At 73.2% G+C, this 113268-nt stretch carries 105 protein-coding genes, 2 tRNA genes and 2 riboswitches (2 of these 109 only partly in view); of the genes, 28 read left to right on the plus strand and 79 right to left on the minus strand.

The window, feature by feature from the left end; translation table 11 throughout:
• The 6 genes from dapA to rpsO form a co-directional block, all read right to left on the minus strand.
• Window positions 1-422, minus strand: partial view of a 4-hydroxy-tetrahydrodipicolinate synthase gene (gene dapA / locus ACFYE3_RS11495; protein WP_387609178.1) — the 5' end (the start) only. Its footprint begins 535 nt before the window's first position; the window shows 422 of its 957 coding nt (coding positions 1-422); the start codon lies at window positions 420-422; the stop codon falls past the left edge of the window.
• 145 nt (window positions 423-567) lie between these two features.
• On the minus strand, window positions 568-1200 hold the full coding sequence (locus ACFYE3_RS11500; RefSeq protein WP_387609181.1) for a hypothetical protein: 633 nt from the start codon (window positions 1198-1200) through the stop codon (window positions 568-570).
• 5 nt (window positions 1201-1205) lie between these two features.
• The gene (dapB, locus tag ACFYE3_RS11505; RefSeq protein WP_387609183.1) at window positions 1206-2009 is read right to left on the minus strand and encodes a 4-hydroxy-tetrahydrodipicolinate reductase; all 804 of its coding nucleotides are present in this window, start codon (window positions 2007-2009) and stop codon (window positions 1206-1208) included.
• 63 nt (window positions 2010-2072) lie between these two features.
• Entirely contained in the window at window positions 2073-3491 is a 1419-nt protein-coding gene (locus ACFYE3_RS11510) for a M16 family metallopeptidase (protein WP_387609185.1), read from the minus strand.
• A gap of 54 nt (window positions 3492-3545) precedes the next feature.
• Window positions 3546-5819 carry a polyribonucleotide nucleotidyltransferase gene (locus tag ACFYE3_RS11515; protein ID WP_387609187.1) on the minus strand — a complete coding sequence of 758 codons (2274 nt, stop codon included), beginning with the start codon at window positions 5817-5819 and terminating at the stop codon, window positions 3546-3548.
• Between the two features lie 264 nt (window positions 5820-6083).
• Window positions 6084-6353: a 30S ribosomal protein S15 gene (rpsO, locus tag ACFYE3_RS11520; protein ID WP_017832923.1), complete on the minus strand. Its 270-nt coding sequence runs from the start codon at window positions 6351-6353 to the stop codon at window positions 6084-6086.
• A gap of 265 nt (window positions 6354-6618) precedes the next feature.
• Here rpsO and ACFYE3_RS11525 point away from each other — a divergent pair, with 265 nt between their 5' ends.
• Window positions 6619-7488 (plus strand): aldo/keto reductase, encoded by an 870-nt coding sequence (locus ACFYE3_RS11525; RefSeq protein ID WP_387609190.1) that lies wholly within the window; start codon window positions 6619-6621, stop codon window positions 7486-7488.
• 15 nt (window positions 7489-7503) lie between these two features.
• Here ACFYE3_RS11525 and ACFYE3_RS11530 read toward each other — a convergent pair whose 3' ends face one another.
• The 10 genes from ACFYE3_RS11530 to ACFYE3_RS11575 form a co-directional block, all read right to left on the minus strand.
• Complete coding sequence (locus ACFYE3_RS11530; protein WP_387609192.1) at window positions 7504-8505, minus strand: bifunctional riboflavin kinase/FAD synthetase; 1002 nt, start codon at window positions 8503-8505, stop codon at window positions 7504-7506.
• A gap of 30 nt (window positions 8506-8535) precedes the next feature.
• Complete coding sequence (locus tag ACFYE3_RS11535) at window positions 8536-9210, minus strand: GNAT family N-acetyltransferase (protein WP_387609195.1); 675 nt, start codon at window positions 9208-9210, stop codon at window positions 8536-8538.
• A gap of 100 nt (window positions 9211-9310) precedes the next feature.
• A complete protein-coding gene (locus ACFYE3_RS11540; RefSeq protein WP_387609198.1) occupies window positions 9311-9793 on the minus strand; it encodes a hypothetical protein in 483 nt (160 codons plus the stop codon).
• A gap of 37 nt (window positions 9794-9830) precedes the next feature.
• Window positions 9831-10202: a hypothetical protein gene (locus ACFYE3_RS11545; protein WP_368820661.1), complete on the minus strand. Its 372-nt coding sequence runs from the start codon at window positions 10200-10202 to the stop codon at window positions 9831-9833.
• Window positions 10202-11266, minus strand: a complete 1065-nt coding sequence (gene truB, locus ACFYE3_RS11550; protein WP_387609201.1) for a tRNA pseudouridine(55) synthase TruB — start codon at window positions 11264-11266, stop codon at window positions 10202-10204. The genes ACFYE3_RS11545 and truB overlap by 1 nt, the downstream gene beginning before the upstream one ends.
• Window positions 11267-11287: 21 nt before the next feature.
• Window positions 11288-11737 carry a 30S ribosome-binding factor RbfA gene (rbfA, locus tag ACFYE3_RS11555; protein WP_387609202.1) on the minus strand — a complete coding sequence of 150 codons (450 nt, stop codon included), beginning with the start codon at window positions 11735-11737 and terminating at the stop codon, window positions 11288-11290.
• 141 nt (window positions 11738-11878) lie between these two features.
• Window positions 11879-14743: a translation initiation factor IF-2 gene (gene infB / locus ACFYE3_RS11560; protein ID WP_387609204.1), complete on the minus strand. Its 2865-nt coding sequence runs from the start codon at window positions 14741-14743 to the stop codon at window positions 11879-11881.
• A gap of 204 nt (window positions 14744-14947) precedes the next feature.
• Window positions 14948-15298 carry a YlxR family protein gene (locus tag ACFYE3_RS11565; protein WP_387609206.1) on the minus strand — a complete coding sequence of 117 codons (351 nt, stop codon included), beginning with the start codon at window positions 15296-15298 and terminating at the stop codon, window positions 14948-14950.
• A 196-nt stretch (window positions 15299-15494) separates the two neighbouring features.
• Window positions 15495-16475, minus strand: a complete 981-nt coding sequence (gene nusA / locus ACFYE3_RS11570) for a transcription termination factor NusA (protein WP_368832035.1) — start codon at window positions 16473-16475, stop codon at window positions 15495-15497.
• A 191-nt stretch (window positions 16476-16666) separates the two neighbouring features.
• The gene (locus ACFYE3_RS11575; protein WP_387609208.1) at window positions 16667-17182 is read right to left on the minus strand and encodes a ribosome maturation factor RimP; all 516 of its coding nucleotides are present in this window, start codon (window positions 17180-17182) and stop codon (window positions 16667-16669) included.
• A 94-nt stretch (window positions 17183-17276) separates the two neighbouring features.
• Between ACFYE3_RS11575 and ACFYE3_RS11580 the strand changes: the two genes are divergently transcribed.
• The gene (locus tag ACFYE3_RS11580) at window positions 17277-18269 is read left to right on the plus strand and encodes a hypothetical protein (RefSeq protein WP_387609210.1); all 993 of its coding nucleotides are present in this window, start codon (window positions 17277-17279) and stop codon (window positions 18267-18269) included.
• A gap of 20 nt (window positions 18270-18289) precedes the next feature.
• On the opposite strand, the gene ACFYE3_RS11585 is transcribed toward ACFYE3_RS11580, so the two are convergent.
• The 18 genes from ACFYE3_RS11585 to rpsB all read right to left on the minus strand — a co-directional run bounded on the left by ACFYE3_RS11585 (window position 18290) and on the right by rpsB (window position 36897).
• Entirely contained in the window at window positions 18290-19057 is a 768-nt protein-coding gene (locus tag ACFYE3_RS11585) for a TSUP family transporter (protein ID WP_368832161.1), read from the minus strand.
• A gap of 49 nt (window positions 19058-19106) precedes the next feature.
• Window positions 19107-20906 (minus strand): proline--tRNA ligase, encoded by a 1800-nt coding sequence (locus tag ACFYE3_RS11590; RefSeq protein WP_387609211.1) that lies wholly within the window; start codon window positions 20904-20906, stop codon window positions 19107-19109.
• Window positions 20907-21054: 148 nt separating this feature from the next.
• Window positions 21055-21909, minus strand: coding sequence for a GNAT family N-acetyltransferase (locus ACFYE3_RS11595; RefSeq protein WP_387609213.1), 855 nt, complete (start codon window positions 21907-21909; stop codon window positions 21055-21057).
• Window positions 21910-21927: 18 nt separating this feature from the next.
• Window positions 21928-23094, minus strand: coding sequence for a flavodoxin-dependent (E)-4-hydroxy-3-methylbut-2-enyl-diphosphate synthase (gene ispG, locus ACFYE3_RS11600; protein ID WP_133410454.1), 1167 nt, complete (start codon window positions 23092-23094; stop codon window positions 21928-21930).
• 178 nt (window positions 23095-23272) lie between these two features.
• On the minus strand, window positions 23273-24607 hold the full coding sequence (locus tag ACFYE3_RS11605; RefSeq protein ID WP_387609215.1) for a M50 family metallopeptidase: 1335 nt from the start codon (window positions 24605-24607) through the stop codon (window positions 23273-23275).
• Window positions 24608-24796: 189 nt separating this feature from the next.
• Window positions 24797-25396 carry a methionine ABC transporter permease gene (locus ACFYE3_RS11610; protein ID WP_387609554.1) on the minus strand — a complete coding sequence of 200 codons (600 nt, stop codon included), beginning with the start codon at window positions 25394-25396 and terminating at the stop codon, window positions 24797-24799.
• A gap of 56 nt (window positions 25397-25452) precedes the next feature.
• Entirely contained in the window at window positions 25453-26532 is a 1080-nt protein-coding gene (locus ACFYE3_RS11615) for a methionine ABC transporter ATP-binding protein (protein ID WP_387609217.1), read from the minus strand.
• Window positions 26529-27422 (minus strand): MetQ/NlpA family ABC transporter substrate-binding protein, encoded by an 894-nt coding sequence (locus tag ACFYE3_RS11620; protein ID WP_387609219.1) that lies wholly within the window; start codon window positions 27420-27422, stop codon window positions 26529-26531. The genes ACFYE3_RS11615 and ACFYE3_RS11620 overlap by 4 nt, the downstream gene beginning before the upstream one ends.
• A 99-nt stretch (window positions 27423-27521) precedes the next feature.
• A riboswitch (SAM riboswitch) is annotated at window positions 27522-27638 on the minus strand.
• A gap of 44 nt (window positions 27639-27682) precedes the next feature.
• On the minus strand, window positions 27683-28957 hold the full coding sequence (gene dxr, locus ACFYE3_RS11625; protein ID WP_387609222.1) for a 1-deoxy-D-xylulose-5-phosphate reductoisomerase: 1275 nt from the start codon (window positions 28955-28957) through the stop codon (window positions 27683-27685).
• Between the two features lie 130 nt (window positions 28958-29087).
• A complete protein-coding gene (locus ACFYE3_RS11630) occupies window positions 29088-29360 on the minus strand; it encodes a GlsB/YeaQ/YmgE family stress response membrane protein (protein WP_017834137.1) in 273 nt (90 codons plus the stop codon).
• A gap of 221 nt (window positions 29361-29581) precedes the next feature.
• The gene (locus tag ACFYE3_RS11635) at window positions 29582-31213 is read right to left on the minus strand and encodes a solute symporter family protein (RefSeq protein ID WP_387609224.1); all 1632 of its coding nucleotides are present in this window, start codon (window positions 31211-31213) and stop codon (window positions 29582-29584) included.
• 3 nt (window positions 31214-31216) lie between these two features.
• A complete protein-coding gene (locus ACFYE3_RS11640) occupies window positions 31217-31597 on the minus strand; it encodes a DUF485 domain-containing protein (protein WP_387609226.1) in 381 nt (126 codons plus the stop codon).
• A gap of 164 nt (window positions 31598-31761) precedes the next feature.
• Entirely contained in the window at window positions 31762-32370 is a 609-nt protein-coding gene (locus tag ACFYE3_RS11645) for a DivIVA domain-containing protein (protein WP_387609228.1), read from the minus strand.
• 25 nt (window positions 32371-32395) lie between these two features.
• Complete coding sequence (locus tag ACFYE3_RS11650; protein WP_387609230.1) at window positions 32396-33352, minus strand: phosphatidate cytidylyltransferase; 957 nt, start codon at window positions 33350-33352, stop codon at window positions 32396-32398.
• Window positions 33352-33909, minus strand: coding sequence for a ribosome recycling factor (frr, locus tag ACFYE3_RS11655; RefSeq protein WP_368832050.1), 558 nt, complete (start codon window positions 33907-33909; stop codon window positions 33352-33354). Before frr ends, ACFYE3_RS11650 begins: the two co-directional genes overlap by 1 nt.
• Before the next feature lie 126 nt (window positions 33910-34035).
• Entirely contained in the window at window positions 34036-34809 is a 774-nt protein-coding gene (gene pyrH, locus ACFYE3_RS11660) for a UMP kinase (protein ID WP_387609231.1), read from the minus strand.
• A 232-nt stretch (window positions 34810-35041) separates the two neighbouring features.
• Window positions 35042-35872 carry a translation elongation factor Ts gene (gene tsf / locus ACFYE3_RS11665; protein ID WP_387609233.1) on the minus strand — a complete coding sequence of 277 codons (831 nt, stop codon included), beginning with the start codon at window positions 35870-35872 and terminating at the stop codon, window positions 35042-35044.
• 110 nt (window positions 35873-35982) lie between these two features.
• Window positions 35983-36897 (minus strand): 30S ribosomal protein S2, encoded by a 915-nt coding sequence (rpsB, locus tag ACFYE3_RS11670; RefSeq protein WP_387609235.1) that lies wholly within the window; start codon window positions 36895-36897, stop codon window positions 35983-35985.
• A 440-nt stretch (window positions 36898-37337) separates the two neighbouring features.
• Between rpsB and ACFYE3_RS11675 the strand changes: the two genes are divergently transcribed.
• On the plus strand, window positions 37338-37955 hold the full coding sequence (locus tag ACFYE3_RS11675) for a murein hydrolase activator EnvC family protein (protein ID WP_387609237.1): 618 nt from the start codon (window positions 37338-37340) through the stop codon (window positions 37953-37955).
• Here the strand turns inward: ACFYE3_RS11675 and ACFYE3_RS11680 are convergent.
• The 6 genes from ACFYE3_RS11680 to ACFYE3_RS11705 all read right to left on the minus strand — a co-directional run bounded on the left by ACFYE3_RS11680 (window position 37937) and on the right by ACFYE3_RS11705 (window position 42163).
• Entirely contained in the window at window positions 37937-38152 is a 216-nt protein-coding gene (locus ACFYE3_RS11680) for a hypothetical protein (RefSeq protein WP_387609238.1), read from the minus strand. The genes ACFYE3_RS11675 and ACFYE3_RS11680 overlap by 19 nt on opposite strands.
• A 139-nt stretch (window positions 38153-38291) precedes the next feature.
• A tRNA-Ile gene (locus ACFYE3_RS11685) sits at window positions 38292-38365 on the minus strand.
• A gap of 33 nt (window positions 38366-38398) precedes the next feature.
• Entirely contained in the window at window positions 38399-39652 is a 1254-nt protein-coding gene (locus tag ACFYE3_RS11690) for a glycosyltransferase (protein ID WP_387609240.1), read from the minus strand.
• The gene (locus ACFYE3_RS11695; protein WP_387609243.1) at window positions 39649-40626 is read right to left on the minus strand and encodes a DMT family transporter; all 978 of its coding nucleotides are present in this window, start codon (window positions 40624-40626) and stop codon (window positions 39649-39651) included. Before ACFYE3_RS11695 ends, ACFYE3_RS11690 begins: the two co-directional genes overlap by 4 nt.
• A gap of 166 nt (window positions 40627-40792) precedes the next feature.
• Window positions 40793-41647: a phage holin family protein gene (locus ACFYE3_RS11700; RefSeq protein ID WP_387609244.1), complete on the minus strand. Its 855-nt coding sequence runs from the start codon at window positions 41645-41647 to the stop codon at window positions 40793-40795.
• 309 nt (window positions 41648-41956) lie between these two features.
• Window positions 41957-42163, minus strand: coding sequence for a hypothetical protein (locus tag ACFYE3_RS11705; protein WP_387609246.1), 207 nt, complete (start codon window positions 42161-42163; stop codon window positions 41957-41959).
• Between the two features lie 666 nt (window positions 42164-42829).
• On the opposite strand from ACFYE3_RS11705, the gene ACFYE3_RS11710 reads away from it, so the two are divergent.
• Window positions 42830-43093 carry a hypothetical protein gene (locus ACFYE3_RS11710; RefSeq protein ID WP_387609247.1) on the plus strand — a complete coding sequence of 88 codons (264 nt, stop codon included), beginning with the start codon at window positions 42830-42832 and terminating at the stop codon, window positions 43091-43093.
• A gap of 150 nt (window positions 43094-43243) precedes the next feature.
• On the opposite strand, the gene ACFYE3_RS11715 is transcribed toward ACFYE3_RS11710, so the two are convergent.
• From ACFYE3_RS11715 to ACFYE3_RS11735, 5 genes are all read right to left on the minus strand, one after another.
• Complete coding sequence (locus ACFYE3_RS11715; RefSeq protein WP_387609249.1) at window positions 43244-43708, minus strand: ester cyclase; 465 nt, start codon at window positions 43706-43708, stop codon at window positions 43244-43246.
• A gap of 227 nt (window positions 43709-43935) precedes the next feature.
• A complete protein-coding gene (locus tag ACFYE3_RS11720) occupies window positions 43936-44598 on the minus strand; it encodes a hypothetical protein (RefSeq protein WP_387609251.1) in 663 nt (220 codons plus the stop codon).
• A gap of 438 nt (window positions 44599-45036) precedes the next feature.
• Window positions 45037-45264: a hypothetical protein gene (locus ACFYE3_RS11725; protein ID WP_387609253.1), complete on the minus strand. Its 228-nt coding sequence runs from the start codon at window positions 45262-45264 to the stop codon at window positions 45037-45039.
• 420 nt (window positions 45265-45684) lie between these two features.
• Window positions 45685-45876: a hypothetical protein gene (locus tag ACFYE3_RS11730; RefSeq protein WP_387806116.1), complete on the minus strand. Its 192-nt coding sequence runs from the start codon at window positions 45874-45876 to the stop codon at window positions 45685-45687.
• 66 nt (window positions 45877-45942) lie between these two features.
• A complete protein-coding gene (locus ACFYE3_RS11735) occupies window positions 45943-46116 on the minus strand; it encodes a hypothetical protein (RefSeq protein ID WP_387609257.1) in 174 nt (57 codons plus the stop codon).
• A gap of 865 nt (window positions 46117-46981) precedes the next feature.
• Between ACFYE3_RS11735 and ACFYE3_RS11740 the strand changes: the two genes are divergently transcribed.
• Window positions 46982-47413 carry a hypothetical protein gene (locus ACFYE3_RS11740; protein WP_387609259.1) on the plus strand — a complete coding sequence of 144 codons (432 nt, stop codon included), beginning with the start codon at window positions 46982-46984 and terminating at the stop codon, window positions 47411-47413.
• Window positions 47414-47701: 288 nt separating this feature from the next.
• On the opposite strand, the gene ACFYE3_RS11745 is transcribed toward ACFYE3_RS11740, so the two are convergent.
• The 9 genes from ACFYE3_RS11745 to ACFYE3_RS11785 form a co-directional block, all read right to left on the minus strand.
• Window positions 47702-47774 (minus strand) — tRNA-Asn (locus tag ACFYE3_RS11745).
• A 79-nt stretch (window positions 47775-47853) separates the two neighbouring features.
• Window positions 47854-49734: a DNA primase gene (gene dnaG, locus ACFYE3_RS11750; protein ID WP_387609260.1), complete on the minus strand. Its 1881-nt coding sequence runs from the start codon at window positions 49732-49734 to the stop codon at window positions 47854-47856.
• 108 nt (window positions 49735-49842) lie between these two features.
• Entirely contained in the window at window positions 49843-51171 is a 1329-nt protein-coding gene (locus ACFYE3_RS11755) for an MFS transporter (RefSeq protein ID WP_387609262.1), read from the minus strand.
• Window positions 51172-51286: 115 nt separating this feature from the next.
• Complete coding sequence (locus ACFYE3_RS11760) at window positions 51287-52618, minus strand: deoxyguanosinetriphosphate triphosphohydrolase (RefSeq protein ID WP_387609264.1); 1332 nt, start codon at window positions 52616-52618, stop codon at window positions 51287-51289.
• A gap of 30 nt (window positions 52619-52648) precedes the next feature.
• Window positions 52649-53827, minus strand: coding sequence for a tRNA dihydrouridine synthase DusB (dusB, locus tag ACFYE3_RS11765; RefSeq protein WP_387609557.1), 1179 nt, complete (start codon window positions 53825-53827; stop codon window positions 52649-52651).
• 79 nt (window positions 53828-53906) lie between these two features.
• Window positions 53907-54647: a maleylpyruvate isomerase family mycothiol-dependent enzyme gene (locus ACFYE3_RS11770; protein ID WP_387609267.1), complete on the minus strand. Its 741-nt coding sequence runs from the start codon at window positions 54645-54647 to the stop codon at window positions 53907-53909.
• 23 nt (window positions 54648-54670) lie between these two features.
• Window positions 54671-55498: a fumarylacetoacetate hydrolase family protein gene (locus ACFYE3_RS11775; RefSeq protein ID WP_387609268.1), complete on the minus strand. Its 828-nt coding sequence runs from the start codon at window positions 55496-55498 to the stop codon at window positions 54671-54673.
• Between the two features lie 86 nt (window positions 55499-55584).
• Window positions 55585-56685 carry a cupin domain-containing protein gene (locus ACFYE3_RS11780; protein WP_387609270.1) on the minus strand — a complete coding sequence of 367 codons (1101 nt, stop codon included), beginning with the start codon at window positions 56683-56685 and terminating at the stop codon, window positions 55585-55587.
• Window positions 56686-56828: 143 nt separating this feature from the next.
• Complete coding sequence (locus ACFYE3_RS11785) at window positions 56829-57632, minus strand: IclR family transcriptional regulator (RefSeq protein WP_387609272.1); 804 nt, start codon at window positions 57630-57632, stop codon at window positions 56829-56831.
• Window positions 57633-57790: 158 nt separating this feature from the next.
• Between ACFYE3_RS11785 and ACFYE3_RS11790 the strand changes: the two genes are divergently transcribed.
• Both ACFYE3_RS11790 and ACFYE3_RS11795 read left to right on the plus strand, forming a co-directional pair.
• Window positions 57791-59098 (plus strand): MFS transporter, encoded by a 1308-nt coding sequence (locus ACFYE3_RS11790; RefSeq protein WP_387609274.1) that lies wholly within the window; start codon window positions 57791-57793, stop codon window positions 59096-59098.
• A gap of 34 nt (window positions 59099-59132) precedes the next feature.
• Window positions 59133-60395: an FAD-dependent monooxygenase gene (locus tag ACFYE3_RS11795; RefSeq protein WP_387609277.1), complete on the plus strand. Its 1263-nt coding sequence runs from the start codon at window positions 59133-59135 to the stop codon at window positions 60393-60395.
• A gap of 176 nt (window positions 60396-60571) precedes the next feature.
• On the opposite strand, the gene ACFYE3_RS11800 is transcribed toward ACFYE3_RS11795, so the two are convergent.
• Together ACFYE3_RS11800 and ACFYE3_RS11805 are read right to left on the minus strand one after the other, a co-directional pair.
• Complete coding sequence (locus ACFYE3_RS11800) at window positions 60572-61552, minus strand: GNAT family N-acetyltransferase (RefSeq protein WP_387609279.1); 981 nt, start codon at window positions 61550-61552, stop codon at window positions 60572-60574.
• Window positions 61552-62934: a glycine--tRNA ligase gene (locus tag ACFYE3_RS11805; protein WP_387609280.1), complete on the minus strand. Its 1383-nt coding sequence runs from the start codon at window positions 62932-62934 to the stop codon at window positions 61552-61554. Before ACFYE3_RS11805 ends, ACFYE3_RS11800 begins: the two co-directional genes overlap by 1 nt.
• A 196-nt stretch (window positions 62935-63130) precedes the next feature.
• On the opposite strand from ACFYE3_RS11805, the gene ACFYE3_RS11810 reads away from it, so the two are divergent.
• Window positions 63131-63373 (plus strand): RNA-binding S4 domain-containing protein, encoded by a 243-nt coding sequence (locus ACFYE3_RS11810; RefSeq protein ID WP_035926391.1) that lies wholly within the window; start codon window positions 63131-63133, stop codon window positions 63371-63373.
• Here ACFYE3_RS11810 and ACFYE3_RS11815 read toward each other — a convergent pair.
• Window positions 63357-64043, minus strand: coding sequence for an alpha/beta hydrolase (locus tag ACFYE3_RS11815; protein ID WP_387609282.1), 687 nt, complete (start codon window positions 64041-64043; stop codon window positions 63357-63359). The two genes, ACFYE3_RS11810 and ACFYE3_RS11815, sit on opposite strands and share 17 nt — an antisense overlap.
• Window positions 64044-64174: 131 nt before the next feature.
• Here ACFYE3_RS11815 and ACFYE3_RS11820 point away from each other — a divergent pair, with 131 nt between their 5' ends.
• Window positions 64175-64864, plus strand: coding sequence for a hypothetical protein (locus ACFYE3_RS11820; protein ID WP_387609284.1), 690 nt, complete (start codon window positions 64175-64177; stop codon window positions 64862-64864).
• Here ACFYE3_RS11820 and metX read toward each other — a convergent pair.
• Window positions 64806-65990, minus strand: coding sequence for a homoserine O-acetyltransferase MetX (metX, locus tag ACFYE3_RS11825; RefSeq protein ID WP_387609287.1), 1185 nt, complete (start codon window positions 65988-65990; stop codon window positions 64806-64808). The genes ACFYE3_RS11820 and metX overlap by 59 nt on opposite strands.
• Window positions 65987-67399 carry a bifunctional o-acetylhomoserine/o-acetylserine sulfhydrylase gene (locus ACFYE3_RS11830; RefSeq protein ID WP_387609290.1) on the minus strand — a complete coding sequence of 471 codons (1413 nt, stop codon included), beginning with the start codon at window positions 67397-67399 and terminating at the stop codon, window positions 65987-65989. Before ACFYE3_RS11830 ends, metX begins: the two co-directional genes overlap by 4 nt.
• Window positions 67400-67475: 76 nt before the next feature.
• Window positions 67476-67591, minus strand: a riboswitch (SAM riboswitch).
• Between the two features lie 141 nt (window positions 67592-67732).
• On the opposite strand from ACFYE3_RS11830, the gene ACFYE3_RS11835 reads away from it, so the two are divergent.
• Window positions 67733-68371 (plus strand): VOC family protein, encoded by a 639-nt coding sequence (locus ACFYE3_RS11835; protein WP_387609293.1) that lies wholly within the window; start codon window positions 67733-67735, stop codon window positions 68369-68371.
• Between the two features lie 646 nt (window positions 68372-69017).
• Window positions 69018-69590, plus strand: a complete 573-nt coding sequence (locus ACFYE3_RS11840) for a hypothetical protein (RefSeq protein ID WP_387609296.1) — start codon at window positions 69018-69020, stop codon at window positions 69588-69590.
• A 238-nt stretch (window positions 69591-69828) separates the two neighbouring features.
• Here ACFYE3_RS11840 and ACFYE3_RS11845 read toward each other — a convergent pair whose 3' ends face one another.
• A complete protein-coding gene (locus ACFYE3_RS11845) occupies window positions 69829-70608 on the minus strand; it encodes a CPBP family intramembrane glutamic endopeptidase (protein ID WP_387609298.1) in 780 nt (259 codons plus the stop codon).
• A 111-nt stretch (window positions 70609-70719) separates the two neighbouring features.
• On the opposite strand from ACFYE3_RS11845, the gene ACFYE3_RS11850 reads away from it, so the two are divergent.
• Window positions 70720-72891: a S9 family peptidase gene (locus ACFYE3_RS11850; RefSeq protein WP_387609301.1), complete on the plus strand. Its 2172-nt coding sequence runs from the start codon at window positions 70720-70722 to the stop codon at window positions 72889-72891.
• Between the two features lie 107 nt (window positions 72892-72998).
• Here ACFYE3_RS11850 and ACFYE3_RS11855 read toward each other — a convergent pair whose 3' ends face one another.
• The 4 genes from ACFYE3_RS11855 to gatC all read right to left on the minus strand — a co-directional run bounded on the left by ACFYE3_RS11855 (window position 72999) and on the right by gatC (window position 77760).
• A complete protein-coding gene (locus tag ACFYE3_RS11855; RefSeq protein WP_387609304.1) occupies window positions 72999-74111 on the minus strand; it encodes an NAD(P)/FAD-dependent oxidoreductase in 1113 nt (370 codons plus the stop codon).
• A 187-nt stretch (window positions 74112-74298) separates the two neighbouring features.
• Complete coding sequence (gene gatB / locus ACFYE3_RS11860) at window positions 74299-75813, minus strand: Asp-tRNA(Asn)/Glu-tRNA(Gln) amidotransferase subunit GatB (protein ID WP_387609307.1); 1515 nt, start codon at window positions 75811-75813, stop codon at window positions 74299-74301.
• Window positions 75813-77459 carry an Asp-tRNA(Asn)/Glu-tRNA(Gln) amidotransferase subunit GatA gene (gene gatA / locus ACFYE3_RS11865; RefSeq protein ID WP_387609310.1) on the minus strand — a complete coding sequence of 549 codons (1647 nt, stop codon included), beginning with the start codon at window positions 77457-77459 and terminating at the stop codon, window positions 75813-75815. The genes gatB and gatA overlap by 1 nt, the downstream gene beginning before the upstream one ends.
• A gap of 4 nt (window positions 77460-77463) precedes the next feature.
• Window positions 77464-77760 carry an Asp-tRNA(Asn)/Glu-tRNA(Gln) amidotransferase subunit GatC gene (gene gatC / locus ACFYE3_RS11870; protein ID WP_368820713.1) on the minus strand — a complete coding sequence of 99 codons (297 nt, stop codon included), beginning with the start codon at window positions 77758-77760 and terminating at the stop codon, window positions 77464-77466.
• Window positions 77761-77898: 138 nt separating this feature from the next.
• Between gatC and ACFYE3_RS11875 the strand changes: the two genes are divergently transcribed.
• Window positions 77899-78465 (plus strand): hypothetical protein, encoded by a 567-nt coding sequence (locus tag ACFYE3_RS11875; RefSeq protein ID WP_387609313.1) that lies wholly within the window; start codon window positions 77899-77901, stop codon window positions 78463-78465.
• 125 nt (window positions 78466-78590) lie between these two features.
• Here the strand turns inward: ACFYE3_RS11875 and ACFYE3_RS11880 are convergent, their stop codons facing one another.
• From ACFYE3_RS11880 to ACFYE3_RS11905, 6 genes are all read right to left on the minus strand, one after another.
• A complete protein-coding gene (locus ACFYE3_RS11880; RefSeq protein ID WP_387609316.1) occupies window positions 78591-79307 on the minus strand; it encodes a transglycosylase family protein in 717 nt (238 codons plus the stop codon).
• 458 nt (window positions 79308-79765) lie between these two features.
• Window positions 79766-80605 (minus strand): inositol monophosphatase family protein, encoded by an 840-nt coding sequence (locus tag ACFYE3_RS11885; RefSeq protein ID WP_387609319.1) that lies wholly within the window; start codon window positions 80603-80605, stop codon window positions 79766-79768.
• Between the two features lie 2 nt (window positions 80606-80607).
• Window positions 80608-82914 carry an NAD-dependent DNA ligase LigA gene (gene ligA / locus ACFYE3_RS11890; RefSeq protein WP_387609322.1) on the minus strand — a complete coding sequence of 769 codons (2307 nt, stop codon included), beginning with the start codon at window positions 82912-82914 and terminating at the stop codon, window positions 80608-80610.
• Between the two features lie 57 nt (window positions 82915-82971).
• Window positions 82972-83955, minus strand: coding sequence for a MaoC/PaaZ C-terminal domain-containing protein (locus ACFYE3_RS11895; RefSeq protein ID WP_387609559.1), 984 nt, complete (start codon window positions 83953-83955; stop codon window positions 82972-82974).
• Between the two features lie 2 nt (window positions 83956-83957).
• Window positions 83958-85340, minus strand: coding sequence for a 3-oxoacyl-ACP reductase (locus ACFYE3_RS11900; protein ID WP_387609325.1), 1383 nt, complete (start codon window positions 85338-85340; stop codon window positions 83958-83960).
• 51 nt (window positions 85341-85391) lie between these two features.
• Window positions 85392-86765 (minus strand): acetyl-CoA C-acetyltransferase, encoded by a 1374-nt coding sequence (locus ACFYE3_RS11905; RefSeq protein WP_387609327.1) that lies wholly within the window; start codon window positions 86763-86765, stop codon window positions 85392-85394.
• A gap of 69 nt (window positions 86766-86834) precedes the next feature.
• Here ACFYE3_RS11905 and ACFYE3_RS11910 point away from each other — a divergent pair, with 69 nt between their 5' ends.
• Both ACFYE3_RS11910 and ACFYE3_RS11915 read left to right on the plus strand, forming a co-directional pair.
• Complete coding sequence (locus ACFYE3_RS11910) at window positions 86835-87602, plus strand: TetR/AcrR family transcriptional regulator (RefSeq protein ID WP_387609330.1); 768 nt, start codon at window positions 86835-86837, stop codon at window positions 87600-87602.
• A gap of 88 nt (window positions 87603-87690) precedes the next feature.
• Window positions 87691-90042 carry an acyl-CoA dehydrogenase family protein gene (locus ACFYE3_RS11915; RefSeq protein ID WP_387609333.1) on the plus strand — a complete coding sequence of 784 codons (2352 nt, stop codon included), beginning with the start codon at window positions 87691-87693 and terminating at the stop codon, window positions 90040-90042.
• Window positions 90043-90166: 124 nt separating this feature from the next.
• On the opposite strand, the gene ACFYE3_RS11920 is transcribed toward ACFYE3_RS11915, so the two are convergent.
• From ACFYE3_RS11920 to ACFYE3_RS11950, 7 genes are all read right to left on the minus strand, one after another.
• Window positions 90167-90664 carry an SRPBCC family protein gene (locus ACFYE3_RS11920; protein WP_387609336.1) on the minus strand — a complete coding sequence of 166 codons (498 nt, stop codon included), beginning with the start codon at window positions 90662-90664 and terminating at the stop codon, window positions 90167-90169.
• A 14-nt stretch (window positions 90665-90678) separates the two neighbouring features.
• Window positions 90679-91041: an ArsR/SmtB family transcription factor gene (locus ACFYE3_RS11925; protein ID WP_387609339.1), complete on the minus strand. Its 363-nt coding sequence runs from the start codon at window positions 91039-91041 to the stop codon at window positions 90679-90681.
• A gap of 98 nt (window positions 91042-91139) precedes the next feature.
• The gene (locus ACFYE3_RS11930) at window positions 91140-92114 is read right to left on the minus strand and encodes a hypothetical protein (protein WP_387609342.1); all 975 of its coding nucleotides are present in this window, start codon (window positions 92112-92114) and stop codon (window positions 91140-91142) included.
• 115 nt (window positions 92115-92229) lie between these two features.
• The gene (locus tag ACFYE3_RS11935; RefSeq protein ID WP_387609345.1) at window positions 92230-93126 is read right to left on the minus strand and encodes a PP2C family protein-serine/threonine phosphatase; all 897 of its coding nucleotides are present in this window, start codon (window positions 93124-93126) and stop codon (window positions 92230-92232) included.
• Complete coding sequence (locus ACFYE3_RS11940; protein WP_387609347.1) at window positions 93123-94280, minus strand: adenylate/guanylate cyclase domain-containing protein; 1158 nt, start codon at window positions 94278-94280, stop codon at window positions 93123-93125. Before ACFYE3_RS11940 ends, ACFYE3_RS11935 begins: the two co-directional genes overlap by 4 nt.
• Before the next feature lie 3 nt (window positions 94281-94283).
• Entirely contained in the window at window positions 94284-94964 is a 681-nt protein-coding gene (locus ACFYE3_RS11945) for a hypothetical protein (protein WP_387609350.1), read from the minus strand.
• Between the two features lie 2 nt (window positions 94965-94966).
• Window positions 94967-95851 carry a biotin--[acetyl-CoA-carboxylase] ligase gene (locus tag ACFYE3_RS11950; protein ID WP_387609352.1) on the minus strand — a complete coding sequence of 295 codons (885 nt, stop codon included), beginning with the start codon at window positions 95849-95851 and terminating at the stop codon, window positions 94967-94969.
• Window positions 95852-96076: 225 nt separating this feature from the next.
• On the opposite strand from ACFYE3_RS11950, the gene ACFYE3_RS11955 reads away from it, so the two are divergent.
• The 3 genes from ACFYE3_RS11955 to ACFYE3_RS11965 all read left to right on the plus strand — a co-directional run bounded on the left by ACFYE3_RS11955 (window position 96077) and on the right by ACFYE3_RS11965 (window position 98350).
• Window positions 96077-96379 (plus strand): YciI family protein, encoded by a 303-nt coding sequence (locus ACFYE3_RS11955; RefSeq protein ID WP_387609355.1) that lies wholly within the window; start codon window positions 96077-96079, stop codon window positions 96377-96379.
• A 160-nt stretch (window positions 96380-96539) separates the two neighbouring features.
• Window positions 96540-98123, plus strand: coding sequence for an acyl-CoA carboxylase subunit beta (locus ACFYE3_RS11960; RefSeq protein WP_387609358.1), 1584 nt, complete (start codon window positions 96540-96542; stop codon window positions 98121-98123).
• Window positions 98120-98350: an acyl-CoA carboxylase subunit epsilon gene (locus tag ACFYE3_RS11965; protein ID WP_387609361.1), complete on the plus strand. Its 231-nt coding sequence runs from the start codon at window positions 98120-98122 to the stop codon at window positions 98348-98350. Before ACFYE3_RS11960 ends, ACFYE3_RS11965 begins: the two co-directional genes overlap by 4 nt.
• A gap of 119 nt (window positions 98351-98469) precedes the next feature.
• Here ACFYE3_RS11965 and ACFYE3_RS11970 read toward each other — a convergent pair whose 3' ends face one another.
• Both ACFYE3_RS11970 and ACFYE3_RS11975 read right to left on the minus strand, forming a co-directional pair.
• Entirely contained in the window at window positions 98470-99438 is a 969-nt protein-coding gene (locus tag ACFYE3_RS11970) for an MFS transporter (RefSeq protein WP_387609364.1), read from the minus strand.
• Window positions 99402-99722 carry a hypothetical protein gene (locus tag ACFYE3_RS11975; RefSeq protein WP_387609367.1) on the minus strand — a complete coding sequence of 107 codons (321 nt, stop codon included), beginning with the start codon at window positions 99720-99722 and terminating at the stop codon, window positions 99402-99404. Before ACFYE3_RS11975 ends, ACFYE3_RS11970 begins: the two co-directional genes overlap by 37 nt.
• A 41-nt stretch (window positions 99723-99763) precedes the next feature.
• Between ACFYE3_RS11975 and ACFYE3_RS11980 the strand changes: the two genes are divergently transcribed.
• From ACFYE3_RS11980 to ACFYE3_RS12025, 10 genes are all read left to right on the plus strand, one after another.
• Window positions 99764-101506 carry a DUF885 domain-containing protein gene (locus ACFYE3_RS11980; protein ID WP_387609370.1) on the plus strand — a complete coding sequence of 581 codons (1743 nt, stop codon included), beginning with the start codon at window positions 99764-99766 and terminating at the stop codon, window positions 101504-101506.
• A gap of 73 nt (window positions 101507-101579) precedes the next feature.
• Window positions 101580-103004 (plus strand): dicarboxylate/amino acid:cation symporter, encoded by a 1425-nt coding sequence (locus tag ACFYE3_RS11985; RefSeq protein WP_387609372.1) that lies wholly within the window; start codon window positions 101580-101582, stop codon window positions 103002-103004.
• A 157-nt stretch (window positions 103005-103161) separates the two neighbouring features.
• Window positions 103162-104373, plus strand: coding sequence for a transcriptional regulator (locus tag ACFYE3_RS11990; RefSeq protein ID WP_387609375.1), 1212 nt, complete (start codon window positions 103162-103164; stop codon window positions 104371-104373).
• Window positions 104374-104505: 132 nt separating this feature from the next.
• Window positions 104506-106053 (plus strand): acetaldehyde dehydrogenase ExaC, encoded by a 1548-nt coding sequence (gene exaC / locus ACFYE3_RS11995; RefSeq protein ID WP_387609378.1) that lies wholly within the window; start codon window positions 104506-104508, stop codon window positions 106051-106053.
• Window positions 106054-106202: 149 nt separating this feature from the next.
• Window positions 106203-106838, plus strand: coding sequence for a Maf family protein (locus ACFYE3_RS12000; protein WP_387609380.1), 636 nt, complete (start codon window positions 106203-106205; stop codon window positions 106836-106838).
• Window positions 106839-106979: 141 nt separating this feature from the next.
• The gene (locus ACFYE3_RS12005) at window positions 106980-108773 is read left to right on the plus strand and encodes an acetyl/propionyl/methylcrotonyl-CoA carboxylase subunit alpha (protein WP_387609383.1); all 1794 of its coding nucleotides are present in this window, start codon (window positions 106980-106982) and stop codon (window positions 108771-108773) included.
• A 19-nt stretch (window positions 108774-108792) separates the two neighbouring features.
• A complete protein-coding gene (locus ACFYE3_RS12010) occupies window positions 108793-109695 on the plus strand; it encodes a thioesterase II family protein (protein ID WP_387609385.1) in 903 nt (300 codons plus the stop codon).
• Window positions 109696-109705: 10 nt separating this feature from the next.
• Window positions 109706-110425, plus strand: a complete 720-nt coding sequence (locus ACFYE3_RS12015; RefSeq protein ID WP_387609387.1) for a 4'-phosphopantetheinyl transferase family protein — start codon at window positions 109706-109708, stop codon at window positions 110423-110425.
• A gap of 837 nt (window positions 110426-111262) precedes the next feature.
• Complete coding sequence (gene sbnA / locus ACFYE3_RS12020; protein ID WP_387609390.1) at window positions 111263-112336, plus strand: 2,3-diaminopropionate biosynthesis protein SbnA; 1074 nt, start codon at window positions 111263-111265, stop codon at window positions 112334-112336.
• On the plus strand, window positions 112333-113268 hold the start of the coding sequence (locus tag ACFYE3_RS12025; protein WP_387609392.1) for a Pls/PosA family non-ribosomal peptide synthetase. The gene runs 1923 nt beyond the window's last position; the window shows 936 of its 2859 coding nt (coding positions 1-936); the start codon lies at window positions 112333-112335; its stop codon lies beyond the right edge, outside the window. The genes sbnA and ACFYE3_RS12025 overlap by 4 nt, the downstream gene beginning before the upstream one ends.

Consider the following 113268-nt stretch of genomic DNA (forward strand, 5'->3'; position numbering starts at 1 on the left):
AGGCTGCGGAAGTGGGCCTCGACGCCGGCCTGGGAGGGCTTGTTGTAGTACGGGGTGACGATGAGCAGTCCGTCCATGCCGAGCTTCTCGGCCGCGCGGGAGAGGTAGCGGGAGTGCTCGGTGTCGTTGGAGCCGGTGCCCGCCAGCAGGGGCACGCGGGAGCCGACGGCGTCCTTGACGGCGCGGAACACGGAGAGGTTCTCCTCGTCGGTCATGGTGGAGTACTCGCCCGTGGTGCCGCACACCACGAGGCCGTCGCAGCCGTCGTCGACGAGCTGCTCGGCCATGGCCGAGGTGGCGTCCAGGTCCACGGAGCCGTCCTCGGCGAAGACGGTGATCATCGCGGTGAGCAGCGTCCCGAACAGGGGCTCGGACCGGGTCGCGGGGAGGTCGGCGGAGGAGGGCGAGGCGTTGGCAGTCATGGGTGCCAGGTTACCGCCTTCGCGCCGGGGGCACCGGCGGGCGGGCGGTCGAGGCCCCCCGCGGCCGCGGGGACCCGGGCCCGGCCGGCCGTGCGGCGGGCGGTCTCCGTGCCGTCCACGGGGCCGGTCGTGCTCGCCGGGTGTCTCAGGCCCGCCCCTCGCCCGGGGGGTCGGCGGGCTCCACGTTGCGGGCGGCGCGCCCGCGGGAGAGGGCCACGGCGTCGCGCATCGCGGAGCGGGCGCGGGTCCGGTCCCCGGCGGCCGCGTAGGCCAGGGAGAGCCGGTACCAGTTGCGCCAGTCGCCCGGGTCCTCCTCGGTCTGCGCCCGCCAGGTCCCGAAGCGCTCGTCGGCGGCCTCCCGCACGATGCGCCCGCCGGGGGTGCGCGGGAGGTCGTCGGGCGGCAGCCCGCCCTCCTCGTGCAGGGTCCGGCCGAGCTGCTCGGTCCGGACCCCGAACAGGACCTCGCGCACCAGCGCCCACACGCCCACGGCCGGCAGCACCAGCATGGCGACGCCGAAGGCCTTGGCGATCCAGCCGTCCGTGCCCAGCAGCAGCACCGCGCGGTGCAGGCTCAGGCCCAGGTAGACGACGAGCAGCGTCACCATGGCCGCGGCGAGCAGCTTCGCCCTGCTCGTCGACTCCAGGAGCGTGAAGACGCCCGCGAAGACGAGCACCGCGAGGATCCACAGCTTCGAGCCGCCGGGGATCGGCAGCAGCCACAGGGTCAGCAGGGCCGCCGCGAACAGGCCCCAGATCCAAACCCGGATCGAGTCCATCGGCTCTACAGCCCCAGGTCGAGGTAGTCCTCGAGACCGTGCGTGAGCCCCGGGTGGGAGACGACCTGCCGGACGCCGAGCACCACGCCGGTCATGAAGGAGATCCGGTCGAAGGAGTCGTGCCGGATGGTGAGCTGTTCCCCGAGGTTGCCGAGGAGCGTCTCCTGGTGGGCGACCAGCCCGCGCAGGCGCACGGAGTGCACGCGGACGTCGTCCACGAGCGCGCCGCGGGCCCCGTCCGGGTCCTGCGTGGTGGCGTCGGGGGACGGCGCGACCCCCGCGGCCCGCCGGGCCCCGCCGACGAGGGCGGCCGTGCGCGCGGCCGTGCCCGAGGGGGCGTCGACCTTGTCCGGGTGGTGCAGCTCGACGATCTCGACGGACTCGAAGAACCGGGCGGCCTGCGCGGAGAAGCGCATGGCCAGGACGGCGCCGATGGAGAAGTTGGGGGCGATGAGCACGCCCACGCCCTGGTGCTGGGCGAGCAGCGCCCGGGTCCGGTCCAGGCCCTCGTCGTCCCAGCCGGTGGTGCCCACGACGCAGTGGATGCCGTGCTCCACGGCGAAGCGCACGTTGTGCTCCGTGACCGAGGGGACGGTGAAGTCGACCACGACCTGCGCGCCCGCCGCGACCAGGACCTCGAGGGAGTCCTCGTGGTCCAGTTCCGCGACGAGCTGCAGCCCGTCGGCGCGCCGGACGGCCTGCGCGGCCTCGCTGCCCATCCGGCCGCGGGCGCCGAGGACGGCGACCCGGAGCTCGGAGGCGGGGGGCGCCGTGGCGGTGGTGGTCTCGGTGGCGGTGCGCTCGGTCATGGCTCCAACTCTAGGTCACGGGACGGGTGGGGCCGCCGCCGGGGTGCCGGCGGCGGCGCCCGGTCAGCGGCGGGTGGGCGCCACGATGGTGGTCACGACGGGCCCCTCGGCCAGCCACCCGGCGAGCTCCCGGACCTGCTCCGGGGTCACGGAGCGGACCCGGTCCAGGGACTCGTCGATGTCGAGGAACTCCCCCGACTTCAGCTCCGCGGAGCCCAGCCGGGACATCCGCGAGCCGGTGTCCTCGAGGGCGAGCACGGTGCCCCCGCCCAGCTGGCCGACGACCTTGCGCAGCTCGTCCGCCCCGATGCCGTCCCGGGCGAGCGTCTCCAGCCCGCCCGTCATCAGCGCCACGACCTCGTCGGTGCGCGCGGGCAGGCACCCGGCGTACATCCCGAAGTAGCCGGCGTCCGAGTAGGCCCCCGAGAAGGAGAACGTGCTGTAGGCCAGGCCGCGCTTCTCGCGGATCTCCTGGAACAGCCGGGAGGACATCCCGCCGCCCAGGGCCGCGTTGAGCACGGTCATCGCGAAGCGGCGGTCGTCCCCGGCCACGAGCCCGGGCCGGCCGACGACCACGTTGGTCTGCTCCACGGGCCGCTCCAGGAAGTGCTCGCCCCAGTCCGGCACCAGGGGCGCCGGGGTGCGCCCGCGCCGCGGGAGGGGGGCCGCGGGGACGGCCGGGTCCCAGCCCGCGCGCTCGAGGGCCTCGGCGACGAGGGCGACGACGACGTCGTGCTCGAGGCCGCCGGCGGCCGTGACCACGAGGCCCTCGGGCCGGTAGTGGCGGCGGTAGTGCTCGACCACCGCGTCGCGGGGCACCGCGAGGATCTCCTCGGGGGTGCCGCCGATGGGCCGGCCGAGGGGATGGGCTCCCAGCACGCGCTGGGTGAACTCCTCGAAGGCGACGTCCTCGGGGTCGTCCTTGTCCATCGCGAGCTCCTCGAGGATGACCCCCCGCTCCCGCTCGAGCTCGTCCGGGTCCAGGGCGGCCGACGTCACCATGTCGGTGATGACGTCGATCGACATCGGCAGGTCCTCGGCGAGCACCCGCGCGTAGTAGCACGTGTGCTCCTTGGCCGTGGCCGCGTTGGACTCACCTCCCACCTCGTCGAAGGCCTCCGCGATCTGCAGCGCCGAGCGCCGCTCGGTGCCCTTGAACAGCAGGTGCTCGAGGAAGTGCGTGGAGCCCAGCCGGCCCGGCTGCTCGTCCCGGGAGCCGACGCCGACCCAGAAGCCGACCGTCACGGCCCGCTGGGCGGGCATCCGCTCGGTGAGCACCCGGGTGCCGCACGGCAGGACCGTGCGGCGGACCACGTTGCCGCCGGCGCCCTCGTGGAGGGTGTGGCTGAACCCCGCGGCGGCCGTGGTCAGGGCCGTGGCGGAGGGGGAACTGCGGGGAACCGCCGAGAGGCGGACGTCCGGGCCCGGGGTGCTCCCCGGGCCGCGGTCGCCCGCCTCCAGCGGCAGATCGACTGCCGTCATCCAGCTGTGCTGCTTTCTGTGCTCGTGCGGTGCTGTGCTCGGGACCGGCCCGGCTCAGGCCTCGGCGGCTTCGGTGGCGTCGTCGTCCTCAGGGAAGACGTTCGGCTCCTCGGCGACCACGGGGGCCAGGGACAGCTTGCCGCGGTCGTCGACCTTCGTGATCTCGACCTGGACCTTCTGGCCCACGCCGAGGACGTCCTCGACGTCGGTGACGCGCTTGCCCTCGTTGAGCTTGCGCAGCTCCGAGATGTGCAGCAGGCCGTCCTTGCCGGGGGTGAGGGAGACGAAGGCGCCGAAGGTCGTGGTCTTGACCACGGTGCCCAGGTAGCGCTCGCCGACCTCGGGGACCTGCGGGTTGGCGATCGCGTTGATCGCCGCGCGGGCCGCCTCGGCCGAGGGGCCGTCGGTGGCGCCGATGTAGACGGTGCCGTCGTCCTCGATCGAGATGTCGGTGCCGGTGTCCTCCTGGATCTGGTTGATCATCTTGCCCTTGGGGCCGATGACCTCGCCGATCTTGGAGACGGGGACGGTCACGGAGATCACGCGCGGGGCGAACTCGCTCATCTCGTCCGGCTGGTCGATGGCCGCGTTGAGCACCCCGAGGATGTGCAGCCGGGCCTCGCGGGCCTGGGTCAGCGCGGCGTCCAGCACCGAGGAGGGGATGCCGTCGAGCTTGGTGTCGAGCTGGATCGCGGTCACGAACTCGGAGGTGCCGGCCACCTTGAAGTCCATGTCGCCCAGCGCGTCCTCGGCGCCCAGGATGTCGGTCAGCGCGGCGTAGCGGGTCTCCCCGTCGACCTCGTCCGAGACCAGGCCCATGGCGATGCCGGCGACCGGCGCGCGCAGGGGCACACCGGCGTTGAGCAGCGACAGGGTCGAGGCGCAGACGGAGCCCATGGACGTGGAGCCGTTGGAGCTCAGCGCCTCGGAGACCTGCCGGATCGCGTAGGGGAACTCCTCGCGGGAGGGCAGCACCGGGGTGATGGCGCGCTCGGCCAGGGCGCCGTGGCCGATCTCGCGGCGCTTCGGGGAGCCCACGCGGCCGGTCTCGCCGGTGGAGTACGGCGGGAAGTTGTAGTGGTGCACGTAGCGCTTGTGCTTGACGGGCGACAGCGAGTCGATCTGCTGCTCCATCTTCAGCATGTTCAGCGTGGTCACGCCCATGATCTGGGTCTCGCCGCGCTCGAAGATCGCGGAGCCGTGCACGCGCGGCAGGACCTCGACCTCGGCGGTGAGCTGGCGGATGTCCGTCAGGCCGCGGCCGTCGATGCGCACCTGCTCGGTGAGGATCCGCTGGCGCACGGTCTGCTTGGTCAGCGCCTGGTAGGCGCCGTTGACCTCGTCCTTGCGCTCGGCGAAGGGCTGTCCCTCCCCCGTGAGCTCCGCGAGGGTCGCCTGGTGCAGCTCGTCGGTCGCGGTCTCGCGCTCCTGCTTGTCGGCGATCGAGTAGACCTCGGCGAGGCGGGTGCCGACGGAGGCCGCGACGGCCTCGCGGGCGTCGTCCCCGAAGCCGCCGAAGCGGGGCAGCTCCATCTCCGGCTTGCCGGCGCGGGCCCGCAGGTCGGCCTGGGCGTCGCACAGCGCCTTGAGGGCAGGCTTGGCGGCCTCGAGGCCCTGGGCCACGAGCTCCTCGGTGGGGGCCACGGCGCCGTTGTTCTTGATGAGGTTCCAGGAGTTGTCGGTGGCCTCGGCCTCGACCATCATGATCGCGACGTCCTCGGTGCCGTCCTTGCCGGTGACGACCCGGCCGGCCACGGCCATGTCGAACACGGCGTTCTCGAGCTGCGAGTGCTTCGGGAAGGCCACCCACTGGTGCTGGCCGTTGTCGCCGGCCATGAGCGCCACGCGCACGCCGCCGACGGGGCCCTGGAAGGGCATCCCGGACAGGGTCGTGGCCATGGACGCGGCGTTGATCGCCACGGTGTTGTAGATCTCGTCCGGGTTCATGGACAGGATCGTGACGACGACCTGCACCTCGTTGCGGATGCCCTTGCCGAAGGCGGGGCGCAGCGGGCGGTCGATGAGCCGGCAGGTGAGGATCGCGTCCGTGGAGGGACGGCCCTCGCGGCGGAAGAACGAGCCCGGGATGCGCCCGGCGGCGTACATCCGCTCCTCGACGTCGACCGTCAGGGGGAAGAAGTCGAAGCCCTGGCGGGGGGACTTGCCCACCGTGGTGGCGGCGAGCATGGTGGTGTCCTCGTCGATGGAGACGAGGGTGGAGCCGGCGGCCTGCTTGGCGAGGCGGCCGGTCTCGAAGCGCACGACGCGCTTTCCGTAGGAGCCGTTGTCGATGACGGCTTCGGCGTACTGGATCTCGGGACCCTCCAAGGGTCACCTCCGTTTCGTGTCGGCGGGACCGTCCGCGCGTCACCCGGTCTTCGATCGAGATCCACGGAAGGGCCGGGGCCGCGGGGGCCGTCCGGTGTCCGGAGATCACTACCGAGGACCGCGAATGATCGGCGCGGTGGCCCCGTCTGGTGTTCGATGGTGCTTGTCTCTGGTGGTGCGGTGCGCCCGTCCGGCTGCCGTGCCGTGCGGGCGTGGTGCTCGGCGGCGTCCTCCCGTTGCCGGGCGGACGCCGCCGGGTGCCGACTAGCGGCGCAGGCCGAGCCGCTCGATGAGCGTGCGGTAGCGCGTGATGTCGGTGTCGCGCAGGTAGGTCAGCATGCGGCGACGGCGACCGACCAGGGCCATCAGGCCGCGGCGGGTGTGGTGGTCGTGCTTGTGCTGCTTCAGGTGCTCCGTCAGATCGGCGATCCGGCGGGTCAGGACCGCGATCTGCACCTCGGGCGAACCGGTGTCGCCCTCGTGGGTCGCGAAGTCCTTGATGATCTCCTGCTTGATGGCGGCGTCGAGTGCCACGTGTAACTCCGTTCGAGTCAGTACCGTGCGGCCCGGGCGACGGGCTCGTCGCCGGGTCCCGGGAGCTCCCGGGGGTCCGACAACCACGGACTGCAGTCGGACCGCCGTCCAGTCTAGCGGACCGGGGCGCGCCGCCCCACCCCCGGGCGGCGCGGCGCGCTGCGCTGGGCGTCCCCCGGCCGGTGGGCCAAGATGGGAGGGACACCGGCCCGGGCCTCCGGGCGCCGGGACGGGACCGGCACGACGAGACGAGCAGGAGCAGCGCGTGAGCAAGGACGAGAAGGACGGGCGGGGCTTGGCGGTCGCCGACCGCACGCACACGATGCGGGACGGCCGGCGCATTCCCGCGATCGGGCTGGGCACCTACCCCATGGACGACGCCGCGGCCGAGGCCGACGTCGCCGAGGCCCTGATGCTGGGGTACCGGATGGTGGACACCGCGGTGAACTACGGCAACGAGACCGGCGTGGGGCGCGCGGTCGCGGCGGCCGGCGTGCCGCGCGACGAGCTGTTCCTCACCACCAAGCTGCCGGGCCGGGACCACGGCACGGACTCCGTGCGCCGCTCGCTCGAGGGCTCCCTGCGGCGCCTGGGCACCGACCACGTGGACCTCTACCTCATCCACTGGCCGAACCCCTCGGTCGGCCGGTACGTCGAGACGTGGCGGACGATGCTGGAGCTGCAGCAGGAAGGACTCGTCCGCTCCGTGGGGGTGTCCAACTTCACACCCACCCACATCCGGCGCCTGGTCAAGGAGACCGGCGAGACGCCGGCGGTCAATCAGGTGGAGCTGCACCCCCAGTACCAGCAGGAGCGGCTGCGGGAGTTCCACCGGGAGCACCGCATCGTCACCCAGGCCTGGTCCCCGCTGGGCCGCAAGACCGATCTGCTCCAGCACGAGTGGATCGCGGGCATCGCCCGGCGGACGGGCCGGACCCCGGCGCAGGTCGTCCTCCGCTGGCACCTGCAGTCGCACACCGTGCCGGTCCCGAAGAGCTCCGACCCGCGGCGCATGGCCGAGAACCTCGACGTCTTCGACTGGGAGCTGGACGAGGACCAGATGCACCGGATGCAGATGCTGCACACGGGGATCAGCGGGTCCGGCTACGACCCGAACAGCCACGAGGAGATGTAGCGGGCGGGCCGGGGCTCAGGCCTCGGCCGCCAGGATGCCCCGGGTGCGCTCGACGTCGTCGTCCATCTGCGCGACGAGCTTGTCGACGCCCTCGTAGGCCACCATCCCGCGCAGCCGGGCGACGAACTCCACGACCACCTCCTGGCCGTAGAGGTCGAAGTCCTCGACCCGCTCCTCGGGGCGGTCGATGACGTGCGCCTCGACCTGCCGGGGCACGTTCTCGAACGTGGGGTTGGACCCCACGGAGATCGCGGTGGGCCAGCGCGTGCCGTGGGCGTCGACCAGCCACCCGGCGTACACCCCGTCCGCGGGGACGAACCCGGCCGCGTCCGGGGACAGGTTGGCCGTGGGGTAGCCGAGCTCCCGCCCGCGGGCGGCCCCGTGCACCACCTCGCCGCGCATCCGGTGGTGGCGTCCGAGCAGCCGGGCGGCCGCGCGGACGTCGCCCGCCTGCAGGCAGGCCCGGATCCACGTGGAGGAGCAGCGCCGTCCCCCCGCCGTGGTCGCCGCCGGGGCGTGCTCCGGGTGCTCCTCGTGCAGGGGATCGAGCAGGTCGTCGACCACCCGGACCTCGAACCCGTGGCGCCGCCCCAGCTCCTGGAGCGTGTTGATGTTGCCGGAGTTGTCCTTGCCCAGGCGCGTGTCCTCGCCCACCACGAGGCAGCGTGCCCCGAGCGGTCCCACGAGGGTGCCGAGCACGAACTGCTCGGTGGACTGGTCCGCGAACTCCAGGGTGTACTCGAGCACGAGGGCGGCGTCCGCGCCGGTCCGCTGGAGGGCGTCCAGCTTGTCCTCGGTGCCCATGATCAGCCCCGGGTGGCTGCCGGGACGGTGCACCTGCGCGGGGTGCGGGTCGAACGTCACGACCACCGAGGCCCAGCCCCGCTCGCGGGCGGAGTCGACGAGCTGGGACAGCACCCGCTGGTGGCCCCGGTGGACACCGTCGAAATTGCCGATGGTGACCACGGACGGGCCGAAGCCCGGGGGGACGTCAGAGAGATCTCGCCAGCGGAACACGGTTCTCCTCGCAGGAACGGGACAGGCAGGTCAGGGTCGGGGCGGGGTGGGCTGCGGCCGCACGGGCCGGTGCGGGCCGCCGGGCTCCTCCGGGCGGGCGGCGGCCGGGGACGGCGGGCCGTCCCACGGGGCCTGCGGGGAGCGGGGGTCCTCCGCGCCGAGGGTCAGGATCCAGGCGTCGACCGAGGCGCCGCGCTGCTCCATGAAGCCGTCGATCCGCACCGGGGAGCGGAAGCCGAGCCTCCAGGCGAGCTTGCGGCTGGCCCAGTTGGGGACCTTCGCCATCCAGTATGCATGGGTGAGGCCCAGGGACCCGAAGGCGTGCTCGAGCAGCAGCCGGCAGGCGGCCTCCGCGGCGCCGGTGCCGCGGGCGTGGGGTCCGAAGTTGAGCCCGATGTCCGCCGTGGTCCCCCGCAGGGCGTTGAGTCCCACCGTCCCGTGCAGCCGGTCGGTGCGGGCGTCCGCGACCGCCCAGTTGTACTCGCGCCCGGCGCGCCAGGCCGCGGGGACGAACTCCTCGACGTACCAGCGCGCATCGGCCTCCGTGTAGCCCAGGGGCACGGTGGTGAACTCCGCGGCCGCAGGGTCCGCGCAGTTGCCGGCCAGCTGCGGGACGTCGCGCTCCTCGAGCCGGCGCAGCACCACGGTGCCGTCGGTGAGGACGGGGACGTCGTAGTCCTCGGCGCCGTCGGGGCGTACGGGCATCGGCGGGGTTCCTTTCGGGAGGCGTGCGGCACGGGGCGCTCCGGCCCGCGACCGAGCCTACCCGGTGCGTGCCGGGTCGCTGTCCGGGACGGGCGAGCGGTCAGGCGGGGGCGCGCGTGCCCCGGGGCCGGGACCGGCGGAGCCAGGCGAGGCCGACCACGGGCAGCACCAGCGGGACGTAGCCGTAGTCCTGCCCGAAGTGGGACCACACGCTGGCCTCGGGGAACAGCTCCGGGGCGAGCACCGACAGCAGGCCCACGCCGAGCACGCCGGCCAGCTCCACCGCCACGGCGGCCGTGGCCAGCCGGTGCCAGCGGGGGCCGGGCCGGGCGAGGGCCACGGTGGCCACCACGTAGACGGCCGCGGCGAGGGCGGAGAGCAGGTACGGCAGCGGCGCGGCCCCGAAGCCGGTCGAGATCTGGTAGAGCGAGCGGACACCGGCCGAGAGGGAGAAGACGGCGTAGACCACGACGACCAGCCGGCCGAAGCCCGAGGACTTGCGGTCGCCGCGCGCCGTGGCGGCGCGGGGCCCGAAGCGCTGCTGCAGCCGGGTGGGGCCGCTCTGCGGGGGCTCGTGCGTCATCGGGTCGTCTCCTGCGGGGTCGTGGCGGTCCGGGGGTTCACTGGTAGTACCAGATGTAGTTCATGCGGTAGACCATGATCGCGACCACGGGGCCCGCGGCCGCGAGCACCCAGTTGGACCAGCTCGAGCGCTCCACGAGGGACCACACGAAGGTTCCCGCCGGGACGAGCAGCGCGGTCAGGAGGTAGCCCCAGTGCTCGAGGGCCGATCCGGTGGGGCCCGGGCCCAGCACGTGCATGACGACCGAGCCCACGGCGTGGACGAGCAGGAACGCCTCGAGCAGCAGCACGGAGCCCTGGGTCCAGTCGTCGGGCTGCCGCCCGCGCACGGCCTGCACGGCGCACACCAGGAAGGAGAGGGCGCCCAGCAGGGCCGCGGCCCAGAACCAGCCGTCGTAGCCCCCCAGCATCAGCGTTCCCCCCGGGGTGCGTCCGGCGGCGCGGGGAACCGCTCCCCGGGCAGGAAGACCAGGACGGGCTTGGCGGTGCGCTCGCCGCGGTGGCCGCGGTCGGACAGCAGGGCCACGAGCCGCCCGTCGGGGGCGAAGCCGGCGGTGACCGTGTCGTTGTCGAGCGGGCTCGCGCCGGGGTGCTCGCCGAGGTCCTCGCCGCCGTCCGCGGCGCTGGGGCCGATCCGGCGGCCGTGGGCGACGTCCTCGGCCTCCGCCGCGGTCAGCCGGCGGGCGGGGAACAGCCCGGTGGCGGCCTCCTCGAGGCTCGTGACGGGCAGCGGGCGGCCGGCGGACACCTCCGCGGCGAGCTCGTCGAGGGTCGACGCGTCGTCGAGGGTCCACGCGCCCACCCGGGTGCGGCGCAGCGCGGTCAGGTGACCGCCCACGCCGAGGTCGGCGCCGAGGTCCCGGGCCAGGGCCCGGACGTAGGTGCCCGAGCTGCAGGTCACGGTGACGTCGACGTCGAGGACCGCCCGCCCGGCGTCGTCGGCGGTGCGCACGAGCCGGTGCACGGTGAACTCGGACACGGTGACGGGGCGCGCGGCGAGCTCCACGTCCTGCCCGGCGCGCACCTGGGCGTAGGCGCGGCGGCCCTCGACCTTGATGGCGCTGACCTTCGCGGGGACCTGCTGGATGTCCCCGGTGAGCCGGGCGACGCCGGCGGCCACCGCGTCCTCGTCCACCGCGGCCACGGCCCCGGGGCCGGCGACGTCGAGGACCTCTCCCTCGGCGTCGTCGGTCACGGTGGTCAGGCCGAGCCGGATCGTCGCCGCGTACGTCTTGCGCTGCCCCACGACCCATGTCAGGAGGCGGGTGGCCCGGTCGACGCCGAGGACCAGCACGCCCGTGGCCATGGGGTCCAGGGTCCCGGCGTGGCCGACCTTGCGGGTGCCCGCGAGGCGGCGGGTGCGGGCGACGACGTCGTGGCTGGTCCAGCCGGCGGGCTTGTCCACGACCACGAGCCCGGACGGCGTCGGCCGGGACGGATCAGGGCGCGGGACGTCAGTGTTCGTGCGGGTCACTTCCCCGGTGCCTCCGCCTGCTCAGCGGTCCGGGGAGGACTCGTCGTCCTCCTCGACCGGCTTCCGGTAGGGGTCCTCCCCTGCGGCCCAGCTGGCGCCGGCGGCCTGGGCCGCGACCTCGGCGTCCTTCTCCTTGGCCGCGCGGAGCACCTCCTCGAGGTGGGAGGCGTTGACCGGGATCTCGTCCGGGACGAAGGTCAGGGTGGGGGTCAGGCGGGCCGTGATGTTGCGGCCGACCTCGCTGCGCAGCACGCCTTTGGCGGACTCGAGGGCGGCGCGGGTGCTCTCCTGCTCCTCCGCGGTGCCGAACACCGTGTAGTACAGGGTGGCGTGCTGGAGGTCGTTGGTGACGCGGGCGTCCGTGATGGTCACGAAGCCCATCCGGGGGTCCTTGACCCGGCGCTCGAGCGCCTGGGCCACGACGACCTTGATCCGGTCGGCGAGTCGGGCGGCGCGTGCTGCGTCAGCCATGGTGGATGCTCCTCGGGTCGGGACGGTGCTCGGAGTCGTGCTGGGAACGATGCTGGAACGGGGGCGGCGGCACGGGCGGGCGCTGGGCCCGCCCGTGCCGCCGCGGGTGTCCCGTGCTCGGGGCACGGGACTCGGGACGGGTCAGGCGCGCGGCTTCTCGCGCATCTCCCACGTCTCGATGAGGTCGCCCTCGTGGATGTCGTTGAAGGAGCCGAGCCCGATACCGCACTCGTAGCCCTCGCGGACCTCGGTCGCGTCGTCCTTGAACCGGCGCAGCGAGTCGACCGTGAGGTTGTCCGCCACGACGCTGCCGTCCCGGACGAGCCGGGCCTTGGAGTTGCGGCGGATGGTCCCCTTGGTGATGTAGGCACCGGCGATGTTGCCCCACTTGGAGGAGCGGTACACCTCGCGGATCTCGGCGGTGCCGAGTGCCACCTCCTCGTACTCCGGCTTGAGCATGCCCTTGAGCGCGCTCTCGACGTCGTCGATGGCGTTGTAGATCACCGAGTAGAACTTCATCTCGACGCCCTCGCGGTCGGCCAGGTCCGTCACGCGCTCGGCGGGACGGACGTTGAAGCCGATGATGATCGCGTTGTCCACGGTCGCCAGGTTGACGTCGTTCTGGGTGATGGCGCCGACGCCGCGGTGGATGACCCGCAGCTGGACCTCCTCGCCCACGTCGATCTTGAGCAGCGAGTCCTCGAGCGCCTCCACGGCACCGGACACGTCGCCCTTGATGATGAGGTTGAGCGTGTCGATCTTGCCGGCGGCCACGGCCTCGTCGAAGGACTCGAGCGTGATCCGCTTGCGCCGCTTGGCGAGCAGGGCGTTGCGGTCCGCCGCCTGGCGCTTCTCGGCGATCTGGCGCGCGGTGCGCTCCTCCGGGGTGGAGAGGAACGTGTCGCCCGCCCGGGGCACGGAGTCGAGACCCAGCACCTGCACGGGCCGCGAGGGACCCGCCTCCTCGACGGACTGCCCGTTCTCGTCGAACATGGCGCGCACGCGGCCGTACGCGGCTCCGGCGACGATCGCGTCGCCGACGTGCAGCGTGCCGGACTGCACGAGCACGGTCGAGACCGCACCGCGCCCCTTGTCCAGGTTCGCCTCGATCGCCACGCCGCGGGCGCCCTTGTTCGGGTTCGCCGACAGCTCGAGCGCGCCGTCCGCGGTCAGCACGATCGCGTCCAGCAGGTCGTCGATGTTGAGGTTCTGGCGCGCGGAGACGTCGACGAACATGGTGTCGCCGCCGTACTCCTCGGGGACCAGGCCGTACTCGGTGAGCTGGCCGCGGATCTTCTCCGGGTTCGCCTCGGGCTTGTCGATCTTGTTGACCGCCACCACGATCGGCACGCCGGCGGCCTGGGCGTGGTTGAGCGCCTCGACCGTCTGCGGCATGACGCCGTCGTCCGCGGCGACCACGAGCACGGCGATGTCCGTCACCTGGGCACCGCGGGCACGCATGGCGGTGAACGCCTCGTGGCCCGGGGTGTCGATGAACGTGATCTGCCGCTCCTGGCCGTCGACCTCGGTCTCGATCTGGTAGGCGCCGATGTGCTGGGTGATGCCACCGGCCTCCCCCTCGATCACCTTCGTGTTGCGGATCGCGTCGAGCAGGCGGGTCTTGCCGTGGTCGACGTGGCCCATGACGGTGACGACCGGCGGGCGCGCCTCCAGGACGTCCTCGCCCTCGGCCGCGGCCTCGGCGTCCAGGTCGATGTCGAAGGACTCGAAGAGCTCGCGCTCCTCGTCCTCCGGCGAGACCACCTGGATCCGGTACCCGAGCTCGGCGCCCAGCAGCTGGAAGGTCTCCTCGTCGAGGGACTGCGTCTGCGTGGCCATCTCGCCGAGGTGGATGAGCACCGTGACGAGGGAGGCCGGGTTCGCGTTGATCTTCTCGGCGAAGTCGGTCAGGGACGCGCCGCGGCGCAGGCGCACCACCGTGGTGCCGTCGCCGTGGGGAACGGCGACGCCGCCGACGGACGGGGCCTTCATCTGCTCGAGCTCCTGGCGCTTCGCCCGCTTCGACTTGCGCTGCTTGCCGCGGGCACCGCCGCGCCCGAAGGCGCCCTGGGTGCCGCCGCGGCCACCGCGGCCGGGGCCGCCGCCGGGACGGGAGAACCCGCCGCCGCCGGCACCGGGAGCGCCGCGGCGGGGACCTGCGCCGCCGCCGGCCGGACGGGAGCCGATCGGGGCGACACCGGTGGTGTGACCGGGCATCATGTTCGGGCTGGGGCGCGCCCCGCCGGGACGGGGACCGCCCTGGGGACGCGGACCGCCCTGGCCCTGGGGACGGGGACCGCCCGGAGCCTGGCCCTGCGGGCGGGGACCGCCCTGGCCCTGGCCCTGGGGACGGGGTCCGCCCTGGCGCTCGGGACGGCCCGAGCGCATGCCCTGCTGGGCGGCGAACGGGTTGTTGCCCGGACGCGGCCCGGCCGGGCGGGGAGCCCCCGGGCGTGGCGCGGCCGAGCCCGGACGGGGCGCGGTGCCACCGGGGCGCGGCGCGGCGGAGCCCGGACGGGGCGCCCCGCTGCGGCCCATGCCCTGCTGGCTGGCGAAGGGGTTGTTGCCCGGGCGCGGGCCCGGGGCGGGTGCCTTGGCGCCCGGGGACGCCGGGCGCTGCGGCGCGGACCGCTCGGGGGCGGAGGGCTGCTCGGCGGACCGCTGCTCGGGCGCCGTCGCGGCAGGCCTCTGCTCGGCGGCCTTCTCGGGCGCCCTCTCCGGTGCCTTCTCGGCGGGCCTGGCGGCCGCCGGGCCCGCCGGCGCGGTGGTGCCGGGCCGGGGCGACGTGCTGGGCTTCGACGCGGGCTTGGCGGCGGGTGCCGCGGCTGCCGGGGCGGACTTCTCCGCCCTGCCGGCGAGGGCGGAGCGCAGCTTCTTGGCGACGGGCGGCTCGACGGTCGAGGACGCGCCTCGCACGAACTCACCCAGGGTCTGAAGCGTGGAAATCGCTTCCTTGGACGTTATTCCGAGCTCTTTCGCGAGCTCGTGAACGCGGGGCTTGGCCACTTCTCTCCTGTCTCGGTCCGCACCGAAACAGGTACGAACCACTTATTTTCCGTTGAGGCTCCCGGAGCATCGGCCGTCGAGGACGGCGCGGGGTCGCGGGAGGCCGTTGGCAGAGCACAACGAAGCACTCATCGCTGGGCACTCATCGGTTTTCCATCGGTTCTCTGACTCGCTTTCCAGTTCTTCACCCGCGTGCGGACGTGGTCACCGGTCCGGTCGGACCGTGCGGGCTGCCGTCCGGGGACGGCTGTGGTCGGCACTCGTGCGCCCGGTCGCCGGGCTGCCCACCGTGGACAGCAGGGCGTCCAGCTCGGGGGCGACCGCCTCCGTGTCCACGGCTGCCCGGAACGCGCGCCGGAAGGCGCGCCGGCGCAGGGCCGAGTCCAGGCACTCGTGGGAGGGGTGGAGCCAGGCTCCGCGACCGCCGAGGCGCCCGTTCCGGTCGACCACGGCCCGGAGGCCGCCGTCGGTCGGTTCGGTCACCACACGTACGAGCTGGTCAGGGTGTTCGGTGGTCCGGCATCCGATGCACGTGCGACGGGAGTCTGCACTCACTCGCTCGCTACTCCTCGTCTCGCGCCGGGACGTCGGGGACGTCCCGTGCGGGCCGGGAACCGGCGCCGGACAGGGACCACCAACGATCTGACCGCTGTCCAGTCTATCCCGGGGACCGCCCTGGACCGAAACCGGGGGGCGCGCGGGATCCCGGGGCCGCCCCGCGGCGGGGGCGCCGGTCCCGGGGCGGCGGGGCTCAGCGGCGCTCGGCGGCCTTCGACTCGGCGACGATGTCGATCTTCCAGCCGGTGAGCTTCGCGGCCAGGCGGGCGTTCTGGCCCTCCTTGCCGATGGCCAGGGACAGCTGGGTGTCGGGGACGACGGCGCGGGACGAGCGGGCCCGCTCGTCGAGCACGGTCACCCGGGACACCTTGGCCGGGGACAGGGCGTTGGCGATGCAGCGGGCGGGGTCGTCCGACCAGTCGACGATGTCGATCTTCTCGTCGTGCAGCTCGTTCATCACGGCGCGCACGCGGGAGCCCATCTCGCCGATGCAGGCGCCCTTGGCGTTGATCCCGGACTGGGTGGCGCGCACGGCGATCTTCGTGCGGTGCCCGGCCTCGCGGGCGATCGCCATGATCTCCACGGAGCCGTCGGCGATTTCCGGCACCTCCATCTCGAACAGGCGGCGCACCAGGTCCGGGTGGGACCGGGACAGCGTGATGGACGGGCCCTTCATGCCGCGCTTGACCTCGACGACGAACGCACGGATGCGGGCGCCGTGCGGGTACTTCTCGCCCGGGGACTGCTCGTGCGGGGGCAGCACGCCCTCCACGGTGCCGAGGTCGACCTGGACCATGTGGGGGTTGTGCCCCTGCTGGATCTGCCCGGAGACGATCTCGCCCTCGCGGCCCTTGAAGTGGCCCAGGACGGCGTCGTCCTCGACGTCGCGCAGCCGCTGGAGGATGACCTGGCGGGCCGTGGAGGCGGCGATCCGCCCGAACCCGGCCGGGGTGTCGTCGAACTCCCCGACCGCCTCGCCGTCCTCGTCCAGCTCGGGGGCCCAGATGGTGACGTGGCCGGTCCGGCGCTCGATCTCGGCGCGCGCTCCCGGGAGCGCGCCGGCGGTCTTGTGGTACGCGAGCAGGAGGGCCTGCTCGATGGTGGGGATGAGCAGGTCCACGGGGATGTCGCGCTCACGCTCCAGCAGTCGGAGGGTGCTCATATCGATGTCCATGTCCGGCCTTCCTCACCTGACGACGCCGGGGGCGGCGCAGCGCACCGTCGGGGATGACGGTGCGCCGCCACGGGTCGTGCTCGCACACTCGTCGTCGCACTCGGTTGTCGTCGCACTGCGGACCGCGGCGCCGGTGGGCGCCGCGGCGTCAACGGCACATCTTACACTCGTGCCGGGTACGGGCGGGCCCGTCAGTCCGTGAACTCGACCTCCACCTTCGCCCGGCGCACGGCGTCGAAGGCCCAGCGCTCCGGGTCGAGCAGCCGGGGTGGCATGCCCTTCTTCACCTGGTGGCTGCGCTGCAGGACCACGCCGTCCGGCTCCACCTCGAGCAGGCGGGCCGTGAACTTCTCGCCCACGACCGGGGTGACGCGCACCAGCCGACCGATCGAGCGGCGCCAGTGCCGGGGCGCCACGAGCTCCCGCGTGGCTCCCGGGGAGGACACCTCCAGCTCGTAGGCGGAGCCCGGCACGGGGTCCGTGCGGTCGAGCAGCTCGGACACGGCCCGGGAGACCGCGGCGATCCGGTCGATGTCCACGCTGTCGGTGCTGTCCTCCGGGAGGTCCACCAGCACCTGCAGCACGAGACCGGTGCCGGCGGGCTTCAGGGCGACGTCCTCCAGGACGAGCCCCGCCTCCTCCACCGCGGGTCCGATCAGCTCGGCCAGCCGGTGGTCGTCGGGTCCGGGGGTGCTGTGCTCGCTCACGGGGTCTCCTCGTGCGGTCGGGACGGCGGGGTCGGTCCTGGAAATCCTATGATGGACGCGGCCCTCCGCCGTCCCGTCCCCCAGGAGCCTCCCGGTGACCGATCCCCGCGCCCCCGCCCACCGGGTGCTCCCGCTGCTGCTGGGGGTCCTGCTCGCGACCGGCACCGCCGGGGCGTGGTGGCTGGACTCCGCCCGTCCGGTGCCCCCGGACGAGGTCGTGCGCGCCGACGCGTGGCTGCGCACCGAGGCGCTGCTCGAGGCCCCCTCCCCGGACCCGGCGCCCGCCGTCCCGTGGGAGGACGTGCGCGCGGACCTGGCCCGGCAGCTCGAGGCCCTCGGTCCCGCGCCCGACGACCGCACGAGCGCCGCCGTCCGCGCGCAGCGCCCCTCCCCCGCCGACGGCACGGACGCCGCGGGCGCCGGGGGCTCGGACGCCGCGGCGCCCACCGCGCTGCGGACGACGGCGACGGTCCTGGCCGGTGACGCCCTGGCCGCCGAGGACCCCGCCCTGGCCCGGGTGCTCGCCGCGGCGGCGGTCTCGCGGGTCACGGCGGCCCGGCAGCTGGAAGGGTCCCCGGCACCGGCCGGCGCCGATCTGTGCGACGTCGGCGGGGACCCGGCTCCCGGCGGGACGACCGACCCCGGCGCCGTCCTGTGGTCGGCGCTGGACCGGGCCGGCTACGCCTTCGAGGCGCTGGCCGCCCGCGCCGGGACGGCCCCGGACGGGGCTGCTCCTCCGGCTGCCGCCCCGGCAGGCGCCGTGCCCGCGGAGCTGGCGGCCCGGGCGCGGGGGGACGTCGAGGAGCTCCTGGAGGTCCCGGCCGCCGGGAGGGTGCTCGCGGCGGACCCGGGGCTGCCGGCAGGTGCCTACGTCCTGCCCGACGACGTGCGGGCGCACCCCGGCCGGGTCGCGGACACGGCGGCCCGGGACGTGCAGGACGCCGCCGCGCACGTCCTGGCCCGCGGTGAGCCCGGCACGCGGTGCTGGGCGCTCGTGGCGCTGGAGCGCGCCACCGGGCTGCGCGCCGGGCTCACCGGGGAGGTCGGCGCCCTGCCCGGCGTGGTCCTCGACGACCCGCCGCGGTGACCCCGGGCCGGCGGGCCGGCTCAGGCTCCCCGGAGGACGTCGATGCCGAGCTTGAGGATGAGCAGCGAGACGACGGTGAGGAACACGACCCGGATGAAGCGGCTGCCGCGGGCCACGGCGGTGCGCGCCCCGAGGTAGCCGCCCAGCATGTTGGACAGCCCCAGGACGAGTCCCAGGCCCCACAGCACCGACCCGTGGCCGAAGAAGAAGACGAGCGCGCCCACGTTCGTGGCGAGGTTGACGATCTTCGCCTTGGCGCTCGCGGCCAGGAAGCTGTAGCCCAGGAGCGTGATCATGGCGATGACGAGGAACGAGCCGGTGCCCGGGCCCATCACGCCGTCGTAGAAGCCGATGACGGTGCCGATCACCATCGCGGTGCCGTAGTGCCGCGCCCCGCTGTGGCGCAGCTCGGTGAGCTGCCCGACGGTCGGACGGGCGACCGTGAACAGGAGCACGGCCACCAGCGCGGCGAGGATGATCGGGCGGAACACCGCCTCGGGCAGGGACGCGGCGAGCGCCGCCCCGCCGAAGCTGCCGACCAGCGCGACACCGGCCATGGGCAGGGCCGTGCGCAGGTCGGGGGACGTGCGCCGGTAGAACGTCAGGGCGCTCGTCGCGGTGCCGAACACGGAGCCCATCTTGTTGGTGGCCAGCGCCTGGACGGGGCTGATCCCCGGCACCATCAGCACCACGGGCAGCTGCAGCAGACCACCGCCGCCGACCACGGCGTCGACGAAGCCCGCGGCGAGCCCGGCGGCCACCAGCAGGGCGACGACGCCGGGGTCCATCTGCTCCAGGCCCGAGGCCCCGAGCCAGGCGCCGAGCCCCTGCACGCGCTCAGCCGCGCACGGCTGCGGCGACCACCGCGGCGACGCCGTCCCGGGCCACGTCCTCGCTGCTGCCGCTCGCGCGGTCCTTGAGCTCGAGGACGCCGTCCTTGAGGCCGCGGCCGACCACCAGCACGGTGGGCACGCCGAGCAGCTCGGCGTCGCCGAACTTCACGCCCGGGGAGACCTTGGGCCGGTCGTCGAAGAGCACCTCGAGCCCCTCCGCCTCGAGCTCGGCCACGACCTTCTCGGCCTCCTCCAGCACCTCGGGGCCCTTGCCGGTGGCGACCACGTGGACGTCCGCGGGGGCGACCTGGCGGGGCCAAAGCAGGCCCTTGTCGTCGTGGTAGGCCTCGGCCAGGGCGGCCACCGCCCGGGTGACGCCGATCCCGTAGGAGCCCATGGTCACGGTGACGAGCTTGCCGTTGCGGTCCAGGACCTTCAGCCCCAGCGCCTCCGCGTACTTGCGGCCCAGCTGGAAGATGTGGCCCATCTCGATGCCGCGGGCCGCCTCGAGCGGTCCGGAGCCGTCCGGCGCGGGGTCGCCCGCCCGCACGTCGGCGCACTCGAGGACGCCGTCCCAGGCGAAGTCGCGCCCGGCCGTGAGGTCGTAGACGTGCTGGCCGGCGACGTTCGCGCCGGTGATCCAGCGGGTGCCGCGGACCACGCGCGGGTCCACGAAGAAGGGGATGCCGGTCGAGGACTTCTCACCGAGCACGGCCTGGTCGAGGGACAGGCCGGGACCGATGTAGCCCTTGACCAGCAGGGGGCAGGCCCGCAGGTCCTCGTCGCCGGCCTGCTCCACCAGGAGCTCGCCGGGGACGTCCAGGGCGGCGCCGATGCCGGCCTCGATGCGCTTGAGGTCCACGGCGCGGTCGCCGGGCAGGCCGACCGCCACGAGCCGTCGCGCGCCGTCGGGCAGGACGACCGCGAGCACCACGTTCTTGAGGGTGTCGGCGGCGGTCCAGAGCCCCTCGGCCCGCGGGTGCATCTCGTTCGAGCGTTGCACGAGCGTGTCGATCGTGGGGCTGTCCGGGGTCTCCAGCACCCGTGCCTCGGGGACCCCGGCGGGGTCGGACTCCTCGGGCACCACGGTGGTCACCGCCTCGACGTTGGCCGCGTAGCCCCCCGGCGAGCGCACGAACGTGTCCTCGCCGATGACCGTGGGGTGCAGGAACTCCTCGGAGCGGGAGCCGCCCATGGCCCCGGACTGGGCCGAGACGGCGACCACGGGCAGGCCGAGGCGCTCGAAGATCCGGACGTAGGCCTCGCGGTGCCTGGCGTAGGACTCGTCGAGACCGGCGTCGTCGACGTCGAAGGAGTAGGAGTCCTTCATGACGAACTCGCGCCCGCGCAGGAGGCCGGCGCGGGGACGGGCCTCGTCCCGGTACTTCGCCTGGATCTGGTACAGGGTGACGGGGAGGTCCTTGTAGGACGAGTACAGGTCCTTGACGAGCAGCGTGAACATCTCCTCGTGCGTGGGCGCGAGGAGGTAGTCGCCGTCCTTGCGGTCCTTCAGGCGGAAGAGGTTCTCGCCGTACTCCGTCCAGCGGTGCGTGACCTCGTAGGGCTCGCGCGGCAGCAGCGCCGGGAAGTGCACCTCCTGGGCCCCGATCGCGCCCATCTCCTCGCGCACCACCCGCTCGACCTTCCCGAGCACCCGCAGGCCCATCGGCAGCCAGGTGTAGATGCCCGGGGCGGCGCGGCGGATGTAGCCGGCACGGACGAGCAGCTTGTGGCTGTCCACCTCGGCGTCGACAGGGTCTTCGCGCAGGGTCCGCAGGAACAGGGAGGAGAGTCGCAGCGCCACGAGGGCTCCGTTTCTCCCGGGGAGCGCGGCGTGGTGCGGCCGGGCCCGGGCGTCGAGAGGGTGGGCGGCGCCGACGGCGCCGCTGATTCCGGTCAAATCTACACCCCCGGCCCGGGCCGCCGCGCCAGGATCGGCGTGCCCGGGGGCCTCAGAGCAGCACGGTGGCGAAGGTCCCGACCCGCTCGAAGCCGACCCGGCGGTAGGTGGCGAGGGCCCGGACGTTGTAGTCGTTGACGTAGAGGCTGACCACCGGCGTGCGCCGGCGGGCGAGGCGCACGGCGGCGGCCATGCAGGGCGCCGCCAGCCCCCGGCCGCGGTGCGCCGGGTCGACCCACACGCCCTGCACCTGCGCCACTCCGCGGGCGACCGAGCCGAGGTCGGCCTTGAACACCACCCGGCCCCCGTCGTCGGTCAGCACGAGGCAGCGCCCCGCCGCGACGAGCGCGGAGACCCGGTCCCGGTACCCGCGGTCACCGCCCGTGTACGGGGAGTAGCCGACCTCCTCCTCGAACATGGCGGCACTCGCCGGGAGCACGGCGGGCAGGTCGTCGGGACGCGCGACCCGGACACCGGGGTGCGGCGCGAGCGCCGGGTCCCGGTCGATGGCCAGCAGGGGCTGGACGGGCCGCAGGTCGAAGGGGCGGGGCCAGGAGCGCTCCACCCGGGACCACAGCCCGAGCACCAGCTCGGCGGGCCCGAACAGCGAGGCGTGCCGGGACCCGCCCCGGCGCAGGTGCCCGCCGACGAGGTCGAGGCCCGGGGCGTCCAGGGACACGGGCACCACGTTCGTGCCCACCCAGCAGGCGCCGGTCAGCTCCCCGTCCGGCCCGGCCGTGCCGACCACGGGCGGGATCCGCGAGCCCTTGCTGCCGCGGTAGGACTCGACGTGGGCGGCCACGAACGCGTGGGCGACCGGGTCCGCCTCGAGCAGCCGGTCCAGCTGGGCCGGATCGACCTCCCCCGCCGGCACCAGCCGCGGCGCCGTCCTCCGCTGCGTCCTCACCCGCTCGTCACCGGCCCGTCAGCTGACGCTCACGACGGGACTGCCCGCCGTGGTCTCCCCGTTCTCGTCCGTCTCCATCTCGGCGGCGATGCGGTTGGCCTCCTCGATCAGGGTCTCCACGATGAGGTCCTCGGGGACGGTCTTCACGACCTCGCCCTTGACGAAGATCTGGCCCTTGCCGTTGCCGGAGGCCACGCCGAGGTCGGCCTCGCGGGCCTCGCCCGGGCCGTTGACGACGCAGCCCATCACGGCCACCCGCAGCGGGACGGTGAGGCCCTCCAGACCCGCCGTCACCTCGTCGGCGAGCGTGTAGACGTCCACCTGGGCGCGGCCGCACGAGGGGCAGGAGACGATCTCGAGCTTGCGCGGGCGCAGGCCCAGGGACTGCAGGATCTGGTTGCCGACCTTGACCTCCTCGACCGGCGGCGCCGAGAGGGACACCCGGATGGTGTCGCCGATGCCCTGGGACAGCAGGGCGCCGAAGGCCGTGGCGGACTTGATGGTGCCCTGGAAGGCGGGGCCCGCCTCGGTCACGCCGAGGTGCAGGGGCCAGTCGCCGCGCTCGGCGAGCAGCTGGTAGGCCCGGACCATGGTGACCGGGTCGTTGTGCTTGACGGAGATCTTGAAGTCGTGGAAGTCGTGCTCCTCGAACAGGGACGCCTCCCACACGGCGGACTCCACGAGCGCCTCGGGCGTGGCCTTGCCGTACTTGTCCATGATCCGCTGGTCGAGGGAGCCCGCGTTCACGCCGATCCGGATGGACACCCCGGCGGCCTTGGCCTCGCGGGCGATCTGGCCGACCTGGTCGTCGAACTTGCGGATGTTGCCCGGGTTCACGCGCACGGCCGCGCACCCGGCCTCGATGGCGGCGTAGACGTACTTCGGCTGGAAGTGGATGTCGGCGATCACCGGGATCGGGGACTTCATGGCGATGATCGGCAGGGCGTCGGCGTCGTCCTGGGACGGGCACGCCACCCGCACGATGTCGCAGCCGGTGGCGTTGAGCTCGGCGATCTGCTGCAGGGTCGCGTTGATGTCCGTGGTGGGGGTGGTCGTCATGGACTGCACGCTCACCGGCGAGTCGGAGCCGACGCCCACGGACCCGACCCGGATCTGCCGGGTCTTCCGGCGCGGGGAGAGGACGGGCTGGGGCGCGGCGGGCATGCCGAGGCTGACCGGGGTCAAGGAGTTCCTCCGAGGAATCGAGGGCAGGAGCTGGAGCGGTGGCGCCGGGACCCGCTCGCCGGGCCCGTCGCCGGTTCCCATTGTGCCCCATGCTCCGGGGCGGACCCCGGGCGGCGGAGGGTGATTCCTCCCTCGCCGAACGCCCGGCGGCCCCGGGTCCGGACCGCCGGGGGCGGACTCAGAACAGCCGGACCGGCTTGACGATGTCCGCGTAGATCAGCAGCACGGACATCCCGATCATCAGCACGGCCACCGCGTAGGTCACCGGCAGCAGCCGGGCGGGGTCGAACGGGCCGGGGTCGCGGCGGCCCAGCAGCCGGGCGCTGCCCCGCCGCAGCGCCTCCCACAGCGCCCCGGCGACGTGCCCGCCGTCGAGGGGCAGCAGCGGGAGCAGGTTGAAGACGAACAGGGCCAGGTTGACGGAGCCGACCAGGCCCACGAGGGAGGCGGCCTTGTCCCGCAGCGCGATCTCCTCGTGCGCGGCGATCTCCCCCGAGATCCGGCCGACCCCGACCACGGAGATCGGACCGTCGGGGTCCCGCGGCGCGTCGGAGAACGCCGCCTCCCCCACCTCGTAGACCCGCTGCGGCAGGTGCAGCACCACCCCGGCGATCTGCTGCAGCCCGTCGAGCACCGCCCCGGGCACCGCGGTCAGCGGCTGCCGGACGGGCTCGGTCGTGGGGCTGATGCCGATGAACCCGACCTCCTCGTAGCGGGGGGCGCCGTCCTCGCCGGTCACGGCGGCGCCGGAGGCGTCCAGCACGGGGCGCGACGACAGGATGGGGGTGAGCGCCGAGGACACGGTCCGCCCGTCCCGCTCGACCACCACCGGGATCCGCTCCCCGGCCCGTTCCCGGATCCGGCCGGTGAGCTCGTCCCAGGAGGCGACCGGGGCGCCGTCGACGGCCGTGACGACGTCCCCGGGGCGCAGCCCGGCGGCGTTCGCGGGGGCCTGGGGGTCCTCCGGCCGGCACTCGGTCTGCCCGGCGGCCTGGCGCTCGGCGGCCACCACGCACTCGGAGACCCAGGCGACCGTCGTGGTGGGCGTCGCCGTCCCGAAGCCGGAGAGCAGGACGGCGAGGCACAGGGCGCCGAGCAGGAGGTTCATCACCGGGCCGCCGAGCATGATCACGACCCGCTTCCACACGGGCAGCCGGTAGAACACGCGGTCCTCGTCGCCGGGGGCGAGCTGGTCGACGGCGGCGCCGCGCGCCTCGGCCGCCAGCTGCTGGAACACGCCGGTGCTCGAGGCGCGGGCCGTCGTGCCCGCGCGCGGCGGCGGGTACATCCCGACCATCGAGATGTAGCCGCCCAGCGGGACCGCCTTGAGCCCGTACTCCGTCTCGCCCCGCCGGCGGGAGAACACGGTGCGCCCGAAGCCCACCATGTACTGCGTGACGCGCACGCCGAAGAGCTTGGCCGGCACCAGGTGGCCGATCTCGTGGAGGGCGATGGAGACCGCGATGGCGACGGCGGCCAGCAGCACGCCCACGAGGAACAGCACGACGCCCATCCGTCGGACCTCCCGGGATCGTCGAGGGTCCCCGGCGGGCGCCGGGGACGGGGCCGTGCGCTCGGCACGGCGAGGACCAGTCTGCACCACCATCCTGGACGGTGCGTGGCAGGCGCACCAGGCCACGACGACGGCCGGTCGCCTCCCGGAGGAGGCGACCGGCCGTCGGAGGGCGCCGGGCGGAACGCCTCAGCGGCGCAGGATCCGGCGGGCCAGCCGGTTGCCCACCACCTGCACGAGCTGGACCAGGACCACGATGACGGCGACGGCCGCCCACGTGACCTCGTCGTTGAACCGCTGGTAGCCCAGGCGCAGGGCGAAGTCGCCCAAGCCGCCGGCGCCGATGGCCCCGGCCATCGCGGACATGTCCGTGATGCCGATGACGAGGAAGGTGTAGCCGAGCACCAGGGGGCCCAGCGCCTCGGGCAGGATCACCGTGGTGATGATCCCGGCCCGGGAGACCCCCATCGAACGGGCCGCCTCGACGACGCCGGGGTCCACGCTCATCAGGTTCTGCTCGACGATGCGAGCCACCGCGAACATCGCCCCGATGGTCATCGCGAAGATCGCCGCGTTGGGTCCCAGCCGCGTCCCGACGACTCCCTGGGTCACCGGTCCGAGCGCGGCGAGCAGGATGATGAACGGGATCGGCCGGACGAAGTTCACCACGAGGTTGAGGCCCTCGTGCACCGCCCGGTGCTCCAGGATGTTGCCCCGGCGGGTGACGTAGAGGCCCACGCCCACGAGCAGGCCGAGCAGACCGGCGAGCAGCAGCGTGACGGCCACCATGTAGAGGGTCTCCCCGAGCGCGGACAGCAGCTCGGGTCCCAGGACGGACCAGTCGTTCACGCGGCCACCTCTCTCAGGGTCGTGATGCGGGACATCGCGTCGACCACGGCCTGCACGTCCGTGTCCTCGCCGGTCAGCTCGAAGGTCAGCGACCCGAACGACTGCTCCTGGAGCACGCTGATCCCGCCGTAGGCGATGGTGAAGCGGACACCGCGGGCGGCGCCGTCGGAGAGCACCCCGCCGATGTCCACGCCGTCGCCGACGTCCACGATCACCAGGCGCCCGCGGTGGGCGCGGCGCAGCCGCTCCACCTCGCGGGCGTCGGGCACCGAGTGCAGGACGGAGGAGACGAAGCGGCGGGCGGTCTCGGTGCGGGGCCGGGCGAAGATGTCCACGGTGGAGCCGTGCTCCACGACCTTCCCGTCCTGCATCACGGCCACGCGGTCGGCGATCGCCCGGACCACGTCCATCTCGTGGGTGATGATCACGATCGTGATGCCCAGCTCCCGGTTGACCCGCTGCAGCACCTGCAGCACCTCCTGCGTGGTCTCCGGGTCGAGGGCGCTCGTCGACTCGTCGGCCAGGAGCAGCTTCGGGCTGGTGGCCAGGGCGCGGGCGATGCCCACGCGCTGCTTCTGCCCGCCGGAGAGCTGCTCCGGGTAGTTGCCGGCGCGCGCGGACAGGCCCACGAACTCGAGCAGCTCGGCCACCCGGGCCCGGCGCTCCTCCTTCGGCCAGCCGGCCCGCTTGAGCGGGTACTCGACGTTGCCGGCGACGGTGCGGGAGGTGAAGAGGTTGAACTGCTGGAAGATCATGCCGATCTCCTGCCGGACCGGCGCCAGCTCGGTCTCGCGCCGCCCGGCCACCTCGAAGCCCTCCACGGTCAGGGACCCCGAGGACACGGGCTCGAGCCCGTTGATGAGGCGCACGAGGGTGGACTTGCCCGCCCCGGAGTAGCCGATCACCCCGAAGATCTCGCCGCGGCGGACGTCGAGGCTGACGTCGTCGACCGCCACCACCTCGCGCGCCGCGCGCCCCGAGCCGGTGCGGAAGGTCTTGGAGACGTTGCGGAAGGAGACGAGCACCTCGTCCGGGCGCCCGGTGGCGGACGGCCCGGCGGGGACCGCCGCGCTCACTGCTCCTGGTCCTTCAGCTCCTGCTGGTAGCGGGTGGTCAGCTCCTGGAGCTCCTCCGGCTCCAGCTGCAGCGGCACGGCGGTGTCCTTGGTCTCCTGCATCTCGGCGTCGATCACGGCCTGCTCGTGGTAGAGGTCCGCGACCTGCCGGAGGGTCTCGTCGTCGGCGAGCTCCTCCGTCGTGGTGAACAGGTTGACGTAGGCGCGCGAGCCCTCCGCCTCCGGGTCGTCCTGGGCCAGTGCGGACTTCGGGTCGATGTCCGCGCGGGCGAGGAAGTCGTTGTTGATCACCGAGCCGGCCACCGAGTCGAGGGAGAGCACCGTCTGCTCCGCGGAGACCGGGGTGACCCGCACCTTCGAGGCCTCGGTGTCGACGTCGAGCTCCGTGGGGATGAGGGTGTCGCTGGTCAGCTCGACGAGGCCGGCGGACTCGAGCACGAGCAGGGCCCGGGAGAGGTTCACGGCGTCGTTGGGCACGGCGATCTCGTCGCCCTCCTGGAACTGCTCCACGGAGTCGTGCTCGTTGGAGTACAGGCCCAGCGGGTAGATCGACGTCGAGCCGATGGGGGTGATCGAGCCACCGGCGGAGTTGTTGTAGTCCGCGAGGAAGGGGACGTGCTGGAACCAGGTCATGTCCACGTCGCCGGACTCGGTGGCCGGGTTGGGCTGGTTGTAGTCGGAGAAGTCGACGTACTCGACGGTGACGCCCTGCTCCTCGGCCAGCTGCTGGAGGACGTCGTGGGTCGGGTGGGAGCCGACGACGCCGATGGTGACCTTGCCGTCGGCGAGGGCGCCCTCGCCGGAGGACTCCCCGCCGGAGCCGCCGCAGGCGGTGAGGGTGAGGCCGAGGGTCGTGGCCAGGGCGAGGAGGGGGAGGCGCTGCGATCGCATGTGGTGCCTTTCCGTGGGTCCGGGGTGTCCGAGGTCTCGACCGGCGCCGTGGGTCCGGCGGCCACGGTCGAGGGCGCGCCGGAGGGCGCGTGCGCGGTCGGACCGTACTTGCCGCCGGCCGTCGATGGCCGGTGCCGGATGGTTCACCTGGGGCACCCCACTACGGGAGAGGGTTGCCGCCCAGCAAGCCAGGGCTTCGCGCTGGGACTCGTCATCCGCCCGACACACTAGCACGTGCGGCGGGGGCGGCTCCCGTCCCGTCAGCGGGCGAGGACCTCGCGGGCCCGGTGGCGGGCCCAGCGCTCGGCCGCCAGCACGGCCTCGAGCTCCAGCGGGCCGCCGTCGTCGTGCTCGCCCAGCACCGCCTCGACCGTGTCCACGATGGCGGGGAACCGGATCCGGCCGTCGTGGAAGGCGTGCACCGCCTCCTCGTTGGCCGCGTTGAACACGGCGGGGAAGGTCCCGCCCCGCTCCCCCGCCGCCTTGATGAGCTCGACGGCCGGGAACGCCACCGGGTCGAGGGGCTCGAAGGTCCACTCCGTGGCGCGCGTCCAGTCGCACGGCCGGGCGGCGCCGGGCACCCGGTGGGGCCAGGCCAGGCCGAGGGCGATGGGCAGGCGCATGTCCGGGGGCGAGGCCTGGGCGAGGGTGGAGCCGTCCACGAACTGGACCATGGAGTGCACGACCGACTGGGGGTGGACCACCACGTCGATGCGCTCGAGGGGGACGTCGAAGAGCAGGTGGGCCTCGAGCACCTCGAGGGCCTTGTTCACCATGGACGCCGAGTTCGTCGTCACCATCAGGCCCATGTCCCAGGTCGGGTGGCGCAACGCGTCCTGCGGCGTGACCGACTCCAGCTCCGCGCGGGACCGGCCGCGGAACGGTCCGCCGGAGGCCGTCAGCACGAGCCGGTCGACCTCTCCGGCGGTGCCGCCGCGCAGCGCCTGCGCCAGCGCCGAGTGCTCGGAGTCCACGGGGATCAGGGCGTCCGGGTCCCCGGTGGCCGCGGCGGCGGCCTTCACGAGGGCGCCGCCGGCGATCAGCGACTCCTTGTTCGCCAGCGCGAGCTTATGCCCGGCCCGCAGCGCCGCCAGCGTGGGGGCGAGCCCGATGGAGCCGGTGATGCCGTTGAGCACGAGATCCGCGCCGGGATGTGCGGCGGCCGCGGACGCCGCACCGGGCCCGTGCTCGATGCCGGGGCGGTAGCCCGCCGCCCCGGCGGCCGCGGCCCGCTCCGCGATCAGACGGGCCAGCCGGGCGGCGTCCTGACCGGTGCCGCTGGTCGCCACGACCGCGGCGCGGGTCTCGACGGCCTGGTCGGCGAGCAGCTCGAGATGGCGTGCTCCGGCGGCGAGGGCGACCACGGTGAACGGGGCCGCGCCCTCGAGCCCGCGGGCGGCCCGCACGACGTCGAGCGCCTGGGTGCCGATCGAGCCGGTCGAGCCGAGGACGCTGATCCTGCGGGGACCTGCGGCGGCCAGCGCGCTCAGCTCGGGCGTCGGGCGGGCGCGTGGAGGGGAGGCGGGGGGCGTCATGGCCCCAGTATCCCCCAGCCGGCGTCCCCGGTCCCGCGCCTCCGGCGGGCCGGGGTGCCCGGCCCGGGACGGACCGAGGCCCCGTCCACCGGAAACGGTGGACGGGGCCTCGGCGACCGACGGGGTCGGGTCAGCGCGTGGCGCGACCCTTGCGGCCGGAGACCGCGCCCCAGATGAAGAGCACGATGAGGGCTCCCACGACGGCGGTGATGATGGTGCCGATGTCGAACGCGGACTCCAGGTCCCCGATGCCGATCAGCGAGCCCAGGAAGCCTCCGAGGAGGGCCCCGACGATGCCGAGGACGATGGTGACGATGATGCCGCCGCCCTGGCTGCCCGGCATGATGAGCTTGGCGAGGGCGCCGGCGATGAGGCCGAGGATGATCCAGCTGATGATTCCCATGATGGCTCCTTATCCGTCCCGGGAGGGACTTTCATTGTACGCAACCGGCGAGTATCCCTGGAATACTCTGAGGTTGCTTCTGTCCATCACCCTAGCCGACGGTCAGCCGCCTGTCTGTTCTCTATGGCGAATCGACGTGTGTCCCCGGACACGGACCGGCCCGCCGGAAGCCGTGGCTTCGGGCGGGCCGGACGTCCTCCCAGGTGGGAGCGGGGAATCCGTCAGTGGGCGACGGGCTTCTCCGCGCCGATGCCTGTGAGGGAGCGCACCTCCATCTCGGACTGCTTGACCGGGTCCTCGAGACGGCGCTCCGTCATGGAACCGATGAAGCCGAGGAGGAAGGAGGCCGGGATCGAGACGATGCCCGGGTTCTGCAGCGGGAACCACGCGAAGTCGGCCGTCGGGATCATCGACGTCTCGGTGCCGGACATGACCGGGGAGAAGATGATGAGGCCCACCGAGATGATCAGGCCGCCGTACATCGACCAGACCGCGCCGCGGGTGGTGAAGCGCCGCCAGTAGAGGGAGTACAGGATGGTCGGCAGGTTCGCCGAGGCCGCGACCGCGAAGGCGAGCGCCACGAGGAACGCGACGTTCTGGCCCTGCGCGCCGATGCCGCCCGCGATGGACACGAGGCCGATGACCACCACCGTGGTCTTGGCGACCCGAAGCTCCTTGCGGGGATCGGAGTCGCCCTTCTTGATGACGCTGGTGTAGATGTCGTGGGCGAACGAGGCCGAGGCCGTGATCGCCAGGCCGGCGACGACCGCGAGGATCGTGGCGAAGGCCACCGCCGCGATGATGCCCATCAGCAGCGATCCGCCGAGCTCGAAGGCCAGCAGCGGGGCCGCGGAGTTCACGCCGCCCGGTGCCGCCTGGATCCGCTCGGCACCGATGAGGGCCGCCGCGCCGAAGCCCAGGATGAGGGTGAAGAGGTAGAACAGGCCGATCAGGCCGATCGCCCAGACCACCGAGGTGCGGGCCTCCTTGGCCGTGGGCACCGTGTAGAAGCGCATCAGCACGTGGGGCAGACCCGCGGCGCCGAAGACGAGGGCCAGGCCCAGGGAGATGAAGTCCAGCTTGCTGGTCTCGCTCACGCCGTACTTCAGGCCCGGCTCGAGGATCGCCGGGTTGCCGGAGACGGCGACCGCGTCACCGAGCAGGGAGGAGAAGTTGAAGCCGTAGAGCGCCAGGATCCAGACGGTCATGACCGCCACGCCGGAGACCAGCAGCACTGCCTTGATGATCTGCACGTAGGTGGTGCCCTTCATCCCGCCCACGAGGACGTAGACGATCATGAGCACGCCCACGACCACGATGACGAGCGACTGCCCGGCCCGTGAGCCGATGCCCAGCAGCAGCGACACCAGCGCACCGGCGCCGGCCATCTGGGCCAGCAGGTAGAACGCGGACACGGCGAGGGTGGAGATGGACGCCGCGACGCGCACGGGGCGCTGGCGCAGGCGGAAGGACAGCACGTCGGCCATCGTGAACTTGCCGGTGTTGCGCAGGAGCTCGGCGATCAGCAGCAGCGCCACGAGCCAGGCCACGAGGAAGCCGATCGAGTAGAGGAACCCGTCGTAGCCCTGGAGGGCGATCGCGCCCACGATGCCCAGGAAGGACGCCGCCGAGAGGTAGTCGCCCGCGATGGCCAGCCCGTTCTGGGTGCCGCTGAAGCCGCGGCCGCCGGCGTAGTAGTCGGCCGCCGTGGACGTGGACTTCGAGGCGCGGAGGACGATGACCATCGTGACGACAACGAACGCGCCGAAGATGGAGATGTTGATCCAGGGCGTGCCGACCGTTTCCGTGGTGGTCGCCGCCATGGGTGCGAGCGCGGTGTACACGTGGTGCATCGGTCAGTTCTCCTGTCCGTGGGCGCCGCCGATGGTGCCGAGGCTGGGCTCGAGACGCTCCCGGATGGCCGTGGCCTTCGGGTCCAGCTTGCGGTTGGCGAAGGCGACGTAGGCGCCGGTGATGGCAAAGGTCGTGACGAACTGGAGCAGACCCAGGACGACGCCCAGGTTGACGTTGCCGACGACCTGGATGGCGAACAGCTGCGGCGCGTACATGGCGAGCACCACGTACAGCAGGTACCAGACCAGGAAGGCGATGGCGAGCGGGAAGACGAAGCCGCGGTGGGTCTTCCGCAGCTCCTGGAACTCTGGCGACCGCTGGGCCGCGGGGAAGTCGACGTCGGCGACGAGATCGTCGGCGTCGATGGGTGGCTGGTTGGACATGGGCTACCTCCTCATGTGATGTGGCCCACACTAGGCCTTTGTATGCACAGGAGCAAGGTCAAACACCCAGAAGTTGCCTTTTCGGGGTCAGAAATGACATCAAAGGGTGATTCTGGACGGCACCCGGTGCAGCATGTATACACAGACCCCTGGGGTGGCCCGGTTCAGGGAGAGGCCAGGAGCAGCTGCACGGCCCGGTCCAGGAAGGCGTCCACCTGCTGCTCCTCGTAGCTGCGCTCGCCCTGCGCGGGAGGGAAGACGGCCCGGCGCAGCTCGGCCGGATCGAGGGGGGCGGCACCCTCCAGCCGGGCGCCGAGGCGCTCGCACAGCACGTCCACGTGGGCCGCGGAGTAGCCCTGGGCCCGTGGCCGGGAGGGCCGCCGGAACCGCTGGGTGCGCGGCCGGTCGAGACGGTTCCGGAGGAGCCGGGTCAGGGCGTCGAGGTGCTCCTGCCAGGCCTCGGGGCCCCGGGCGCGCAGGCACCGCTCGCGCTCGGCCGCGGCGAGCGAGTCCTCGGCCGCGTCCAGCAGCTCGTCGACGGCCTCCGGCCGGTAGCCGCCCCGCGCGCCGGCGAAGACGGCCGCGCGCACCTGTGTGCTGAGCACGGACCCGGACCCGTGCTCCGGTCCGGGACCGGGCGGGGCGTCCTGCAGGGCCGCGTGCACGGCGGCCAGGAAGTCGTCCACCTGGACGACGTCGTAGCCGCGCTCCGCCTCGGCGCACCGCGGGATGCGGGAGGTGGCCGGCGGATCTCCTGGGCGTTCCGGGGGCATGGGCTGCGGGTCCTGGACGCCCGGCTCAGGCGCTCGCGGCGAAGAGCTCGAAGAGCAGATACCCGGCGGGGACGGCGAAGAGGATGGAGTCGATGCGGTCCATCACTCCCCCGTGGCCGGGCAGGAGGGTGCCCATGTCCTTGATCCCCAGCTCGCGCTTGACCATGGACTCGGAGAAGTCGCCGAGCGTCGCGGCGAGGACGAGGACCGCGGCGAGGACGGCGCCCTCCCACCAGGCGTGGTCGAGCAGCAGGACGGCGCACAGGACGCCGATCAGCACCGAGCCGCCCAGCGAGCCGGCGAAGCCCTCCCAGGACTTCTTCGGGCTGATCCGCGGCGCCATGGGGTGGCGGCCCCAGACCACTCCCACGGCGTAGCCGCAGGTGTCCGAGCCGACGGCCAGCAGCATGACCGTGAGCACCTTCAGGGGGCCCGAGTCGGTGTGGTAGAGCAGCAGGGCGATGCTGAGCAGGAATCCCACCCACACCAGGGCGAAGACGGAGCCCATGATCGACAGGATCATGCCGTCCCGGTCCCCCAGGGCCCGCCAGACGATCACGAGCGTCAGCCCCACGATGACGGCCATCATGAGCGCCTCGCCGCCCCCGGCGAACGCCGCGAGGGGCATCAGCACGCCCGCGGTCACCGCCGGGACGCGCGGAATGACGATGCCGCGGTAGCGCAGCGACCGGCCCACCTCCCAGACGCCGATCCCTGCGGCCGTCCCGGCGAAGAGCGCCAGGACGAGGGGCTGGACGAACAGCCCCACGAGCAGGGTCCCGATGAGCACCACGGCGACGCCCACGGCGGCCGGCAGGTTCCGGCCGGCGCGCGAGGGCGCGGTGTGCCGGCGCCCCGGCGTGCCCGGGGTCGTCGCGGTGCCGGTCGGGGCTGGTGCCGGCCGGGCACGTGGGGAGAAGGCCTCCCCGGCGGTTCCCGGGGAAGCCTCCGTCTCCTGGTGCGGTCGTGGCTGGTCCGGCATCAGACCTGCAGCAGCTCCGCTTCCTTGTTCTTGAGCATCTCGTCGATCTGGTCGATGTGCTTCTTGGTCGCGGCGTCGAGGTCCTTCTCGGCGCGCTTGCCCTCGTCCTCGCCGATGTCGCCGTCCTTGACGGCCTTCTCGATCTGGTCCTTGGCGTGCCGGCGGATGTTGCGCACGGAGACGCGGGCCTCCTCGGCCTTGTGGCCGACGACCTTGACGTACTCCTTGCGGCGTTCCTGCGTCAGCTCCGGCATGACCACGCGGATGACGTTTCCGTCGTTGGCGGGGTTCGCCCCGATGTCCGAGTTGCGCAGCGCCTTCTCGATGTCGTTGAGGGCGGAGCGGTCGTACGGCGTGATGAGCAGCGTGCGCGCCTCGGGGTTCTGGAAGGAGGCCAGCTGCTGGAGCGGGGTGGGAGTGCCGTAGTACTCGACCAGCACGCTCGAGAAGAGGGAGGGGTTGGCCCGGCCCGTGCGGATCGCGGCGAAGTCCTCCTTGGCGCCGTCCACGGCCTTGCCCATCTTGGTCTTCGCTTCGGACATGGTCTCTGAGATCACGTAGGGGCTCCTTCGTCGTGTCGCACGGAGTCCTCCGCGCGGGGTGGGTTCGGCCGGTCGCCGCGCGGGAACCGCGCCGCCCGGCCGTGCTGGCCCCAGTCTAGCCGGGGGCCGTCCCGCCCCGGCTCACGCGGTGACGAGGGTGCCGATCTGCTCCCCGAGGATGGCGCGGGTGACGTTGCCCTCGCCCTCCATGCCGAACACGCGCATCGTCACGTCGTTGTCGCGGCACAGGCTGAAGGCCGTCTGGTCCATGACCCGGATGTCGCGGGCGAGGGCCTCGCCGTAGGTGAGGGTGGACAGCCGCTGGGCGTCGGGGGTGGTGCGGGGGTCGGCGGTGTAGACGCCGTCCACCCCGTTCTTCGCCATGAGGACCTCGTCCGCGTGGACCTCCAGGGCGCGCTGGGCCGCGACGGTGTCGGTGGAGAAGTAGGGCAGCCCGGCGCCGGCGCCGAAGATCACGACGCGGTCCTTCTCCATGTGGCGGATGGCCCGGCGCGGGATGTAGACCTCGGCCACCTGCTCCATCTTGATCGCGGACTGCACGCGGGTGTCTACCCCGCACTGCTCGAGGAAGTCCTGCAGGGCCAGGCAGTTCATGACGGTGCCGAGCATCCCCATGTAGTCCGCCCGGGAACGGTCCATGCCGGCCTGGGAGAGCTCGGCGCCGCGGAAGAAGTTGCCGCCGCCCACCACGATCGCGGTCTCGACCTGGCCCACGGTGGCCGCGATCTGCTCGGCGATGTCGCGCACCACGCGCGTGTCCACCCCGATGGAGCCGCCGCCGAAGACCTCGCCGGAGAGCTTCAGCAGCACGCGCCGGCGGGTGGGCGCGACCCGGGGGTCCCTGCTCAGGCGCAGGGCCTCGTCCTTGATCTCGGAGGCAGAAGTGGTGGGCATGGTTCCTCCCGGGGACGACGGAGCTGCGTGGACCGGCTCGGCCCCGTGAGGGTGCAGCTGGCTCGGGGGCGGGCCTCCCTCAGCATACAGAACGCACTTGCCCCCCGACGCCCGCATCCGGGGCCTCGAGAGCGTCGCCGCAGGTGGGGCCGGGAACGACGAAGGAGGCGTCCCTGCAGAGCAGGAACGCCTCCTTCGCGGGAGCGGGCGACCGGCGCCCGGACGAGACCGGTCAGGCGCCGACGCGGAAGCGGGCGAAGGCCGTGGCGGTCGCGCCGGCCTCCTCGAGCACCTTGGCGACGGTCTTCTTGGAGTCCTTGGCGAAGTCCTGGTCGAGCAGGACGACGTCCTTGAAGTAGCCCTTGAGCCGGCCGTTGATGATGTTCGGGAGGATCTTCTCCGGCTTGCCCTCGGCGCGGGCGGTCTCCTCGGCGACGCGCTTCTCCGACTCGACGGTCTCGGCGGGCACGTCCTCCTGGGAGAGGAACGTCGGGGACATCGCGGCGATGTGCACGGCGACGTCGTGGGCGACCTGCCCGGCGTCGGCACCGCCGACGGCCAGCAGCACGCCGACCTGCGCCGGGAGGTCCTTGGAGGTCTTGTGCAGGTAGACGGCCACGTTGTCGCCCTCGACGCGGGCGATGCGGCGGACGACGACCTTCTCGCCGAGCAGGGCACCGGTCTCGGTGACGAGCTCGGAGACGGCCTTGCCGTCCACCTGGGCGTCCATGAGGGACTCGAGCGTGGTGGCGTCGGCGGCCACGGCGGCGTCGAGCACCTTGTTGCCGAACTCGACGAACGGGGCGGACTTCGCCACGAAGTCGGTCTCGGAGTTGACCTCGACCATGTACCCGACGGCGCCCTCGACGCGCGCGGCGACGAGACCCTCGGCCGTGGCCCGGCCCTCGCGCTTGGTGACGCCCTTGAGGCCCTTGACGCGGATGATCTCCTGCGCCTTCTGGAGGTCGCCGTCGGCCTCGTCGAGCGCCTTCTTGACGTCCAGCATGCCGGCGCCGGTGCGCTCGCGCAGGGCCTTGATCTCAGTGGCGGTGTAGTTCGCCATGGAAACTCCTCACTCTGTCGGTGGTGCCGGCCGGGGCAGGCGTGGGCCAGCCCCGGCCGGCCTCGGGCGGGGACGACGCCCCGCCGGGGAAAGCGGACGGTGGACGGAGACTACTCGGCGGCGGTCTCGGTCTCGGCCGGAGCAGCGGCCTCGGCGGGAGCCTCGGTCTCGGCCGGGGCCTCGGTCGCGGCGGCGGTCTCGGCCTCGGCCGGGGCGGCGGTCTCGGCCGGCGCCTCGGTCGTGGCGGTCTGCTCGGCGGCGTGCTGCTCGAGCAGCTCGCGCTCCCACTCGGCCATCGGCTCGGCGGCCTGGTCGGCGCCGCCGGACTTCTTGTTGTGGCGCTCCATGAGGCCCTCGGCCACGGCGTCGGCGATCACGCGGGTCAGCAGGTTGACGGAGCGGATGGCGTCGTCGTTGCCCGGGATCGGGAAGGCGACCTCGTCGGGGTCGCAGTTGGTGTCGAGGATCGCCACCACGGGGATGCCCAGCTTCTGGGCCTCGTCCACCGCGAGGTGCTCCTTCTTGGTGTCCACGATCCAGATCAGGGACGGGGCCTTGGTCAGGTTGCGGATGCCGCCGAGGGTGCGCTCCAGCTTCTCCTTCTCGCGGCGCAGGAGCAGGAGCTCCTTCTTCGTGTACTGCGAGCCGGCGACGTCGTCGAAGTCGATCTCCTCGAGCTCCTTCATGCGCTCGATGCGCTTGGAGACCGTGGCGAAGTTGGTGAGCATGCCGCCGAGCCAGCGGTGGTTCACGTAGGGCATGCCCACGCGGGTGGCCTGCTCGGCGATGGCCTCCTGGGCCTGCTTCTTCGTGCCGACGAAGAGGATGGTGCCACCGTGGGCCACGGTGGTCCTGACGGCCTCGTAGGCGCGGTCGATGAAGGACAGCGACTGCTGGAGGTCGATGATGTAGATGCCGTTGCGCTCGGTGAAGATGAAGCGCTTCATCTTCGGGTTCCAGCGGCGGGTCTGGTGGCCGAAGTGCACGCCGCTGTCGAGGAGCTGGCGCATGGTAACGACGGACATGTCGTCTCCTGGTCTCTCGTGCGGGAGGGCGTGCGACGACGCCCGGCCCGCGGGTTCGGTTCTCGGCTGCGTCCGGCGGACGAGCCCCTGGCGCAGCGGTGGGCGGGCCCTGTGGGGCCCGTTCCCCGACCGCCGTGCCGCACCCCGCCGGGACGGGGAACGCGGACCGGGGCGGCCGGACCGGGACAGGAGGTCCCGGCGGCGCTGCGCGCGAAGTCAGCTGCTCTCCTCCGCGCCGCCGGCTCCGGCGTCGGGGCCGGGTCCGGGAGGGTCGCGAGGGCGCGCCACGAGGGCGCGTCAGAGCACACTGCGGGGTCAAGTGTACTACAGGGCCTCGTCCGCCCTGCACACGGCCGGGGGCTGCCGGAGGGGCTCCGGATGCGTCCACAGCACGGTGCGGGGCGGCACTTCACCCGGCACCGGGGCCCGACAGTGGGAGCATGACCGTCCGGCCCATCCTGCGTTCCCGACGCCTGCGCCCGCCGCGCAACCTGACGGTGCGATCCGGGACGGTGCGATCCGGGACGGTGCGATCCGGGACCGTCCCGGCCGGGGCGCTGGTGCTGGCACTCGTGTTCGGGGGCGCGCTCCCCTCCCCCGGCTCGGCGGCGCGGGGGTGGGCGTGGCCGCTGTCACCGCGGCCGGCCGTGGTGGGCGAGTGGGTTCCGCCCGCCCAGCGGTGGGCACAGGGCCACCGGGGCGTGGACCTGGACGCCGCTTCCGCCGCGATCGTGCGCGCCCCGGCGGCGGGAACGGTGAGCTTCGTGGGGTTCGTGGTGGACCGCCCGGTGCTCACCCTCGACCACGGCGGGGGCGTGCGCTCGAGCTTCGAGCCCGTCGAGTCGGCTCTGGTCGCCGGGGACCGGGTGCGACGCGGTCAGGTCGTGGGCGCGCTGCGAGGCCGCGACCACTGCGGCCCGCGCACGTGCCTGCACTGGGGCGTGCGCCGGGACGGCGAGTACGTCAACCCGCTGCAGTTCGTCGGCGCGCTCGAGCCGTCGGTGCTGCTGCCCGTGCCCGAGACGCTGCGCGCGGCCGCTCAGCCCTTGTCGTCCTGAGCGTCGTCGATGCCCTGCTCGACCTCCTCGACGACGTCCTTGGCGCCTTCCTGGACCTGGTCGGCGCCCTGCTCGACCTCCTGCTGGACCTCGTCGGCGCCCTGCTCGACCTCTTCGGAGGTGGTGTCGCAGCCGGTCAGGGCGGCGAGCGCCAGGGCGGCGACGGACAGGAGGCTCCACGGCGTGCGGCGGCTCATCTCGGCGTCCTCTCGGTGGGTGGTGCGCGGATCGGACCACCAGTGCACCACATCCGCGAGGGACGCGCACCCGGTGGGCGGGCCGGGCGGACAGGAGCACCCCTCCCACCGGCAGGTGCACGGTGGAAGGGGTGACGGGTAGGGCCGGTGGGGCTTGAACCCACGACCGAAGGATTATGAGTCCTCTGCTCTGACCAGCTGAGCTACGGCCCCGCGCCGGAACGGGCCCGGCGGCGCAGCACCACGTTACCGCACGAGCGAGGCCAGCCTCCGCCGGATCCGCCGCGGTCCGGCGGCACGGTGGTACGAGGGCTCCGGCTGGTCCCCGCGGTAGAGCCGCAAGAAGGTCTCCAGGGTTCGCGGGAAGCTGTGCTGCGCGACCTTGCGGCGGCTCTCCCGGCCCATCCTCCGGCGCTCCTCGGGCGGGGCTCCCAGGACGAGGGCGAGCTTGCGCGCCAGGTCCTGCGCGTCGCCGGGGGTGAAGAGCCAGCCGTTGACGCCGTCCTCGGCCAGGTGCGGCAGGGCCCGCGCGTCGGCCAGGACGACGGGCCGGGACGCCGCCATCGCCTCGAGGGTGACCAACGACTGCAGCTCGGCCGTGCCCGGCTGGCAGAACACGTCGGCCCGGAGGTAGGCCGCGCGCAGGTCCTCGTCGGGGACGTATCCCAGGAAGCGGACCCGCTGGGCCACCCCGAGGGCCCGCGCCAGCTTCTCGAGCGCGGGACGCTGCTCGCCGTCGCCCACGAGCTCCAGGCGGGCGTCGAGCTCGGCCGGCAGCATGGAGAGGGCCTCGATGAGCACGTCCACGTTCTTCTCGACCGCCAGCCGGCCGGCGAACAGGACGGTCGGGTGCCCGGCCGGCTGCCGCCGGTCGCCCTCGTGGGCCTCGTAGTCGGCGATCCGGATCCCGTTGGACACGGCGAGCACGGTGTCGGGGAAGCCGTTGCGGCGCATGGCCTCCACCGCGAGGGGGGTGGGCGCGGTCACCACGTCGCAGGAGCCGAACACCCGCACCATGTCGCGCCACGACACCGCGCGGTAGCGGTTGAGCACCCACGCCGGGAACGGGAGGAACGGCTCCAGGTTCTCGGGGACGAAGTGGTTGGTGGCCACGGTGCGGATGCCACGCCGCCGGGCCTCCCGCAACAGCATCCGGCCGATGATGTAGTGGTTCTGGACGTGGACGACGTCGGGGCGCACCTCGTCCAGCACGCGGCGGATCTCCCCGGCGACCTGCCACGGGAGGCACAGGCGGAAGTAGGGGTGGGTGAAGGCCCGGTGGGAGCGGAGGCGGTGCTCGACCACGCCGTCGTCATCGGCCCGGTACGACGGTCCGGGCCCGGGGCGGGCGCACAGGACGTGCACGCGGTGGCCCTGCTCGTGCAGGCCCCGGGCGAGACGGTGCCCGAACTGCGCGGCTCCGTTGACGTCCGGCGGGTAGGTCTCGGCGCCCAGGAGGACGGTGAAGGGGCGGTCGGCGGTCGGAGTGTGGGCGCTCAAGCGTGTCTTCCCGGTCGGTCGTGTGCTGGGCGGTCGGGTGCTGCGGGGTGCGGTGCCGAGGACCCGGGGCCGGCCTGCGCCCGGTCCTGCCGTGCGAGTTCGGCGCGGCGCTCGAGCACCTCCGGGTGGTGCTGCGAGAGCACGGCGACCCCGACTATAGCAACGCCGCCTGCCGCGGCCATGAGCACCCCGAGCGGAACGGAGAAGCCCGGCACCGCCTCGCCCAGGACCAGCATCCCCAAAAGGACGCCCACCATGGGGTCGATCACGGTCAGACCCGCGATCACGAGGTCCGGCGGTCCCGCCGCGAACGCCGTCTGCACGAACCACCCGCCCAGCACGGCCGCGACGACGGCGGTGGCCACCGCCAGCCAGTTGACGTCGTCCAGCGGCGTCCCGGCGCTGCCCTGGATGCGGATGAGCGTCAGCCGCACGAGCACCGCCACGAAGCCGTAGAGGATGCCGGCCCCCACCACGTAGAAGGTCCCGCCGAGGCTGCGGCCGAACATCGCGGCGGAGACTCCCAGGACACAGGTCAGCACCACGAGCATGACCACCACGGTGTGCTCGGCCCACTGCGAGATGCCCTGGGCGGGGTCGGTCGCCGTCACGGCGCACGTCACGAAGACCGCACCGCCCGCGGTGCACAGCCCGATCGCCGCCCAGGTGCGCCGGTTGATCCGCAGCCGGCGGTGCCGGGCGTGCAGCAGCGTGGTGATGACCAGGGCCACGACGCCGATCGGCTGGACCACCGTCACGGTGGCCAGTCCGAGCGCCGTGACGTTGAGGCCGGTGCCGAAGCCCAGCAGGGTCAGCCCGAGCAGCCAGCGGGGACGGCGCAGGAGCACCGGGATGCTGCGCGGGCCCAGCCGTCCGTGCGCGACGTCGGCCACGGCGCTGCCCTGCTGCTGCGTCCCGACGGCCAGGCACACGGCCGAGAGCAGTGCCAGGGCGACGGCCAGCCACTGGCTCATGGCACCCACCGATCTGTCGTCACGACCGGGAGTCTAGCGAGCCGGCCCGCCCGTCCGCCCCGGGTCGCGTGGACACCCGGTGAACGCACGGGAAAGGCCCGGAAGCCTGTGGCTTCCGGGCCTTCGACCGGTGCGCTCGTCCACGGTCGGCCCATGGACGGCGACGTCACCGGAACAGCTTGCGGAGGAAGACGACGAACGCGCTCCCCGCCACGGCCAGCACCGTCAGCGGCTGCCACCGATCGCCGAGGCCGGACGGCCCGGTGCGGGCGGACGAGCGCGGCTTCGCGCCGCCCTGGACGAGCAGGCTCTTCACGTCCTTCGGGGTGGTCTTCACGGTGCGGCTGGTGCGGTCCACGAAGCCCTTGGTCGCGGACTGGATGGTCTCCGCACGGCCCTGGACGTCGTCGCGCAGCGTCTTGAGGTGCTCGCGGCGCAGCTTGAGCCGGTGCCGCAGCTGCTCCTCGGTGGGTGCCGGGGGCTTCTGCTGGGCGGGGTCCTGCGCGGCCTCGCGCTTCTCCTGCTCCTTGCGCTCGCGGGCCAGCTGCTCCTCGCGCTGGACGCGGCTCTCGGTGTAGGCGGAGCCCTCCTTGACCACGCCGAGATCGTACTTCGTCCCGAAGACGGCCTTGCGCGGCACGAGCGGCAGGGCCTTCTTGATGGTGGACACCCCGATCAGCGCCGCGACGGCCAGGATGATCAGGAACAGCACGGCGAGCAGCAGGGCCGCGAGCCAGGCCGGCATGATCTGCGACAGGCCGGCGATCGCAGCACCGACCAGGGCGATCGTGGCCAGCAGCAGGAAGACCAGGCCGACGACGACGAAGGCCGCGCCCTTGCCCAGCGTCTTCGCCTTCTCCGTGAGCTCGAGCTTGGCGAGCTGCGCCTCGTCCTTGAGCTGCTTGGGCAGCAGCCGGGCGAAGACCTTGACGACGTCGAGGATGGACGCCGATCCGGGGTCGGAGTGCTCCGACCTCGCTCCAGACGTCCCGCCCGTGCTGGGGCCTACCGAATGACTCATGCCCGCCTCCGTTGATGATGAGAAAAGTACGTGGACTGAGCACCAAGCTACCATCGGGGACGCCGCGGGCGGGCGAGCTGGGTGCCGCGACGTGGCCTGCCGGGACGTGCGGGAGGGGCCCGACCGTCATCCCCGGTCGGGCCCCTCCCCGTCAGTGCGCCAGGATCGGGCTCGGCGCTTCTTGTCGCGCCAGTCCTTGTCCTTGTCCCAGTGCCGGTCCTCGTCCTGCTCGAAGTAGACCTTCACGTCCCGCTTCTCGCAGACCTTGTCCGACTTGCCGGTGCGGTCGATCTGGCGGGCGTCCTTGTACTACGCCCTCCAGTTGCCGCCGTGGCACTTCTCCTTCGCGATGGAGGCCGCCTTCTCGAGACTCGTGTCCTCGTAGGTCTTCGTCGTCCAGTGGCCGTGGTGCCGGTACTCGACGACAACGTCGACCCCGCCGTTCTTGTGCTCGCCGTACCTGCCGTGCCGCATGGCCGACAGCGGCAGCAACCAGGCGCCGAGCGACACACCCACGCCGACCACCACGAGTCGGACCTGGATCGCCCCTCTCCGGGGATCGAGCCGGCCGAGCCCCATTCCGAGCAGCAGGTAGGCCGGATGGCCAGTGCCGGATACGTGCCGGTGAGCAGCAACCGGGCGGTTGTCGCCCCGGTCGCGTCAGCAGATCCCCGAACGTGCGGTTGTCGGAGACGAGCCCGGGCAGTCCATCGCGCAGCAGCTGCATGGGCACAGGCGCCGCGACCAGGAAGCACGCCGCCGAGCCGAACAGGGAGGTCGGACGCATCCCCGGGAAGGGGACGGCCACGAGGAAGAACACACCGTAGTGGATCAGGATGTTGACCGCCGACAGGCCCTCGGACAGCACCGACCCGATGGCCAGTCCCACCACGGCGATCAGCAGGGCTCGCACCACGAGCGCCACCCGGTCAGCAGCCAGGTCCCTGCCCTCGTGCGGTTGCGTCCCTCCGGTGGACAGGGCCAGACCGACGCCGGCCGGCAGCGCGGACAGCGCCGCTGAGTCCCCGGAGAAGAGGATGTGGGACCAGGTCGGCTCCCCGGTCGCCTGGTCGGAGGACGGCAGGCCGGCTGTCGGGCAAAGAGCGGGCGTTACTTCTGCGATCGGATGCGGGTCAATGGAAGTGAGCTCCCATCCGAGCTCCCGTCGGAAGGACGACCACCATGACTGCCATCCCCCGCGCCCATCCCGCCGAGTCGCTCGTGCGAGCCGGCGTCGTCGGAGCGCTCGCAGCCCGGGGCGTCACCGTCACGTCCGTCGAGATGCTGTTCGACGGCCAGGAGTGGGCTGTGGCCGTGTCCCACCGCCCGCCCGGGATGTCGGAGAACGACGTGCGGGTGGCGGTCTGGACCGCCGTCCTCAACTACACGGCCGTCTTCGACGTGCCCGCCCCCGCGGAGGGGGTCCGGATCAGCATCACCGGATGAGGCGCAGCCGTGCCGGGGCGACGTCCGCGCCCCGGCACGCCAGAGGCCCTCGCCGGCGTCGATCGCCGGCGGTGGCTGCATGACACCGCTGCTACGCGAGAACGAACGCCCCGGTGCTCCACGACGGAGCCCGGGGCGTTCGGCGATGCGCTATTCGCCTCCGAGCTGCTCCGCCATGCCGGCCAGGTCGTAGTACCGGTACTCCTCGATGATCTTGCTGTCGGAACCGAAGCGGCTGAAGACGCCCATCGGAACCTTCACCGGTCGCCCCGTCGGGGGAATCGGTCCGGAAGGCGTAGGCATCGGCCCCGTCTGGGTCCCGGTGATCAGCACGCGGGTCGCGACGGTGCTCCCGTCGACGAGCACCTCTTGGAGTTCGGCGGACGTATCTGGCAGTGCTTCCAGGAACGCGGCGACGTCCTGCTGGACGGCTTTCCGTCCCCGCAGGGGCTCTGACGACACCGGGTCCGTGACCACGGCGTCCTGGGCGTAGCAGGAGGCGAACTTCTCGGCGTCCCTGGCGTTGTACGCCGCGTTCCACTCCTTGATCAGCCGTCGACACGTCTCCTCGCCCTCGCCAGAGGGGCCGGCGGCGTCTTGTTCTTGCGTGCTCATCAACGGCTCCTGTCTCCGGGCCCCCGGCTGCTCCGAGGTCTCCTTCGACGGTAGAAGGTCCAGGAATCAGCGCCAAGGGAGCACCCGGAATCGTCGTCGGATCGTCGCTTCCGCGTCACGGAGCCGACGACATGGCCTCCACGGTGCAATAACGTCCCGTCGCACCACGACGGAGTCCGCAGCGTTCGTCGGTGGCTTCGTCCGGATGAACGCCGCGTCGATGGTGGCTACAGGGCAGGGGTGTCCTCGGCCGCGGCCTGGTCGAGCAGGTTGCAGAGGTCGAAGACGTACTCCGTGGAGTTGTCGGTGATCTCCGCGGAAGCCACTGGCGGCACCTCCTCCTCGGGCTGGAACTCGGACTCGAAGGTGACTGTTTCGGTCAGCTCCCCGGACAGATAGAGGAAGGCCTGTGGCAGCCCCGCCTCGGCGAACTCTTGGGTCTCGACCTCGTCGAAGGCCACCACGACAGCAGGCCCTGCCCAGTCGAAAGTCACGGATCTTCCGTCGGCACTGAAGATCTCGACCCCTCCGCCGGAGGCATCGACCTCGTCCAGCATGGCCCCGTCGGAGGCGCGGGTGATGTCGACCGTGGCAGCCCCGCGGAATTGCACGACGGTGTCCCCCTCAGCATCGACCAGGGCGCGGTACTCGCGCTCGTCGACGTCGCCGGGTGCGAGGGTGACCTCGGAGTCGCAGGCCGGGAACGTCAAGGGTTGCTGGAACTCCTCGGGGAAGGGAACGAACCTTCCGTGGGTGCTGGCCGGCGGCCACTGCGCCTCGGCCGGATGCTCGGTCGGCGAAGCAGGGTCATGATGGGTCGCGCCCGCCGGCGTGGCGGCGAAGAGCAGTGCCGCGGCGGCCGCGGCGGCGATGCGCTGGGTGGTGTTCATGATCGGTCCTCGTGACGAAGTGCCGAGGACGGGCCAGGCGCTGTCCCCGACGGGTGCAGTGGATGGGATCAGGGCGAGGCGGAGCCACGCCCACGGGCCCAGTGTCACCAACCCGGCCCCGTCGACCGAGCTGCGCACAGGGCTTGACGTCGCGATCGTTACGGTCGTCCTCGGGATGCCGTCACAAATGCTCCCGCGTCGGTGCGCCGGCGAACGCCCCGGTGCTCCACTACTGAGCCCGGGACGTTCACGCCGCGTCAGCTAATCCGGCCGCTGACGACGGGCCCGCCTGTCCTTCTGGACGACGGAGGCGATGAGACAGGCGAAGGCGACGGCGGTGAACCACGTGCCCAGAAGACCTTCAAGGCCGAGCCAGACGCCGAGGATGAGCATCCGTCCCAGAAACGCCACGTACCACCGACGCGCCTTCGACACGGCTTACCCCTGTCGTCCCCTGGAGCGATGCTGGGCCCGTCGGTGGATCCGTGCTCGTTGCTCCCGGGTCCAGAACGGACCGAGCTCCCACCACAATCCCGAGGGGACGACCACCACGCCGACCAGGACAGCCACACCCCATCCGTAGATCAGCCCGACGACGACGATCACGAACACGCTCAGCACGTCAGACCACCACGCACGCTGGGGCCAGTCCTCGGATCGGGTCATGGAGCTACCTCGCTCCTGCGCTCATGCTGGCCTCGACGCTGCCACCGCATCACCGTGGTGCCCCGAACTGCCGCGGAGCTCGCCAGCATCTCGAAGACCAGCAACACCCAGTCGACGGTGTGCTGAGGAGGCCACGGGGTGATCCGGCCCATCACGGCGAGCCCCATCATGAACGCCACCATGGTGGCCTCGAGGCTCCTCGATCGCGGAGGCGGGCTCACTCCTTCTGCTCCTCGGCCCGGTTCTGCCGCCACTCGTGGATCGCCAGGCCGACGGCGACGAGGGCCGCGGCGACGGTGAGCCCGGTCAGGGCCCGCTCGAACCCGGCCTCCGGTGGCCACGACCCGTGTTACGGCAGCACCAGGAACGCCGCACCGGCGAGCATCGCGATCAGGTGTGCGCGCAGTTGCCGGTCCGGTGTCATGACCTCTCCTGCGGGCCGGTCTCCCCGCCGCGACGGGTACCAGGGGACCACAGGTTGCTCAGCAGCAACCCGGCCACGCCGATCCCGGTCAGCCACCAGTTCCACTCGCCCAGGATCAGCCGCAGCCCCACGACGAGGGCGACGATGATCGCCGCTTGGAAAGCCACCTGCTGCGATCGTCTCGACACGACCTGCTCCCTCGCTCTCGGCACCTTGCTCATTCGCATCGTGCCACGCAGCTGTGCCGGCGGGCGTCACCTCATCGGAGGCGCCGGCGGGCGGCCGCGGCGGGCGTCCATGACGCGGGCGTGAGCCATCTCCATCCGCCCGTAGATCAGCGCGGTGGTGCCGAGGATCGGCCAGGGCGACAGGGCAGAGGCCGGCCCGAGGGAGATCAGCAGCAGCACCGGGATCACCCAGCCGAGCACCGCCGCCCCCCCACCCGAAGAAGACCCCGCCCTGGGCCTGGGTCACGTAGTCGTAGACCGCCGGCAGCGGGTCCGGGTCGCCCTCTGCCTCCAGCTTCGGGTGCTTGACGTGGGTGCGCTGGATCCCGATGAAGCACACCCCGAGGGTGAGCAGTCCGAGCACGGCGTTGGAGAAGCCGTAGCCGCCGGTGGCCACCATCCAGTCCAGGGCCGCCTCGAGGAGCTCGTCGGCGACGAAGGTCCACAGGAGCCAGGCGGCGAACCACCACGGCCACGTCCGGTTCTGCTTCGGCACCCCGGATTCTCCGGCCTGCCGCTCAGCGACCACGTGCTCCCCCGTCCGCGTCCTCGTGCGCCCCAGCGTAGCCACGGGGACCGTGCCGTGTCTGTCCGCACACCATGGTGGTGCTTCGGATGCTCGCCGCCTCGGAGCTGGGCCGCGCCTCCGGCCACAGGGCTGGGCTGGTCGGCTTGACCTCACCTCCGAGGGCGGTGCCGGCGTCGAGCTGGTCGCCACCCGGATGGAGGCAATGAACACAGCCTCTAGCGCCTCAGAGGTGGGAGCCTCCATGTCGGCCTCCACCACGGCCATGGTAGAGAGCTCCCATGCCTTGGCTGTGTCCGGGGAGGTCACTGAGGAAATCGACCCCAGCGGCGATCTCGCCGCTCAGCTCAAGGACCGGTTCCCGGGCTACCCGCTGTTGGTGGATGCCGCCACCCCTGACGCGTCCCTGGCCCACCACCTGGAGTACACGAAGATCTCCGGGAAGGTCGTAGCCCTGGTGCCGGGGTCTGCACCGCCTACAACGAGAACATCCCCGACATCGACAAGCACTCCGAGGCCAACACCCTCTTCGGCGACTCAATGATGGCCCAGGATGACCTGCCCAACTCCGGTGGCATGTTCCCCCACGGGGTCATGCCCGGCTCCCAGGAGCCGGCGAAGACTGTCCCGCCGGCAGTCGAGGACCCCGACTCCGCCAAGGCGACCGACCCGAAGCTGGAGTTCCCCGGGTACCCGGTGCTCGTGGACATCACCTCGATCGACGAGCGCACAGCCCGAGCCATGGAGGGATCCCCCGAGGAGGGCAAGGCCGTGGCCGTGGTCCCGGGGCTCTACGCCGCCTACCACCCCCACTTTCCGGACTTGGAGAAGTACTACGACGTGCGCGCCTTCTACGGCGACGACATGATGCACCAGCAGTACCTGCCCGACACCGGCGGTTCATTCCCCTCCGGGGTGAAGGCTGGGGCCCAAGAGCCGCAGGGCCAGTCGTCTGGACGCGCGGCGTCGTGACGAGCCGAGTGTCGATCTGACTTCCCACGCTCCCCATTCCGGCCACGGCGGTGGAGGCGGTCAGGAAGCGGACGAGCCAGCGTGGTTCGAGGACAGCCCGATGGGCATCGGGCTCCTAGAAGCGTCAGGACGGGAGGCCGAGATCGCGCCTCCTCGTTTCCCCACCGCGAGAACAAACGGGTGGTTGCTCACGAGAGAGTGTCCCCAAAGCGTCCCCAGCGAGTAGCCGCCTGCGGGTACGACAAAGGCCCCCACCTGCGTTTCCGCTGGTGAGGGCCTTCTGCGCTGCTCCCCCGACTGGACTCGAACCAGTAACCCTTCGATTAACAGTCGAATGCTCTGCCAATTGAGCTACGGGGGACCGTGCACGCACGCGTGCAACGAGCCATCACTTTACCGTTCCGGCCGGGCTTCGACAAATCCGGGCACGCCCGGCCGCGTCAGTCCTGGCGGAGGCCGCGCCGCTGCATCTCGAGCTCCAGCAGCTCCCGCTGGAGCTCCTGGTAGCGCTCCCGCTGACCGGCGGGGTCCGTGCGCTGCAGCTCCGCCAGCCGGTCCGACTTCCGTCGGTTGATCTGCAGCTCGAAGAGGCGGTTGAGGATGTCCGCGGTGTAGCGCTCCAGCTGCTGCTGGGTGGTGGCGGGCAGCGGCGTCACCGCGAGCTCGGCGAGGTAGCCGTGCAGCGGATCCGGCAGGTGCCCGCGCACCGCGTCCACCCAGACCTGTCCGCTCGGCACGGCGGACCCGTTCCCGAGGAGCTCGGCGCGGGCGGCGAGGACCGCGTCGTGCACGGCCCCGTGCACGGGATAGCGGAAGGCGCTGAGGCCGAACTCCTGCCAGTGCCGCTCGAGCAACAGGTCCGGGCCCTGGATGACGGTCTCGAGGGCCTCGCGCTCCATCCGCGCCACGGGCTCGCGCGGGTCGGGGAGCTCGACCGGGACGGGCCCGGCCGCCTCCGGCTCCGCCGGCCGGTGCGGCGCGGGACCTCCTTCCCGCTGGTCGCGGCCCGCGGAGTCGACGGCCCGCTGGACCTCCGCGGGCTCGAGCCCGAGCCAGCCCGCGAGCTGCCGCGCGTAGGCGGGCCGCAGGGAGCGGTCCCGGATCCGCGCCAGGATGGGGGCGCAGGCCCGCATCGCCCGGATGCGGCCCTCGATGGTGTCCAGGTCGAAGTTCTTCAGCGTCGCCCGGATCGCGAACTCGAACAGGGGGCGGCGGTTCGCCACGAGCTCGGCCACGGCGGCGTCCCCGCGGGCGAGCCGGAGGTCGCACGGGTCCATCCCGTGGGGCTCGACCGCCACGTAGGTCTGCGCCACGAACTTCTGGTCCTCCTCGAACGCGCGCAGGGCGGCCTTCTGCCCGGCGGCGTCGCCGTCGAAGGTGAAGACCACCTCTCCCCCGCCGCCGTCGTCGGAGAGGAACCGCCGGACGATCTTGATGTGCTCGGCCCCGAAGGCGGTGCCGCACGTGGCCACCGCCGTGGTCACGCCCGCGAGGTGGCAGGCCATGACGTCGGTGTAGCCCTCGACGACGACGAGCCGGCGCTGCTTGGCGATCTCCCGCTTCGCGAGGTCGATGCCGTAGAGCACCTGCGACTTCTTGTAGAGAGCGGTCTCGGGGGTGTTGAGGTACTTCGGGCCCTGGTCGTCGTCGTGGAGCTTGCGGGCGCCGAAGCCGATGACCTCGCCCGCGACCGCGCGGATGGGCCAGACGAGCCGGCCACGGAACCGGTCGTAGAGCCCGCGGTTGCCCTCGGAGAACATGCCGGTGAGCTTGAGCTCCTGGTCCGTGAAGCCGCGGTCGCGCAGGTGCTTGAGGAGGTGGTCCCAGCCGCGGGGCGCGTAGCCCACGCCGTAGCGCCGGGCGGCCTCGCCGTCGAAGCCCCGCTCGCCCAGGAACTGCTGCGCGGGGGCGGCCTGGCGGGTGTAGAGGTTGCGCTGGAAGAACTCCGCGGCGACCTTGTGCGCGTCCAGCAGCCGCTGGCGGCGGCCGACCTCCTCCTTGGTGGGACCGGAGCCCTGCTCGTAGTGCAGCTCGTAGCCCACCCGGGCGGCGAGCTTCTCCACGGTCTCCGAGAAGGTGGTGTGGTCCATGGTCATCAGGAAGGAGATGACGTCCCCGGACTCGTCGCAGCCGAAGCAGTGGTACGTGCCCATCTGCGGCCGCACGTGGAAGGACGGGGTGCGCTCGTCGTGGAACGGGCAGAGCCCCTTCCAGGAGCCGATGCCGGCGCTCTTGAGGGTGACGTAGCCGTCGACGATCTCCTTGATGTCGGTGCGCGCCCGCACCTCGTCGATGTCCTCGCGTCTGATCAGTCCTGGCACACCGTCAGTCTAGGCGCGCCGCCCGACGCCCGAGGGCCGCACCGGACCGTGCGGTGGAGCACTCGCGGCCCGGTGCGGCCCGTGCAGCCCCGGACCGCGGGCGGGGGCTCAGCGGGAGCGCTCCCGCAGGTCCTGCCGGGTCCTGGTGCCCGTGAGGGCGAGCCCGCCCAGGGCGCCCACCGCGGCGAAGGCGAAGAAGCCCCACGGATAGGCCAGGCCCGCGGTCAGCAGGGTGCCCCCGATGATCGGACCCGAGATCGCCCCGAGCCGGCCCACCCCGGCGGACATCCCCAACGCCGTGGCGCGCACGCGCGGCGGGTGGTTGGCGGCGGTGAACGCGTAGACGAGCACCTGGGAGGAGAACACGAAGCAGCCGGTGACGAAGACCATGGCGTAGATCCCGAGCAGCGGCAGCTTGATCGCCAGGGCCGCGAGCAGCGCGGCCGAGCCGAGGAACCAGATGATGCCCGCCACGCGCGGGGTGACCCGGTCGGCCACCCGCCCGGCGACCGCCAGTCCCGCGATGGCGCCCACGTTGAGGATCAGCAGGAAGCCGAGCGAGTTGCCGAGGTCGTACTCGGCCGCCCGCATGATCTGCGGCAGCCAGGTGTTGAGGCCGTAGACGAGCAGCAGGCCCATGAAGGAGGCGATCCAGATCGCGATCGAGTTCCGGCGCCAGCCGGCGGAGAGCAGCATCGTGGCACCGACCTTCTCGGCCTGCTCCTCGGCGGTGTGGTGCTCGAGGTGCACGCCGTAGTGCTCGGCCACGGCGCGGGCCTCGGCCGTGCGTCCCTTGGACGCGAGGAACGAGGGCGACTCGGGCAGGAACACGAGCATGAGGGGCACGAGCACGAGCGCCGGCAGGGAGCCCAGGACGAACATCTCCTGCCAGCCGAACTGGCGGACGACGACGATGGCGAGCGCCGCGGTCAGCACCGCGCCGACGTGGTAGCCGGTCATCACCAGGGTCGTGGCGTTGGAGCCCCGGCCCAGGCGGGCGAACTCGGTGACCATCGCGATGGCGGTGGGCAGGCACCCGCCGAGGCCCAGGCCGGCGAGGAAGCGCAGGACGCCGAAGACCAGGACGCTCGGGGAGAACGCCGCGGCGAAGGTCAGCAGGGAGAACAGGATCACGGCGCCGATGAGCATCTTGCGGCGGCCGAGCTTGTCGGTGAGGTAGCCCATGGTCAGCGCGCCGATCATCATGCCCACGAGGCCGACGGTGGCCACGGCGGTGCCCTGCGCGGTGGTCATGCCGAGCTCGTCGTTCTCGAGCATGGAGGGCAGGACCGCGCCCAGGACCACGGCGTCGAAGCCGTCCAGCAGCACGGCGATCCAGCACAGCGGCGCCACCCACGCCCGGGAGCGCAGGACGGGCCGGGCGCCCGGGGACGAGGGGGACGCCGCCCGCGGGGCGGGTCCGGTGGAGTTTCCCATGAGGATCAGACCTTTGTGAGGAGGAGCACAGGTGCGCCGAGTCTAGGGAGCGGCACCGCGTGCGACCCAGCCCACAGTCGTTGAACGGGACCGGGTGCCGCCCCGGCGGAGCGGGTCACCAGAGCGGCTTGTCCCCCACGCGCCAGTGGGTGCCGCGGATCCTGTCGTGCAGGGACACGGCGGACAGGTCGGTGAGGGACGCGATCTGGTCCACGACGAGGCGCAGGCGGGCCGCCTCCGTGCCCGGTCCCTCCCCGAGGTCGTGCCAGTCGGCGGCGAAGGCGGGCGAGAGGTGGCGGCCGTCGGAGTCCATCAGCGCCCCCACCAGGATGGAGAGCACCTCCTGCTGGTTGTCGTAGATCGGCTGCGCGTCGCGCACCGTGATGACGTAGGTCGTGGCGATGCCCTTGAGCACGCCGATCTCCTCCGTGGTCCCCTCGGGGACCACGAGCTGGGCGTCGTAGCGGGTCAGCGGGTCCTCGCCGTAGATGTCCCGGGTGGCGCCGACCGCAGACATCGCGAAGCGGCCGATGAGCTGGCTCGTCATGTTCTTGAGCCGGGCGAGGTCCTTGCGGGACCCGTCCATCTCCCGGACCCACAGGGTCGAGTCCTCGAGGCGGGTCAGGGCGGCGTCGAGGGACTCCGGGGCGGCCTCGGGCAGGTACCAGCGCCGGGTGAGCTCGAGCACCCTGTCCCGCTGGGTGGTGTCGGCGAGCCAGCCCAGCTGCACGAGCCCGGAGGCGATGGCGTCCTCGACGTCGTGCACGGAGTAGGAGATGTCGTCCGAGAGATCCATGACCTGGGCCTCGAGGCACTTCGTGCGGGCCGGGGCGCCGTCGCGCAGCCACGCGAACACCGGCAGGTCGTCCGTGTAGACCCCGAACTTCGGGGATCGCGTGCCGTCCGGGCGCAGCGGCGCCTCGTGGGCCTCCCACGGGTACTTGCACACGGCGTCCAGCACGGCCCGGGTGAGGTTCAGGCCGGCGGGTCCCCCGTCGTCGTCGAGCACCTTGGGCTCGAGCCGGGTGAGCAGACGCAGGGTCTGCGCGTTGCCCTCGAAGCCGCCGATGTGCTGGGTCAGCCGGTGCAGGGCCGACTCCCCGTTGTGCCCGAACGGAGGGTGGCCGAGGTCGTGGGAGAGGCAGGCGGCGTCGACGACGTCGGGGTCGCAGCCGAGCATCCGGCCCAGCTCCCGGCCGATCTGGGCGACCTCGAGGGAGTGGGTCAGGCGGTTGCGCACGAAGTCGTCGGTGTCGGGGGACACGACCTGGGTCTTGGCCGCCAGCCGCCGCAGCCCCGAGGAGTGCAGGATCCGGGCGCGGTCCCGCTCGAAGTCGGAGCGGTACTTGTTGTGGTGGTCCTCCGCCACCCAGCGCGCGACGTCGCGGGCCTCGTAGCCCGGGGCGGGCGCGCCGGTGCGGTCGATCTCGATGGACGTGTGGGGCATGCCCGGTCCTTTCCGTGTCGTGGGGACGGCTCAGCCGCCGGAGACGTCGAGCTCCGCCGCGACCAGTCCCAGCCGCTCGGCGTCCCCCAGCTCGCGGGAGCGCAGCCAGCCGTCCGGCAGGTGCGGCCTCTTCGGCGAGCCGGCGCGGCCGCGCGGTCCCTCGACCGCCGCGCCCGGGTAGCCGAGGGACAGGTCGAGCTCGTCCAGCAGCTCGCGCAGGGTCGCGAGGTCCGGCACCTGGGCCATCCGGGCGCGCAGCTCCCCGCCGACCGGGTAGCCCTTGAAGTACCAGGCGACGTGCTTGCGGATGTCGCGCAGCCCCTTGGCCTCGTCGCCGAACATCTCCACGAGCAGCTCGGCGTGTCGGTAGATCGTGCGGGCGACCTGGTCCACCCCGGGGCGGAACCGGTCGGGCCGGCCCTCGAAGGCGGCCTGCAGGTCCCCGAAGAGCCAGGGCCGGCCCTGGCAGCCGCGGCCCACGACCACGCCGTCCACCCCGGTCTGCTCGACCATGCGCACGGCGTCCTCGGCGCTCCAGATGTCCCCGTTGCCGAGCACGGGCACGTCCGGGAGGGCCTCCCGCAGCTGCGCGATGGCGTCCCAGTCCGCGGTGCCCGAGTAGTGCTGCTCGAGGGTGCGCCCGTGCAGGGCGACCGCTGCGACGCCGCTGTCTCGGGCGATCCGGCCGGCCTCGAGGAAGGTGAGGTGGCCGTCGTCGATGCCCTTGCGCATCTTGATCGTCACGGGGACGTTGCCGCGGGAGGCCTCCTGGACGGCGGTGCGCACGATCGCGGTGAACAGGTCGGTCTTCCAGGGCAGGGCGGAGCCGCCGCCGCGCTTGGTGACCTTGGGGACGGGGCAGCCGAAGTTCAGGTCGATGTGGTCGGCCCGGTCCTCCTCGACGACCATCCGCACGGCCTGGCCGACGTGGACGGCGTCCACACCGTAGATCTGGATGGAGCGGGGCGTCTCGTCCGGGTCGTGGTCGATGATCCGCATCGACTCGGGCCGCCGCTCCACGAGGGCGCGGGCCGTGACCATCTCCGTGACGTAGAGGCCGCCGCCGTACTCGCGGCACAGCCGGCGGAACGCCTTGTTGGTGACCCCGGCCATCGGCGCCAGCACCACGGGGACGTCGATCGTGAGCTCGCCCAGGTGCAGCGGCGGCAGGTCGAGCCGGGCGGGGTGGTTCTCGGTACGGGTGTCCATCACCGGGGAATTCTCTCACGGACGGCAGCGGCGCAGGGCCTCGGGGGCGTCCCCCGGGGCCCTGCGGTGCCCCGCGTGCTCAGATCCAGCGCGGGTTCTCGACGTCGGCACCGACCTCGAGGCGGCGTCCGCCCCGCCCGGAGGCCCACTGCGCGACCGCGGGCAGGTCCCCGCGCACCAGGGTCCCCGAGTCCTGGCCGGCGGCGGCCCCGAGCTCGCCGAGCTCCGGGGCGTCAGAGACCTGGATCCGCAGTCCGGGGTCCTTGTCCTTCGCGGCCCAGTTGCCGACGACGTCCGTCAGCAGCCGGGTCAGGACCTCGCGCGGGACATCCGAGAAGCGGGCGCCGTTGTCGAGGTCGACCGCGTGGAGCCAGACCTCGCGGTTGCGCATCCAGACGGTCTCCGTGGCCGGCACCGTCCGGCCCTGCGCGGTCCGCACCTCGTGGCCCCACGCCTCGTCCGGGGTGTCCCGCCACTCGACGTTGAGGGACACCGAGGCGTGGTCGTCGAGGTGCCGCAGCGCCCGGGCCGGCAGGGTCGCGCCGTAGGCGATCTCCTGGTCGCGGGCCTCCGGGGAGGAGTACATCGGGGTCTCCACGCCCGTGTTGGCCCACTGCACGAGCCGGGTCAGGGCGCGGGCGTTGTAGCCGACATGGGCGATGACGTGCCGGCGGGACCAGCCGGGCAGCAGCGACGGGGCGTCGAGCTGGTCGTTCATGAGCTCGTTGACCTTGCGGGTCCAGTTCGCCGTGCCGCGGCGGACCAGCAGCAGCTGGGCCCTGAGGTCCTCGTCGGTGGTGCGGTCCTGACGGGCGACCATGTCTCCTCCTCTCGTGCCCGCCCTCAGGCGGGGTCGACGATCTTGTTGGTGAGCACGCCCAGACCGTCGATCTCGACCTCGACCACGTCGCCGGACTTCAGGAAGACCTGCGGGTTGCGGGCCCGGCCCACTCCGCCCGGGGTGCCGGTGAGGATGATGTCCCCGGGGTTCAGCGGCAGCATCGTGGAGAAGTAGGCCACGAGGTGCTCCGGGGTGAACAGCAGGTCCCCGATCGAGTGCTCCTGCATGGTCTCGCCGTTGACCCGGGTGTGCAGGACGGCCTGGGCCGGGTCGAACTCGTCGGCGGTGACCATGACGGGGCCCACCGGGGTGGAGGCCGCCCAGATCTTGCCCTGCAGCCACTCCTTCGTGCGGAACTGCCACTCGCGCATCGAGATGTCGTTGGCGGCGGCGTACCCGGCGATGTACTGACCGGCGTCGGCCTCGTCCACCTTGTACGCGCGCTTGCCGACGACGACGACGAGCTCGCCCTCCCAGTCCAGCTGCGGGTCCTCGGCCACGGCCTCGATGTCGTCGTTCGGGCCGGTGAGGGTCTCGGTGAACTTGGCGAAGATCGTGGGATAGGACGGCAGGTCGCGGCCCATCTCCTGGATGTGGGACTTGTAGTTGAGCCCCACGCACAGGACCTTGCCGGGGTCGGCGACGATCGTCTCCAGCTCAGCCTCGGCGGCCGGGTGCGTCGGCCCGGAGGCGTCGGCGGCGATGCCGCGCCAGTTCTCCTCCGCCAGCAGGGCGCCGAGGTCCGGGTAGCCCTCGATCTCGGTGAACACCTCACCGTCGAGGCGGGCGGCCGTGGTGGCGCGGTCGGAACGCAGGGTTGCAAGCTTCATCGGGTCAGTGTCTCCTGGGTCGGGATGTGGGGGTCGGGGTGCGGTGGCGCGCGGCGCGGTCCGCTCCGCGCGCCGGACGGGCGGTGCTACTTCTCCTCACCCTCCACGAAGGTGCGGTTGAAGTTCAGCTTCTCGACGATCGGCTGGTCGCCGAACCTGAACAGGTCGAACCCGGTCTCGGCCTGGATCTGCCAGGCGGTCCAGGACGGGACGACCACCAGGTCGCCCTTCTCCACCGTGCGGACCTCGCCGTCGAGCACGAACCGACCGCGGCCTTCGAAGACCTGGTAGACGCTGGAGCCGACCTCGCGAGTGGTGCGGGTCTGGGCACCGGGGCGGAAGCGGTGGAACTCGGCGCGGATGGTGGGCATGACGTCCCCGCCGGTGGTCGGGTTCACGAAGCGCACGGCGGCGTGGCCGGGCTCCACGGTGGCGGGGTAGCCCTCGTCCTCGATGGCCAGCTGCTCGGACAGCGCCCGGTCGGTGTGCTCCCACCGGTAGGCCCCGATCGGAGAGGACACGGTGTTCTGCAGGCCCGAGAGCGGGCGCAGGCCCGGGTGGCACCACAGCCGCTCGCCGCGGGAGAACTCCGGGGTGGACTCGTCGGTCACCCGGTCGATGCCGAACTCGAAGAACGCGGTGTCGGTGTAGTGCACGAACGGGATGTCGAGGCCGTCGATCCACGCCATCGGCTGGTCGAGCTCGTTGTGGTGGCCGTGGAAGTTCCAGCCCGGGGTCAGCAGGAAGTCCCCGCGGGACATCCGCACCGGGTCGCCGTTGACCACGGTCCACACGCCCTCGCCCTCGACCACGAAGCGGAAGGCGTTCTGCGAGTGCCGGTGCTCCGGGGCCACCTCGTGCCCGCCCAGGTACTGGATGGCGCACCACAGGGTGGGGGTGGCGTACGGGCGCCCGCCCAGCCCCGGGTTGGCCAGCGCGATGGCCCGCCGCTCCCCGCCGCGGCCCACGGGCACCAGGTCGCCGGCCCGCTCGGCCAGCGGCAGCAGGTTGTTCCACTCCCACACGAACGGGACGGCCGCCGAGGCCGGGGCCTCCGGCATGAGGTCGCCGATCTCCGTCCACAGCGGGACCATGTGGCCCGCCTCGAAGTCCCGGTAGAGGGCGTCGAGCTGGGCCTGCTCCTCCGGAGTGGGGGCCGGGACCGTCATCTGGTTGTCGTGGCTCATGGTGAGCTCCTCGGTGCTCGCGGGTCGCGGGGTGGACCACCCTGCGCTGTGATGTGAGTTACTGGCCACGCTAGAGCAGGCCACACCGAGACGGGCAACAAATTCTGCTGGATGGAAACTTGAAACGGGCATGGCCGGCCCCTTCACCGGGGCCCGCTGGACTCGGCCTCCGCGGCGATCTCCCCCTCGATCTCCCGGCACACCTCCCGCAGCGCCCGGATCACCGCCCGGTCCTCGATCACGCCGGCCCGCTGCGCGGGCACGGACACCGACAGGGCGGCCAGGGCGCGCCCCTCGGGGTCGCGCACGGCGCAGGCGACGGCGGAGACGCCGCGCTCGGCCTCCTCGCGGTTGAAGGCCAGGCCCACGGAACGGATCATGGCCAGGGACCGGACGAAGGAGCCGAAGGCGGCCTCGTCGAGGTACTCCCCCACCGTCCGCGCCGAGCCCGTGCGGAACAGCCGCGCCAGGTCCTCCTGGGAGAGGTAGGACAGCAGGATCTTGCCCGCGGAGGTGGCGGCCGCCGGCAGGACGGCACCGCGCCGGTCGCCGACCTTGAGCAGGCCCGCACCCTCCACGGAGCTGAGGAAGCGGACCGTGGTGCCGACCCGGACCATGAGGTTCGTGGTCTCGTGCGTGCGCTCGCTGAGCAGCTCCAGGTAGGGCTGGACGAGGGCGCGCAGCCGGCTGTGCGACCCTGACTCGGGCACCGAGACGCCGAGCCCCGGCCCCGCGAGGTAGCGGCGGGAGTCGTCCTGCACGGCGAAGCCGCGGTAGACGAGCATCGACAGCAGCCGGTGCGCGGTGGAGGGGGCGACGCCCAGTTCCTGCGCCACGTCCTTGAGCCGCACGCCGCCGGAGTCGCGCAGCATCTGGAGCAGACGCAGGACGTTGTCCACGGACTGCAGGGAGTAGGCCGGCTTCCGCTCCAGGTCCTGGTTCTGCACGGGCCCAGTCTAGGCGCCCGCCGGGGTCCGGTGGAGATCCACAGCACACCATGGTTTCCACGGAGCAGAATAATTTTCGGGAGCCCGGGGTCCCCGGCCCATCCTGGTGTGACGCGCCGCACTCGAGTGGCACCCATCACCTGTGAAACGGAGTCCCGATGTCCGCAACGGCCCTCGCCGAGGCCGCCCCGCCCGCTCCGGCGGGGCGGCGCGCCCGCTGGATCGCCGTCCTCGTCTGCTGGCTGCTCATCGTCTTCGACGGCTACGACCTCATCGTCTTCGGCACCGTCAAGCCCTCCCTCATGGAGGAGTGGGGGATGTCCCAGGCGACCGCCGGCACGGTGGGCTCCTCGGCGTTCCTCGGCATGATGATCGGGGCGGTCTTCGCCGGCCGGCTCTCCGACGGGCTGGGCCGGAAGAAGACGGTCATCTGGTGCACCGTCGTCTTCTCGCTGGCGACCGTCGCGTGCGCCGTGGCCCCCAACGAGTGGGTCTTCGCGCTGCTGCGCCTCGTGGCGGGGCTCGGCCTGGGCGGTCTCGTGCCCTCGGCCAACGCCCTCGCCGCGGACTTCATCCCGCCGCGGTGGCGCTCGGCCATGGCCACGCTCATGATGTCCGGCGTGCCGATCGGCGGCTCCCTCGCCGCGCTGACCGGCATTCCCGTCATCCCGGCGGACTGGCTCGGCTGGGACGGCTGGCGGTGGATGTTCGTCTTCCCCGTCCTGGCCCTCGTCGTGCTGGTGCCCCTGGCCCTGAAGGTGATCCCCGCCGACCCCGACCGGGAGCAGCGGGCCGCCGCCGCCGCCGAGCAGGTGCACCGGCCCGGCTTCGGATCCCTGCTGCGCCCGCCCTACCTGACCATGAGCGTCCTGTTCGCCGCCGCCACCCTCGCGACCCTCTTCGCCTGGTACGGGCTGGGCACCGAGCTGCCGAACCTCATGCGGCTGCAGGGCGCGCAGATCGGCGGGGCGCTGACGTTCGCCCTCGTCCTCAACCTCGGCGCGGTGCTGGGCTCCGTGCTCACGGCCTGGGCCGGGGACCGGTTCGGCCCGGTGCTCACCGGCGCCGTGGCCTCGGGCGCCGCCGCGGCCGGGCTGCTCGTGATCATGCTCGTCGGCGACGAGCCGGTCTGGCTGATCTACCTGATGCTCGTGCTCGCCGGCGTCGGCACGCACGGCACGCAGTCCCTGATCATCGGCGCCATCACCCTGTACTACCCGGACAGCCTCCGCGGCACGGCGCTCGGCTGGGCCCTGGGCGTGGGGCGCATCGGCGCCGTCCTCGCCCCGCAGACGGCCGGGCTCGTGCTCGGCGCCTACGCCGACCCCGCCGACGGCGTCCACCCCGTGTTCATGCTCTTCGCCGGTGCGGCGGCCGTCGCCACGGTCCTGCAGTTCGCCCTCCTGCCCGTCATCAGGAACGCCCGCCGGGCACCCCGGGTCCAACGGCCCCAGCCGGTTGCCTGACCTCGTCCAGCTCAGCTCGAAAGGAAGCACCACCATGGCACAGCACACCAAGGTCCTCGTCATCGGAGGCGGCATCGGCGGCTTCGGCAACGCCCTCGCCCTGCGCCGGCTCGGCGCGGAGGTCGAGCTCGTGGAGCAGGCCCCCGAGTTCGGGGAGGTCGGCGCCGGCCTGCAGATGTCCCCGAACGCCACCCGCCTGCTGCGCGAGTGGGGGGTGCTCGACCGCGCCATCGAGACCGGGGTGGCCCCCCGGTACATCGTCTTCCGCGACGCCCTCACGGGCGAGGAGCTGCTGCGGGAGGACGTCACCGGCGAGTACTACGAGCGCTACGGCGCCCCCTACATCGTGGCCCACCGCTCGGACCTGCACCGCCTGCTCATGGAGGAGTGCGCCGAGCTGGGCGTGACCCTGCACAACGACGTGCGCGTGGCCAGGACCGAGAACCTCGAGGTCGACGGGCGCGCCGTGGCCAGGGCGACCGCGGACGACGGCAGGGTCTTCGAGGCGGACGCGATCGTCGCCGCGGACGGGATCAAGTCCGTGGTCCGCGCCCAGCTCTCCGACGACCAGCCCGTGGGCTCCGAGTACGTGGCCTACCGGGGGGCGCTGCCGATCTCGCAGATCAAGCACTCCGGTGACATGGAGGCCGTGGTCGTGTGGATGGGCCCCGAGTGCCACCTCGTGCAGTACCCGCTGCGCCAGGGGGAGCTGTTCAACACCGTGGCGGTCTACCGCTCGCCGTCCTTCGCCGCCGGCCGGCTCGTCCACGAGGGGGACGCCGAGCTGCGCGAGGCCTACCGGGGCTGCGTGCCGGAGGTCCAGGCGGCGCTCGACAACCTCAGCCACGTGCAGCGCTGGCCCATGTTCGACCGCGTGCCGATCGAGAACTGGGTGGACGGCAACATCGCCCTGGTCGGTGACGCCGCGCACCCGATGCTGCAGTACCTCGCCCAGGGCGCCTGCCAGGCCCTCGAGGACGCCGCCGCGCTCGAGGCGATCGCGGCGCGGACCGTGTTCGCGGACGCGGAGCACCACGACGCCTCCCAGTGGAACGCCGTGTTCCGGGAGTACAACGCCGTCCGCCAGCCCCGCACCGCGCGGATCCAGACGACGGCGCGGGTGTGGGGCGAGTCCTGGCACCTCACCAACCCGGTGGAGCGGACCGTGCGCAACATGCTCTGGCAGTCCGCGGACAAGCACGGCATCTGGGACTACACCGACTGGCTCTACGGCGAGCAGGACCACACCGCCGCCCAGGCGGACGGCGAGCGCGTCGCCGCGAGCACGGCCGGCTGAGCACTGCCCCGCACCGGCCGGTGCGGGCACCGGCCGGTCCGTAACCGGCCCGGACGGGCGTGCGGAAGGCCCCGGCACCTCGAGGTGCCGGGGCCTTCCGCATGCCCGGACCGGCCCTGCGCCGGAGCGGATCCCGTGCCGGAGCTCCGCCGGTGCCCCGGGCCCGGTCCCCGCGATCAGTCCCCGGGCTCCGCGAGGACGACGGAGGTCTCCACGACCGTGGCGGCTCCGGCCGCCAGCAGGTTGTCGACGACGGCGGTCAGCGGCTCCATCGACCCGTCCACCTGGAACTGCACGGGGTGGTGGTGGGCCAGCAGCGCGAGCAGCTGCTCGAGCGCGGGGCCTGCCGCGTCGTCCCCCGGCGTCCAGCCGAGCACGACATGGGCGGGCTCGTCCGGCGCGTCCTCCGGGGCCCGGGCGCCCGGGTCGGCGTCGAGCTCCACGGGCCGGTAGCTCACGGCGAAGGCGGAGATCCTGCCCCGCTCCCCCGGGCCCACGCCGTTGCGCAGCACGAGGGCCCCGAAGGCGTGCGCGGCGTCGGAGAGGAACAGCTGGTTGACCCGTCCCACCGGCAGGTCCGCGGGCTCGTCCCAGGCGTGCACGGAGCGGTAGAACGCCCACAGCGCCCGGGTCAGCTCCACCGAGCCGGTGGCCAGGTCCTCGACGGCCTGCGCCGGTGTCCCGTCGGGGTGCTCCCGCAGCGGCTGGAGGGGCAGCGCCCCGGCCGCCACGCGGACCACGCGCGAGTCCTGGACCGGGTCCAGCCCGGCGGCCCGCGCGAACCGCTCGCCGGCCGAACCGGGCGCCGCCTTCGTGCGCAGGGCCTGCACGCCCGAGGGTGAGCCCGCCGCCTCGGTGCGCAGCCGCTCCAGCAGGGCCCGACCGAGTCCTTCGCCGCGGCGGTCGGGGGCGACCTCCACGTAGGCCCACAGCCTCGAGGGGTGCAGCGCCGACTCGTAGACCGTGCCGGCGGCCACCGGCACGCCGGAGTCCTCCGCCACGACCGTGCGGGACCACGGGACGTCGTCGTCGGGGCGCAGGGTCGCCCGGAAGGCCGCGGCCTGGGGCGTCTCCGGGGCGGGCCACACCTCGAGCAGCCGCAGGTCGTCCCCGTCCCGCCAGGGGCGCAGACCCGGTCCGCTCAGCGCGCCGCTCATCAGCGGACGAGCTTCCCGGCGAGGTAGGACTTCACCTGGTCGAGGGCCACGCGCTCCTGGGTCATCGCGTCCCGCTCGCGGATGGTCACGGCCTGGTCCTCGAGGGTGTCGAAGTCCACCGTGATGCAGAACGGGGTGCCGATCTCGTCCTGGCGGCGGTAGCGGCGCCCGATCGCCCCCGAGTCGTCGAAGTCGATGTTCCAGCTCCGGCGCAGCTCGGCGGCCAGGTCCTTGGCCTTGGGCGAGAGGTCCTCGTTGCGGGACAGCGGCAGCACCGCGGCCTTGACGGGGGCCAGGCGCGGGTCCAGCTTGAGGACCGTGCGCTTGTCCACCCCGCCCTTCGAGTTCGGCGCCTCGTCCTCGGTGTACGCGTCCACCAGGAAGGCCATCATCGAGCGGGTCAGGCCGAAGGAGGGCTCGATCACGTACGGGACGTAGCGCTCGTTGGTCTGCTGGTCGAAGTAGCTGAGGTCCGTGTTCGAGTGCTCGTTGTGCACGCCGAGGTCGTAGTCGGTCCGGTTGGCCACGCCCATGAGCTCGCCCCACGGGTTGCCCTGGAAGCCGAACCGGTACTCGATGTCGATGGTGCCGGCAGAGTAGTGCGCCCGGTCGTCCTCGGGGACGTCGTAGCGGCGCATGTGGTCCGGGTCGATGCCCAGGTCCGTGAACCAGTTCCAGCACGCCTCGACCCACTCGTCGAAGAAGTGCCCGGCCTCGGACGGGTGGGTGAAGTACTCGATCTCCATCTGCTCGAACTCGCGGGTGCGGAAGATGAAGTTGCCGGGGGTGATCTCGTTGCGGAACGCCTTGCCGATCTGGCCGATGCCGAACGGCGGCTTCTTCCGGGCCGCGGTGACCACGTTGTTGAAGTTCACGAAGATGCCCTGCGCGGTCTCGGGCCGCAGGTAGTGCAGGCCCTCCTGGTTGTCGACCGGGCCGAGGAACGTCTTGAGCAGCCCGGAGAACTGCTGCGGGTCGGTCCACTGGCCCTTGGTCCCGCAGTTGGGGCACGGGATGTCGGCCATGCCGTTCTCCGGGGCGCGGCCCTTCTTCTCCTCGAAGGCCTCGACCAGGTGGTCCTGGCGGGCGCGCTTGTGGCAGGAGGTGCACTCCACGAGCGGGTCCGTGAAGGTCGCCACGTGCCCCGAGGCCTCCCACACGGCCTTGGGGAGGATGATCGAGGAGTCGAGTCCCACCATGTCCTCGCGCCCGCGCACGAAGGTCTGCCACCACTCGTGCTTGATGTTCTCCTTGAGCTCCGCACCGAGGGGCCCGTAGTCCCAGGCCGAGCGGGAACCGCCGTAGATCTCACCCGCCTGGAACACGAAACCGCGGCGCTTGGCCAGCGAGATGACGTTGTCCAGCGTGGACTTGGGGGCCATGTGGATTTCCTCCGGGGTCTCGCCCGACCGCCGGCTGCGGACGCGCGTGGTGGGTGGTGTGGCCCGGCGGTGCGCCGGGCGGGAACCGGCCGTCGGCGGCCGTCACGAACGAGGACGCCGCGTACGACGTCCTCGTCCCAGGGTAGCCAATTCCCGCCGTGCCCGCCGACCGCCCAGGACCTGGGACACTGGGGGCATGACGACTCCCCAGCAGCCCGGCGGCCCCGACGAACTGCCCATCCGCGACGACATGATCCGGCTGGGCCAGGCCCTCAAGCTGGCGAACCTCGCCGAGGACGGGGCGCACGCCCGGGGCCTCGTGGAGGACGGTCAGGTCTCGGTCAACGGCGAGGTCGAGACACGGCGCGGCCGGCAGCTGCACCCGGGGGACGTGGTCTCCGCCGGCGGCGCCTCGGTCCGGATCACCGCGGGGGGCTGACCGGGCGGTCCGGGTCGCCCAGCACCACCTGGGTGAGGTACTCCCGCACGTGCCCCACCTCCTGCGGGCTGATCCCGTGGCCGACCCCGGTGTAGTGCACCTTCATGACATCGGCGTGCGCCAGTGCCCACTCGGCGGTGGAGTCGACGAGCTCCTGCGGGATGACCGGGTCCTGCGGGTCGCGGCCCCAGAACATCCGCAGCGGCCGCTCCCGCAGCCGGTCGTCGGCGAACAGGGGGTGCTCCCCGGGCACCACGAACCCGGAGAGCCCGACCACGGCCGCGATCTCGCCCGGCATGTGGCGGGCGAGGGACGTGGCCATGGCCATGCCCTGCGAGAACCCCAGCAGCGTGATGCTGGGGTGGTCCGCGGCCAGCACCCGCAGCCACGCCGCGACGGGCTCCACGGCCTCGGCGACCCGGTCGAGGGAGAAGCTGAGGTCCGCGGCGAGCGGGAACCACTGGTAGCCGAACTGGATGGGCTGGGGGGCGCGCACGGACGCCACGCTGAACTCGTCCGGCAGGGCCGGGACGAGGCCCATGAGGTCGCGCTCGTGCGAGCCGTAGCCGTGCAGGAGCACGAGCAGCGGGGTGCCGGGGCGGGCGTCGGCGTCCTTGCTCCACACGGCGAAGGGGGTGTCTGTCCCGGTCGGGACGGTGGCGTCGGTCATGGCACCAGTGTGCCACCCGGGCCCGGGGACCCGCCGCACGGGCGCGTGGACGCCCGACGGACCCGGTGGTGGACCGGGAGGCATGACCGAGACGACGCCGGACCCCCGGACACCGCACCTCCCCTGCACCCGTGGCGCCGCACGGTGGCGATCGGCGACTCGTTCACCGAGGGCACGGGGACCCGGACCCCGGCTCCCCCGGCGGGCTCCGCGGCCGGGCGGACCGGGTCGCCGAGGAGCTGGACGGCGTCGTGGGCCGGCTCGCGGACGGGGCCACGGTCGTGATCGTCGGCGGACCGGACATCGGCGCCACGCCCGTGCTGCGCGGGATCCGGGGCCGGATCGCGATCTACAACGAGAGCGTGCGCGTGGTCGCGTCCCGGCACGACGCCGTCCTGGTGGACCTGTGGGGGCTGCGGGAGCTCGCGGGCCCGGCGATGTGGGACCCCGACCGGCCGCACTTCTCTCGCCCGGGCCACCACCGGATCGCGGTCGAGGGCCTCGACACCCTGGGCCTCGGGCACGGCCTCGTGCCCGAGGTGGTGCCCGGCCGCCCGCCCTCGTCGTGGCGGCAGGCCCGGGGCGAGGACCTCGTCCGGGCCCACCGCTACCTGCGGCCGTGGGTGGCGCGGCGGATCCGGCGCACGAGCTCCGGGGCGCAGGTCCGGCCGAAGCGGCCGCGCTTCGGCACCGCCACCGTGCCCGGGGGCGGCATCGCACCGGGGCACGGGACCGGGGACGACTGTAGGGGCCTGCCCCGGCTCAGCGCTCGCGCAGCACGGTCTCCACGAGGAGCTTGCCGAGCTGGGGCGCCTCGATGAGGAAGCCGTCGTGGCCCGAGGGCGAGGTGAGGGTGTGCCGCCGGACCTCCCCGGGCAGCGCGGCGGCCAGGATGTCGGACTCGCGGGGCAGGTACAGCCGGTCGGAGTCCACCGCCGCCACGAGCCACTCGCACGAGGTCACGGACAGCGCCTCCTCGAGCGTGCCGCGGCCCCGGGCGACGTCGTGGGACATGAGCGTCTCGTTGACGGCGAGGTAGCTGTTGGCGTCGAAGCGGCCGGCGAGCTTGGACGCCTGGTGGTCGAGGTAGCTCTCCACCTGGTAGCGTCCCCGCCCGTCGGCGTGCGTGTCGATGACCTGCTCGTCGGCCTGCGGCGAGCGCCCGAACCGGTGGTGCAGCTCGTCGGCCGAGCGGTAGGTGATGTGGGCGATCCGCCGCGCCAGGCCCAGGCCCGTGACGGGCAACGGGCCGTCGTAGTAGTCCCCGCCCCGGAAGTGGGGGTCCTGGCGGATCGCGAGGTTCTGCGCCTGGCCCCAGGCGAGCTGCTCGGCGCTGGACTGGGCGCACGCGGCGACCACCGCGCACGCCCGGACCCGGTCGGGGCAGGTCACGGCCCACTCGAGGGCCCGGGCCCCGCCCATGGAGCCGCCGATGACCAGGCGCCAGGCCTCGATGCCGAGGGCGTCGGCCAGGGCCGCCTCGGCGTGCACGGAGTCCCGGACGGTCACGAGCGGGAAGCGGGAGCCCCAGGGGCGGCCCTCGGGGTCCACGCTCGGCGGCGCGGGGGTGGCCGGGCCCGTGGAACCGTAGCAGCCGCCCACGATGTTGGTGCAGACCACGAACCAACGGTTCGTGTCGATGGCGGCGCCGGGGCCGATCAGGCCCTCCCACCAGCCGCCGCTCTCCGCGGCGCGCCTCTCGACCTCGGGCGCGCCGGGGCGGGCCCGCCCGCTCGCCACGTGGGTGTCCCCGGTGAGGGCGTGCTCGACGAGGACCGCGTTGGAGCCGTCCGGGGCGAGCGTCCCCCACGTCTCGTAGGCGATCCGGACGTCGGGCAGCCGGAAGCCCGACTCGAGCTCCAGCTCGCCGATCCCGGTCACCCGCGGCACGCCGTCCTCGCGGACGGCGGTCCCGGCGTCGGCGCCTCCCACGACCGTCACGGTCACTCCTGTCCTCCCTGCGCGGCCGCGGCCGCGGCGAAGCCGTGCTCCAGGTCCGCCAGGATGTCGTCGATGTTCTCCAGACCCACGGACAGGCGCACGAAGCCGGGCTCCACGCCGGCGGCCAGCTGCTCCTCGGGCAGGAGCTGGCTGTGCGTGGTGGACGCCGGGTGGATCACGAGGGAGCGGACGTCGCCGATGTTCGCGACGTTCGAGTGCAGGGTCAGGGCGTCGACGAAGGCGGCTCCGGCCTCCCGGCCGCCGTCGAGGACGAAGCCCAGGATGGACCCGGCGCCCCGGGGCGCGTACTTCTGCGCCCGCTCGTGCCACGGGGAGGACTCCAGCCCGGCCCAGGACACCGAGCGCACGTCCTGGCGCGCCTCGAGCCAGCGGGCCACCTTCCCGGCGTTGTCCACGTGCCGCTCCATCCGCAGGGACAGCGTCTCGATGCCCTGCTCGATGAGGAACGCGTTGAACGGGGAGATCGCCGAGCCGAGGTCGCGCAGCAGCTGCACCCGGGCCTTGAGGATGTAGGACAGGTTGACGCCGAAGGGGCCGTCCGCGCCCAGGGCCTCGGCGTAGACGAGTCCGCCGTAGGACTCGTCCGGCTGGTTGAAGCCGGGGAAGCGCTCCGGGTAGTGGCCGAAGTCGAAGTTCCCGGAGTCCACGATCACGCCGCCGATGGCCGTGCCGTGCCCGCCCAGGAACTTGGTGGCAGAGTGCACCACGACGTCCGCGCCCCAGCGGAAGGGCTGGATGAGGTAGGGGGTCGCCACGGTGTTGTCCACGATGAGCGGCACCTCGTGGTCGTGGGCGATCCCGGAGACCGTCTCGATGTCGAGCACGTCGTTGCGCGGGTTCGGGATCGTCTCGGCGAAGAAGGCCTTCGTGTTCGGGCGGACCGCTTGCCGCCAGGCCTCGGGGTCGTCGGGGTCCGCCACGAAGGTGGTCTCGATGCCGAGCTTGGGCAGCGTGAACTTGAAGAGGTTGTAGGTCCCGCCGTACAGGCTGGGGCTGGCCACGATGTGGTCGCCCGCGCCGGCGACGTTGAGCACCGCGAACGTCGTCGCCGACTGCCCCGCACTGAGCATGAGGGCGCCCACCCCGCCCTCCAGGGCGGCGATCCGGTTCTCCACGACCTCCGTGGTCGGGTTGCCGATCCGCGTGTAGATCGGGCCGAGCTCGGCGAGCGCGAAGCGGTCGGCCGCGGCCTGGGCGTCGGGGAAGACGAAGGACGTGGTCTGGTGGATCGGCAGGGCGCGGGAGCCGGTGACCGGGTCGGGGCTCTGCCCCGCGTGGATCTGCCGGGTCTCGAAGGCCCAGCCCCCGGGGTTCTCGGGGGTGGGCCGTCCGGTCGCGGCCTCGCCGGTGCGGGGGACGGAGACGTCGGTGCTGGAAGCGGGGAGATCGGACATGCCGTGGGACTCCTTGCGGAGGTCAGGGGTCCCGTCCCGGTCGAGTCGGTGCGGCCGGGAACGGCCGGGCGCCGGGGACCCGCGCTTGCTCGCTCGCCGGTCGCGAGGAGCCTGGTCTTCACCCAGGGCACCCCACCGCGGTGGAGGGTTGCCGGCCAGCTAGCTGGGGCTTGGACGCTGGCGCTCATGACCTGGACAGCATTCTCCGGATCAGGGCGTCACGGCGTCAAGCCGGACCCGGGCGTGACACCCGGCACGGGGCGTCGCCCGCACGACGCCCGGCGCGTCGCGGACCGATTTGGAGACCAAACTCACAGGGTGCACGATGTGCCCATGAGAGTCGACCACGTGTCCTACGCCTGCCGCCCGGAGGGCCTGGCGGCCACCACCGAGCGCATCGCGGACCAGCTCGGGATCGAGCCGGTCAAGGGCGGGGTGCACCCCCGTTTCGGCACCCGCAACATGATCCTGCCGCTGACGAACCACCAGTACGTGGAGGTCGTCGAGGTCCTCCAGCACCCGGCGGCGGAGAAGGCGCCCTTCGGCCAGGCCGTGCGCGCCCGGTCCGAGGCCGGCGGCGGCTGGCTGGGCTGGGTCGTGGAGGTCGAGGACCTCACTCCCTTCGAGCGGCGCCTCGGGCGCCACTCCGTGCCGGGCCAGCGGGTGTTCCCGGACGGCCGGTGCCTGGAGTGGCACCAGATCGGCGTGAAGGGCCTGATCGCGGACCCGCAGCTGCCGTTCATGATCCACTTCGACTCCGACCCGGAGATGCACCCGTCCCAGGCGCGGATCACGGACGTGGGGCTCGCGGGGATGACCATCGCCGGGGCCCCGGAACGGGTCGCCGAGTGGCTGGGCGCCCCCGTCGAGACCGCGCTCGAGGACCTCGAGGTCGACTGGCGCTATCCGGACGGCACCCCGGGGGTGCTCTCCGTCACGTTCAGCACCCCGGACGGCCCCGTCACCATCTGAGATCGGACGACCCCACCGGGCCGCTCCGCTCGCGGCCTCCGGGCTCGCAGCAGCCGCGGCTGCTCGTCGTGGTCATGGCCGCGGTCGGCGACCAGCCGTCGGGGCACTCGACGGGCCCGGCCACGATCGACGTCGGCCGGGGCCGATGTGACTCCCCCCGGGCGCGCTCTGGAGCCCCGTGGAACAAGTGCCTCCTCGGGGAGGTCCTGTGACCCGGCAACGATGTCACAAAACGTGTCGAACCGTCATGGTGCTGATGGTCCCTGGGGCCCCCGGCGGCGCCCGCGGGGCCTGCCTGTCGCGCCCCTCGGGGAAGGGCTGCTGCGGTGGCCGGCAGTTGTTCCCGCGGCTCCAGAATCCCGTGTGACCTGCAGGAACGCGACTGACTTACTGGTCAGCAGCCAGGGGGCACTCCTGGGCGCAGGCCGCGGAACCCCCGGCCCGTCCCGTCCCGCCCCCGGAGGAACGAGGTCCGACGGGACAGAGATTTGTTGCCATTGCTCCTGGTCGGACTCTTGAACGCGCCGCTAACCCCCTTCTACCGTGGTGTCACCCGGTTCTCAGGGAAGGCCCATCTCACAGGCCTTGACATAGATTCTCTCGCGTGCATGACGCTTTCTTCGTCATGCCCTCCTTAGGGGAAACCATGAACGATCTGCACAAGACTCTCGCCGGTGCGGCCATCGCGGCCGCCCTCCTCGGAAGCTCGCTGGGCGCCCCCGCATTCGCGGGCGAGGGCCATGAGCACGAGCATAACGGTCATCACCATGGCAAATCCAGCGATGACCACAAGCATGACTACGGCGACGAGAAGGACAACGCGAAGGACGACGAGAAGGACGACGGGGACGACAAGAACGGCGGCTGGTACCACGACGAGAACGAGAACGGCGAGAGGGACGACGAGGAGAAGTACCACCACGAGCACGTCTGGCAGCACGACGGCGAGCACTGGTACCACGACGAGAACGAGAACGGCAAGAAGGACGACGACGAGAAGTACCACCACGAGTTCACCTGGGAGCACGACGACGAGGACGAGGACTACGCGCACGCGTGGAAGGACTCCGACCGGGACGGCAAGGAGGACTGCGACGACGACGACGACGACAACGACGGCCAGAAGGACAAGGACGACAAGGACGACGACAACGACGGCGACGAGGACAAGCACGACGAGGACAGCGAGAAGAGCTACGCCTACCACGAGAAGGGCTGAGCTCGTCGGTGCCGACCGGAGGGACGAGACACGCATGAACCGGCGTGGGCAGTCCCTGCTGTCCTCGGCGCCGTCCTCGGTCTAGGTGCGCCGGGTCGTCGACCGCGACCTTCCGGGGCGGTGTCACGGACAGGTGGCGGCCGAGGCATCGTCCCTCACGACGCAGGAGCACCCCACCCGTTGAGCGGGTGGGGTGCTCCTGCGTCGTCGGCCTGCTGCCTTCCCGTGGCGGGGCCTCTCAGCCCAGCAGCCGGGCGGCGCCGAGGAAGCCCACGGCGTCCAGCAGGAAGTGCGCGACGACGAGGGGCATCACCCGGCCGGTGCGCCGGTAGAGCTCCGCGAAGACGAGGCCCATCACCACGTTGCCGAGGAAGGGCCCGATCCCCTGGTAGAGGTGGTAGCTGCCGCGGAACAGGGCCGTGACCACCAGCACCACGGGCCAACTCCACCCGATGCGGGTCAGCCGGTCCGTGAGGAACGCGACCACGACGACCTCCTCGACCAGGGCGTGGCGCACCGCGGAGAGCAGCAGCACGGGCACCGTCCACCAGTGCTCGGCGAGCCCGGAGGTGGTCACCTCCGCGGTGACGCCCAGCGCCCGGCCGGCGCCGTAGAGCGCCAGCGTGCCCAGGCCCATGAGCAGGAAGAGCACGGTGCCCAGGCCGAGGTCCGGTGCGGGCATGCGGGCGTCGAGGCCGATCCGCCGGCGGACCGTGCCCAGGGCGCCGGCGGAGCCGGCGAGCAGGTAGAGCGCGAGCAGCACCGGCACCAGGTCCAGGGCGATGCCGGTGAGCTGGCGCAGCAGGTCGAAGAGGGGCTGCAGGCTCAGCGGCGGGTTCATCGTGGCCTGCGCCTCGGACAGCGGTCCGCGCGCGAGGTGCTCGGCGAGGGAGAGCGCGGCGTAGAGGGCCGAGGCACCCAGGGACACCCCGAGCACCAGGAGCACCTGCATCCACAGGTCGGCGCGGGTGGATCCGAAGGCGGGCGGTCGCGGGGCGAGGTGGGCGGGGGTGCTCATGCGGCCATTCTGGCACCGGCGCACCTGGCGCCCCGCGCCCCCGGCGCTTCCCGGGCCCGTCCCGCCAGCCCCGCCCGTCCTCCCCGGGGCGTGTTCCCTAGGATGGGAGCCATGACTGTCCTTCCCCCGCAGATCCGTCAGCAGCCCGTCGAGCGCGCCTTCCACGGCCACGTGTTCTCCGACCCGTACGAGTGGATGCGGGAGAAGGACTCCCCCGAGGTGCTGGCCCACCTCGCCGCGGAGAACGAGTACGCGGAGTCCGCCACCGCCCACCTCACGGCGCTGCGGGAGACGATCTTCGGGGAGATCAAGGACCGGACCCAGGAGACCGACCTGTCCGTGCCCAGCCGGCGCGGCGGCTGGTGGTACTTCGCCCGCACGGTGGAGGGCGGCGCGCACCAGGTGTTCTGCCGGGTCCCCGCCGTGACCACCGGCGACGTCCTCGCGGACTGGACCCCGCCCGTCGTCGAGGCCGGCACGCCCATGGCCGGGGAGCAGGTGCTCCTCGACGCCAACGCGGAGGCCGCGAAGCACGAGTTCTACTCCCTCGGCAGCTTCGACGTCTCCGAGGACGGGGAGCTGCTGGCCTGGGCCGAGGACGTCACCGGCGACGAGCGCTTCACGCTGCGGGTCCGGGACCTCACCACGGGCGCGCTGCTCGCCGACGAGATCCCCGGGACCTTCTACGGGTCCTTCCTCACCCCGGACGCCCGCGCCGTGTACTACACCGTGGTGGACGAGTCCTGGCGACCCCACCAGCTGCGCCGGCACGAGCTGGGCACCCCGGTGGCCGAGGACGTCGTCGTCCACGAGGAGGCCGACCCCGGCCTCTGGCTCGGGGCGGGCCTGTCCGCGGACCGCCGCTGGATCGTGGTGGAGGCGATGTGCTCCGAGTTCTCCGAGCAGCTCATCCAGCCGGTCGCGGACCCGGCCGCGCCGCTGCAGGTGGTGCTGCCCCGCACCGACCGGGTGCTCTACGAGGCGGAGCCCCTCTTGCTGGACGGGCGGGAGCAGATCCTGCTGACCCACGACCACGGCGCCCCGAACTCCCGGATCTCCCTCATGGACCCGGCCGACCTGGGCCGTCCGGTCGCGGAGGTGGCCCTGCGCGACGTCGTGCCGGCCTCGGACACCGTCCGCGTCAACGGCTGCGCCGTGACGGCCACCCACCTGGTGGTCTCCGTCCGGGCGGACACCACGCTGCGGGTCCGACTGGTGCCGCTCGCCGGGCTGGGCACGGCCGCCCAGGCCGCCCCCGTGGAGCCGGCGTTCGCCGAGGAGCTCTACACCGCGAGCGTCTCCGCCGCGGAGCACGACGCCCTCGTGGTGCGCCTTTCCTACAACTCCTTCACGACGCCCCCGCGCGTCTACGACGTCTTCGTGGCGGGCGCCACCGGGGACGACGACGCGCTGCCCGCCGAGCCGCTGCTGCGCCGCGAGGCCACGGTGCTCGGCGGCTACGACCCCGCCGACTACGCGGTCGAGCGGGACTGGGCCACGGCGGCGGACGGCACCCGCATCCCCGTCTCCCTGGTCCGCCGGGCGGACCTCGACCCCTCCGTGCCGGCGCCGGTGCTGCAGTACGCCTACGGCTCCTACGAGCACAGCACCGACCCCGCGTTCTCCGTCTCACGGCTGTCCCTGCTGGACCGCGGCGTGGTGTGGGCCGTGGCGCACGTGCGCGGCGGCGGGGAGCTCGGGCGGACCTGGTACGAGCACGGCAAGAAGCTGCACAAGACGAACACGTTCACCGACTACGTGGCGGTCACCGAGCACCTCGCCGCCCGGCCGGACGTCGACGAGCGGCGGATCCTGGTGATGGGGGGCTCCGCCGGCGGACTGCTGGTGGGCGCGGTGCTCAACCTCGCCCCGGAGAAGTACTGCGGCGCCCTGGCGGCGGTGCCGTTCGTGGACCCGCTGACGTCCATCCTCGACCCGAGCCTGCCGCTCACCGCCCTGGAGTGGGAGGAGTGGGGCAATCCCATCGAGGACGCGCACGTCTACGGGTACATGCGCGACTACTCCCCGTACGAGAACGTCCGCCCCCTGCCCTATCCCCCGGTCCTCGCGGTGACGAGCCTCAACGACACCCGGGTGCTCTACGTGGAGCCCGCCAAGTGGGTCGCCGCGCTGCGGGGGGCCTCGACCTCCGGCGAGCCGGTGCTGCTGCGCTGCGAGATGGCCGGGGGCCACGGGGGAGCCTCGGGGCGGTACTCGCAGTGGAAGGACACGGCCTGGGAGTACGCCTGGGCGCTGGACCGGATGGGCCTCGCCGGGACCTGAGCCGGGCCGGCGGGTCCCGGGCGCGGCCTGACCCCGCCGGGGATCCGCGGCCGAGCGGCACGGCGGCCGACGGCACGGGATCCGCCGCGCCGCGGACCCCCGGGGGCTCAGCGCCGGAAGCGGCCCGGGTCCAGGGCGGCGGCCGTCTCCGGGGAGCACCACCGGCCCACGGCCCCGTCGAGCAGCACGTCCGCGGCCGCCCGCGCCATGGCGGTACTGGTCTGGAAGCCGTAGCCGGACTGCCCGGCGAGCCAGACCAGCCCCGGGACCGCCGGGTCGGTCCCGCACACGGGCACGCCGTCCGCGGACTCGGTGCGCAGCCCGGTCCAGGCCCGCTCGATCCCGGTGGCGCCCAGGGAGGTCACGGTGTTGAGCCGTCCCAGGAGGTCCTCGACGTCCTCGAGCACCGGCTGCGCGTCGCAGGGCTCGGACGGCACGGCCTCCGAGGGGGAGACGAGGGCACCGTCCCCGGCCCGCCGGTAGTACCAGCCGTGGTCCGCGGCCACGACCATGGGGTGGTCCGGTGCCAGGGGCTTCGCGAGCCGCACCAGGGCGGCGGTGCGCCGCAACGGGCGCAGGCCCAGCGGGGCCGCCCCGAACAGGGCCGCCACCGCGTCCGCCCAGGCGCCCGCGGCGACGACCACCTGCCGGGCGTGCAGCCGGTGCGCGCCGGCCACGACCCGCCAGCCGGCGCCGTCGGGCTCCGCCGCGGTCACCGGGGCTCCGGTGAGCAGCCGCGCGCCCGCCGCCGCGGCGCGGTCGCGGTGCCACGCCACGAGGGCCGCGGCATCCGTGCGCACGGAGGTGCTGTCGAGACTCCCGGCCTCCACCACGTCCGCCGGGGAGCAGGCCAGCTCGGGGCACAGCTCCACGAGCTCCGCCCGGGACAGCGGCTCCGTCCCCGGGGCGGCCTCCGCGCGCAGCCGTTCCTCGGTCCCCACGAGGACCATGCGGCTGGGCCAGGCCAGGGGCCGGGACGGGGCCGGGCGCGGGTCGAGCAGCCGGGCCACGGTCGCCCTGGTCAGCTCCCGGACGGGCGCCGGGCCGTAGCTGGGGATCAGCTGCTCGGCCGAGCGCCCGGAGGTGTGGTGGGCCAGGGCCGGCTCGGTCTCCGCGAGCACGATCCCGGCTCCGCTCCCCCGCCGCTCGGCCAGTTCCGAGGCCAGGGACAGTCCGGCGATGCCGCCGCCGATGATGAGCACGTCGCACGCAGGGTCCATGCGCCCATGCTCGCACGCCGCGCAGGGCCGCTTCCGAGGCCCGCCGCACGGTGAGGGGTCGCGTCCGGAGCCCGCTACGCGGCGAGGGGTCGCGTCCTGCCGGAATCCTTTGCGGATTCCCACGGGAGGCGACCCCTCGGTGCTCCGCGCCGGCGCACGCGATCCTGCGCGGGCGCGCGGTCGGCGGTCAGCCCTGCACGCCGAGCTTCTCCAGGATCAGCTCGCGCACCCGGCCCGCGTCGGCCTGGCCGCGGGTGGCCTTCATGACCGGGCCGATGAGGGCGCCGACGGCCTGGACCTTGCCGGCCTGCACCTTCGCGACGACGTCGGGCATCTGGGCCATGGCGTCGTCGATCGCCGCGGTCAGCACGGAGTCGTCGGAGACCACGGCCAGGCCGCGCCGCTCGACGACCTCCGCGGGCGAGCCCTCGCCCTCCAGGACGTGGGCGAGGACCTTCTTGGCGAGCTTGTCGTTGATCTTGCCGGCGTCGATGAGCCCGTCGAGCTCGACGACGTGCTGCGGGGTGAGGCCGAGCTCGGCGATCTCCGTCTCCCGCTGATTGGCCAGTCGGGCGATCTCGCCCATCCACCACTTGCGGGCCGCGGCCGGGGCGGCGCCCGCGGTGACGGTCTGCTCGATCTCGTCGAGGACCCCCGCGTTGACGACGTCCCGGAACTCCTCGTCGGAGAACCCCCAGTCGGTCTTGAGCCGCTTCCGGCGCTCGGCCGGGGGCTCGGGCAGCTCGGCCCGCAACCGCTCGATCCACTCGTGGTCGGTCACGACCGGCACGAGGTCGGGCTCCGGGAAGTAGCGGTAGTCGTCGGCGTCGGACTTGGGGCGCCCGCTCGTGGTGGAGCGGGTGTCCTCGTGCCAGTGCCGGGTCTCCTGCACGATCGTGCCGCCGGAGTCGAGCACCGCGGCGTGGCGCTGGATCTCGAAGCGCACCGCGCGCTCCACGGCGCGCAGCGAGTTCACGTTCTTGGTCTCGGAGCGGGTGCCGAACGTGGCGCTGCCCTTGGGCATGAGGGACACGTTGGCGTCGCAGCGGACGTTGCCGCGCTCCATCTTCGCGTCCGAGATCCCGAGGTTCTTCACGATCTCCCGGATCAGGGCCACGTAGACGCGGGCCAGCTCGGGCGCGCGGGAGCCGGCGCCCACAATGGGCTTCGTCACGATCTCGATGAGCGGAACGCCGGCGCGGTTGTAGTCGACCAGGGAGAAGTCCGCGCCCTGGATGCGCCCGGCGGCACCGCCCATGTGCGTGAGCTTCCCGGCGTCCTCCTCCATGTGGGCGCGCTCGATCTCGACCGTGAACACGGTCCCGTCCTCCAGCTCGACGTCGACCGAGCCGTTCTCGGCGATCGGCTCGTCGTACTGGGAGGTCTGGAAGTTCTTGGGGGTGTCCGGGTAGAAGTAGTTCTTCCGGGCGAAGTGGGAGACGGGGCGGATCTCGCAGCCCAGGGCGAGCCCGAGCTTGATCGCCGACTCCACGGCCACCCGGTTCACCACGGGGAGCACCCCTGGCAGGCCGAGCGAGACCGGGGTGACGTTGGTGTTCGGCTCGTCCCCGAAGACGTTGGGGGCGGCGTCGAACATCTTGGTCCGGGTGTTGAGCTCCACGTGGACCTCGAAGCCCAGCACGGGGTCGTACTTCTCCATGGCCTCGTCGAAGGACAGGACCTCTTCGGTGCTCCGGTTCATCAGCGGGCTCCTCCCCGGACGGGTGCGGACAGATCGGACGCGGCGGGTCCGCCGGCCAGGTCCCGGACCAGGGCGGCGGTGTCCGGCAGCTGCTGCCAGACCGGCCCGCCCCAGCGCTGCTCGAGCAGGGCCTCCAGGCCGGCGCCGGCGCGGTAGAGCCGGGCGTCCCGGCGGGCCGGGGCCATGAACTGGATGCCCACGGGCAGCCCGTCCTCGGGGGCGAGGCCGCCGGGGACGGAGATCGCGGGGACCCCGGCCAGGTTGGTGGGGATGGTGGCGATGTCGTTGAGGTACATCTGCATGGGGTCGGCGGACTCGTCCACGGCGCCCCGCTCGAACGCGGTGGTCGGGGACGTCGGGGAGACCAGCACGTCCACCTGCTCGAACGCGGCCGCGAAGTCCCGCTGCACGAGGGTGCGGACCTTCTGCGCCGAGCCGTAGTAGGCGTCGAAGTACCCGGCGGACAGCGCGTAGGTGCCCAGGATGATGCGGCGCTTGACCTCGGCGCCGAAGCCCGCGGCCCGCGTGGAGCCCATCACCCGCTCGATGGTCAGGGGCCCGTCCTCGGGCAGCACGCGGTGGCCGAAGCGCACGCCGTCGTACTTGGCGAGGTTCGAGGAGACCTCCGAGGACATGATGAGGTAGTAGGCGCCCAGGGCGTACTTGAAGTTCGGGGTGGAGACCTCCACGACCTCGGCGCCCGCGGAGCGCAGCAGCTCCACGGCCTCCTCGAAGCGCTGCTGGACGCCGGGCTGGAAGCCCTCGCCCGTGAGCTCCTTGACGACGCCCACGCGCAGGCCCGCCAGGCCGCCCTCGGCGGCACCGGCCCGGGCCTGGGCCACGAGGTCGCCGACTGGGTCGGGCAGGGACGTGGAGTCCTGCGGGTCGTGCCCGCCGATCACCTGGTGCAGCAGCGCGGCGTCGAGCACCGTGCGCGTCACGGGGCCCACCTGGTCGAGCGAGGAGGCCATGGCGATCACGCCGTAGCGCGAGACCCCGCCATAGGTCGGCTTGACGCCCACGGAACCGGTCAGGGCCGCGGGCTGGCGGATGGACCCGCCGGTGTCCGTGCCCAGGGCCAGGGGCGCCTGGAACGCGGTCACGGCCGCGGCGGACCCGCCGCCGGACCCGCCCGGGATGCGGGACAGGTCCCACGGGTTGGCGGTGTCGCCGAAGGCGGAGTGCTCGTTGGAGGAGCCCATCGCGAACTCGTCGAGGTTCGTCTTGCCCAGCAGCGGCATCCGGGCGGCGCGCAGCCGCCGGGTCACGGTGGCGTCGTACGGGCTCATCCAGCCCTCGAGCATCCGCGACGCGGCGGTGGTGGGCTGGCCCTTGGTGACGATGAGGTCCTTGACCGCGATCGGCACGCCGGCGAGCTCGGGCAGCTCCTCGCCGCGGGCGCGCGCGGCGTCCACCTCGGCGGCCACGGACAGGGCCTCCTCGGCGTTGACGTGCAGGAAGGCGTTGAGCCCGGTCTTGCCGCGGCTGCGGTCGGCGGGGTCGACGGGGTCGCCGTCGGTCTCGCGGATGCGGTCCAGGTGCGCCTGGACCGCGTCGACGGAGGTGACCTCGCCGGCGGCGAGCCGCCGGGCGAGCTCGGCGGCCGAGAGGCCGACCACTCCCTGGGGGGTTCCGGTGCTGCTCATGCGGCTACTCCTCGTCCAGGATCGCGGGCACCTTGAACTTGCCCTCGGCGGCGTCCGGTGCGTTGAGCAGGGACTCCTCGGCGGTGAGGGTCTCGCCCACGACGTCCTCGCGGAAGACGTTCTGCAGCGGGATGGGGTGGCTCGTGGCCGGGACGTCCGGTCCGGCGGCCTCGCTGACGGACGCGACGGAGTCGACGACGAGGTCGAGCTCCTTCGCCATGGACCGCAGCTCCGCCTCGGTCATCTCGAGGTGCGCGAGCTTCGCCAGGTGGGCGACCTGCTCGCGGGTGATCGCAGACATGCGCACTCCTGCTCGTGATCGGGGGTGGTTTCCGGTCCAGTCTAGCCGCGCGGCACTCCCCTCCTTCCCGGCCGGGAGGGGCCCAGCAGGGGCATACCCTGGAGGGGAGCACCGACCACCACACAGGAGCACCCGGACATGGCCAAGAGCACCCCCGCCCGCACGAAGAAGGACCGCGGCGCCACCACCCGGCGCCCCGGCGCCCGCCCCGGGAAGGCCGCGCGCGCGACGTCCGCGACGGACGCCGCCAACGCGTGGCGCCAGCGGGTCAGCAAGGACGCCGCCACCACGATCGACACGGTCATGGCCCACGTCCAGTCCGTGGTCGAGCAGCAGCTGAAGCAGCACGGGGCGTTCCCCGCCTTCCTCGTGACCGCCCGCAAGGACGGCGAGTACGAGCTCGACAGCCTGCCGGCCGAGGAGGCGGAGGAGCTGAGCCCCGACGCCGCCCTGGACGCCCTGCGGGCGAGGGCCGTGGAGCTGCGCGACGACCTCCTCTGCGCCGCGGTCGCCTTCCCCGTGACCCTGCCGGACCGCTCCGGGCAGACGGCCGTGGCCGTGGAGACCCAGCACCGGGAGGGCGAGTCCCTCACGGTGATCCAGCCGTACCGGGTCAAGGGCGCGGAGCGCTCCGTGAGCTTCGGCGACGCCGGGGCCGAGCCCGCCGAGCCGTGGCTGTGGACCCGACCTGAGCGCACGCCGTGAGCTGATGAGCGCACGCGCCGCGCCGCGCCGACACCCACCGGGCACGCGAGAGGGCCCCTCCGTTCGGAGGGGCCCTCTCGCGTGCTGTCGCGCGGCGCGGCCGCGCGGTGCCTGTCCGGTGGGGATCAGGCGGGGATGTTCAGCACCTGACCGGGGAAGATCAGGTTCGGGTCGGCGATGGTGCCCTCGTTCGCGGCGGCCAGGGCCTCCCAGCCACCCTCGATGCCCAGCTTCTCGGCGATGATGGAGAGCGTGTCGCCCTCGACCACGGTGTAGTCCTCGGCGGACACGGCGGCCGGGGCCACGGTGGCGGCGGGGGCCACGTACTCGACGACCGGGGCCTGGACGGCGGCCGGGGCCTCGACGGGAGCGGCCACCGGGCCGGGCTCGGGGGCGGCGACCGGGGCGGGAGCCGGAGCCTCGATCGGGGCCGGGGCCTCGACGGACTGCGGGATCACGGACGCGGAGCCCATCGGGTTGGCGGAGGGGGCGGCGGAGCCGGACAGGCCCAGCTTCGCGGAGCAGGCGGGCCACGCGCCCCAGCCCTGGCCGTCGAGGACGTTCTCGGCCACGGCGATCTGCTGGTCGCGGGAGGCGGACTCGGGGGACCCGGTGCCACCGAAGGCGGCCCAAGTGGAGGGGGTGAACTGCAGCCCGCCCGAGAAGCCGTTGCCGGTCGAGGTGTTCCAGTTGCCACCGGACTCGCACTCGGCGAGGGCGTCCCAGGTGGAGGCCGGGGCGGCGTTGGCCGGCAGGGCCATGGCGCCCACGGCGGTCCCGCCGAGGATCAGAGCGGCGGCACCGCGACGGACGTTGCGACGAACAGCGAAAGCGTTGGTCATGATGCTCCCTGGGGCCACCTGCGCTCGTTTCCGTCCCCGGATGTCTTCGCGCCGTCGTCTACCCGTGAAAGGTTTTGGTGGGTAAGTGCTTACAGGTGTCTGCCCTTTAGACGACGTGCGGTGTTACGGCAGCACCCAGCATGGTGTCGTGGCGCGCCGGGATTCGGACTCCAGGCGCACCGGATCCCCGGAGGAATCCTCGGGGAAGCTGTTTATCACGATAGCGTAACGATTTTGGTTGCGCTACCCCTTTCGGCCCGACGTGAGGTATCACACGTCCGCGGTGTTCAGGGGTGCCGGCCCGTGACTGATGCCGGCGTCCGGAGCTGACGCTCCGGGAAGCGGAGGGCATGCCCTCGGGGAGAACGCTTCAAAGGTCACGCTATGGCAACTTTTTGGTCTCGGTCAAGTTACGAGAGCCATCTCACAGTGTCGAGAGGCCGCACCGCGCCCCGTGCTCAGCCCGGAATGCCGCGCTCGCGTGCGGTGGTCCAGGCCGCGAGGCGGTCGGCGGCCGGCACCTCCCCCGCCGCCGGGGACGGCAGCTCCGGGCGGGTCACGAGCGCGCCGGCCTCCTCGGCGATGAGCGCGCCGGCGGCCCAGTCGTGCTCGTGCAGGCCCTGCTCGCCGTATCCGTCGAGCGCGCCGTCCGCGACCATGCACAGGTCCAGGGCCGCCGAGCCCAGGCGCCGCATGTCCGTGTACTGCCGCATGGTGGCCAGGAAGGCCGGGAACTGGCGCTCGCGCCGGTCGGCGTCGAACGAGAAGCCGGTGCCGTAGAGCCGGCCGGGCCGGTCCGGCACAGGGCCCTCGAGCCGGCGGGACGTCCCGTCCGTCTCCACCCACGCGCCGGCGCCGCGCACGGCGAAGTAGGTGCGGCGCAGGGCCGGGGCGTTGACGGCGCCGACGAGCCAGTTGCCCTCGGCGTCGGCGGCGGCCACGGACGTGCAGTAGTAGACGATGCCGCGGATGAAGTTGGTGGTGCCGTCGAGCGGGTCCACCGACCAGCGGATCCCGGAAGGGTGCTCCGGCCGGTGCGTGCCCGACTCCTCGCCGGTGACGGTGTCGTGCGGGCGGCGGTCCAGGATCGTGCGCAGCACGGCCTGCTCGGCGGCGACGTCGAAGCGGGTGACCCAGTCCCCCTCGCCGGACTTGCCGGTGACGCCCAGCCGGTCGGCGTCGCGGCCCCGCAGGACCTCCGCACCGGCCTCGGCGGCCGCCAGGGCCAGCTCCAGCAGCTCCTCCAGGTGCGCGCCGGTCGGGCCGAGGCCCTCCAGCGCGTCGTCGTGCCGTCCCATGCTCAGGCCCCGTCCTCGTCGTCCGTGCTGTTCTCGGTGCTGTTCTCGGTGCTGCTCTCGGTGCTGTCCACGGTGCTGTCCTCCGTGCCCCCGGCCGCACCGCCGAAGGCGTCCGGGCCCTCGGCGAGGAGCCGTTCGAACCCGGCCTCGTCGAGCACGGGCACGCCGAGCTGCTCGGCCTTGTCCAGCTTGGTGCCGGCGTTCTCGCCCGCCACCAGGAAGTGCGTCTTCTTCGACACGGAGCCGGAGGCCTTGCCGCCGCGCACCAGCACCGCCTCCTTCGCGGAGTCGCGGCTGAAGCGCTCGAGGGTGCCGGTGATCACCACGGTGGTGCCCTCCAGGGTCCGGGGCACGGACTCGTCCACCTCGTCCTCCATGCGCACGCCGGCTGCCGCCCAGCGCTCGACGATCTCGCAGCGCCACGGCTCGGCGAACCACTCGGTGAGGGCGGCGGCGATCACGGGGCCCACGCCGTCGGCATGGGCCAGGGTCTCCTCGTCGGCGTCGCGGATGGCCGGCAGGGAGCCGAAGGCCGTGGCCAGGGACCGGGCCGCGGTCGGGCCGACGTGCCGGACGGACAGGGCCACGAGCACGCGCCACAGCGGCTGCGCCTTGGCCTTCTCGAGCTCCTCGAACAGCTTGCGGGTGGTGGCGGTGGGCTCGGACGGCTTCTTGGCCGTGCCCTTCGTCCAGAAGTAGGGCACGAGCTCGGTCTCGCCCGTGGGCGTGCCGCGCGACCTCTTCTCCCGCCGGATCCGCACCTCGCGCAGGGCCTCGGGCGTGAGGTCGAAGAGGTGCGCCTCGCTGGTCAGCGGCGGGGTCTCCGGCTCGTCGGGCCGGGTCAGGGCGAGGGCGGCCTCGTAGCCGAGGGCCTCGATGTCGAACGCGCCGCGGCCGGCGGCGTGGAAGACCCGCTCCCGCAGCTGGGACGGGCAGCTGCGGGCGTTGGGGCAGCGGATGTCGACGTCGCCCTCTTTGGCCGGGCGCAGCTCCGTGCCGCAGGACGGGCAGTGCGTGGGCATCACGAACTCGCGCTCCGTGCCGTCCCGCAGCGCCACCACGGGTCCCACGATCTCGGGGATGACGTCGCCCGCCTTGCGCAGCACCACGGTGTCCCCGATGAGCACGCCCTTGGCCTTCACCACGTCCTGGTTGTGCAGGGTGGCCATCTCCACCGTGGACCCGGCGACCCGCACCGGCTCCATGAGGCCGAAGGGAGTGACCCGTCCGGTGCGGCCCACGTTGACCAGGATGTCCTTGAGCCGCGTGTGCACCTCCTCGGGCGGGTACTTGTACGCCACGGACCAGCGGGGCACCCGCGAGGTGTGCCCGAGCCGGAACTGGGTGCGGCGGTCGTCGACCTTGACCACGATGCCGTCGATCTCGTGGATGAGGTCGTGGCGGCGGCGGCCGTAGTCCTCGATGAACGCGAGGACGTCCTCCGTGGAGGGCAGCACCTTGTAGTACGGGCTGACCGGCAGGCCCCACCGCTCGAGCAGCTCGTAGACCTGGGACTGCGTGTCGGCCTGCAGGCCCGTGGCGGCCCCCACCCCGTGCACGTACATGGACAGCCGGCGCCGGGCCGTGACCTCCGGGTCCTTCTGCCGCAGCGAGCCCGCCGCGGCGTTGCGGGGGTTGGCGAAGGGTGCACGGCCCTCGGCCACGATCGCCTCGTTGAGGGAGCGGAAGTCGCGGGAGGAGATGAACACCTCGCCGCGGATCTCGACCTCCTCGGGGACGTCCTCCCCGGTGAGCGTGGTCGGGATGGTCGCGATGGTGCGCACGTTGTGCGTGACGTCCTCGCCCGTGGTGCCGTCCCCCCGGGTCGCCGCCCGCACGAGCTCGCCGTCGCGGTAGAGCAGGTTCACGGCCAGCCCGTCGATCTTCAGCTCGGTGAGCCAGGCGGACGCCGGGGCGTCCGGCAGCGCCTCGATGGAGGCGGAGGCCTTCGCCATCCAGGCCGTGAGCTCGTCGATGGAGAAGACGTCCTCGAGGGAGTACATCCGTGCGAGGTGGGTGACGGGCGTGAACGCCGCGGAGGCCTCCCCGCCCACCTCCTGGGTGGGCGAGTCGTTGGCGACCAGCTCGGGATTCAGCGCCTCGACCTCCTCGAGCCGCCGGTAGAGCTCGTCGTACTCCGCGTCCGAGATGGTGGGCGCGTCCTCGACGTAGTACGCGGTCCGCGCCGCGCGGACCCGGTCCACGAGCTCCGCGTACTGCTCCTTGAGGTCCTCGCTGGGCGGGGCGGGGTTGAGGTCCTGGCCGGTGGCGTCGACGGGTCGGGCGTCTGTCCTCTGCTGTGGGCTCACCCGACCATTGTGGCCCACGCGCCGGACGGGACCGTCGACCGGCTCCGCGGCGGCGGGTCAGCCGTCCAGGCGCGCCACCGTCCCCGTGAAGTGCGGGCGCCTGCGCCGTGGGTCCCACCCGGCGAAGCGCGAGCCCCGCCAGGCGGCACCCCGTCCGTCGTCGGTGATCGCGACCGCGACCGTGCCGGGGAGCAGGATCGGCGCCGCGAACTCCACCGTCCAGCGGAAGGGCACCCCGGGCGGCACCCCCACCTCGGCCAGCGCGCGCGAGGCGGAGTACATGCCGTGGGCGATGGCACCCTTCAGGCCGAGGGCACGGGCGGTCGGGCCGGAGAGGTGGATCGGGTTCCAGTCCCCGCTCACCGCGGCGTAGTCCCGTCCGGTGCCGGCCGTCAGGCGCCACTGCCCGGTCGGCGCCGGCGGCACGAACTCCTCCCGCGGGGCGTCGCCGGCCGTCCCGGGCACGCGCACGCCCTTGGCGAGGTAGGTGGAGCGGCCCGTCCAGACGGTCTCGCCGTCCTCCCGCGCGAGGCGGGCGACGACGTCGACCTGCGCGCCGGACCGGTGCGGGCGCAGCCGCTCGGCGGAGGCGGTGACCGTGAGGTCCTCCCCCACCGCTGTCGCCCCGCGGTGCTCGACCTCGTTGGCCAGGTGCACCATGCCGAGGACCGGCAGCGGGAAGTCGGGGCGGGTCAGCACGCTCATGGCCACGGGGAACGCCAGGGCGTGCAGGTGCCCCGAGAAGGCCTCAGTGCCGCCGGTGCCCTCGCGCAGCGGTGCGCCGACCGTGCGGCAGAACGCCTCGTGCCCGGCGGGGTCGACGACCACGCCCTCGACCACGTGCGCCACCGCCGGCAGCTCGAGCGGGGCTCCGCCGGTGCCGCGGCGCGCGGCCGGCCGGCGGAGGATCCGGGCGGGCAGCCGCTCGGTCAGGGTGCGCGGCAGCAGGCCTCCGGCCGCGCCCGCCGCGGCGCGGGCGTAGAGCCCGCCCAGGGAGGGGACGTCGGTGCGGACCACGGTCTCGAGCCGGTCGGCGTCCATGCTCACGCCCCCACCAGGTTCTGGCCGCACACGCGCAGCGTCTGCCCGTTGACGCCGCCGGCGGCGTCCGAGGCCAGGAAGAGCACCGCCTGGGCCACGTCCTCGGGCAGCCCGCCCTGCTGCAGGGAGTTCAGCCGGCGCGCGACCTGGCGGCGGGCCGCCGGGATCCGGGCGGTCATCTCCGTCTCGATGAACCCGGGGGCCACGGCGTTGATGCTGCCGCCGCGCCGGGCCAGCAGGGGCGCGCCGGCGGCGACCATCCCGATCACCCCGGCCTTCGAGGCGGCGTAGTTGGTCTGTCCGCGGTTGCCGGCCACACCGCTCGTGGAGGCCAGGGAGACGATCCGCGGGGCCTCCCCGAGGCCCTCGCCCGCCAGGATCTGCTCGTTCATCCGCAGCTGCGACTCGAGGTTCACGGCCAGCACCGAGGCCCAGCGGGACTCGTCCATGTTGGCCAGCAGCTTGTCCCGGGTGATCCCGGCGTTGTGCACCACCACGTCCAGGTGCCCGAAGCGCTCGCGGGCGAGCGCGAGGACCTTCTCGCCGGCGTGCGCGTCCGTGACGTCGAGCTGGAGGGCCACGGCACGGATCTCGTTGGCCAGCGCGGCCAGGGGCTCGCCCGCGCCGGGCACGTCCACGACGACGACGCGTGCGCCGGCGCCGGTGAGCGTGCGGGCGATCTCCGCGCCGATGCCGCGGGCCGCGCCGGTGACGGCGGCGACCTTGCCCCGCAGGGGGACCTCCCAGTCCGCGGGCAGGGCCCCGGCGTCGTCGCCCACCGTCACGAACTGCCCGGAGACGAAGGCGCTGCGCCCGGAGAGCAGGAACCGCAGGGCGCCCAGCGCGCTGGGGGCCTCCGGGGCGACGCCCTCGGCGAGCAGGACGCCGTTGACGGTGGCCCCGCCGCGCATCTCCTGGGCGGTGGAGCGCAGGAGCCCGACGACCGCCTGGCGGGCCGCGGCGACGGCCGGGTCGAGCGGCTCCGCCGCCGCGGGCGTCGCCGAGGCCGCGCCCGTGCCGATGCCCGGCGCGGGCCGGGACACCGTGACCACCCGGCCGCCGGGCGCGAGCGCGCGCAGCACCCCGCCCAGGCCGAGCGCGGGCTCGGCCAGGTCGGCGGGCCGGGCGAGCCCGGTCAGGGCCAGCACGACCGCCCCGAACCGGTGGACGCCGTCGGGGTGGCGCCGCACGTCGAGGTCCCAGCCGAGCAGGGCCGTGGCGATCCGGTCGGCGTCCTCCCCTCGCCCCAGCACGAGGACGGGGCCGGGCACGAGCGGGTCCCCGGCGCGGTGGCGGCGCAGCCGGGCGGGAGCGGGCAGCCCGAGCTGCCGGGCGAGCCGGCCGCCGGGGCCGGAGCTGACGAGGTCGAGATAGGTGTCTGCCATGGGGGTGGGGTCCTTGCTGTGCGGGTCGGCGGGGCTGTCGGGAGCGCGGGGTCAGCGGGCTTCGAGGACCGCGGTGACGCCGAGGCCGCCGGCGGCGCAGACCGAGATGAGCCCGCGGGCGGGGCGGCCGGTCTCGTCGGCGCGCTCGCGCAGCAGCTTCGCGAGGGTGCCGACGATGCGCCCGCCGGTCGCGGCGAAGGGGTGCCCGGCCGCGAGCGAGGAACCCGTGACGTTGAGCCGGCTCCGGTCCACGGTGCCGAAGGCGCCGCCCAGCCCGAGCCGCTCCCGGCCAAACTGCTCGTCCTCCCACGCGGCGAGGGTCGCGAGCACGGTCGCGGCGAACGCCTCGTGGATCTCGACGAAGTCGAAGTCGTCGAGGGCCAGGCCCTGACGGGCCAGCAGGCGCGGAACGGCGTAGGCGCCGGCCATCAGCAGTCCCTCGTCGCCGTGCACGAAGTCGACGGCGGCCGCCTCGACGTCCACGACGTCGGCGAGCACGGGCAGGGAGCGCTCCGCGGCCCATTCCTCGGAGGCGAGCAGCACGGTGGAGGCGCCGTCGGTGAGGGGCGTGGAGTTGCCCGCCGTCATGGTCGCCTCGGCGTCGAGGGACTTGCCGAACACCGGCTTGAGCCCGGCGAGCTTCTCGACGGAGCTGTCCGGGCGGAGGTTGTTGTCCCGGGACAGACCGCGGAAGGAGGTGACGAGGTCGTCGAAGAACCCGCGCTCGTAGGCGGCCGCCAGGTTGCGGTGGCTCGCGGCGGCGAGCTCGTCCTGGGCCTCGCGGGAGATCTCCCAGCGGGCGGTGGTGAGGGCCTGGTGCTCGCCCATCGACAGCCCCGTGCGCGGCTCCCCGGTGCCGGGGGCCACCGGCTTGAGGTCGGCCGGGCGCAGGCCCGCGAGGGCCCTGAGCTTCTGCTGGGTGCTCCTGGCCCGGTTGAGCTCGAGCAGGGTCCGGCGCAGCCGCTCGCTCACCACCACGGGCGCGTCCGAGGCGGAGTCGACGCCGCCGGCCACGGCCGAGTCGATCTGGCCGAGCCGGATCTTGTTGACCAGCGTGGAGACGGCCTCCATGCCCGTGGCGCAGGCCTGCTGCACGTCGAAGGCGGGGGTGCGCGGGTCCAGCACCGAGCCGAGCACGGACTCGCGCGTGAGGTTGAAGTCCTTGGGGTGCTTGAGCACGGCGCCGGCGGCGACCTCGCCGATCCGCTCCCCGGCGAGGCCGTAGCGGGCCGCCAGGCCGTCGAGGGCGGCGGTGAGCATGTCCTGGTTGCCGGCGTTCGCGTAGGCGCCGTGCGCCCGGGCGAAGGGGATGCGGTTGGCGCCGACCACGACGGCGCGGCGGGCCACGCCGGTGCGCCCGGCGCCGCTGGGAGTCGTGTGCTCGGCAGTGGGCTCGACGGTCTGCTCGGGGGTGGACTCGCTCACAGGGAACTCCTCGGGGCTGTTGTGATGATGCTCACGTCACGAACGACAATACCTGATACTCTGGGTATCGTGAAACAGGTCGATGCCACTGACTCCGCCGCCCCGGGCGGCACGCCCGCCACGGACGGCCGCTCCTCCCGCTGGGCCCGGCACCGCGCGCAGCGGCGGATCGAGCTCATCCGCACGGCGCGCAGCGCCGTGGACGAGCTCGGCGCACAGGCGTCCATGGAGGAGATCGCCACCGCGTGCCAGACCTCCAAGTCCGTCTACTACCGGTACTTCGGGGACAAGGCGGGGCTGCAGCGGGCGGTCGGCGAGTACACCGTGACGCGGATGCGCGACCGGCTCGAGGAGGCGGCCCGCGCGGCGGGCTCCTTCGAGGACTCGGTCGAGGCGATGGTCGCGGAGTACCTGCTCAGCATCGAGCGCTCGGCGTCGGTGTACCGCTTCGTCGTGGCCCTCGCCCCCGACCCCGGACGCTCCCGGCACGACCGGCACCGGGCCGAGCGGGCCCGCGGCGAGCGCAAGGAGGACGCCCCCGTCGGGGACGGCGGCGAGCGCTGGCTGATCCAGGAGTTCACTGAGTCCGTCAGCGGGCTGCTCGCGGAGGCCCACGTGCGCCACACCCCCGCCGAGCGCCGGCTGGAGGAGCCGGTGCTCAGCTACTGGGCCGCGTCCACGATCGGCATGGTGCGCGGCGCCGGCGAGGCCTGGATGAACACCCCCGGGGGCACGGAGCGCCCGTCCCGCGAGCGGATGACCGAGCTGATCGTGGGCTGGGCCGTCGACGGCCTGCGCCCGCCCGGCGCGCCCGTGCCGGAGCAGCCTCCCACCTGACCACCCCCGGGCCGGCGCGGACCCCGGCCGGCCCCGACCACCCCGTGACCGCACCGGCCACCGCCGGTCACCCACGACAGGAGCGACCATGACCACCACCGTCGACCGACCGACCACCGCCGGACCCGCCGCCGGGCCCACCACCGCGGACGACGCCGGGATCCCGGCCCCCGCCGTGGACGTCGCCGCCCTCGGCGACATGCTGCTCGGGCGCTGGGCCGAGGTCCGGCGCGAGACCCGCCGGATGCTGCTCGACGAGCGGCTGCACCAGCAGCCGGACCTCAGCTGCCAGGACCACCGCGAGCGCGTGCTGGGCCAGCTGCACCTGCTGGTGGAGCACGGGGCGATGAACCGCGGGCTGCCGGAGGAGTACGGCGGGCACAACGACCCGGGCGGCAACGTCTCGAACTTCGAGGAGCTGCTGCTCGGGGACCCCTCCATGCAGATCAAGGCCGGCGTTCAGTGGGGCCTGTTCGGCTCCGCGGTGCTCAACCTCGGCACCGAGGAGCACCACCGGCGCTGGCTCGCGGACATCCGGGACCTGAAGATCCCGGGCGTGTTCGCGATGACCGAGATCGGCCACGGCTCCGACGTCGCCTCGATCGGCACCACTGCCACGTACAACCCCGCCACGGAGGAGTTCGAGATCCACACCCCGTTCACGGCGGCGTGGAAGGACTACCTCGGCAACGCCGCCGTGCACGGGCGCGCCGCCGTGGTCTTCGCCCAGCTCGTCACGCTCGGCGTGAACCACGGCGTGCACGCGTTCTGGGTGGACCTGCGGGACGAGGACGGGAACTTCCTGCCCGGCGTGGGCGGCGAGGACGACGGCCACAAGGGCGGGCTCAACGGCATCGACAACGGACGGCTGCACTTCACCCGGGTGCGGGTCCCGCGCACGCACCTGCTGGACAAGTACGGGGCCGTGGCCGCGGACGGCACCTACAGCTCGCCCATCGCGAGCCCGGGCCGCCGGTTCTTCACGATGATCGGCACCCTGGTGCAGGGCCGGGTCTCCCTCGACGGCGCGGCCGTCCTGGCGAACAAGGCCGCGCTGACCATCGCGATCCGCTACGGCAGCGAGCGCCGCCAGTTCAACGCGTCCTCCGACATCCAGGAGGAGGTGCTGATGGACTACCAGCAGCACCAGCGGCGGCTGCTGCCGCGACTGGCCGAGACCTACGCGATGCACTTCGCCCACCAGGAGCTGCTGCACAAGTACGACGACGTCTTCTCGGGCCGCGAGGACACCGACGAGAACCGGCAGGACCTCGAGACCCTCGCCGCGGCCCTGAAGGCGCTGTCCACCTGGAGCGCCCTCGACACCGTCCAGGAGTGCCGCGAGGCCTGCGGCGGCGCGGGGTTCCTGACCAAGAACCGGCTCACCTCCCTTCGCCACGACCTGGACGTCTACGCGACGTTCGAGGGCGACAACACGGTGCTGCTGCAGCTCGTGGCCAAGCGGCTGCTGTCCGACTGGGCGGACGAGTTCAAGCACGTCGACGTGGGCGTGATGGCCCGCTACGTGGCGGGCCGGGCCACCGAGGCCACCTACCACCGGTCGGGGCTGCGCAAGCTCGGCCAGGCCTTCCGGGACACCGGGGACGTGCGCCGCTCCGTCAACGCCCTGCGCGAGGAGTCCGCGCAGCGCGCGCTGCTCACGGACCGGGTGCAGACCATGGTCGCCGAGATCGCGGAGAACCTGCGGCCCAGCGCCAAGCTCCCCCGGGCGGAGGCCGCGGCGCTGTTCAACGAGAACCAGCACAAGATCATCGCCGCGGCGCGCGCCCACGCGGAGCTGCTGCAGTGGGAGGCCTTCACCCGCGGCCTGGAGCAGGTCGAGGACCCGGGCACCCGCACGGTGCTCACCTGGCTGCGCGACGTCTTCGGGCTGCGGCTCATCGAGAGGAACCTCGCGTGGTACCTCTCCTACGGCCGGCTGTCCATGCGGCGCGGGCGCAGCCTCGACGAGTACATCGACCGGCTGCTCGCCCGCCTGCGCCCGCACGCGCTCGACCTCGTGGCCGCGTTCGAGCTGGAGCCGGAGCACCTGCGGGCCGAGATCGCCACGGGGATCGAGGCGCGGCGCCAGGAGGAGGCCGCCGAGCACTACCGGCGGCTGCGCGCCTCGGGCGGCGCCCCGGTCAAGGAGCGCGCCCCGCGCAAGGAGTCCGCCACCCCCGCCGCCGGGGCGCCCGGCGAGAAGGCCCCGGAGGACGCGAAGAGGGAGCGCCGGGCCGAGAAGCAGGCGGAGCGGCGCACGGAGCGCCGGGCCGAGCGCAAGCACGAGCGCCGGCTCGAGCTCAAGCCGCTGAAAAAGGCGGCGCAGCGGGCCGCGGCGTCCGGCGGGCCGTCCGCGGAACCGGCCCGGGAGTCCGCCGAGGACCCCGAGCGCTCCGCCGGCACCGACGCGGGCGCTCCCGTGCCGCAGGACGCCTGACCCGCCGGTCCGCCGTCACGCGGCACCGGCGACGCCGCCCCGGAGGTGCCGGGGCGGCGTCGTCGTCCGGTCCCGCGCCGCGGGCGGGAGGCGCCCGGGCGAGGACGGCCCAGCCGTCGACCGCTCAGCGGGAGACGGCGCCGGCGAGAAGGGCGTCGATCTGGCCCATGGCCTCCCGCATGCCCTCCTCCATGCCCATCGCGGACATCTGCTCGAGCTGGTCCGCGCTCTCGAACGTCGAGACCGTGGTCATCCGCGTCCGGCCGCCGACGGCCTCGAAGGTCACGACGCCATGGGTGGCCCCCAGGGTGGGGTCCGGCTCGCCGTCCTCGCCCGCGAAGCCGTCGTCGAACTCCAGCCGGTGCGGCGGGTCCACGGCGGTGACCGTCCACCAGCCCCGGGCCTTCTCCCCGTCCGGACCGGTCATGTAGTAGCGGCACCGCCCGCCCTCGGCGAGCTCGTGATCCTCGAAGGTGGCGGGCCACTCGGGCGGCCCCCACCAGCGCTCGAGCTGGCGCGGGTCGGCCCAGACCTGCCAGACCCGCTCGACGTCCGCGGCGAACTCCGCGACGAACGTCAGGGTCAGCGCCTCCGTGTCCTTGTGCACGTCGATGACCGGCATGTCCTGCTCCCTTCCTACTGGGCCCCCCGGTTCCCGGGGGGCGCCTCCTCGGCGAGGAGGTCCTCGATGGCGCGGGCACGCCCGCGCCAGATCTGCTCGTAGTCCTCCAGGAGCCCCGCCGCCCGGCGCAGCGCGGCCACGTTGCCGTGCACCACCTGCTCCCGGCCGCGCCGCTCCTTGGTGACCAGCGTGGCCCGCTCGAGCACCGCCACGTGCTTCTGCACGGCAGCGAAGCTCATCCGATAGCGCGCGGCCAGCGCGGAGACCGACTGCTCCTGCCGGAGCACCCGCGTCACGATGTCCCGTCGCGTCGTGTCCGCGAGGGCCTGGAAGATGCGGTCGACCGCGTCGTCCGCCAGCTCATTTCGTACAACCATTTGGTTGTATGTTAGGCCGTCCAGCGTCCCGGGACAAGAGGTCCGCGCCGATGGGCGGACGGTGACCTCCATGGCCTGGGACCGGGACCGGGACCCGCTCAGTAGAGGCCCGCCGTGCCGGTCAGGTGACGGTGCAGGCCGTGGGCCACGATCGTGTTGCCCAGCGCGTTCAGGTGCCGGCGGTCCGCGGCGACGACCGAGCGCGGGGGCAGCCCCAGACCCAGCCACCGGCGGTCCGCGGCCGAGGCCCCGATCCGGTAGGGCAGCAGACCCGGCAGGGACCACAGACCGGGATCCCGCAGGTCGGCCATCGTGTCGTAGAACCGGCCGCCGTACTCGGCCCGGAGGGCCGCGTTCACGCCGCGCACCTGGTCCCACCCCGGCGTGCCGGGCCGGTCGGCCGTGGTGTGCCACTGGCCCATCACCACGGACGTGTCCGGCTCGACCCGCCACGCCGCACGGGTGTCGGAGAGGACCTGGTCCGGGTCCGCGATGTTGTTCTTGCCCGTCCACAGCAGGTGGACGTGGCCCCGGTGCTGCTCCTCCAGCGCCGTGCGCCACCGCGCCGCCGACGCCGGCGCCACCTCGAGCTGGGCCCCGGGGACCGCGCGGCGCAGCACCACGTCGCCTCCGTCCCGTCCCACGGCCTGGATCGTGCACGGGAGCCCGGAGACGGTGCCCGGGATCGGGAGGTGGGCGCTCGGCACCCGGCCGTCCACGGTGGGCACGACCAGCGACCCGTGGGCCGGGATCCGTCCGACCCCGAAGCCGGAGCCCAGCCGCGGCAGATAGGGGTGGGCGCTGCTGCGCATCGACAGGGTCTGCCACGACCGGTCACCGCTGACCGCGCGCGAGGTCCCGGGCGCCTCCAGCAGCTGCGAGAGCAGGTCGTCGATGCGCACCGCGGGGAAGCCCCGCGGGCGGTCCTCGTGGAGCGCGCTGGCCGCCGACGAGGAGCCCCACAGCACGAACGGGCGCCGGCCCGCGGAGGGCTCGGCGAGGGCGCCTCCGAAGGCCCCGGAGGCGGCGAGCACCAGCCCGGAGAGGACGAAGGAGCGGCGCGAGAGAACCATGTTCTCAAAGGTAAACAGGGCGGGTGGGAGCGGTCCCGATGTGACGGATCATGAGGCCACCCTCTTCTGGGGACGGTGCCCCCACTTCGGGGACGCGGGGCCCGCGGGGCGCGGCTCAGAAGCCGGGGGCGTACTCCCCCGGCCGCACGGCGTCGGCCACGATCACGGTGACGTTGTCCCGCCCGCCGGTGCGCAGCGCGGCCTGCAGCAGGACGTCGGCCGCCTCCTTCGGGTGGGGCACCGCGGCGAGCACCCGGGCCATGTGGGCGGGGCTCAGCTCGTTGGTCAGCCCGTCCGAGCACAGCATCAGCCGGTCCCCGTGCCGGGCGGGGAGCACCCACACGTCCGGCTCCCAGACCTGGCCGGTGCCCAGGGCGCGGGTGATCACGTTGCGGCGCGGGTGCACGAGCGCCTGCGAGGCGGTGAGCTGCCCGATCGACACGAGGTACTGCACCTCGGAGTGGTCCACGGTCAGCTGCTCGATCCTGGGCCCGCCCTCGCCCTCCCCGGCACGACCCCCGGGCTGGGGCGCGACCAGCCGGTAGGTCCGGGAGTCGCCCGTGTTGAACACGACCCACAGCATGCGCCCGTCGATGCGCAGCAGCCACACGCCGGTGACGGTGGTGCCCGCCCGGCCCTCGACGGCGTGCTGGATGTGCTGGTCCGCCTGCCACAGCACGGAGCGGACGCGGCGGACGGCCTCGATCGCGTCGTCGGGGATCTCCGGGTCCAGGCGCAGCTCGCGCTCCACGGTCGCGCGGAACCGGACGATGTCCCGGGGCGGCTCCGGCTCGAAGACCTCGAAGGACCGGAAGTCCTCCAGCTGGAACAGGGGGGACGCCCCGAGGGTGCGCACGCACAGGGCGCTCGCCACCTCACCGGCCTCGTGCCCGCCCATGCCGTCCGCCACGGCGCACATCGCGGCCGTGACCACCAGGGCGTCCTCGTTGGACTCCCGGCGCAGGCCCCGGTCCGTGGACGCGCCCGCGCGGATGACGAGGGGTGCGCTCATTCGAAGTCCACCTCCAGTCCGGGACCGGCGCCCTGGGAGAGCGCGACGGGCTGGACGTCGCCGAAGCCCCGCACGTTGCGGGTGGGCTGCGGCAGGAGGATGAAGCGGTCGTCGCCGGAGAGCACCGCGGCGGTCGAGGCGTCCACGAGCACGGAGCCCGGCTCGGTCAGCGACACGAGCCGGGAGGCGAGGTTCACCGTGGGCCCGTAGATGTCCCCGAGCCGCGGCAGCACGCGCCCCCAGACGAAGGCCACGCGCGCCTGCGGGAGCTCGGGGTCGTCGCGGATGGCGCGGGCCAGGGCCAAGGAGATCTGGGCCCCGCCCTCGGGGGTCTCGGCGAGGAACATGACCTCGTCCCCGATGGTCTTGATGAGCCGGCCGGCGCCCACGGCGATCACCTCCGCGCAGCGGTTCTCGAAGCGCTGCACGAGGTTCGCCAGGGTCCGTTCGTTCATCTGCCGGGACAGCGAGGTGTAGGAGACCAGGTCCGCGAAGCCCACCCCGCGCGCGAGCGGAAGGATGGAGGCCCCCCCGTCGTCGGACGTGGGGCCGGTGCCGGTCGAGCCGTCCGGGCGCTCCACACGCATCGCCAGCCGCTGCACGGCGGCGTTCATCTGGCGCCGCCACGAGTAGACCAGGAGGTTCTCGATGGCGTCGATGAGGGCGGGCAGCAGGTGCAGCAGCTGCCGCCGGGCGGCGGCGTCGGTCATGCCCCGGTGGACGACCATGTCCTCGACGAGCGCCTCGACCTGCCACACCACCATGCGGTCGGTCATCTGCCCGATCGAGCGCACCAGGGACAGGGCCGCCTCCTCGGTGACCTTCTCCTCGAGCACCATGGTGGACAGCACCCGGAGGGCCTCGGAGTCCTGCTCGGTGAACCAGAGGTCGTCGTCGGTGAGGTTCGGGAAGCCCAGGGCCCGCCACACCTTCCGCGCCGACAGCAGGGACAGCCCGCCCCGGCGTGCGGCCTCCCGGCGGCGCAGGTCGCGCTCGGAGCCCAGCAGGGTCTGCTCGAGGGCCTGCACGGCGGCCTTGGACTCGTCCGAGCGGTAGAGGTTGGCCTGGACGGGATTGTGCAGGTTCAGGTTCAGCTGTGCCGTCTGGGGGCCGAGCTCCGGCTCGCCCTGGGTCTCCGGGTCCTCACTCGCCACACGTCACTCCTGTTCCTGGTGGACGCCCCGCCGGCTCCACGGCCGGCGCGGGGCGACGGGCGGGCCCGGGCGTGGCGCCACGACCGCGTCGCGGTCCACTCTAGTGGGACGCGGCCACGGCGCGCCCCCGCCGGATCCGGGGTCCCCGGCCCGTCCGGCGCCGCCGCCCGCGGCCCACTCGTCCTCCGCGGCCCGGCGGATCAGCCCGGCCAGGCGCTGCGCCTCCGGGGCGTGCTCCAGGCGCAGGCCGCCGAAGGGCCCGAAGTCGGCCACGACGCGCCCGTCGTGCCGGCCGAGGGCCGGGCTGCGCCGGCGATCCACCGAGACCCGGCGCAGCTGGTGCAGGGGCAGCGACACGGTCCTCCGGGCCCCGCCGGGGCGCAGCAGCACGAGGTGACGGGTGGTGAGCACGTAGCGGGTGCGCCACCAGCGCAGGAGCGGGCGCAGGCAGCTGCGGAGCACCACCCAGCCGGCCGCGACGAGCAGGGTGAGCTCCACCCCGGCGTGCACCGTGGTCCACGGCTCCGCCACGGGGCGCCAGCGCAGCTCGAGGGCCCGCTGGGCGAACGACAGCGCGAACACCGTGAGCAGCAGCACCAGGAAGGGCCGGGTCAGCCGCGCGCCGTGGGCCCGTGTGGACACGAGCACGCGCTCCCCGGGCTGCAGGGCGGGACGGGCGGGCACGCTCAGTCCGTCCCGGGGGCGTCCGGGGCCGGGCGCAGGTGCACCACGTCGCCCGCCGTCACCTCGCGCCGGGCGCCGCCGGTCTCGCGCACCAGCAGGCCCCCGTGCTCCCCGAGGCCCGTCGCGGTGCCCGTGACGGGGGCGGCTCCGCCCGGGAGCTCGGCGCGCACCGGGCGGCCGAGGGTCTCCATCCGCTCGGTGATCCGGGCGCGCAGCGCGCCGCCGGGGCGCACGGCGGCGGCCGGGTCCGCGCAGAACTGCCGGTAGAGCGGGACGAAGGCGCCCAGCACGGCCTGCAGGACGGCGGCGCGCTCGACCTCACGCCCGGTGGCGCGCCGGACGGACGTGGCCGTGTCCACGGGCAGCTCCTCCTGGGCGACGTTGATGCCGGTGCCGAGGACCACCGCCGGCGGGCGCTGCTCGTCCAGGACGAGACCGGCGAGCAGGCCGGCCACCTTGCGCCCGTCCACCAGGACGTCGTTGGGCCACTTGATCCGCGCGCCCGCCGCCGCGAGCCCGTCCAGGGCGTCGACGACGGCGGCGGCCATCAGCAGGGTCAGCCACGGGAAGTGCTGGGTGGGCAGCGGCAGGCCGCGCTCGTCGGCCGGCCGCAGCAGGACGCTGAAGGTCAGCGCGGTGCCGGGCTCGGTGGTCCACACCCGGTCCAGCCGGCCGCGCCCCGCGCTCTGGTGACCGGTGAGCACGAGGGACAGGTCGGTCCACGGCCGGTCCGGGCGGGGCCCGCGCGGCTGCCGGGCGACGGCGGCCGTCAGGTGCTCGTTCGTGGAGCCGACCTCGTCGAGGACGTCGATCCGCCCCAGGCCGAGGTCCGCCAGGGCCGCGAGCACGGCGGGGGCGCGCAGGTCGGCGGCGCAGGGGTCGGGCACGGTTCTCCTCCGGTCGGTCGTCGCGGTCCGGTCGTCGCGGTCCGGTCGGCGCCGACCGGTCGTCGCCGGCCGGTCGGCGCGGTCCCGGGCGGACGGTGCTGTCCGGGCGGGCGCCGTCCGCGTAGTGTTCGGACCACATCCACAGTAGTAGCCCGCTTCCCCGGGAACCGGCTGGACGGTCCCGTCCGGCCGGGCGGGGCCGCGGCACGACCCTCAGGAGCCATCGTGAGCGCAGCCGAGAACCGCACGACGTTCGCCGTCACCTACGTCTACGGAGGTCCCGCCGATGTCCTGGCCGCGCGCCGGCCGGAGCACCGGGCGTACCTCGGCGGCCTCGTGGAGCAGGGGCACCTGCTCGCGTCGGGTCCGTTCGACGACGACGGCACGCCCGGTGCGCTGCTGGTGTTCGCCGCCGAGGACACCGGGGCGGTCGAGCGGCTCACCGACGAGGACCCGCTCGTGCGCCACGGGGTGGTCACCGAGCGGACCGTCCGCCCCTGGAAGGTGGTCCTCGGCCGCGTCGGCTGAGCACCGTGCCCGGTACCCCCCGGCACCGGGCACGGAATTTGTAGGAGTTCTACAACAGAGGCCCCCGCGGCCGCGGACTAGAGTGAGCAGGTCCCCTGACCACCCCGGACCGGACCGATCGGCCCGCCGGGCCGGCCGCGTACCAGACCACGAGGTGCCTGTGACCCACGACCTGACGACCACCGCCGGCAAGATCGCCGACTTCCACGACCGGAAGGCCCGCTCCGAGGCCCCCGCGGGCCAGGCGGCGATCGAGAAGCAGCACGCCCGCGGGAAGAACACCGCCCGCGAGCGCGTGGAGATGCTCCTGGACGAGGACTCGTTCGTGGAGTTCGACGCCCTCGCGACCCACCGCTCGACCGCCTTCGGGATGGCGTCGAAGAAGCTGCCCGGCGACGGCGTGGTCAGCGGCTACGGCACGGTGGACGGGCGCCTCGTGGCCGTCTACTCCCAGGACTTCGCGGTGTTCGGCGGGTCGCTGTCCCAGGTCAACGGGGAGAAGATCGTCAAGGTGCAGAAGTTCGCCCTGCGCAACGGCTGCCCGGTCATCGGGATCAACGACGGCGGCGGGGCGCGGATCCAGGAGGGCGTGGCCTCCCTGGCCATGTTCGCGGACATCTTCAACATGAACGTCCGCTCCTCCGGGGTGGTCCCGCAGATCTCCCTGATCATGGGCCCGTGCGCGGGCGGGGCCGCCTACTCCCCGGCCCTGACCGACTACATCGTGATGGTCGACAAGACCTCGCACATGTTCATCACCGGCCCGGACGTCATCAAGACGGTCACGGGCGAGACGGTGGACATGGAGACCCTCGGCGGGGCGCGCCAGCACAACACGACCACGGGCACGGCCACGTACCTCGCCGAGGACGAGCAGGACGCGCTGGACTTCGTGCACGAGCTGCTCGAGTTCCTCCCGGCGAACAACCTGCAGGAGGCGCCCCTGGTGGACCACGACCAGGAGGACGAGGTCACGGACGCCGACCTCGCCCTGGACACACTGGTCCCGGACTCCGCCAACCAGCCGTACGACATGCGCGCGGTGGTCGAGGCGGTCGTCGACGACGGGCACTTCCTGGAGATGCAGGCCCTCTACGCCCCCAACGTGATGATCGGCTACGCGCGGGTCGAGGGGCACACCGTGGGCGTCGTGGCGAACCAGCCCCTGCAGTTCGCCGGCACGCTGGACATCGCGGCGTCCGAGAAGGCGGCCCGGTTCGTGCGCCACTGCGACGCGTTCAACGTCCCGATCCTCACGCTCGTGGACGTGCCGGGGTTCCTGCCCGGCACCGACCAGGAGTTCAACGGCATCATCCGGCGCGGCGCCAAGCTGCTCTACGCCTACGCCGAGGCGACCGTGCCGCTGGTCACCCTGATCACGCGCAAGGCCTACGGCGGGGCCTACATCGTGATGGGCTCCAAGAAGCTCGGCGCGGACATCAACCTCGCCTGGCCCACGGCGCAGATCGGCGTGATGGGCGCCCAGGGCGCCGTGGAGATCCTCTACCGCCGGGACCTCAAGGCCGCGGCGGACAACGACGAGGACGTCGAGGCGCTGCGCGCCGACCTGGTGCGCAAGTACGAGGAGAGCCTGCTCAACCCGTACCAGGCCGCGGAGCTGGGCTACGTGGACGCGGTGATCTCCCCGTCCGAGACCCGGGTGCAGGTGCTCAAGGCCCTGCGGGCCCTGCGCGACAAGCGCGCGACGATGCCCACCAAGAAGCACGGGAACATCCCGCTGTGACCCCCCGCGAGCCCGTCGAGGGCACCCCGTCCCTGTGCTTCACGACCGGCAGTCCCACGCCGGAGGAGATCGCCGCCGTCACGGCCGTCCTGCTCGCGCGGCAGGACGCGGGCGAGGCCGACGCCAAGGGCTCCCCGGGGCGCCGGGACCAGTTCCGCCGGATGCGGCTGGGCCTTCGGCTGCGCCCGGGCCGCGGCGCGTGGCGGCGGACCCGGCCGGAGGAGTGACCCGGCAGGGGCAACCCGGTGGAGGCGGTCCCCGTGGATCGGGCGCGGCGGGACGGTGACTCCGGGCGAGCGACGTGCGGTGCGGGGCCGCGCCCGGGTGCTGACCGGGTGGTGGCCGCTCACGGCTCCCGGGGGATCCGCCGCGAGACGACGAGCGCCACCGCGATGCCCGCGAGGGCGAGCACGGCCGTCACCGCCCACGTCAGGTCCCAGCTGCCCGTCGCCTGCGCGACCGACGCGACCGCGGGCGGGCCGGTGAACTGGCCCAGGGCGTTGAACTGCTGGCCCAGTCCCAGCGTGGTGGCCACCGTGGTGGGCGTGGGCGCGACCCGCATGAGGCTCGCGATCGCCGTCGTCGGCACCACTCCCCCCGCGGCGGAGAAGACGAGGACCGCGCCGTACCGGGCGCCGAAGCGCACCTCCTCGTCCAGCAGCGGGGCGAGCCCGAACGCCACCACGGCGGCCAGTCCCAGCACGGCGAATCCCGTGCACCACAGCACCACGGGGCGCACCCCGCGCTGCAGGGCCCGGCCCGCGCCGAGGTTGCCCACCACGTTGACCCCCGCGGCGAGCGCGCTGAGCCCCGCCGCGGCGCCCGCGGCGATCCCGGCCTCGGCGTACATGGAGGGCAGGAACTGCACCACCCCGTTCCACTGGGCGGTGTAGAGCCCGAAGACCAGGGCCACGAGCCACGGGCCGGGCGCGCGGAAGGTCAGCCCGAGGCGCTGCCGCACCCCGTGCACCGCCACGTGGGCCGGGTCCGGCGGGAGCACGGCGAGCACCAGCAGACCCACGAGCGCGGAGCCGGCGGCGGCGGCCGCCCACCAGGTGCGCCAGCCGAGGGCCTCGCTGAGCAGGCCCCCGAGCAGCAGGGAGAGGGCCGCGGCAACCGGGATGTGGCAGCCCCACAGCCCGACCAGCAGGGACACCCGGGCCGGGGCCACGGTGCGCCGGATCAGTGCGGGGGCGCAGATCGACACGAGCATGAACCCCACGCCCTCCAGCACCCGGGAGCCCAGCAGCGGGCCGTACCCCGTGGAGAGCAGGCCCGTCACGGAGCCCGCGGTGAGCAGGCCCAGCCCCAGCACCAGCCCCGGCGCAGGCCGATGCGGTCCCCGAACAGGCCCACCACCACGCCCAGCAGCATGCCGGCCACCTGCACGGTGGAGAGCAGGAACCCGCCCTGCACCAAGCTCAGCCCGAGCTCGGCGGAGAGCACGGGCAGCGCCGGGGAGAGCTTCCACACGTGCAGGGCGCCCACCACCCCCGCGACCACCACGAGCAGGGCGGGCCCGGTCCCGGCGGCGCCCGAGGGCCCGGCCGGGACGGTGGCGGCAGGCACGGAGCCGGCAGGCGGCACAGGGGCTGACATGCTCCGCAGTCTAGGGAGCACCCGGCGCTACTGTGACGTGCATGACCGATGAACGGCCCGACCCCCCGTCCACCAGCGGCCCCGGGCCCTCCCCCCTCGGCACCGCGCGTCGCGAGCCCACGGCCGTCGACGCCGTGGCCGAGCGCTGGTTCGCCCGTGCCATGGAGCTGGACCCCGCCCAGGCCACCGTGCACGGCTTCCCCGGGTACGAGACCGAGTACCGCGACTTCGGGCCCGAGGGCCTGGAGGCCCGGTCGGACGCCACCCGCCGGGCGCTGGCCGAGCTCGAGCGCGCCGCCCCGGCCGACGACGTCGACCGGATCACCGGCCACGCCCTGCGGGAGCGCCTCGGCCTGGACCTCCTCCTGCACGAGGAGGGTCTGCGGGGCTGGGAGGTCAACAACATCTCCTCACCGGTCCAGGAGATCCGGGAGGTCTTCGACGACCTGCCCCGGGGCACCGCCGAGGACTGGGCGCACCTCGCCGGCCGGCTGCGCGCCGTGCCCGCCGCCGTGGACTCCTACGTCCTGGGCCTGCGGCACGCCCGCTCCCTCGGCCGCTCGGCCTCCGCGGCGCAGCTGCGCAACGCGGCCCGGCAGTGCACCGGCTACGCGGCGCGCCGCGGCTTCTTCGACGGCCTGGCACGCGACCCCCGCGTCCCGGAGGCGCTGCGCCAGGAGGTCGCGGAGGCGGCCGGGACGGCGCGGCACGCCTACCAGGGCCTCGCCGCCGTGCTGGGCGAGGAGCTCGCCGCGGACGCGCCCCGCACCGACGCGGTGGGTCCCGACGTGTACACCCTGCGCCTGCAGGAGTTCCTGGGCGCCGTCCTGGACCCGGCCACGGTCTACGCGTGGGGCGTGGAGCAGCTGCGCACGATCGTGGCGGAGCAGGAGCAGCTCGCCCACCGCATCGCCCCCGGCGCCACGGTCGCCGAGGCCATGGCGGCCCTGGACGCGGACCCGGCGCGGCAGCTGCACGGCACCGACGCGCTGCAGGCCTGGATGCAGGACCTCTCCGACGCCGCCGTGGAGGCCCTCGCGGACACGCACTTCGAGCTGACCGGTCCCATGCGCCGGCTCGAGTGCCGCATCGCCCCGACCCACGACGGCGGGATCTGGTACTCGATGCCCAGCGCCGACTTCTCCCGCCCCGGGCGCATGTGGTGGTCCGTGCCGGAGGGCACCGCGACCTTCACCACGTGGCAGGAGACCACGACCGTCTACCACGAGGGCGTCCCCGGCCACCACCTGCAGTTCTCCACCGCGCTCGCCAACTCGGGGGAGCTCAACCGGTGGCGGCGGATGGGCGTGTGGGTCTCGGGGCACGGGGAGGGCTGGGCGCTGTACGCCGAGCGGCTCATGGAGGAGCTGGGCCACCTGCAGGACCCCGGGGACCGGATGGGGATGCTGGACGCCCAGCGGCTGCGGGCGGCGCGGGTGGTCTTCGACGTCGGCTTCCACTGCGGCTACCGCGTACCCCCGGAGCTCGGGGACGCCCTCGGCGGGGCCCGCCCCGGCGAGGTCTGGACGCCCGAGGACGGCTGGCGGTTCCTGCGCTCGAACATCGTGATGGCGGACCCGATGCTGCGCTTCGAGTGGATGCGGTACATGGGCTGGCCAGGGCAGGCGCCGTCCTACAAGGTGGGCCGGCAGCTGTGGGAGCAGGCGCGGGAGGCGGCCCGCGCGGCGGCGGGCCCGGAGTTCCGGCTCACGGACTTCCACACGCGCGCCCTGCGGGTCGGCTCGGTGGGGCTGGACACCCTGCGGTACGCGCTCGACCTGTGAACTCCGTCATACTGGCGTCACATTTCGTCATCGTCATTGGGTGTTGTATATTCCTGCGCCCTATCGTGGGCACATGATTTCCGCAGAAAGCACTCGCCGGCTGCCCCGATGGACGACCTCCTTCGGCCCGCAGATCGTGCTCGCCCTCCTCCTGGGCGTGGTCCTGGGCACCGTCGCCGACACCCTCGGCGGCGACCCCGACACGGACCCCAACTGGTTGATGACCGCGCTGGACACCATCGGCACCAGCTACGTCAGCCTGCTCAAGGCCGCCGTGGTCCCGCTCATCGTGACCGCGGTGATCTCCTCGATCGCCAATCTGCGGGAGGTCTCCAACGCCGCCCGGCTCGCGTGGAAGACGCTGCTGTGGTTCGGGATCACGGCACTGATCGCCGTGACGGTCGGCCTGGTCCTCGGGCTGGTCGTCCAGCCCGGGGCGGGCAGCGGCGCCGCGGCGCCCGCCGAGGCGTACACCGGGACGCAGGGCTCGTGGCTGGGCTTCCTCACCGGCCTCGTCCCCGCGAACTTCCTGGGGCTGCAGGTCTCCTCCACCGTCGTCGACGCGGAGACCGTGACGACGGCGGTGAACTTCAACGTGCTGCAGGTGCTCGTCGTCTCGGCGGCCGTCGGCATCGCCGCGCTCAAGGTGGGCGCCCCCGCCGAGCCCTTCCTCGCGGTCGTGCGCTCCGCCCTGGCGATCGTGCAGAAGGTCGTCTGGTGGATCATCCGCCTCGCCCCGCTGGGCACGCTCGGGCTGATCGGGCGGGCCGTGTTCGAGTACGGCTGGACCTCGATGGGCGGGCTCCTGGCCTTCGTCGCCACCGTCTACGCCGGCCTGCTGTTCGTGGCCCTCGTGGTCTACCCGGCGCTGGTCAAGGCGCACGGGCTCTCCGTCAGGCAGTACTTCTCCGGCGTGTGGCCGGCCGTGCAGCTGGGCTTCGTCTCCCGCTCCTCGGTGGGCACCATGCCGCTGACGCAGCGCGTCACCGAGCGCAGCCTGGGCGTGCCCCGCGCCTACGCGTCCTTCGCCGTGCCGCTGGGCGCCACCACGAAGATGGACGGCTGCGCCGCGGTCTACCCCGCGATCGCCGCCCTGTTCGTCGCCCAGTTCTACGGGATCGACCTGGACGTCACCCACTACGTGCTCATCGCGCTCGTGTCCGTGCTGGGCTCCGCGGCGACCGCCGGCACCACGGGCGCCACCGTGATGCTCACCCTGACGCTGTCCACGCTGGGCCTGCCGCTCGACGGCGTGGGGCTCCTGCTGGCCGTGGACCCGATCATCGACATGGGCCGCACCGCGCTCAACGTGGCGGGCCAGGCCCTGGTGCCCACGATCGTCGCCCACCGCGAAGGCCTGCTGGACCGCGAGCTCTACGACGCCCCGCGCTCCGGCGACCCGTTCGTGCCCGAGGACGCGGTCCCCGAGGCCACGGGCTCGGCCGGGTCCGGCACGGAGCCGCACCCGGAGGACGCCCCGGCGGCCGCCGCCCGCTGAGCCCCGGCGCCACCGTCCTCACCTCGAGGGGCGGGGAACTGCGGGAATGCTCGACGCATTCCGGCAGTTCCCCGCCCCTCGCTGTTGCCGGACGCGTCACGGGCTACCCTGGGACGGGCATGAGAGCTGGATCACAGCACGGGACAGGAGGCGGCGCGTGGGCGCACCGGCGGACGGACCGACGACGACGACGGATCCGCTGCTGCGCCTGTCCTGGGCCCGGTCCCTGGACCACCTCTCGGCGCCGGAGCGCTGCGCCCCCCGGGTCGTGCTGGACGGCTCCGACGTGCGGGAGGCCCGCTCCCCGCTGCGGCTGCTGATGCCCGTGCTCGACGAGCTGCTCACCCCGCTGGCCGAGGACACCGGGCTCGTCGTGGCCGTCACGGATCCGTGCGGCGTGATCCTGCGGGTCCGGGGCAGTGCCGCGACGCGGCGGCGCGCCGGGGCCATGGGCTTCGTCGAGGGCGCCGACTGGTCCGAGCCGGCCGTGGGCACCAACGCCCCCGGCACGGCCCTGGTCCTGCGCCGGCCGGTGACCGTGCACCGCGAGCAGCACTTCTACCCCGAGGCCCGGCCCTGGTCCTGCACGGCCGCCCCGCTGCTGCACCCCGTCACGGGGGCGCTGCTCGGGGCGGTGGACCTGACGGGCGGGGACGCCGCCGCCACCGCCACCACCCGGGCGCTGGTCGGCGCGGCGGTGCGCGCCGCCCGGGCCGAGCTCGCCCTCGCCCTGCGCTCGGCCCCCCAGCCCCGAGGGACGACGCCGGCGCCGGCCACCGCCCCCGCCCACGGCGCGTTCCTGCGCGTGCTCGGCGACGCCCCTCCGGCGCTGGTGCTCGACGGGCGGACCCTGGAGCTCACCGAGCGCCACGCCGAGATCCTTCTGGCCCTGTCCCGCGCCGGCTCCGGGCTGTGCACCGCGGAGCTGTCGGAGCAGCTGTGGGCCGGCCGGGCGCAGGAGACCACGGTGCGCGCCGAGGTCCTGCGGCTGCGCCGGCTGCTCGAGTCCCGGGGCGGCCCGGTGATCGCCTCGCGCCCCTACCGGCTCGAGACCCCCCTGCCCTCGGACGCGGGCCGGGTGCTCGAGCTGCTCGCCCGGGGCTCGCACCGCCGGGCGCTGCGCGAGTACACGGGGGCGCTGCTGCCGCACTCCGAGGCGCCGTCCCTCGTGGCGCTGCGCCACCGCCTCACCGGGCTCCTGCGCGAAGCCGTCCTGACCGACGGCTCGGCCGAGGCCGTGCGCGAGTACCTCACCCTCCCGGAGGCCGCCGACGACGCCGAGGCGTGGGCGCTGCTGCTGCGCCTCCTGCCGCCCCGCTCTCCCGCCCGGGCGGCGGCCGTGCTCGAGCTGGAGCGGCTGCGCCGCTGACCGGGCCCGGCGCCTGGTGCAACGTGCGTGCAACGGGGCCCGGGCTAGCGTGACGTGCATCACCTCACGGCGCGGCCGGGGCCGGCCCGCGCTCGTGACACCCGCACCGTCACGCACCAGGAGCACGTCACCATGAGCGTTGAAACCCAGCCCCTGACCACCGTCTACGCGCAGCCGGGCACCGAGGGCTCGAAGGTCTCCTTCAAGCCCCGCTACGAGCACTGGATCGGCGGGCAGTGGGTGCCGCCCGTGCAGGGCCGGTACTTCGAGAACATCTCCCCGGTCAACGGCAAGCCCTTCACCGAGGTGGCCCGCGGCACCGCCGAGGACATCGACGCCGCGCTCGACGCCGCGTGGGCCGCCGCCCCGGCCTGGGGCAGGACCCCGGTCGCCGAGCGGGCACTGGTGCTCCACCGGGTCGCCGACCGGATGGAGCAGAACCTCGAGATGCTCGCCGTGGCCGAGACCTGGGACAACGGCAAGCCCGTGCGCGAGACCATCAACGCGGACATCGCCCTGGCCATCGACCACTTCCGCTACTTCGCCGGGGCCATCCGCGCCCAGGAGGGCACTCTCTCCCAGCTCGACGACAACACCACGTCCTACCACTTCCACGAGCCCCTCGGCGTGGTCGGCCAGATCATCCCCTGGAACTTCCCGATCCTCATGGGCGTGTGGAAGCTCGCCCCGGCCCTGGCCGCGGGCAACGCCGTGGTGCTCAAGCCGGCCGAGCAGACCCCGGCCTCGATCATGGTGCTCATGGAGCTGCTCGCGGACATCCTGCCCCCGGGCGTGGTCAACGTGGTCAACGGCTTCGGCGTGGAGGCCGGCAAGCCGCTGGCCTCGAGCCCGCGGATCCGCAAGATCGCCTTCACCGGCGAGACCACCACCGGCCGGCTCATCATGCAGTACGCGTCCCAGAACATCATCCCGGTGACCCTCGAGCTGGGCGGGAAGTCCCCGAACATCTTCTTCGAGGACGTCGCCGCGGCCCAGGACTCCTTCTACGACAAGGCCCTGGAGGGCTTCGCGTTCTTCGCCCTCAACCAGGGCGAGGTCTGCACCTGCCCCTCGCGGGCCCTGATCCAGGGCTCGATCTACGACCGGCTGCTCGCGGACGGCGTCGAGCGGGTCAAGGGCATGGTCCAGGGCAACCCGCTGGACCTCGACACCCAGGTCGGGGCGCAGGCCTCCAACGACCAGCTACAGAAGATCCTCTCCTACATCGACATCGGCAGGCAGGAGGGCGCGAAGGTGCTCGTGGGCGGGGAGCGCAACGTCCTGGACGGGGACCTCGCCGAGGGCTTCTACGTCTCCCCCACGGTGTTCGAGGGCGAGAACTCGATGCGCATCTTCCAGGAGGAGATCTTCGGGCCCGTCCTGTCGGTGACCCGCTTCACCGACTACGCCGACGCCATGGCCACCGCCAACGACACCCTCTACGGCCTCGGCGCCGGGGTGTGGGCCCGCAACGGCAACCTCGCCTACCGCGCCGGCCGCGACATCCAGGCCGGGCGCGTGTGGGTGAACCAGTACCACAACTACCCCGCCCACTCGGCGTTCGGCGGCTACAAGTCCTCCGGCATCGGCCGCGAGAACCACCTCATGATGCTGGACCACTACCAGCAGACCAAGAACCTGCTGGTCTCCTACTCCGAGGACGCCCAGGGCTTCTTCTAGGCCGCAGCGGCCCGCCCCGGGGAACCGGGTGACCGCGAGGGGTCTCGTCCTGCTGGTGGGGGAACGTCCCACCAGCAGGACGCGGGCCCTCGCGCGGGGGCGGGACGGAGCGCGACCCCCCGCGCCTGCGGCCTGAGTATCCTGGGACGGTGACTCCCCGCCTCGTCCTCGCCTCCCGCTCCCCCGCCCGCACCAAGCTGCTGGCCGACGCCGGGATCGGCCACGACCGGCTCGTCTCCGACGTGGACGAGGACGCCGTGGTCCGGGAGCTCGGGGTGACCGGCGCCGAGGAGACCGCGATGGTGCTGGCCCGGGCCAAGGCGGAGGCCGTGGCGGCGCTGCCCGAGGCCGCCGGCGCCCTGGTGGTGGGCTGCGACTCGGTCTTCGAGCTCGACGGCGAGGTGCACGGCAAGCCCCTGGACCCCGCGACGGCGACCGCCCGGATCCGGGCCATGCGCGGGCGCTCGGGGGTGCTCCACACGGGCCACTGGCTCGTGGACACCCGGAGCCCGGCGGACGGCGGGACCGGCTGGAGCGGCGGCGCGGCCGCCCGCGCCGAGGTGTTCTTCGCGCAGATGTCCGACGACGAGGTCGCGGCCTACGTGGCCACCGGCGAGCCCCTGGAGGTGGCCGGGTCCTTCACCATCGACTCCCTCGGCGCGGCGTTCGTGGAGCGGGTGGAGGGTGACGTGCACGCCGTCGTCGGTCTGAGCCTCAGCACCCTGCGCACGCTGCTCGGCCGGGTGGGCGTGGGCGTGCCCCAGCTGTGGACGGTCGGCCGCTGAGGACCCCCACCCCGGGAACGGCCGGCGCTTTGTAGGACTCCTACAGAAACGGCGACGCATTTCGGGTCCACCGCCGGGTGGTTGGGCGATTGCTCGCGGCGGGGAATACAGTGCATCGGAGGATTCGACAAGGAGTGAGACGTGACCGGTAAGAACCCCGCGGACGGCGCCATCCGCCCCATCACCAAGGTGCTCGTCGCCAACCGCGGCGAGATCGCGGTGCGCGTGATCCGCGCCGCCCGCGACGAGGGCATCGCCTCCGTGGCCGTGTACGCCGACCCGGACCGGGACGCCCTGCACGCGCGCACGGCGGACGAGGCGTACGGGCTCGGCGGGTCCACCGCCGCGGACTCGTACCTGGTGATCGACAAGATCCTCGACGTCGCCGCCCGCTCGGGCGCCGACGCCGTGCACCCCGGCTACGGCTTCCTGTCCGAGAACGCCGACTTCGCGCGGGCCGTGCTCGAGGCCGGGCTGACCTGGATCGGGCCCCCGCCCGCGGCCATCGCCAAGCTCGGCGACAAGGTGGCCGCCCGGCACATCGCGGAGAAGGTCGGCGCCCCGCAGGTCCCCGGCACCACCGACCCCGTCACCTCCGCCGAGGAGGTCCTCGCGTTCGCCGACGAGCACGGGCTGCCGCTGGCCATCAAGGCCGCCTTCGGCGGTGGTGGCCGCGGCATCAAGGTGGTCCGCGACCGCGACGACATCGCGGAGTTCTACGAGTCCGCCGTGCGCGAGGCCACCGCGGCGTTCGGCCGCGGCGACTGCTTCGTGGAGCGTTTCCTCGACGCCCCGCGGCACGTCGAGACCCAGTGCCTGGCAGACGCCTACGGCAACGTCGTCGTCGTCTCCACCCGCGACTGCTCCCTGCAGCGGCGCAACCAGAAGCTCGTGGAGGAGGCGCCGGCGCCGTTCCTGTCCGAGGAGCAGAACCGCCTGCTCTACGCGTCCTCGAAGGCGATCCTGCGGGAGGCCGGCTACCAGGGCGCGGGCACCTGCGAGTTCCTGGTGGGCCGCGACGGCACGATCACGTTCCTGGAGGTCAACACCCGCCTGCAGGTCGAGCACCCCGTGTCCGAGGAGGTCACGGGCATCGACCTGGTGCGCGAGCAGTTCCGGCTGGCCCGCGGCGAGGCCCTCGGCTACGACGACCCGGAGGTCCGCGGCCACTCGATCGAGTTCCGCATCAACGGCGAGGACCCCGGACGGCACTTCATGCCCTCCCCCGGCACCATCGCCGCCCTCGATCTGCCCGGCGGTCCCGGCGTGCGCGTGGACTCCGGCGTGCAGGCCGGCGAGACCGTGGGCGGGAACTTCGACTCCATGCTCGCCAAGCTCATCGTCACCGGGGCCACCCGGCAGCAGGCGCTCGAGCGCTCCCGCCGGGCGCTGGCGGAGCTGCGGATCGAGGGCATGCCCACCGTGGTCCCCTTCCACCGCGCGGTGGTCGCCGATCCTGCGTTCGCCCCCGCGGACGGCACCGCGTTCTCCGTGCACACGCGGTGGATCGAGACCGAGTTCGACAACACCATCCCGCCGTTCGAGGGCGTCCCGCAGGCCGGGCCCGAGGCGGAGGAGCGCCAGGCGATCGTCGTCGAGGTCTCCGGCAAACGCCTCGAGGTCGTCCTTCCCGCCCTGTCCGGCACGGCCAAGCCCAACGGGACCGCGGCGAAGCCCCGCAAGTCCCGCTCGGCGCGCGGCGGCGGCACCCCGGCGGCGAGCGGCGACAGCCTGAGCTCCCCGATGCAGGGGACCATCGTGAAGATCGCGGTGGACAACGGGGACGAGGTGGCCGAGGGCGATCTCGTGCTCGTGCTCGAGGCCATGAAGATGGAGCAGCCGCTGACCGCCCACAAGTCGGGCACGGTCTCGGGGCTCTCGGTGAGCCCCGGCGACACCGTCTCCGCCGGCGCCGTCCTGGCGACCATCTCCTGACGCGGGCGGCCCGGCCCCGATGAGCACCCGACCGACCGGCGCCCCCGGGCGCTGCCTCGTGGACCTCTCCGCGCAGGACCGGCTGCGCACCGGCGCCCCCGCCCGGGCGCCGCGGCTGCGGGTGCTCTGCTGCCCGCCCTCGGGCGCGGCCGCCGGCTACTGGCGGTTCCTGGTCCGCGAGGACGTGCACGTGCTCGGCGTCCAGTACCCCGGACGGGAGAACCGCTTCCGGGAGCCGGCGGCCCCCTCGATCGCCGCCCTCGCCGCGGAGGCGGCCGAGGCCGTCGCCGCAGCCCCGTGGGCGTCGGCGGAGACATCGGCGGTCACGTCCTCGGGGGCGACCGTGGAGTCGTCCACCGCATCGTCCCCAGGGGTGTCCTCGGACGTCCCGCTCGTCGTGCTGGGCCACAGCATGGGCGCGTCCGTCGCGGCCGAGCTCGCCTCGCTCCTCGAGCACCGGGAGGGGATCCGGGTCTCGCTGCTCGCGTTGTCCGCGAAGTCCGCGCCGGGCGCCGTGGGCGTGGCGGACGACGGGGACGAGGACCTGCGGGCCGGGCTCGACCCGCAGCACCCGGGCGCGGACGAGGCGCTCGCCCGGTGGCTGCGGCAGCTCGGCGGCACCCCCGAGGCGGTGCTCGCGAACCCCGAGCTGCTGGCCCTGCAGCTGCCGGCCCTGCGCGCGGACCTGCGGGTCTCGATGGCCCACGACCGGCTGCCCGACCCCGTCGCGGCGCCCCTCCTGCTGCTGCGCGGCACGGAGGACCACACCGTGGACGACGCCGGCATGGACGCCTGGCGCCCGGTCAGCACCGGACCCGTGCAGCGGCGGGAGTACCCGGGCGGCCACCACCCGCTCGCCGGGAACCGGCACCGCCTGCTCGAGGACCTCGAGGCGTGCGCCGCTCCCGGCCGGTCCCGGTGAGCCCGTCATTGTGACGAAGGTCCCGCCGGGCGTGCCCGGCGCGGTCGAGCTGCCGGTGGCGGGCGCCCCCGCGGACGTGCGGGTGGTGCTCGCCCGCGTGGCCCCGCTGGCCGGCTGGGCGGAGTCGGTCCGGGACTGCCTGGACGACGAGGAGCGGGCCCGGGCCGCGGCGTTCCGCCGCGAGACCGACCGGCGGCGGTTCGTGGTCGCCCACTGCGTGCTGCGCCACGTGCTCGCCGCCCGCACCGGCGCGGCCCCGGCCTCGCTGCGCCTGGGACCGCCCGTCCCCGCCCGGGGGCCCCGGCCCAAGCCGCGGCTCGAGGACCACGCCCTGCGCTTCTCCCTCTCGCACAGCGGCGACCTGGTGCTCGTGGCCACCGCCGAGCGCGAGGTGGGGGTGGACGTCGAGCACCTCCAGGACCCGGTCGACGCCGAGCAGGTGATCCCCCTGCTCCACCCCGCCGAGATCGCCGCCGTGCAGGTCCTGCCCGCCGCGGACCGGCCGACCGCCGTGACCACGGTGTGGGCGCGCAAGGAGTCACTGCTCAAGGCCATGGGCTCGGGACTGTTCCGCGACCCCTCCGTCGACGAGGTCGGGGCGGGTCCCGTCCCGGGGCGGCCCGTGGCCGGGTGGCGGATCCTGGACCTGGCTCTTCCCCCGGACCTCGGTCCGGACCGTGCGGAGTCGCGGGCGGCGCTGACCGTCCGCGTCCCGTCGGACCTGATCTGATCCGGGCCGATCCGGTCTGATCCGATCCGAGCACATCGGCACGACGACGCCGGCGCCGCGCCCCCACGGTCCTCACCGCGTACAACCACCGGTGGACAGGATTTCTCCATCCGGAGGCGGACTACAACGTCTGATCCGTCGGTCACCCTTGAAGCATGTCGGGCCCCCTTCAGAGAACAGGGTCCGGCGAGAGCGGGGAACACCTCACTCGCCCTGTGCCGTGCTTCGACCAGATCTCGGATCGAAGCACCTTCCGGACCCAGCACTCCATCACGTCAGGATCGTCCGTCACGTGCAGTTGTCAGCACCCGGATTCCGGCGCTGACAAGGAGAGCCGGTTCCGCGATCATCCGGGCCTCCACCGGGGCCGTGTCCGAATCGTGTCCGTCATCTTTGCAAATGTTGGTAGAGGCCCCCTGACCTGGGATTACTTTGGTGACGTCGAACCATACACAGAGCCCAACGGGCGTTCGGGGGAACGCGCCAGGAGCCAGCACCAGTCGCAAAGCGGATCTCGCTTCTCCACCGGATGGGACAGACCCATGAGAAGAACCACCTGAGCAGTCACGACCGCCGCCTTCGCGGCTGGCACCACTGTCCCGCGGCTCCTGCCGCGAGTGGGGGACTCACAGCCGTCGATCGCTCCGGGCTCACAGCGCAGCGTTGCACCGATCCGTCGAGGCGGCGCCCCGCAGGACGGAGCCCTCGTCGATCGGCATGCCGAGAAGAGGGTCCTTGCGGTGCCCGTCACTCGAGCGACGAGCCGACCCGTATGTGAACCGCCGTCCCCGCGCCGTCCTCACGGACCGAGCGCAGGGCGAGAGAACGAGGAAGACCATGACCATCATCAAGGCTCCGCACCTGTTCAACGAGCAGAGTCTGTTCATCGACCTGGAGGGCGTGCTGAGCCGCCGCCTCTACCTGAAGATCGAGGGGTTCAACTTCGCCGGCTCGATCAAGCTCAAGCCCGCCAGGGAGATGGTCGAGCGGGCCGAGCGGGAAGGGAGGGTCGGTCCCGGCTCCGTGCTCGTGGAGTCCTCCTCCGGGAACCTCGGCGTCGCGCTCAGCATGATCGCCGCCAGCAAGGGGTACAGCTTCGTGTGCGTGATCGACCCGCGCTGCAACCCCGCGACCCGGCAGCTCATGGAGTCGCTCGGGGCGCATGTTGACCTGGTCACCGAGCCGGATCCCGTCGACGGTTTCCTCGGCGCCCGGCTCAACCACGTCCGGGAGCTGTGCAAGTCCGACGAGCGGTACGTCTGGCTCAACCAGTACACGAGCCCCGGCAACTGGGGAGCGCACTACCGCTGGACCGCCCCCGAGATCGACGCCCAGTTCCCCGAGCTCGAGGTGCTGTTCGTGGGGGCCGGGACCACGGGCACGCTGATGGGCTGCGCGCGGTACTTCCGGGAGCACCGGCCCGACGTCCGGATCGTCGCGGTCGACGCCGCCGGTTCGGTCTCGTTCGGCGGCCGGCCGGCCACCCGTCTGATCCCCGGGCTCGGGATGAGCGTGCGGCCGCCCCAGCTCGACGAGTCCTTGATCGACGACGTGGTGATGGTCGAGGAGCTGGACACGGTGCGCACCTGCCACCGCCTGGCCGGGCGCGGGTTCCTGCTCGGCGGCTCCACCGGGACCGTGGTCCACGGCGCCATGACGTGGCTCGCGGACCACCACGCCGAGGACGTCACCGCGGTGGCCATCTCTCCCGACCTGGGCCGCCCGTACCTGGACACCATCTACCAGCCGGACTGGGTCCTCGACCACTTCGGGGCCGAGGCGCTCGCCGGCTCCGACTCGACGGCCGCTCCGGGCCGACCGCCTCACCTAGTGTCATGGCGTCGGCAGGCGGCAACCACACCGGTGACCGATTCCGCGGCCACCTCCTCGCCGAGGAGTCTCTCGCAGTGAAGAAGCTCGCCGACGCCCCCCCGGCGTCTCCCCTCCCTCCGATCTCGGTCCCCACGAGGCGCGATCTCCCGTCCGCACCGGCCGACGAGGGGACCGGCGCGGACCTGCCGCTCGAGCGTCGGTTGGCCGATCTCCTCGCCTCGGTGGTGCAGAAGGACGAGGTCGCCGTGGACGCCGACTTCTTCGCCGACCTGGGCGCGGACTCATTGGTGATGGCGCGGTTCTGCGCCCGGGTCCGCAAGCAGCCGGACCTGCCGGCGGTGTCCATGAAGGACGTCTACCAGCACCCGACGATCACGGGGTTGGCCGGGGCCCTGGCGCCGCCGGAGCCGGTGCCGGCGGCGGTGCGGGACCGGCTGGCCGAGGTGCTGACCGGGGTGCTGGGCGTGGAGCAGGTGCCGGTGGACGCCGACTTCTTCGACGACCTGGGCGCGGACTCACTGGTGATGGCGCGGTTCTGCGCCCGGGTCCGCAAGCAGCCGGACCTGCCGGCGGTGTCCATGAAGGACGTCTACAGCAATCCGAGTGTCTCCGCCCTCGCTGCTGCGCTGCACGGCGCCTCGCAGCAGGACCGACCGCAGGAGCCCGATCCGGTCGTGGCCTCGGTGCCGGGGACGCCGCCACCCATGGACGCACGGACGTGGGAGTACGTCACCTGTGGCGTCCTGCAGGTGCTCGTCTACCTCGGCTACTGCCTCCTCGCCGGTGCGGTCGCGGTCGTGGGATACCTGTGGGTGTTTCCGTCCGCGGGGCCGGGCAACCACCACTGGGTGGGCCACGGGATGGGCTTCGGGGAGCTCTACCTGCGGTCGGTCGCCCTCGGCGCGGCGACCTTCCTGCTGCTGTGCATCCTGCCGGTGGCGGGAAAGTGGATCCTCATCGGGCGCTTCCGGCCCCGGGAGATCCGGATCTGGAGCCTGGCCTACTTCCGG

Source organism: Kocuria arenosa, assembly GCF_042879215.1.
Classification (GTDB): domain Bacteria; phylum Actinomycetota; class Actinomycetes; order Actinomycetales; family Micrococcaceae; genus Kocuria; species Kocuria arenosa.

Bases quoted from the DNA above. Each gene is read 5' to 3' on its own strand.
- ACFYE3_RS11500 (WP_387609181.1), bottom strand. From the start codon at position 1,200: ATGGACTCGATCCGGGTTTGGATCTGGGGCCTGTTCGCGGCGGCCCTG.
- dapB (WP_387609183.1), bottom strand. From the start codon at position 2,009: ATGACCGAGCGCACCGCCACCGAGACCACCACCGCCACGGCGCCCCCC.
- ACFYE3_RS11510 (WP_387609185.1), bottom strand. From the start codon at position 3,491: ATGACGGCAGTCGATCTGCCGCTGGAGGCGGGCGACCGCGGCCCGGGG.
- ACFYE3_RS11535 (WP_387609195.1), bottom strand. From the start codon at position 9,210: ATGCCCGTACGCCCCGACGGCGCCGAGGACTACGACGTCCCCGTCCTC.
- ACFYE3_RS11540 (WP_387609198.1), bottom strand. From the start codon at position 9,793: ATGACGCACGAGCCCCCGCAGAGCGGCCCCACCCGGCTGCAGCAGCGC.
- ACFYE3_RS11545 (WP_368820661.1), bottom strand. From the start codon at position 10,202: ATGCTGGGGGGCTACGACGGCTGGTTCTGGGCCGCGGCCCTGCTGGGC.
- rbfA (WP_387609202.1), bottom strand. From the start codon at position 11,737: ATGGCTGACGCAGCACGCGCCGCCCGACTCGCCGACCGGATCAAGGTC.
- nusA (WP_368832035.1), bottom strand. From the start codon at position 16,475: ATGGACATCGATATGAGCACCCTCCGACTGCTGGAGCGTGAGCGCGAC.
- ACFYE3_RS11585 (WP_368832161.1), bottom strand. From the start codon at position 19,057: ATGGACCCCGGCGTCGTCGCCCTGCTGGTGGCCGCCGGGCTCGCCGCG.
- ACFYE3_RS11605 (WP_387609215.1), bottom strand. From the start codon at position 24,607: ATGGGCGTCGTGCTGTTCCTCGTGGGCGTGCTGCTGGCCGCCGTCGCC.
- ACFYE3_RS11610 (WP_387609554.1), bottom strand. From the start codon at position 25,396: ATGGTGGCCGTCACGCTGCTGCTCGCCGGTCTGCTCGGCCTGCTCGTG.
- ACFYE3_RS11620 (WP_387609219.1), bottom strand. From the start codon at position 27,422: ATGCGATCGCAGCGCCTCCCCCTCCTCGCCCTGGCCACGACCCTCGGC.
- dxr (WP_387609222.1), bottom strand. From the start codon at position 28,957: ATGACGCCCCCCGCCTCCCCTCCACGCGCCCGCCCGACGCCCGAGCTG.
- ACFYE3_RS11630 (WP_017834137.1), bottom strand. From the start codon at position 29,360: ATGGGAATCATCAGCTGGATCATCCTCGGCCTCATCGCCGGCGCCCTC.
- ACFYE3_RS11635 (WP_387609224.1), bottom strand. From the start codon at position 31,213: ATGCACCACGTGTACACCGCGCTCGCACCCATGGCGGCGACCACCACG.
- ACFYE3_RS11640 (WP_387609226.1), bottom strand. From the start codon at position 31,597: ATGTCCAACCAGCCACCCATCGACGCCGACGATCTCGTCGCCGACGTC.
- ACFYE3_RS11645 (WP_387609228.1), bottom strand. From the start codon at position 32,370: ATGCCCCCGGAACGCCCAGGAGATCCGCCGGCCACCTCCCGCATCCCG.
- ACFYE3_RS11650 (WP_387609230.1), bottom strand. From the start codon at position 33,352: ATGCCGGACCAGCCACGACCGCACCAGGAGACGGAGGCTTCCCCGGGA.
- pyrH (WP_387609231.1), bottom strand. From the start codon at position 34,809: ATGCCCACCACTTCTGCCTCCGAGATCAAGGACGAGGCCCTGCGCCTG.
- tsf (WP_387609233.1), bottom strand. From the start codon at position 35,872: ATGGCGAACTACACCGCCACTGAGATCAAGGCCCTGCGCGAGCGCACC.
- rpsB (WP_387609235.1), bottom strand. From the start codon at position 36,897: ATGTCCGTCGTTACCATGCGCCAGCTCCTCGACAGCGGCGTGCACTTC.
- ACFYE3_RS11675 (WP_387609237.1), top strand. From the start codon at position 37,338: ATGACCGTCCGGCCCATCCTGCGTTCCCGACGCCTGCGCCCGCCGCGC.
- ACFYE3_RS11680 (WP_387609238.1), bottom strand. From the start codon at position 38,152: ATGAGCCGCCGCACGCCGTGGAGCCTCCTGTCCGTCGCCGCCCTGGCG.
- ACFYE3_RS11695 (WP_387609243.1), bottom strand. From the start codon at position 40,626: ATGAGCCAGTGGCTGGCCGTCGCCCTGGCACTGCTCTCGGCCGTGTGC.
- ACFYE3_RS11700 (WP_387609244.1), bottom strand. From the start codon at position 41,647: ATGAGTCATTCGGTAGGCCCCAGCACGGGCGGGACGTCTGGAGCGAGG.
- ACFYE3_RS11710 (WP_387609247.1), top strand. From the start codon at position 42,830: ATGACTGCCATCCCCCGCGCCCATCCCGCCGAGTCGCTCGTGCGAGCC.
- ACFYE3_RS11715 (WP_387609249.1), bottom strand. From the start codon at position 43,708: ATGAGCACGCAAGAACAAGACGCCGCCGGCCCCTCTGGCGAGGGCGAG.
- ACFYE3_RS11720 (WP_387609251.1), bottom strand. From the start codon at position 44,598: ATGAACACCACCCAGCGCATCGCCGCCGCGGCCGCCGCGGCACTGCTC.
- ACFYE3_RS11725 (WP_387609253.1), bottom strand. From the start codon at position 45,264: ATGACCCGATCCGAGGACTGGCCCCAGCGTGCGTGGTGGTCTGACGTG.
- ACFYE3_RS11740 (WP_387609259.1), top strand. From the start codon at position 46,982: ATGATGGCCCAGGATGACCTGCCCAACTCCGGTGGCATGTTCCCCCAC.
- ACFYE3_RS11755 (WP_387609262.1), bottom strand. From the start codon at position 51,171: ATGGGAAACTCCACCGGACCCGCCCCGCGGGCGGCGTCCCCCTCGTCC.
- ACFYE3_RS11760 (WP_387609264.1), bottom strand. From the start codon at position 52,618: ATGCCCCACACGTCCATCGAGATCGACCGCACCGGCGCGCCCGCCCCG.
- dusB (WP_387609557.1), bottom strand. From the start codon at position 53,827: ATGGACACCCGTACCGAGAACCACCCCGCCCGGCTCGACCTGCCGCCG.
- ACFYE3_RS11770 (WP_387609267.1), bottom strand. From the start codon at position 54,647: ATGGTCGCCCGTCAGGACCGCACCACCGACGAGGACCTCAGGGCCCAG.
- ACFYE3_RS11775 (WP_387609268.1), bottom strand. From the start codon at position 55,498: ATGAAGCTTGCAACCCTGCGTTCCGACCGCGCCACCACGGCCGCCCGC.
- ACFYE3_RS11780 (WP_387609270.1), bottom strand. From the start codon at position 56,685: ATGAGCCACGACAACCAGATGACGGTCCCGGCCCCCACTCCGGAGGAG.
- ACFYE3_RS11790 (WP_387609274.1), top strand. From the start codon at position 57,791: ATGTCCGCAACGGCCCTCGCCGAGGCCGCCCCGCCCGCTCCGGCGGGG.
- ACFYE3_RS11795 (WP_387609277.1), top strand. From the start codon at position 59,133: ATGGCACAGCACACCAAGGTCCTCGTCATCGGAGGCGGCATCGGCGGC.
- ACFYE3_RS11800 (WP_387609279.1), bottom strand. From the start codon at position 61,552: ATGAGCGGCGCGCTGAGCGGACCGGGTCTGCGCCCCTGGCGGGACGGG.
- ACFYE3_RS11805 (WP_387609280.1), bottom strand. From the start codon at position 62,934: ATGGCCCCCAAGTCCACGCTGGACAACGTCATCTCGCTGGCCAAGCGC.
- ACFYE3_RS11810 (WP_035926391.1), top strand. From the start codon at position 63,131: ATGACGACTCCCCAGCAGCCCGGCGGCCCCGACGAACTGCCCATCCGC.
- ACFYE3_RS11815 (WP_387609282.1), bottom strand. From the start codon at position 64,043: ATGACCGACGCCACCGTCCCGACCGGGACAGACACCCCCTTCGCCGTG.
- ACFYE3_RS11830 (WP_387609290.1), bottom strand. From the start codon at position 67,399: ATGTCCGATCTCCCCGCTTCCAGCACCGACGTCTCCGTCCCCCGCACC.
- ACFYE3_RS11835 (WP_387609293.1), top strand. From the start codon at position 67,733: ATGAGAGTCGACCACGTGTCCTACGCCTGCCGCCCGGAGGGCCTGGCG.
- ACFYE3_RS11840 (WP_387609296.1), top strand. From the start codon at position 69,018: ATGAACGATCTGCACAAGACTCTCGCCGGTGCGGCCATCGCGGCCGCC.
- ACFYE3_RS11845 (WP_387609298.1), bottom strand. From the start codon at position 70,608: ATGAGCACCCCCGCCCACCTCGCCCCGCGACCGCCCGCCTTCGGATCC.
- ACFYE3_RS11850 (WP_387609301.1), top strand. From the start codon at position 70,720: ATGACTGTCCTTCCCCCGCAGATCCGTCAGCAGCCCGTCGAGCGCGCC.
- ACFYE3_RS11855 (WP_387609304.1), bottom strand. From the start codon at position 74,111: ATGGACCCTGCGTGCGACGTGCTCATCATCGGCGGCGGCATCGCCGGA.
- gatB (WP_387609307.1), bottom strand. From the start codon at position 75,813: ATGAACCGGAGCACCGAAGAGGTCCTGTCCTTCGACGAGGCCATGGAG.
- gatA (WP_387609310.1), bottom strand. From the start codon at position 77,459: ATGAGCAGCACCGGAACCCCCCAGGGAGTGGTCGGCCTCTCGGCCGCC.
- gatC (WP_368820713.1), bottom strand. From the start codon at position 77,760: ATGTCTGCGATCACCCGCGAGCAGGTCGCCCACCTGGCGAAGCTCGCG.
- ACFYE3_RS11875 (WP_387609313.1), top strand. From the start codon at position 77,899: ATGGCCAAGAGCACCCCCGCCCGCACGAAGAAGGACCGCGGCGCCACC.
- ACFYE3_RS11880 (WP_387609316.1), bottom strand. From the start codon at position 79,307: ATGACCAACGCTTTCGCTGTTCGTCGCAACGTCCGTCGCGGTGCCGCC.
- ACFYE3_RS11885 (WP_387609319.1), bottom strand. From the start codon at position 80,605: ATGGGACGGCACGACGACGCGCTGGAGGGCCTCGGCCCGACCGGCGCG.
- ACFYE3_RS11895 (WP_387609559.1), bottom strand. From the start codon at position 83,955: ATGGACGCCGACCGGCTCGAGACCGTGGTCCGCACCGACGTCCCCTCC.
- ACFYE3_RS11900 (WP_387609325.1), bottom strand. From the start codon at position 85,340: ATGGCAGACACCTATCTCGACCTCGTCAGCTCCGGCCCCGGCGGCCGG.
- ACFYE3_RS11915 (WP_387609333.1), top strand. From the start codon at position 87,691: ATGACCACCACCGTCGACCGACCGACCACCGCCGGACCCGCCGCCGGG.
- ACFYE3_RS11920 (WP_387609336.1), bottom strand. From the start codon at position 90,664: ATGCCGGTCATCGACGTGCACAAGGACACGGAGGCGCTGACCCTGACG.
- ACFYE3_RS11925 (WP_387609339.1), bottom strand. From the start codon at position 91,041: ATGGTTGTACGAAATGAGCTGGCGGACGACGCGGTCGACCGCATCTTC.
- ACFYE3_RS11930 (WP_387609342.1), bottom strand. From the start codon at position 92,114: ATGGTTCTCTCGCGCCGCTCCTTCGTCCTCTCCGGGCTGGTGCTCGCC.
- ACFYE3_RS11935 (WP_387609345.1), bottom strand. From the start codon at position 93,126: ATGAGCGCACCCCTCGTCATCCGCGCGGGCGCGTCCACGGACCGGGGC.
- ACFYE3_RS11975 (WP_387609367.1), bottom strand. From the start codon at position 99,722: ATGTCAGCCCCTGTGCCGCCTGCCGGCTCCGTGCCTGCCGCCACCGTC.
- ACFYE3_RS11980 (WP_387609370.1), top strand. From the start codon at position 99,764: ATGACCGATGAACGGCCCGACCCCCCGTCCACCAGCGGCCCCGGGCCC.
- ACFYE3_RS11985 (WP_387609372.1), top strand. From the start codon at position 101,580: ATGATTTCCGCAGAAAGCACTCGCCGGCTGCCCCGATGGACGACCTCC.
- exaC (WP_387609378.1), top strand. From the start codon at position 104,506: ATGAGCGTTGAAACCCAGCCCCTGACCACCGTCTACGCGCAGCCGGGC.
- ACFYE3_RS12010 (WP_387609385.1), top strand. From the start codon at position 108,793: ATGAGCACCCGACCGACCGGCGCCCCCGGGCGCTGCCTCGTGGACCTC.
- sbnA (WP_387609390.1), top strand. From the start codon at position 111,263: ATGACCATCATCAAGGCTCCGCACCTGTTCAACGAGCAGAGTCTGTTC.